The following is a 115,343-nucleotide window of genomic DNA, read 5'->3' on the forward strand; positions in this document are numbered from 1 at the left end:
AAACTATACCAAAAATGTAGATAAACATGCTTTTACCGCCACAGCTGGTTATACCTTGCAGGGATCGGATTGGAAATACAATAACTCTGAAAGAAATCGTTTCTTCGATACTTCGGGTAATCCAATTGAACCATCTGTACTGTTAACTATTCCACAACGAGCACAATGGACAAAACAATCTTACCTAGCTCGTGTTACCTACGCCTTCGACAACAAGTATTTGTTTAGCTCGAACTTTAGGGCAGATGGATCATCGAGATTTGCCAAAGACAATCGTTTTGGTTATTTCCCTTCTTTCTCTGCAGGTTGGAGAATTTCGGCAGAGGATTTCATGAAAGACATCAAAACCATTGATGATTTGAAACTTCGCGGTAGCTGGGGTAAAGTAGGTAACGATGAAGGAATTGGAGATTACGCTTACATGAAATTGTACAGCATTAATGCTCAAGGGGAGTATACACTACAAAACCCAGAAAATAGAGAATTAAAATGGGAGCAAACCACGCAGACCAACATTGGTTTAGATTTAACAATGTTCAACAGCAGGTTAACATTTACTGCCGATGCATATTTAAAGAGGACTAACGATTTATTGGTTAACGTACAGTTAAGCCCATCTTCGGGTTTTGGTAGCCAAGCTTATAATGTAGGTTCAATAGAAAATAAAGGTTTAGAGTTCGTATTGTCAACCAAGAACGTAGACCGTGAAAAGTTGAAATGGACTACAGATTTAAACTTCTCTATTAATAGAAACAAGGTAGTAAGTTTAGGTAATGATACTAAATCATTAGACTTTGCAGGTATCGATCAACGTGATGCTGCAGTGCGTATCGTTCCAGGTAGACCTCTTGGTAGTTTTTATGGATATGTGTTTACGGGTGTTGATCCTGCTACCGGTGCAGCGCAATATGCCGACCTAAATAATAATGGGATTAGAGATACAGAAGATCGAACATTTATTGGTTCTGCGCAGCCTAAGTTTACCTACGGTGTAACCAACAATTTAACTTATGGTAACTGGAACTTGAATTTATTCTTTCAAGGTGTTCAGGGCAACCAATTATTTAATGCTACCAGAATTGATTTAGAAGGAATGTTCGATTCGAAAAATCAATCGGTAGTAGTGTTAGACAGATGGACGGCTCCTGGTCAAATCACTAATGTTCCGAAAGTATCGCGAGCAGGTGTAGAAAACTCTCTTACATCTAGCCGATTTGTAGAAAATGCTTCTTACCTACGTTTAAAAACAGCAACGATATCTTACAGTTTCAGCTCTGCTGCTTTGCAAAAGTTAAAAATGAATAAACTTACACTATTTGCTAGTGGCTTTAACTTGTTAACGTTTACCAAATATTCTGGTTTAGATCCAGAGGTGAATATGAATTCGGCAAATGGCCCAGCTATGGGAGTTGATTTTGGAACTTACCCTCAATCTAGAAGTTTGTTGTTCGGTGTTAATGTTGGATTTTAAGAATTAAAGAGATGAAACTAAATAAATTAACTTTAGTAGCAATTGCAGCAGCGACATTCAGTTTGCATAGCTGTAAAAAAGATTTTCTAGATAAGCAACCATTTAATCAGGTTACTCAGATTACAGATGCAGATGGTGCAGAGCGATTAATGGCAGGTGTTTATGGTAGCATGTATAACGATTACCACATTTGGGATTACATGATTAATGGCGATGTAACTTCAGACAATGCCTACGCTGGTGGTGATAATCCTGCAAATATTCAAATTGATCTATTTACTACAGATGCGACTAACGGCAACGTAGGACGTGATTGGGGCGGATTATATTCGAACATCAAAAATGCAAATGAGGTAATAGAAAATGTTGCAAATATTCAAGACGCTGCCTTAGATGCCGGCGATAGAAGAGCGCAAATGATAGGCGAAGCAAAAACATTAAGAGCCTACTTTTACTTCCATTTAGTGCGCTTATGGGGTAGTGTACCTTTGATTTTAAAAACGCCAACTACTTTACAGGAAATGCAACAACCTCGCTCTACTGTAGATCAGGTGTACACACAAATCATTAAAGATTTGGAAGAAGCTTTACCGAACGTACGTACTACGGCTCCTAACAAAGGTATCATTACCAAAGGTGTAGTAAACGCCTTATTGGCAAAAGTTTATGCTTCTATCCCCAACCCAGATTGGACTAAAGTAAATCAGTACGCTGATGCAGTAATTGCAGGAGGTTATGCTCCGGTAAGCAATTTCGACCATTTATTTGACGGTGCACATAAAAACAACTCAGAGTCTATCTGGGAAATGCAATACGATGGTTGGGGTGGCCCAAAAGGCAGAGGTAACTGGATGACGGGCGTAATTGTTGGTTCAGGTTGGAAACGTTTCTGTACACCAACAAACGATTTGGTTGCGGCTTTTGATGCCGAAGGTGATGTGATCCGCAAAGCTTCGAGCATATCATTCAAGAACGTATCTACCGAAGGTTGGTCTGATGATTATTGGAACAAAAACAATTATCCTTTCATCAATAAATACCGAAATGATGATTTGGCTAATTCTTATATCATTCGTTTGGCAGATATAAAATTGTTAAAAGCCGAAGCTTTAAACGAGCTTACTGCTACAGGTTGGACGGCTGCCAAAACTTTGGTAGATGAAATTCGAGGACGTGTTAGCTTAGGCGGAACACCTGCAAATACGCAGGCAGCGATGCGTTTAGCAATTGAAAAAGAGCGTAGGTTAGAGCTTGCTTTCGAAGGTCACCGTTGGTTTGATTTAGTGCGTACAAACCGTGCTGTTACAGTAATGAACGCACAGCGAGATGGCAATGGAAATCTTTTAAACTATAATGTAACGCCGGCGAAGTTATTGTTCCCAATACCACAAGCAGAGCGAGATCGTAACCCTAATCTTTAACAGGAAATTGTTGTATGCAAGTAGGCCTTGCATACAACAATAATACTACACCATGTAATTTTTATAACGTATTACTTATTATCGGTTAGGGTTTTAAAAATGCGTTTAGAGTTAATAGGGGTTGATTTTGTAAGAGATTTAAACGTATCAACTTTCAGTTGTAAGCAAAATCGAAATCAGATTGACCGCTCAGATTACTTTCATTAAAGGTGCTTTGCTGCCTATTTTAGGGCATCTAGTCACCAAAATAAACACACACTATGAACATTAAAAATTTTAGTTTAGCGCTCGTTCTTGTTTTAGCCGGTACTTCCGTTTTTGCACAGCAGAAAATGAGCAAGGAGGCAATTGACCAAAAGGTAAATGTATTACTCTCGAAAATGACCATCGAAGAAAAGGTTGGTCAAATGGCACAGATTACCTTAGATGTTATTGGTAAAGGTAAAGACCGTTACGCTAGCGAAGAGCCTTTTTTGCTTGATCAAAAAGAAATGGAAAAAGCCTTGCTGCAATACCATGTTGGCTCTGTATTGAACACTTCTAACAACAGGGCAAGAACGCCCCAGGTTTGGTACAACATCATCAACCAAATCCAAAACGTTGCAATGAAGAAAGGAAAAAACAAAATTCCGGTAATTTATGGTGTAGATGAAGTTCATGGTGCAACTTATACTGCCGGAGCCACTATGTTTCCGCAACAGATAGGTCAGGCGGCAACCTTTAATAGAGCTTTAGTGAAGGAAGGTGCGAGTATCACAGCCTACGAAACCCGTGCCAGTGCTATTCCTTGGAACTTCTCGCCAATTCTAGATTTAGGTGCTGACCCTCGTTTTCCTCGTCAGTGGGAGAGTTTTGGAGAAGATCCGTTCCTGGTTACAGAACTAGGTAAAGAAATGATCAAAGGTTTAGAAGGCGATAATAACGATGTTTCTAATCCTTTCAAAGTTGCTTCTTCCATCAAACACTTTTTAGGTTACCAAGTTCCAGTTTCTGGTAAAGATAGAACTCCAGCTATCATTTCTGATCAAGCTTTGAGAGAATATCATCTACCAGCATTTAAAGCAGCTGTAGACGCAGGTGCAAAAACCATTATGATTAACTCAGGTTTAATTAATGGTGTGCCAGTACATGCTAACTATAAGATATTAACCAAACTTTTAAGAGAAGAATTAGGCTTTAAAGGTTTGGTAGTAACCGATTGGGGAGATATCGAAAACCTTCACAAACGTGATCGCGTAGCAAAAGACAATAAAGAAGCGGTAATGATGGCTATCAATGCAGGTATTGATATGTCGATGATTGCTTATAACTACGAGCCTTTCTGTGATGATTTAATCGCGTTGGTTAAAGAAGGTAAAGTAAAACAATCTCGTATTGACGATGCAGTTAGAAACATCTTGCGAGTAAAATATGAGTTGAATTTGTTCGAAAAACCAACTACCAATATTAAAGATTATCCAAAATTTGGAAGTAAAGAATTTGAAAAAGTAGCTTATGATGCAGCTGCGGAATCAATGACTTTATTGAAAAACACAGACAATGCATTGCCTTTAAGTAAAACTGCTAAAATATTAATCACAGGTCCAAATGCAAACTCAATGAGAACTTTAAACGGTGCTTGGACTTACTCTTGGCAAGGTGAAAAAGTAGAAGAGTTTGCTGCAAAATACAACACCATAGTTGAGGCAATTCAAAACAAAGTTGGTGCTGCTAACGTAACTTATTTGCCAGGCGTAAGCTATAAAATGGATGGTAAATATTTCGAAGAATATGCCGATCAAATGGACGAAACCATCGCGGCAGCAAAAAATGCTGATGTAATTGTACTTTGTCTAGGCGAAAACTCTTACACAGAAACACCGGGCAACCTAAGTGACCTATACATTTCCGATCTGCAGACTGAGTTAGCGAAGAAACTGGCCGCTACTGGCAAAACTATCGTGTTGGTTTTAAACGAAGGCAGACCAAGAGTGATTAGCAAGTTTGAGAAAAACATGAGTGCCATTTTGCAGAGTTATTTGCCAGGTAATTTTGGTGGAGATGCCATTGCGGATGTGTTATATGGTGATGTTAACCCATCGGGAAAATTGCCTTACACTTACCCTCAGTTCCCCAATGCCTTATTTACGTATTACCATAAGCCATCAGAATCGAGAGAAACTACAGAAGGCGTTTACAACTACGATGCTGATTATAACCCGCAGTACGTATTTGGCCACGGTTTAAGTTACACTACGTTTGCTTATAGTGATATCAAATTAAACAGTAACACTTTGAAAAATGGCGGGACTTTAGAAATCAGCGTGAATGTTAGTAACACAGGTAAAGTTGCTGGAAAAGAAAGTGTATTACTTTTCATTTCTGATCTGGTAGCACATGATATTAGCCCTGATGTAAAACGTTTAAGAGGCTTCGATAAAATCGATTTAAAAGCAGGCGAAACGAAGACGGTTACTTTCAAAATTAAGCCAGAAGATATTGCATATGTAAATGCAGAGTTGGTTACTACTACTGGCGAAGGCGAGTTTACCGTTCAATTAGGTAACCAGAAAGCAAATTTTAATTATACACCTTAAAAAAACAGAGTTGATGAAAAGATTTATAGCGAGTTGCGTAGTGTTGTCTGTGGTATTGTCATCTTGTGCGAGCAAGAAAAGTCAGACTGCCAATAACAATCAAACCGATAGTGAAGTGGCTTTTTGGCTCACCAAAGGCGATCGATCGGTATTGCTGAAAAAACAAGATATAGCTTTAAATTTTGGCACAGCTTCTAATACACACAAAACAATAACAGTAGATGATAACCAAACCTATCAAAGCATTGATGGATTTGGTTATACCTTAACCGGCGGTAGTGCTACGTTAATTAATAAATTGCCAGAACAAGAGAAAGCTGCCTTGTTAAAAGAGCTATTTTCTACCGAAGGAGATGCGATTGGCGTGAGCTATCTGCGGGTAAGTATCGGTGCATCTGATTTAAGTGCAAAGGTTTTTACCTATAATGATTTGCCAGTTGGAGAAACCGATGTAGATATGGAGCGTTTTTCTATTGCAGAAGAAATGACGGATTTGGTACCTGTTTTGAAAAGGATTTTAGCGATCAATCCAGGCATCAAAATCTTAGGTTCGCCTTGGTCGCCTCCAATCTGGATGAAGACAAACAAAGCTTTTAAAGGCGGAAGTCTGTTGCCCGAGTTCTATCAAGCTTATGCGAAGTATTTCGTGAAGTACATAGAGGCAATGAAAGCTCAAGGTATTACCATTGATGCAATTACCATTCAGAATGAGCCTTTACATCCGGGCAATACACCAAGTTTGTTGATGCTGGCTAATGAGCAGGCAAATTTCATTAAAACGGCTTTAGGTCCGGCTTTCCAAAAGGCTGGTTTAAAAACGAAGATCATTCTTTACGATCATAATGCAGACCGTCCAGATTATCCGATGAGTATTTTGGCCGATCCGGAAGCAAGTAAATACGTAGATGGTTCTGCTTTTCACTTGTACGCTGGTCCAATTACGGCGTTGAGTAAAGTTCGTGATGCTTATCCTGATAAACATATCTATTTTACAGAACAGTGGGTAGGTGGACCGAGCAATTTTGGAGAAGATTTGAAATGGCATGTAAGTACATTAATTGTTGGTGCTACAAGAAACTGGAGCAGAAATGTTTTGGAGTGGAATTTAGCAGCCGATGCAAATTATGATCCTCATACACCAGACGGCGGCTGCACCAACTGTTTAGGAGCGATTACTATTGCACCTGCGATCACTAGAAACGTGGCTTATTATGTAATTGCACACGCTTCCAAGTTTGTAAGACCTGGTTCGGTAAGAATTAGTTCGTCAGAAGATAATACGTTGAGCAATGTAGCTTTTAAAACTCCAGATGGTAGAAAAGCATTAGTTGTGATGAACACAAGTAACACCAATCAAACTTTTAATATCAGTTATCAAGGAAAATTGGTAACACCAACATTGCCAGCAGGTGCTGCGGCAACTTTTGTTTGGTAAAAAATATCTTCCTTAGTTTATATTTGATTGAATAAGTTAACCTTGCGAAAGCAGGGTTTTCTTTTTTTAGGGGCTATATTTGCTGCGTCGTAATTGCGAGGCACTGACTGTTCGGACTTCGATAAAGCAAAATAAAAACACCCCAGTCTTTATAATAGGTGCTTTAAAACTTCTCAAACCTTTCCCAAAAACCGTCTTTTGGAAGCTTGGCGAAAATTTTAATTGGTTCTTTCTTCACAGGGTGGATGAATTCCAATTGGCGAGCATGAAGGCAAATGCTTCCTTTTTTACTACCACGTGGATAGCCATATTTGTTATCGCCAACAATTGGGCAACCCATGGTTGAAAGCTGTACTCTAATTTGATGCGAACGACCAGTTAATGGATTAACTCTTAACAAGTAATAGCCATCTAATTCCGTTAAAACTTGATAATCTAGCTCACAATATTGACTGCCTTTGGCTTCGTAGTCGTAAGATTTTACTACGTTTTTCTTTGGATCTTTAATTAACCAGTTGATAAGCTTGCCTTGAGGCTTGGCTGGCTTTTTTCGCACTACCGCAAAGTAAGTTTTTTTGATTTCGCGGTTTTTGAAAATAGCATTCATTCTATCTAAAGCCTTGCTGGTTTTAGCGAATAGAATTAAGCCACTTACAGGTCTGTCTAAACGATGTGCAACGCCTAAAAAAGCTGTTCCAGGTTTGTCGTATTTTTTTGCTAAAAAGTTTCTAACCATATCGTCTAATGGCTGATCTCCAGTTTCGTCAACTTGTACTACATCTCCAGCTCTTTTGTTAATTGCAATGAGGTGGTTATCTTCGTAAAGTACGTCTGCTTCGGTAATGGCCATTAGTTGGTTAATTGTTTAAATCGATGAAATGGTTAATCGTGGTTTGTTGCTTGGTTTAAGTTTCTTGTACTATTTTTTGTTATTTAAACCCGATTGGAGTGTAAACACTTTTTGTTCTTGCCTCCTTAATCCTTCGACAAGCTCAGGATGACAGGAGTGGGCTGCAGTATCGACAACAAAAAGGTTGGAACGAAAAGCGGGACTTATTTAACCGATTGGCACTGAAACTGCTTTTCAAAAATCCTACTTTCTGCTCCATTATTCAAAAGCCCCTTTAGGGGTTTGGGGTTTAATATTGTTCTTTCTCGTTAGGGAAATCGTTCGCTTTTACATCTGCAATGTAAGATTGTGCGGCACCTTTAATGCCTTCGTACAAATCTAAATACTGGCGTAAAAAACGAGGTTTGAAGCCTTTCGTCAAGCCAATCATATCGTTAACTACCAATACTTGTCCATCGCAATGCGGACCAGCGCCAATGCCAATAGTTGGAATGTAAAGGCTTTCGGTTACTTCTTTAGCCAATTTAGCAGGAATTTTTTCTAATACAACTGCAAAACAACCTGCTTCTTGTAATGCTAGTATATCAGTTTTTAATTTATTTGCTTCTTCTTCGTCTTTAGCTCTAACGGTGTAAGTGCCAAATTTATAGATAGACTGAGGCGTTAAACCTAAATGTCCCATCACAGGAATACCTGCGGTGATAATACGTTGGATAGATTCAACAATTTCAACACCGCCTTCGAGCTTTACACCGTGTGCACCACTTTCTTTCATGATGCGGATGGCCGAATTTAAGGCTTCTTTGGAGTTGCCTTGGTAAGAGCCGAAAGGCAAATCTACCACTACAAATGCTCTGTTTGCACCACGAACCACAGATTGGGCGTGGTAAATCATTTGATCTAAAGTGATAGGTAGCGTAGTTTCGTGACCAGCCATTACGTTAGAGGCCGAGTCTCCTACTAGAAGAACATCTAGACCAGCATCGTCTAAGATGGTGGCCATGGAATAATCGTAAGCGGTAAGCATGGCAATTCTTTCGTTGCGCTGCTTCATTTCTTGCAAAGTACGCGTTGTTATACGCTTAATTTCTTTGTTTACCGACATGCTTTTTGTTTTGGTGTGCACAAAATTAGGGTTTATTTTTTAAAAAACTGGTTAGGTGACGGGGATCAGGAACTAGTTCCTGAAAATCAGAAGTTAGGGATTAGGTAGTAGTCAATGGCTTATGGTTGATAGCTGTTGTGTTTAATAATATAGGAATTCAACAATTGCTCAATAAAGCCGTAAAACAATTGGGAATAACCAGTTTCAACGATTAAGCAATTAAACAATTAGCCCAGCTCCAAACTTTTTTAAAAAATCTTAAAAAAAATGCTTCAAAACGCATACCTTTGTACTCCGAAATGAGAGAGTTCAATCATACGGTTTTATCTTCTAGTAAAAGCGGTTTATCCGTTAAAAACTCCCATTCCTTTTTATCATTTTTTATCCCCAATTTTTATTGTAATTTAAATGACTAACTACACTAAGTTACCAGCGATTTTGTTATTGGCCGATGGCACCGTTTTTTATGGCAAGGCTGCTGGAAAAATAGGAACTACCACCGGTGAAATCTGTTTCAATACAGGTATGACTGGCTATCAGGAGGTTTTTACAGATCCTTCTTATTTCGGACAGATTATGGTAACTACCAACGCACATATTGGTAATTACGGTATGCACCGCGATGAGGTAGAATCTGAAAGCGTTAAAATTGCTGGTTTGGTTTGCAAAAATTACAACATCAATTATTCAAGAAAAGAAGCTACAGAATCTATTCAAGATAACTTCCAAAATGAGAACATTGTAGGTATCTGTGATATCGATACCCGAGCTTTGGTGCGTCACATTCGTAACAAGGGTGCAATGAATGCCATTATTTCTTCGGAAATTACTGACTTGCAAGAATTGAAAAAGAAATTGGAAGAAGTGCCTTCTATGGATGGTTTGGAACTTTCTTCGGTAGTTTCTACCAAAGAGCCTTACTACTACGGTAATCCAGAGGCTGCAATTAAAGTTGCTGCTTTAGATTTAGGGATCAAGAAAAACATCCTTCGCAACTTCGACGACAGAGAACTTTACATCAAAGTATTCCCTGCTAAAACTACTTTCGAAGAAATGAATGCTTGGGGAGCTAATGGTTATTTCATTTCTAATGGTCCTGGCGATCCATCGGCAATGCCTTACGCTATCGAAACTGTGAAAGCGGTTTTAGCGGCTGATAAACCATTGTTCGGGATCTGTTTAGGTCATCAGTTATTGGCAGAAGCTAACGGTATTGGTACCATGAAAATGTTTAACGGTCATCGTGGATTGAACCACCCAGTTAAAAATATCATTAAGAACCACTGCGAAGTAACTTCTCAAAACCACGGTTTCGGTGTAATTCCAGAAGAAGTTAAAGCTTCGGATAAAGTAGAAATTACTCACGTTAACTTAAACGATGATTCTATTGAAGGTATCCGTGTGAAAGGCAAAAAAGCATTCTCAGTACAATATCACCCAGAAAGTTCTCCAGGTCCACACGATTCACGTTACCTTTTTGATGATTTCGTTAGCTTAATTAAAGGCGATTTAGTTTGGTAATTAAACACTGGCTATAAAATATGAAGAGCAAAGACTTAAATCTTTGCTCTTTTTTGTGAAATATGTTAGGCGATTTGTATTTTAATCGTAATTCGTAAATCTACAATCGTCAATCGAAATCATCATTTCATCCTCATAATTACTCCAATTAGCGGAAAAACGTTTCCCATTATTATAAAGCTTCTTACTTTTATACCAATGACAAACAAACGACCAATTATTAGCGTAAGTAATTTAGTGAAACACTATGGCGAGTTTAAGGCCGTTCAAGGGCTGTCGTTCGAGGTTTACGAAAATGAAATATTTGGATTGCTTGGTCCGAACGGAGCAGGCAAAACCACCACTTTAGAAATTATAGAAACTTTACGTGACAAAACCAGTGGCGAAGTTTTGGTAGATGGTTTGAATGTAGATAGCGATGCCAATGCGATTAAACAAATCATTGGGGTGCAATTACAAGCTGCGGGTTATTATCCAAACTTAAATTTGGTAGAGCTTTTGCAACTATTCTCTGGACTTTACGGTGTAAACGTTTCTCCGATGGAAATGCTAGCAAAGGTAAACCTACAGGATAAAGCTAAAGCAAAGTACAAAGAGCTATCGGGTGGACAGAAACAACGTTTTTCCATTGCTACCACCTTAATTAATTCACCAAAAATTGTGTTTTTAGATGAGCCAACTACGGGTTTAGATCCGCAGGCACGTAGAAATCTTTGGGATTTGATTAGCGAAATCAGAAATAACGGCACAACAGTAGTGATCACAACTCACTACATGGACGAAGCCGAGCAATTATGCGATAGAGTTGCTTTTGTAGAAGCAGGGAAAATCATCGCGTTAGATACGCCAGACCAATTGATAGACAATTTAATTGCCAGCGGTTTTGAACGTTCAAAAGAAGTAAAGGCTGCCAACTTGGAAGATGTATTTATCAATCTTACCGGTAAAGCGTGGAGAGAGTAAATTAAGTAGAAAGTCACAAGTAGAAAGTCAAAAACATTGCACATGTCGCAACCTTACAATCATACAAAAGCCACGTTGGCGTTAGCAAAAGCGAGTTTTAGGTCAATTACCCGAAGCCCTTCTGCAGTAATTTTTACTTTAGCGTTCCCGCTGATATTCATTATCGTTTTCGGCTTTATAGGCGGCGGCGGTATGAAGCTTGACGTAGCCGTAGCACCAGGCTCAGATTTGCAAAATCCAGTAATTGCAGCAATCGAAAAAACGGCTGTAATTCGTCTTAAGAAGCATGATACTCAAGAAAATATAGATAAAAACCTAGAAAAAGGCGCTTATGATGCGGTAATTAGTGTAGAAAAAAATCCAAGTGGTTTGCCAGCTTATTTTACCAATGTGAAATATACTTCAGCATCGTTAACCAACGGAAATGTCTTAAAATCAGTTTTAAACGACTTAGCGCATCAGCTGAATACCGTCAACCAAAAACCTAAGGTTACTGAAATAAGAGGAACTACAATAACAGGAAGGCTACACCGAACCATAGATTTTATTTTACCAGGACAGTTAGGCTTCTCTTTATTGAGTACAGGTGTTTTTGGTACGGCTTTTATCTTTTTCGCACTAAGACAAAACTTGGTGATCAAACGCTTTTTTGCAACGCCAGTTAGACGCTCTAGCATTGTATTGGGCGAAGCAATTGCCCGTATTGGATTTGCATTATTAGGTGCGATTTTTATCATCGTGATTGGTCATTTCGCATTTAATTTTACATTAGTAAACGGTGTAGTTACAGTAATCAATATGCTTGTGCTATCCACCATCGGTATCATAGTTTTTATGGGTTTTGGTTTTGTGGTTTCAGGTTTGGCAAAGAGCGAAAGCACCATTCCGCCTATCTCAAACATCATTACGCTACCGCAGTTTTTGCTATCTGGAACCTTCTTTTCTATCAATAATTTTCCAACTTGGCTGCAGCCTATTAGTAAAGCTTTGCCGTTAACTTACCTAAACGATGCCATGCGTAAAGTGGCTTTCGAGGGCGCTAACCTTTGGGATGTGAAACAGCAAATCTTAATTATGGTAGTTTGGGGTATTGGCATTTATGCCGTTGCCGTGAAAACTTTTAAATGGGAATAAGATTATAAGAAGCGCAATTGCGGTGCTATGATGTTCCGCAAGTCCCGCTTTCAGTTCAATCTTTTTGTGTCCTGTTGCCGTCATTTCGAACGCAGAGAGAAATCTGTTGATTAAACGTTTCTAATGAACAGATTTCTCCTCGTTCCTCGTCGAAATGACGCAACAAAAAGTATTTCACTTCAATCGGGGCTATGGAACGACCTTCTTCTGCAACAAACGAAAACCTAGCAATCCAAATCTGCTTAAAAATTTCCGTTATCATCGGAAATAAACAAACAACCCAGATGAATATTCGTTAATTTAGCTGGACCAATAGATAATCAAAATGCCAAAAATAGCCATTATATCCGCCAGTGTTAGAAAAGGACGCAAAAGCCACAGCGTAGCTTTATACTTTCAAAACTACTTAACACAAAAGCAATTAGCAGAAACAGAAATCATCGACCTAGACGCGTACAACTTCCCGATTTTTGAGGAGCGCTTACGTTTAATCGAAAACCCAACGGAAGAAATGTTACAATTGGCTAAAACTATTACAGAAGTAGATGGCGTCATCATCGTCACCCCAGAATATAATGGTGGTTATCCAGCCAGCTTAAAAAATGTAATCGACTTATTGTACGCAGAATGGAAACGTAAACCTATTGCAATTGCCACAGTTTCCGCAGGACCTTTTGGTGGTTCGCAAGTAGTTACTTCGCTACAGTTTAGTTTGTGGAAAATTGGCGCCTTGCCTGTTCCAGCAATGTTTCCTGTAGCTGCTGTAGAAAAATCCTTCAGTGAAAATGGAACGCCAACCGATCAAGAAACTACGGATAAAAGAGCAACAACTTTTGTTAACGAGCTGCTATTCTGGATAAAGGCAAAAGCAGCGAGCGAAATCAATAAATAAGTCTTAAAAAACAATTTTCAAAATCATTTGCAACGGACATTAAAATGTTTATCTTTGCAACCTCGTTAGAAACCTCGGGCAGCTAACGGTAAAAATAATATCAAAAGTTCGGGATGTAGCGTAGCCCGGTATCGCGCCACATTTGGGATGTGGAGGTCGTAGGTTCGAATCCTGCCATCCCGACGAACCTTCTAGGTTTATGAAGGTAGAACCCCTTAGAATGTATGTTCTAAGGGGTTTTTTGTTTTTAGCCTCAATTATTCCATACCAGTTTATCCATGTTTTAACAATATAAATGTGCCCGATTCGGTGCCCTATTATTTTTGATTATATTGTGGTTAATTATTTGATAATCAAAGTGTTTTAAAAATTTAATTACACTCGATTTGTTGCGTTTCAGTGCTCGTTTTTCAGAGGGTTCAACTGTAGGCGAAACATTCGGGCATTTATTTACTTAAAACGAATGGAAATGAAAAAGATGACGGACACATTTGGTGTAGGTTTTTACCTTAGGACCTACAAGAAGAATCTCGATGGTACAATGCCAATCTATGCTCGTATTACAGTTAATGGAAAAAGGGTCGACATGGCGGTCAAACGTACAATCGATCCAGCGAATTGGAATCCCGGAAAGGGAATGGCCAAAGGCAGCAGGGAAGAGATGGCCAAGCTGAACAACTATCTGGAAGAACTAAGGTCACTTATTGTCGAGTGCTATCAGGAATTAAAACTGCAAAGAAAGACGATCACTGCCCAACTTATCAAGAACCGTGTTACTCCTGGATATGATGATGAACATACTTTGGCCAAGATGGTCGCCCATCACCACAAGATGCAGAAAGATATTCTGGCAGAGGGAACGATGAAAAACTATTATACAACTGAAAAATATATACTAAAATTCATTCAGGTCAACTATAACCGAAAGGATTTATTTATATCCGAGCTCAACTACGATTTCATCCTTAATTTTGAGCTCTTCCTCAGAAGGATAGGTAAAAAGGATAAATTGAAGCCACTGAACAATAACGGTATCATGAAACATATAGAGCGTCTTAGAAAGATTGTGACCATGGCTGTAACTGTTGGTTGGTTGGAGAAGGATCCTTTTGTGAATTATAAGCGTAAACTTGATACCGTTCATCGCCAGTATCTGACAAGAGAGGAACTTGCCAAGATAGAAGCATTGGAATTGACGGTAGACCCATTGATAAAGGCCAGGGATCTTTTTGTGTTCAGTTGTTATACCGGTCTTTCATACATCGATGTAGTACAACTGAATCCAACGGCCATCGAAAAGGGTTTGGATGGACGGGATTGGATCGTTGCCTATAGACAAAAGACAACTACAGGGGTGAAGATACCTTTGCTTTCAAAGGCTAGACAGGTAATCGACAAGTATATCAGCCGACCAGATCTGATCGCAAATGACAGCTTACTTCCTAAGATGAGTAACCAAAAGGTGAATCTTTATCTGAAACAGGTCGCCAGGTTGTGCAATATCCAAAAGCCGCTCACCTTCCATATCGCCAGGCATACCTTTGCTACTGCCATCACTTTAAGCAATGGGGTGTCTATGGAAAGCGTAAGCAAAATGCTCGGTCATAAGAAACTCAGTACTACGCAGATCTACGCGAAGGTGATCGAGGAGAAGTTGAGCGAGGATATGAAGGACCTCGAAGCACGACTTGCCAAAATCGATTGATGTTTGGTAAAATTCTTCTCTAACAATGTGTGCAATATTTCAGTGGTATATTTAAATAATTAACCACTAAATCGGTGAATTTTGTATCCTATCTACGAATATTAGCGGTCTGTCTGCTATCGTTGGCATGGTGTTGTTATTTAACTTTTTTTTGTAGAAAATGTATAGAGATGTGGCTTGTTTTGTTAGCGTATTTCTCTAATGTATGCTCTTCGAACATGGTATAGAACATCTGGCGTTCAGATTTCTTGATTAAAAGTGAAAGTTGTCGAAGTATAAATTTTAATATATGAATAAAAAGCAAATCGTCCTTTCATTTATCGAAACAGTGATGAACAATGGTATGTTGGATGAGTTGGAAGATTATTTGGACATTAATTTCGTAAACCATTCTTTACCCCTGGGGCTCACCAATGATATAGCTGGGACGAAAGGTTGGTTGCAGTTAACAAGTAAATCTTTTTGCCATCAAACAATGGTTGAAGACATAATAGCGGAAGACAATAAGGTTTTCATAAGGATTACCATGAAGCTGAAGCACATAGGTAAGTGGAAGTCTTACCCTGCTACAGGAAAAGAAATCCTAACCACAGGATACCGGCTTTTTGAGTTCGCAGGTGATAAAATCATCCAACAGTGGGCTTCTATAGATACATCTGTCATAGAACAGGCTATTAGGGACGCAAAGTAGACTTGCATAGGTAGGGCTTCGAAAAGCGATGACTTACATTGTCATCTCTTTTAAGATCTTAATTTGATTTTTTATTTAGTGCGTACATCAGATCAACGACAACGGAGGGAAAAGTTTTTTATGAGACATTCGAGTGATGTATAAGTGTGATTGTAAGCTTTGTGATCTTATCGAAAATATTAAATTCTTATAATACACATACCGCCATTGACTGCCACAATCTTATAGCTACCCTATACAGCCTATAAATTCACGCCCGAACATTTAAAACTTTTTTAAAATGCAGGGAGAAGACGATTTAAGAGGCTTAGCCAAGATTATGGCTTTTATGCGAGCAGTAAGCATCATTATAGTATTGATGCACTTGTATTGGTTTTGCTACGGGTTCTTTATACACCGTGGCTGGACGTTAGAAATCATCAACAAAATATTAGGGAATTTCAACCGAACGGCAGGACTGTTTGAACACACCTTATATACCAAAGTTTTCGCTTTGGTATTGTTGGCTTTAAGCTGTTTAGGTACTAAAGGAGTTAAGAATGAAAAGATTACTTGGGGCAAAATATATGTTGCTTTAGGTATTGGCTTCGTTTTGTTCTTTTTAAACTTTCCATTGCTAAAACTACCACTAAACACCGCTACATTTCTTTACATCCTAACCACAGGTTTAGGCTATATCGCTTTAATGGTTGCAGGGGTATGGATGAGCCGTTTGCTTCGTAGCAATTTAATGGACGACGTTTTCAATAATGAGAATGAGAGCTTCCAGCAGGAAACAAAGTTGATGGAAAATCAATATTCGGTCAATCTGCCTACCAAGTTTTATTACAAGAACAAATGGAATGATGGCTGGATTAATATCGTCAATCCTTTTCGGGCAACGATTGTGTTGGGAACTCCGGGTTCTGGTAAATCTTATGCCATTGTAAACAATTATATCAAACAGCAGATTGAGAAAGGTTTTTCAATGTACATCTACGATTTCAAGTTTGATGACCTTTCTACCATTGCCTACAATCATTTACTGAAGAACAGGGATAAGTACAAAGTTCAACCGAAATTCTACGTGATAAACTTCGACGACCCACGCAAGAACCACCGTTGTAATCCGCTCAATCCCGATTTTATGACGGATATTTCCGATGCTTACGAAGCGGCTTATACGATAATGCTAAACCTTAACAGGTCGTGGATACAGAAGCAAGGGGATTTTTTCGTGGAAAGCCCAATTATCCTGCTTGCAGCTATCATTTGGTATCTGAAAATCTACGAGGATGGTAAATATTGCACTTTCCCACACGCTATTGAATTGCTGAACAAAAAATATTCGGACGTATTCACGATTTTAACTTCCTATCCCGATTTGGAAAATTACTTATCTCCCTTTATGGATGCCTGGCAAGGCGGTGCGCAAGACCAGTTACAGGGACAAATCGCATCGGCTAAAATTCCACTATCAAGAATGATAAGCCCCCAATTGTATTGGGTAATGACAGGCGACGACTTCACACTCGACATTAATAACCCTAATGAGCCAAAAATTCTATGCGTAGGAAACAACCCAGATAGACAAAATATTATTCGGCAGCTTTGGGTTTGTACAATTCAAGAATTGTGAAGCTTATCAATAAAAAAGGACAGTTAAAAAGCTCAATTATAATAGACGAATTGCCCACAATTTATTTTCGGGGACTTGACCAACTCATAGCAACTGCGAGAAGTAATTTCGTATCGGTATGTCTTGGTTTTCAAGATTTTAGTCAATTAATTCGTGATTATGGCGACAAAGAAAGTAAGGTAATTCAGAATACAGTCGGTAATATTTTTAGCGGACAGGTAGTTGGCGAAACGGCAAAGAGCTTGTCAGAACGTTTCGGTAAAGTTCTACAAAAAAGACAAAGTATGACGATAAACCGAAATGATAAATCAACTTCCATATCTACCCAATTAGACAGCCTAATTCCAGCTTCAAAAATCAGGACCTTAACACAGGGTATGTTTGTGGGTGCTGTTTCCGATAACTTTGATGAACGGATTGAGCAAAAGATATTTCACGCCGAAATTGTGGTAGATAATGAAAAGGTTGCTGCCGAAACAAAAGCGTACCAGAAGATACCGGAAATTTTATCCTTTGTCGATGAAAGCGGAGAAGATAATATGAAACGGGATATTGAGAACAATTATCGTCAGATAAAATTAGACATTGTTCATATCGTGGAAAGTGAAATGGAGCGTATAAAGAACGACCCGAATTTACAGCATTTGATACAGGAGGGATAATATTGAATTTTTAAATCATTTATTTTGAAATATTTTAAATTACAGCGTCTTATAAAAGAGATCAGACTTTTTTATTAACTTTGTTAAGTGAAAAAAATGTTTTCAATATTATTATTGTCTGTGTATTTAATTTCGACAACTGAATTAGGTCAGTTATTGAAGTTTCCTATACTTATAGAACATTATTTCGATCACAAAGAAAAAAATCCGGAGGTTACTGTTTTGCAATTTTTGGAAGTTCATTACGCCGGGAACCATCTGGAAAACCATCCACACGATGACGATTATGAACAAGACAAACAATTACCGTTTATCGTACATATCGATGTTTTGAATATCAGTTTTGTACTTGCCCCCCCTTTTAGTTTTGATATAGAAACCAAAAAACTTGTAGGCAAAGAACCCAAAACCTTGCCTTTGGACGATACATTTTCTGATAACAATTACCTTTCTGCCATCTGGCAACCTCCGAAATTCTGTTAATCTTTTTTGATTTCCACGATGAATCCTTTCATCGTGCATTTGCTGTTTGATAATACTTTCATTCGGGCAGTCGGTGTATTTTGTGTCCGCCTGTAGGATTGATCATGTATTGGAAACGTCAAATCTCTTTATTTATCATTTACGATTAACAGAATAAATTATGCTTACAAAAATCATTGAGTTTTCTGTAAAGAACAAACTCATTATAGCATTATTGGTTCTTGGTTTAATCGGCATTGGCTCTTATCAGGTAAGCAAATTACCGATTGATGCTGTGCCGGACATTACCAATAATCAGGTGCAGGTTATTACAATCGCTCCGTCTTTTGGGGCAACCGATATCGAACGTCTGGTTACTTTTCCAATTGAGCAGGCGAACTCCAATATTTCCGGACTCAAAGAAATCCGCAGTTTCTCCCGTTTCGGATTGTCCTTGGTTACCATTGTTTTTGATGATGGTATTGATGTGTATTGGGCAAGACAACAAGTGGCAGAGCGGCTGCAACAGGTTCAGAATGAAATTCCGCAAGGTATCGGAACACCGCAATTAGGGCCGATTTCTACCGGTTTGGGCGAAATCTATCAATATGTCGTTCGTCCTAAAGAAGGTTTTGAACAAAAATACGACGTTACGGAACTCCGTACCATTCAGGATTGGATTGTGCGTCGACAGCTACTTCAGGTCAAAGGCGTAGCGGAAGTCAGCAGTTTTGGCGGTAAATTGAAGCAATACGAGATTGCCGTGAATCCCGACCGACTTAATGCTTACGGCATTACCATCAATGATGTTTTTGATGCACTGAATGCCAATAACCAGAACACCGGCGGTGCTTATATCGAAAAAGGGCCAACCGTTCTCTACATTCGGAGCGAAGGTTTGGTGGGCAATATTGAGGATATTCAAAACATTTCTATTACCAATAAAAACAACGATGTACCGCTGTTTATCCGAGATGTAGCTGATGTCAAAATTGGTTTTGCCACCCGTTACGGAGCGATGACTTACAACGATCAGGGCGAAGTTTCCGGTGCGGTGGTGATGATGCTGAAAGGTGCCAACAGTAGTCAGGTCATCAAAGATGTAAAAGCCAAAGTGGCTCAAATCCAGAAAACCCTGCCCGAAGGCGTGGTGATAGAACCCTTTCTTGACCGTACCAAAATGGTGAATAATGCCATCAGCACGGTAGAGAGAAACCTTATGGAAGGTGCTTTAATCGTGGTATTTGTCCTCGTTTTATTTCTCGGAAATTTCAGAGCCGGCTTACTCGTGGCTTCGGTGATTCCACTAGCAATGCTTTTTGCCATTTGTATGATGAACCTTTTCGGGGTGAGCGGCAATCTGATGAGTTTGGGTGCACTGGATTTTGGATTAATCATCGACGGAGCGGTCATTATTGTAGAAGCCGTCCTGCATCAGTTATCCCTCAATCCTAAGTTCAAGAGCCTGCTGAAAATTCCGTCCAATGATATGGATAGTGTAGTTACAGAATCTGCCGGAAGAATGATGAACAGTGCAGTTTTCGGACAAATTATCATCTTCATTGTGTACATTCCGATCCTAACATTGCAAGGGATTGAAGGGAAAATGTTCCGCCCGATGGCAGAAACGGTGGCGTTTGCATTATTAGGTGCATTTCTGCTTTCCCTAACCTACATTCCGATGATGAGTTCGGTTTTGTTGAAGAAAAGAAGTTTAAAACCTTCGTGGTCGGACAGGATAATGAAGAAAGTAGAAGCGCTTTATTTGAAAACCTTGCTGAAAGTTTTACGCATTCCGAAAACCATTTTTACCATAATCGGGATATTGTTCATCACGGCAATAATTCTGCTAAGCAGAATGGGCGGCGAATTTATTCCGTCTTTGGAAGAAGGTGATTTTGCGGTGGATACCCGCGTTTTACCGGGCAGCAACCTTACCACCACGATTGAAAGTACGCAAAAAGCAGCCCATATCTTAAAAACCCGTTTCGCCGAAGTGGAAAAAGTGGTCACCAAGATAGGAAGTGGAGAAGTGCCTACCGATCCGATGCCAATGGATGCTTCGGATATGATGGTCATTCTGAAAGACAAAAAAGAATGGACTTCCGCCAAAACGTTTCCCGAATTATCAGAAAAAATGAGCAAAGCACTGGAAGATGTGCCCGGTATTACAGTTGGTTTTCAGTATCCGGTAGCGATGCGTTTTAATGAACTGATGACTGGTGCAAGACAGGATGTGGTCATCAAAATCTTTGGCGATAATCTGGATTCTTTGGTGCAAAATGCCAACCAACTCGGTAAAATCATTGAAACGGTAAGAGGTACACAAAACCTTTATATAGAACCGGTTTCCGGGCTTCCGCAGGTGGTGGTAAAATACAATCGTCCCGTGATTGCTCAGTATCATCTTTCTGTTGCAGATGTCAATCGGGTGATTAATACCGCTTTTGCCGGACAGAGTACAGGTTTGGTTTTTGAAGGCGAAAAACGCTTTGATATGGTAGTACGCCTGAATGCCAGTGACCGAAAAAACATCAATGATATTCAAAATCTATTGGTTCCAACACCTGCAGGCAATCAGATCCCGCTCAATCAGCTGGCAACCGTAGATGTGGTGGAAGGTCCCAATCAAATTCAACGTGAAAATGCACAACGCCGTATTGTCGTCGGCTTCAACATCAAAGACCGTGATGTGCAAAGCATTGTTGAAGAATTGCAGGGTAAAGTGGACAAACAGATTAAACTTCCGGCCGGCTATTCTATTACGTATGGCGGTTCTTTTGAAAATCTGAACAACGCCAAACAACGGTTGATGATTGCCGTTCCGCTGGCATTGGCATTGATATTTGTCCTGTTGTTTATGGCGTTCAAGTCGATTAAAGAAAGTCTTCTGATTTACACCGCCATTCCGTTGTCGGTCATCGGAGGTGTATTTATGTTGAATTTACGCGGAATGCCTTTCAGCATCAGTGCTGCCGTTGGTTTTATCGCTCTTTTTGGCGTAGCGGTTTTGAACGGTATTGTATTGATTTCAGAATTTAACCGACTGCATAAAAACGGCATTAGAAATATCGTCAGAATTGTGATTGATGGCGGCGAAAGCCGATTGCGTCCGGTATTGATGACCGCAGCCGTTGCCTCCCTCGGCTTTATCCCGATGGCAATAAGCACAGGTGCTGGAGCAGAAGTGCAGCGACCTTTGGCGACCGTGGTAATTGGCGGACTGATATTGGCCACTTTGCTCACCCTTTTTGTCCTACCGCTTTTATATGTCAATATCGAAAATGGATTTAAAATGAAAAAACCAAAATCCAAACATGTCGCCTCTGTTCTGTTGATTTTTATGCTGTTTTCAGGAATAAAAATGAAGGCACAAACCATAATTTCTTTAGATGAAGCCGTGCAAACAGCGTTGCAAAACAATCGCAACCTGAAAAATGAAAAACTGCGTTTGGATTATGCCAAAGCATTGATTAAAACTTCTAATGCCGATATTCCGCAAACCGCAGTTACAGCAGATTACGGACAAATAAATAGTGCATACAACGATATGAAATTCGGGATTTCACAGAGCATCGCTTTTCCGACTGTGTATCAGAAACAGAAAAATTTGCATTCCGAAGAATGGAAAAAAAGCCAGTTGAATGTTTCGCTTAAAGAATTTGAACTGAAAAAAGCCGTCAGCCAAAGTTATTTCCAGATGGTGTATTGGAAAGATAAGGAAAAATTGCTGAATGAAACGTTGCAACTGTACACCCAATTTTTAGACAAAGCCAGTTTGCGTTTAAAAGCAGGAGAAAGCAATATTCTGGAAAAAACAACGGCTTCCAACCAAAAATCGGCGATTGAGATTCAGTTGAAACAAGTGCAGCAGGAAATAAAAACCTTGCAGTTGCAGTTCAGTTGGTTGCTCAATTCCGAAACGGAATATCTTCCTTTGGAAAATTCCAGACCGGTTCTTTTGCTTCAGGAAAATGCTTCGCATCCCTTGTTACATGTATTGGAACAGCAAAAAACGGTTGCCGGCAAACAAACCGAAGTGGAAAAATCCAGACTTCTTCCGGGTTTGCAAATCGGTTATAATCTCAATTCGTTCAAAGGTATGGGACCTGATGATAAACTGTATTCTGCTACACCACAGTTTCATTCGGTGATGGTAGGTGTTGGCATTCCAATATTTTCAGGCGGACAAAAGGCAAGAATTCACGCTTCTAAAGTGGCGGAAAGCATTGCGGAAAACGATTGGCATAATACGGAATTTGCATTAGAGAAAAAACAGCAACAGCTCAAGCAAATGTATCAAACGAATCTCGAAATCATCAACCGTTACGAAACTGATGAACTGAAAAATGCAGACATCATTACCAAAACAGCACAGCAACAATTCATTAACGGAGAAATCAATTATCTGGAATTTGTAATGCTCGTCAATCAGGCAGTTTTGCTCAAAAGCAATTATGCAGATGCCTTGTTAAAACTGAACGAAAGCGTGGTTGAACTGAATTATATCACGCTTCAATAGTTGATGAACAGACGATTTTAAACCGCAAACAAAATTTTTCAAATCAATATATAATTAGACAAGAAAATGAAAATATTAAAATTATACGGTACTTATTTTTTGGTTCTGATGGTGCTGCTTTCCGCAGTTCAATGCCAACAAAAACAAGAAACCACCGTCGCCAAAAAGGCCAATCCGAAAGACGAAAACACGGTTACTTTCACCGATGCACAGTTACGCAATGCCCCGATTGAAAGCACAGAACTGTCGATGCAGCATATTTCCACCGTATTGAAACTAAACGGGAAAATTGATGTACCACCACAAAATCTGGTTTCCGTAAGTACACCGCTGGGCGGCTATCTGAAAAGCACCCGCCTTTTGCCTGGGATGAAAGTTGCTAAAGGTCAGGTGATTGCCGTTATCGAAAATCCGCAGTTTGTACAGTTGCAGCAGGATTATCTGATGGCAAAATCCAAATATCACTTTGCTCAACTGGATTATAACCGACAAAATAAGCTCAACCAAAGCCAGGCAAGTAGTGATAAAGTGATGCAGCAGGCACAATCCGAAATGAACAGTCAGCAGATTCTGATGAATTCCATCGCCCAGCAACTGAAGTTGGTTAATATAAACCCGGCTAAAATATCTGCCGGAAATATTCAGCGGAGCGTACCAGTTTACAGCACCATCAACGGTTTTGTGAGCAAGGTGAACGTGAATATCGGCAAATATGTAACGCCTTCGGATATACTCTTTGAACTTATCAATCCATCGGATATTCACCTCAATCTAAAGGTGTATGAAAAGGATTTGGAAATGCTGAAAACCGGGCAACGGATTGTGGCTTATACCAATGTAGATCCTTCAAAAAAATACGCCGGCGAAATTTTGCTGACGAGTAAAGATGTGGACGGAAGCGGCATGGCTGAGGTTCATTGTCATTTTGAAAAATACGATCCTGCACTCATTCCCGGAATGTATATGAATGCCGAAGTGAAAACAGAAAATTCTTTTGCCAATGCTATTCCGGAAGAAAGCGTGGTGGATTTTGAAGGGAAAAGTTATGTCTTTACAGAAACCGGGAAACAGACCTGGAAGATGGTCCCGGTCACATTGGGAATTTCCGAAAATGGTTTTGTTGAAATCCTCAACTTTGCTGATTTTCAAGGTAAGAAAATCGTGGTCAAAAACGCCTATACCATATTGATGAAGTTGAAAAATAACAGTGAAGATGAAGAATAACAGTCAGATAAAATCTGATATAAAAATTTAAAATAATGAGAAATTCAACAAAAATATTTACCCCGCTTCATCGTGGTTTACACTGGGGCACAGCTCTACTAATGACGGTTTTGTTTATCACCGGATTTCTTCGGATCAACTGGATGGGTAAAAAAGCCATTCTGGGAGCTATTGAAAAAAATATGCAAGGCATTGATTTAACCAATGAACAAACCATCGTAACAGTAAAAAGCATTCTGGACCCTATGTGGCAATGGCACGAATATGCAGCGTATGTTTTCTTTGTAATCATTGCGGTTCGCATCATTTATATGTTGGTAAAGGGCATTCGTTTTCCAAATCCTTTTTCGGCAAATACATCAGCAAAAGAAAAATTTCAGGGATTTATTTATCTGCTATTTTACTTGTTTGTGATTGTTTCATCCATCACCGGAGCCTACCTGAAATGGAGGAATGGAGACCTGAAAGATACAATGGAAACCATTCATAAATGGGCAATTTACTGGTTTCCGATTTTTATTATTTTGCATTTTGGCGGGATTTGGCTGGCAGAAAAAACAGCTCAAAAGGGAATTGCTTCCAAAATGATTGGCGGAGATGATTAATAAATTTAAGAATGAGACATTTATTATTGATACTCATATTGTGCGTTTATCAATTGGGAATAGCACAAACGGATAGTTTGGTAACAGGTCAAAAGATGGATCAATCATTTGACCACGCCTATCAATTTAAATATAAAAAGCTGATTGTACCTTCTGTTTTTATCGGATACGGAATCCTGAGCCTGACGTCTGATGATCTGAAACAGCTGAACCGTTCCACCCAATATGAAATTGGGGAGCATCAGCCGGATAAAATAAAACTGGATAATTATACCCAATACGTACCTGCAATATTGGTTTATGGATTAAATGCTATTGGACTTAAAGGAAAACATAATTTGAAAGACCGAAGTATTATTTTAGGCACATCGTTGCTGATTTCAAGTGCTGTCGTATTACCTACCAAGCATTTGGTGAGAGAAGAACGACCAGATGGTTCTAATAATTTGTCGTTTCCTTCGGGACATACTACAACTGCTTTTACAACAGCACATTTTATGTTTCGGGAATATCAGGATGAAAATATTTGGTTAAGTTTGTCTGGTTATCCAATTGCTGTTTTTACGGGAGTTTATCGCATTTTGAATGATAAACATTGGGTGGGTGATGTGGTTGCAGGTGCTGGTATTGGAATTCTCTCCACAGAAGTTGCCTATTGGTTGTTCCCAAAAGTCAGTCAATTATTTTCAAAAGATCATAGCAAAAATAGTGCTCTTGTATATCCGTTTTATCAAAATAAAACAATGGGATTAGGTTTGTCTTTAAACTTTTAAAATTATAAAAATGAAAAATATATATAAATTCATTATCGTTCTCAGCATTGCCTTAGTGGCACTTGTTCTGGAATTTATCCTGAAAGAACCGCATTATGCTAAAATCTTAATTACGGCAACCGGCATTTTGATGTCCATTGTTCTTCTTAAAGGAATGATCGATGTGATTCGTTCCGGGAATTTTGGAGTGGATATTTTGGCGATTTCTGCCATTGCAGCAACCTTAGCCGTTGGTAATTACTGGGCGGCACTCATTATACTGATAATGATTACCGGAGGTGATTCGTTGGAAGATTACGCTCAGAAGAAAGCCCGAAAAGATTTAAAATCACTGCTCGATAACACCCCCCGAATTGCCCATAAAAAAACAGGTGACGATTTAGAAGATGTTCCGGTGGATGATATTAAAATCGGCGACCTTATCATCGTAAAACCCAAGGAAATTATTCCCGTGGACGGAATTTTACTGTGTGAAGATGTGCTGCTGGATGAATCTTCGCTCACAGGCGAATCAAAACCGGTCAACAAAACAAAAGGAAACAGCCTATGGTCGGGTTCGGTGAATGGTTCGGGAGCCATTACCATTCAGGTTTCCAAACTCGCCAAAGACAGCCAGTACCAGCAGCTCGTGCAGTTGGTTCATCATTCCGAAAAAGAGCCTGCTCATTTTGTACGAATGGCGGATCGATACGCTTTGCCTTTTACCATCGTTGCCTTTTTGATTGCTGGAATTGCTTATTTGATTACCAAAGATCCTAATCGCATTGCTGAAGTTTTGGTGGTGGCTTCACCCTGCCCATTAATTCTTGCAGCTCCCATTGCCTTGATCGCAGGGATGAGCCGTTCCAGCAGAAATGGCGTGGTGATAAAATCCGGAACCGTCATCGAAAAGCTGGACAGAATGAAAGCCATTGCCTTCGATAAAACCGGAACCTTAACCAAAGGCGATCTTATCGTGGACAACATCAACCCGGAAAATCCTTATTCGAAAGACGAACTGATTGATTTTGTAGCCAGCGTGGAACAGCAATCTTCCCACGTTTTGGCGGTTTCGGTGATGAAATATATCGGCGATAAAACGATTCTTCTGGCAACAGATTTAAAGGAAATAGAAGGAAATGGTATTGAAGGAAAAGTTGATGGCAAACTGGTGAAAGTAGGTAAACTGAGTTTTGTAACGGCTGAACCCATTCAAATTAAAACGGAAAAAACCTCGTTGTTTGTTTCGGTGAATGACAAATATGTTGGGGAAATCACCTTTATCGATGAGGTGCGTCCCGAAGCCCGGCAAACCATTGCCCAATTACTAAAAATGGGTATCCAAAAAATTATGATGATTTCCGGCGATAAACAAAGTATTTCTGAAAACATTGCCAAAGAAATTGGCATTACGGAAGTGCACGGTGGCTGTTTGCCTCAAGACAAACTAAAAATCCTGAAAAGTATGCCCGACGAATTTCGCCCGGTTGTAATGGTGGGTGATGGCGTGAACGATGCACCGTCGTTAACCGTTGCCGATGTAGGCATTGCGATGGGTGCTAAAGGTTCGAGTGCCGCCAGCGATTCGGCTGATGTGGTGATTTTAAGAGACAATCTGCAAAAAGTGAGTGATACTATTCTCATTTCCAAAGAAACGATGAAGATTGCCCGTCAATCCGTTTTCATTGGCATTGCCGTTTGTACCGTGCTGATGCTGATTGCAGCCTTCGGTGTTTTACCGGCATTGATTGGTGCAGGATTGCAGGAAGTGGTGGATGTGATTTCCATTACCTCGGCATTAAGGGCTTTGAAGGACAGGTAAAATAAACTATGGATGGGCAACTAAAAATCAGAAACGTATATCTATCAGATTTACACTTTATACGTTCCATATACAACGAAGCGAACGGTAATGCTGCTGCTTTGACAGAAGCATTTGGTTTGCCCTTGGCGTTGGTCGATTGCCAAAAACAGGTAATCGGCTATGCCTCCGTGGTGTTTAATTCGTCCAATGAACCGGAAATAAAACAGTTATTCAAAAAAGGTTTTGAGCAGAAAGAAATCGGAGAAACAATGAATAAATATGCAGAAAAAGTCTTACGGTCAATGTTGGAAGATAATGGACAGAACTATTCAGGCATTAGGAGATACATTGAGCGGTTTGTCGATTGGTTAAGGTGGTGCGTTTGACAGCACTGACAATTTTCAAAATGCAAACCTATAATGGTAATAAAAAATGGAAGTATATTACAATGAAACACGCAGTAAGTTGGAAAGGGAAATCGCCGCAATTGAGCTTGATATTGACAATCCCTTACAACGCATAGAAGTTATTATACCTCTAATTGTGCAATGCTTGTCGGAAATGAAAGAATTTGTTTTAAAAATGGGTTTCAATGACAAAGACAATGAAATTCGTTTTTTCAAATATCAAAAACCTGCCATTGTTGCGAAACTCATCTTTTACAATGCAATTTATAAGATAGAGGCAAAAAATCCATTCGGAGGAAAAGAAGTTGTAGAAAACTACCTCAACAAATAAATGTCGGAACTCAAAAGGTTTTATGACCGAAATATTGAGTTCTGCAAATATTACAGAACCGACAGTACCTATCTTGATTGCAAATATTTTGTTCGTGGACAGCACGACATCAAGTTAAGTTTAGATACCGTATATTTTGAAACAGACCATCGGTTCTCTACTTCCCACGATTATAAAGTAGCGAAAATTATAGCGAATGACCGGATACAGGTCTATCTTGAAGACCAGCTACATAACTATCAGAATAGAAAGTCGTTTGCTAATTCGCCCTTAAATTGGACGGGAACTAAAGCGGCAGCGACCGAATTGATTTACGCAGTGCATTCGCAAGGTGTATTTAACAATGGGAATACAGAAATTATTACCATTGTTAGATTTTTTGAAAACCATTTTAATATTGACTTGGGCGATTTTTACCATACATTTTTAGAACTCAAGTCCCGAAAAATGAACCGCACAAAATTCCTTGACAGCCTGCGTGATGCCCTGATTAAGAGAATGGACGAACAGGACGAGCGGTAGTAGGTAAATTAAACGCTAACGCCTCTTTTATCTGATTTCCTTGTATCCGCAGAATTATTGAAACCTCTCAGGAAGGACCTATTAGGAGCACGAATGGGGCATCGAAAATTGTCAGTGCGGTTGGGAGGACTTATAAACAGCTAAGGTATGACCTAACAAAAAGCTAAAGTCCCAACCGTAAACAGGTGGATGCGTTCTCATTCCGCGAAATGCTCAAAAGAAAGGTAATTAGTTACTATTGAGAAAGTATGTTCTCGTAGCGGCTAATCATAAATGGGAATCTTTTACTTCGATTGACCGATTATTAGGGCACACAATAGGAAAATGAAGAAATTAAAAAACTGGCGATTTGACCATTTCTTTGGTGTTGATGTTTCAAAAAATGATTTAGATATCACCATCATGTTTAGCAGGACAGTGCTGGCACACTATAAAATTGGTAATAACACATACGAAATCCAAAATTTCATCAAGGATGCTAAAAAGGAACACGGTGTTATTATCCGTAGTTCCGTCTTCGGAATGGAACAGACGGGTATCTACTGTAATCATCTTCTGACGGTTCTGGAAAAAATCAAAGCAAACGTTATAGTTCAAAATGCTCTGTACATCAAAAATTCTTTGGGAACGGTCAGGGGAAAAAATGATAAACTAGATTCCCAAAGGATTGCCGGATACCTTGTCAAAAGTAGGGATGAACTTCCGTTGAGGAAGGTAAAACGTCCGATAATATTGGCGTTGACGAGATTAACTGCTTTAAGGGAAAGACTCATTACAGTACAGAAATCCTTAAGGACACCTTTAGTTGAAGAAGACCTCTTTTATACAAAAGACTGCTTCTGATATGAACAAAAAGTTATGTGAGGGAACGTTGTTATCACTGTGTAGTGATATCTTACGTGTTGATAGTTACATCAGACAGCTCTGGACATCAGACAAAAAGCTTAATAGGCTCATGACTATAATCACTTCGATAAAGGGTGTTGGACATGTTACAGCCTTAAAAATTATACTAACGACCAATGAGTTCATCGACATCGACGACCACAAAAAATTCGCATGCTACTGTGGTGTAGCGCCTTTCGAACATCGATCGGGTACTTCAATTAGATTAAGGACAAGGGTATCGCAGCATTCGAATCGACAGATGAAGTCACTGATGCATACCTGTGCCGTTTCAGCAAAACGGTTTGACCCCGAACTCGCGAGTTATTTCCATCGGAGAACAGAGATTGATGGCAAACCAAAAATGAGTGTCATCAATGCTATACGTTTTAAAATGCTGGCAAGGATTTTTACCTGTGTTAGAGAGGATCGATTGTTTCAGCTAGATTACAAGTCAACGAAGCTGACTTTGGAGAATGCTGGGGGCGAATGTAGATCATGTATTGGTATCTAAACATATAAGCTGTCTATTGGATAAAAATCTATCCATAAGTTATCTATATGCTAATTCGTCAATCGTTTTTTTTAGATGATTGTACGATTGCAGGATTAGTTATTTCGTTGATCGCTCAGGGGCGTATTTCAAATTGGGTTAATTATTCCAAGAATGTCATGTAGTTCAGTGTCTTGACCTTCAGGCGTTGTGCAAGATATGGACTTGCCTCACATAGTTCCTTATAGATAAGATGGGACTCCTGTAGATAATCCAATTTCCTATCTTGATCCCAATAAAATGGAGGTGCAAACAGGTTACAGATACGGTCCGCCATCTTTACTGCCCATATTTCTTTCGGCTGTTGTTTAATGCGCTGGAGGCTGTCAAGCATTTGCCCCATCTTGTCGTTAATGGTCAGGTCCTTGGTCAGGGCGGCTACTCCTGCGGCGACGGCCGAACCGTAGGTCTTGTTGATCTGAAAAAGCGTAAAGTTCGTATCTTCAACCGCATCATGCAACAGACCACATTTGAGCATCAAATCTTTATCCAATTCGGGAGAATGTTCCGAGGCATAGGATAGTTCAAAAACTACGCTGCCGATGTGGTTAATATATTCGACCTGTTCGTCCTGGTTTCTACCCCCGTATTTCTTACCATCATGGAGTTGGGATACCAACTGCCACAATTGCTGAAGTTCGTCAATTTCCATACGTAGTGATATCAAATTTTAACAAACCATAAACGAATGAATCCTCCAAAAGTCCATTCTTGAAGTAATGTCCCCTTAGCACGCCTTCTTTCCTGAACTTAAATTTCTTGACAAGGTTTTGCGAAGCATAGTTGACCGGACTGATGAACGCTTCGATCCGGTTCAAATTCATTTCCGCAAAACCATATGCCAGTATCCTTTCTAGTGCTTCTGACATTAGCCCCTTATTCCGGTCAGCCTGATTGGTCAGGGCATATCCAATCTCCGCCCTGCAGTGATCGGTGTACCAGTTATGATACCCGCACCATCCGATGTTCCGCAGAGATTGTCGATCAAGGAGTTGAAAGACCAATAGTTTTTTGTTGTAAGTGGCATATCCCTGCTGTTGTTTCCGTTTTTCCAACGCCAGCTGCTCTGCGCTGCCAATGTTGAGGAGATCCATAATCTCCTTATCGGGGAGGGTTTGAATGATCAGGTCATAGTCATAGTCCGTAAGACGTCTGAGTTGTAGACGATCCGTTTGCAAAGTAAGTAGGTCCATTGTCCGATTTAAATATTGCTTGTTAAAGATTTATCATGCTGCTGATGCTACACATTCAGTGATAGATTAAAAAAGACCAACTGTCGTTAAGACAGTTGGTCGAAAAAGTTATGGGTTTTGAGGTCCTATGTTCGGATTGGCATCAATTTCTGCCCTAGGGATCAAAAATTGCCATTTCACGTCACCTGCGGGAATAAGTAATACGTTGGACACCGAAGTGGCCGTAAAATTAGGCACGACTGTTCTGTCCAAAGGCTGGTTCAATCTTTTCAGATCGAGATACCTGAATCCCTCTCCCCAAAGTTCGATCCTTCTGTTGAAAAGGATTTCGTTGATCAGGGCAGTTCCCGTATTGGTACTCTTGACGGCGCTGGCATCCCTTTTTGATACTAGGACAAAAAGTGCATCTTGCGCTAACGCATCCTGTGGCGTGGTAGATTTGGCGTAGGCTTCTGCCAAGATCAGGTGCATTTCCGAACTTCGTAGCAAAGGCACATCTCCCAAAGAAGGATCCCCAACGTTTTTAACAGAAAACTTCCTGCTCATATAGGGAACTCTGCTAAAGGCGGTAGAAGGCAGGGGAAAGTTAGCTGCAGTTGGCGCGGCCTCCCACATCTTTTTCCTTACATCGGTTGTGGGTATCTGGTCATACAATGCCTTATTGATCAATTTTGGTGTTCCACGCTGGTAGGAGGTATTGGCATTATAGGCAATCTGCGCGAAAAAGGATCCAAAGGTATCGCCCTGCTCTGCATTGGGCATCATGGCCCACATGACCTCAGATAGGTTAGGAGCATTATTGAAACCGCTTTGATAGGCTGCTTGGTCCATTAATGGAAAAGCGCCTCCATCGATCACCTGTTTAGCATAATCAATGGCCATCGGGTAATCTTGCATAGTTAAAGCGACCCTTGCCTTTAACGCCTTGGCTATCCAAATGTTTGAGTGCGACTTGGTCAGCCTGGCCGTCTGGTTAAGCGCAATGGCAGCATCCAGATCCTTATGTATAGCCGTATAGATCTCTTCCACCGAAACCCTTGGTTTCTTTGAGTCGGTAGAATTAAGCAGGAGCGGTACGGCCAGTTGGACATTAGGCTTGCTGCCGGCATCATATCTCTTTCCATAAAGCTGTACCAGATAGGAGTAGGCATAGGCCCTTAACACCAAAACTTCAGCTTTAACCTTTGCCTTTGCTTCTGGTGTTCCCGTTACCTTATCTATGTTGTCAAGGATGTAGTTGGCATTTCCGATGATACGAAAGAAGGTCCTGTAGTAATAAAGGTTGGAGGCATGGGTGTCGGTCCTTGGAGCAATCCAATTTCCCTCACCCGTAGAGGTGAACCAGGTAGCATTGACCTGGTGAAGATCCTCTCCCATAAAGTCCAGTCCCAAAAGGATCCCGCCCACTCCAGGTTTGCCCTGTGCATTGCTGGTGGTTACATCAGTCCTTTGGAACATGTAGCGATAAATACCGTTGAGAACGGTATTTGCATTCTCAACACTGGTAAACACCGCATCGGCTTTCACCTTGTCGGTAGGAGAAATATCCAGATAATCTTTTTTGCAACTGCTGACAGCTGCTAGACATATGAAAATGCCCGAATATAATAAAGTCTTTTTCATTTGCTTATAATGATAGGTTGATACCAAAATTCAATATCCTGCTTGGCAGATAGGTGCTGCTATTTACACCATCGAAAGCCTCCCTTGGATCCAATCCTTTACGTTTGGAGAACAGCAACAGATTCTCTCCAGAAATAAATATCCTGGCGCTGTTGACATCGATCTTGCCCAACCATTTGCTAGGCAGTTTATAAGATAGGTTGACATTGGTCAGGCTCAGATAGGAAGCATCGATCAGCCACCTGCTCGAAGCAGCATTGATATTGGTCGTGTTGCCAATATCGAGACGTGGAATATGGCTTGATTTGTTTGTGGTAGACCATGAATCCAGCGCATCCTTGTGTAGTGCAGCACCATAGGATAGGCTCATCAATCCCTGATAGTTGCTGTCGTAGAATTTCCCCCCGATCTGGTAGTTGACCAAGAATGATAACGATAGGTCCTTATAGCTAAAGGTATTAGATACCGATCCGGTAAGGTCCGGAATAGCTGTTCCCGAATAGTCAAACTTGGCGTAGGTCTGGTTGGTGACAAATTGTTGGCCATTTACGGTACGGATATTGGCAGCTGGTGTTCCCTCTGCTGGTAGATAAAGTGCTGCCCCATCTGAAGGGTCAACTCCAGCATATTGCCTTAACCAATAGGCATAAAAATCCTTGCCTACCTCTCTTTTTTTTGTTCCAGATATGATCGTTGGCGTTTCATTCGGCATTTTGGTAATCTCATTTTTGAAAATAGTCCAGTTGGTCACCAAGTCCCAGCTGAAATTCTTAGCCTTGATCAATTGGCTGCCCAACTGTAGCTCGAACCCTCTATTTTCCATCGAGCCGATATTGGCTAGTTTTGACGTTACGGGATCTGATTGTGGCAATGGTAAACTAAAGATCAATTGACCCGAGCCACGTTTGAAATATTCGAATTCTCCGTAAAGCTTGCGTTTGAAAAGGGAGAAGGTCAAACCTAGATTGGTCGTTTTGGAGGTCTCCCATTTCAGGTCCGGCGTTGCCATAGAGCTCAACAATACACCGCCCTCCGAATTATTGTTCCAGCCCAAGTCGAAATAGGCGTCATAGGCATAGAAGGATGACAGGGCATTATTTCCAACCTCTCCATAAGATAGTTTCAATCTCAGGTCGTCGATCCAGCGCTGCTGTTTGATGAAATCCTCTTTTGATATACTCCAGGAAGCTCCCGCCGAAAAGAAGGTGCCCCATCTGTTGTTTGGATGAAACCTTGAACTTCCATCCCTTCTCAATGAACCTTCGATAAAGTATTTCTCATCGTAGTTATAGGTGGCTTTGGAGAAATAGGATTCTATGGCTTCCCTATTGGTTACCCCGCCAGCGCCAAGGATAGAGACAAAGTTGCCAAGATCCTTGATTCCCAAGGCCACGATCCCAGCTCTGGAAACACTGAAGTTACTTGCATTATAATCATAGTTTTCGTGACCAAGCGTTAGTGCAAAGGCATTTTTGCCGATCGTTTTATTATAGTTTAGGATCTGGTTAAAGGTATACGACCTGGTCGTCGTTCCGGTATTGGCACCATAGCCGGCATAAGATACACCATCGCCGACCAAAGGACTCCAGAAGACATCTGCCCTGTTGTTCCTGATGTCAATATTGATCGAAGGGGTGAAAGTGAAATCCTTGAGGAAACGGATCTCCAAATAGCCCCGACCTCCGACATTGTTCCTTTTGGATAGATTGTCATTCAACAGCGTCTCATAATAGACATGACGTCCTGGAGAAGCTCCCTGAGGACGATTTACTGCTCCGGGATGTAGGCCATAATCGAACCAGTTCATACCTTGTAAACTATCATAGATCAGGTTTCCAGCAGCATCCCTCGCATGCACAGGATAGATAGGTCCCATAGATCTGGTGAAGCTGAAAGCATTAACGAAACTGTTGGCGCTACCAGTTGAACTGTCGTAGGCATTGTTGAGGTTAGCTAATGAGGCGGACAGGTTGAATCCCGTCTTGAGCCAAGGCTTGAGCTGCGAATTGGCGTTGATCCTTGCCGTAAACCTTTTGATGTCGGATTTGATGATATAGCCCATATCATTCAGGTAGCCCAGCGAAACATAGTAATCTGACTTCTCATTTCTGCCAGAGAAACTCAGGTTGGCATCTGTTCTTTTTCCAGTTCTTTCCAAGGGTGCAAACCAGTCGAAATCGTCATAGAGCAAACTTGCATTTGGGTTGATCTTCCCGTCAGTGCCAACGATCGCATTGTTGGGAACGTTGAAGGGGTTATAGACCAATTGCGTGCGAATGTTATTGGTCGCATTCTGTGCGGCGGTAGCTTCTGGCTGCGCGGGTGAAGCCGAAAACATATAGTTGTTCTTCAATGCCAACCAGAATGCGGGATAATATTCAAAGGCGTTCAGTCTTTCATATTCTGGAATAGACCTTTCTGCAAATCCCTGGTTGACCGCGACATTCAATTGCGAAGCACCCGTCTTACCTCTTTTGGTAGTGATGATGACCACGCCATTGGCCGCCCTGGCACCATAAAGTGCAGAGGAAGAGGCATCCTTGAGAATGGATACATTATCGATATCATTTACATTGATATCTCCAATGCTACCATCATACTGGGAACCATCCAAAATGATCAGCGGCTCGCTCGACGCGGCGAAGGATCCAAAGCCCCTCAGGCGAATGGATACGCCGGTTCCAGGTTGTCCATTGCCCGACGAGGTACTGATACCTGGTGATGCTCCGGTCAGGAGCTGTGTGGCATTGGTCACTGTCCTTTTTTCAATCTCAGCCGTGCCGATTGTGGCCACGGATCCGGTAATGGCCTGTTTCTTCTGTGTGCCATAGGCAACCACCATCACTTCGCTCAGGCTCTTCACGTCCGATTCGAGTGAAGTGTTGATTGTGGTAGCGTTGCCTATAGCGATATTTTTCTTCACAAAACCGATCGAGAAAAATTCAAGGGACTTTGCCTCTGGGCCGATCCCAAGGACGAATTTTCCATCAGTACCGGTTTGGGTGCCGACATTAGTTCCGGTGACGCGTACTGACGCTCCGGGAATTGGTTTTCCATCTTCCTGGGAAGTTACCGTGCCGGTAATCGTTCGCTGCTGGGCGAACAGGGCAAGGCAACATGTAGTCAGTACCATCAATAACAGTAATCTTTTTTTCATGTTCTTGATTAAAATTTTTATGGTTAATTAATCCCGAAAATTAGGATGTGCCGAAAAACTAAAATGTTCTCACACCACCTTTTTCAAGGTTTTAAGAGGTATAAAAACCTAAAAAGCCCCACCTAGATCTGGTGGGGCTTTATCGCATGAGTATAGATTTGAGGTTCGATCACTATTCCTTGATATCCAATGTCAGGCAGTTTTTACAGAAGTCACTCGAAGGGTTGAAATCAACAGTGACACTGTTACCATAGGAGCCGGTGTCAGATAGTCTTATTTTCATGGTCTTTTGGGGCTGGCCAGGGGGCGAATAGACCGCCGAGACGAGATAACGTCCAATCGGCACTTCTATTTTTTGGCTGTTGGGTACCTTGATCGTCAGGGTACTGCCGGTACTGCCATCAATCAGGGCACCTTGGGGTACCATGGTAAGGGTTACATTGGTGTAGTCATAGAAGGCACCAGGCTCTGAAGCTACGGTGACCTGTCCACCATAGATCCCGGTAGACCTTCCTACCTGAGGACCGGTCAGCTTCCAGGTGAAGTTTCTTACCGCACCATCTGCGGGAAAGAAATCATCCGTCGACTCGGGATGTAGGTCCATCGTATAGCGCTTACCGTTATAATCCTTTTGGATAGAGGCATAGGTATAGAAAGCATCGCTGCCCAAACCTGCCAATTTTCTGTTATAGGTCCCATCTGTACCTGTGGTTGCCACTGTATTCTCATTATACCAGATCACGCTTGACATCACGATCCTCGCTCCGGCAACCGGCCTGCCATCGGCAGTCATCACCTTTCCCTTTACCATATCCGCGCTCGGCTTGTCAATTTCTCCAGACTGATCTTTTTTACAGGCAAGCAGTAGTAGCGGGATTGCCAGCCATAGGTTCATTCTATTTGTTCTCATTTATTCTACTTATGAATTAATTTCCAAAGCTCCCAAAATGATCAGGCTGGATTTCTTCCTGTCGACAGACGGCCAGGTTTTCCAGTCAGATTACATTGATTGGTCGGCAATCTGCGAGTACTTCTATTCTGAATGTCGGTTAAGATACGGGTATAAGTTGTCGGTCGTCAAAAAGCTACAGTCCGTCTGCTGTCCTTTTACAACACGGCCGGTCTGGCAAACTTTGCCATTCACATTTTAAAGCAAATCAATTCGTAATGAAAATCAAGGTAGTTATACTCACACTGCTGGTGACCAGTATCGTGTCAAGCGGGGCGCTGGCCCAGGGCTTTTTAAAGAAACTGGCGAACAAAGCATCAAATGCCGGTAGCGATCTGATCGTCAAGAAAACTGGAGAACAGGCCGAGAAGGCTATTGATGGAAAAAAGACCAAAGATGTCAAGGAAGAAAAGAAGACCGAAGCGATTTCGGAAAGCAATTCCAGCGGATCTGTTACAGCATATTCAAAGTTCGATTTTGTACCGGGTAACCAGATCCTCCTATTGGAGGATTTTGAGCAGGATGCCATCGGTGAATTTCCACTTAAATGGTTTACCAAAGGGGGCGGCGAGATCGTCACCTTAAAAGATCTTCCGGGAAAATGGCTGGCTACTACGGGCGGGGCGGCTTTGTCGCCGATCATCAGGTTCCCTGAAAATTTTACCGTAGAGTTCGATGTATTCCTGAACATCAGTGCCAATAGCAGCAGTGTACTCCCTGGCCTGAGTTTCCAGTTCTTTGACGGAGGGGAGAAGCTCAAGCGTCTGGATGCCTATAACTATCCGTTGAACAATATCATGATGTTCTCTAACTCGTTCAACTACCAAAGGGTCATCGCCAGGTTGGATTCTAGGGAGAAGGGAAAGGTCAAGTTGCTGTCCGACCCGGTTTCCCTTGCTGGTTTCCAACGCAACTACGGCAGCGTAGTCCATGTGTCCATGGCCGTGCAGAAGGAGCGGGTCCGTTTGTGGTACAACGAACAAAAGGTCATGGATATTCCGATAGCGGTAGCACTGAACCATAACTTCAATCAAATGTATATCTTGGGAAATAAAAAGGCGGACGGTTCGCCTGGATTTTATTTTTCCAACCTCAAGATTGCCCACGGTGATCCGGATCTTAGGCAGAAACTGGAGCAGGGCAAATTCGTCACCAGCGATATCCTGTTCGATTCCAATTCCGCTCAGATCAAGCCCTCTTCCTACGGGCTGTTAAAGCAATTGGCGCAGGCGCTAAAAGAGACCCCATCTAAATTCAAGATCGTTGGGCATACGGATAACGTTGGTGGGACGACTGACAACCTTTCATTATCGAAAAGACGTGCCGAAGCCGTTCGGGAACTGTTGGTAAGGGAATTTGGGATAGACGGTGGGCGTTTGCAGACCGACGGTAAGGGCGCACTACAACCTGTGGCCGATAACAAGAGCGGGATTGGGCGCGCCCAGAACCGCCGGGTGGAGTTTATCAAATCTTCATAAGTCAAAAAAAAGCCATTTCGCAAGAGATGGCTTTTTTTTGTCCCGTCTAACGGACCGAAATAAAGATGTCTACTTCAGCATTACTGGGATCCAAGCTTCTGTGGTCATAGACCTCAAAGTCTGCTGCGAACGATCTGTCATGGGATGACTGCCAGATCTCCGTCCATTGGCCATAGACCAATCCCTCGTTCAAGTTGCCCTTCAACGGATATTGTTGGTACTGGCCAGCGCCGATGGTCAATCCTGTCATGCCCTCGGGAACTTCGTTCAGGTTTTCGACCCTGCAGCCCAAGACTGTGGTGTAGGGGCGGGTATGATCTTTCTCGTAATCGGTATAGATACAATACAAGGTATCATCCTGTCTATTGGGGATTTTCTCTAGTGCGCCACTTGTAAAGAACTGGTTCCATAGTTCAGGGATATCTTTTGTTGCCCTACCATCTTCATTACTGGTACGTACGGACAAGCCAATGACCTGGAAACTTTCTAACTGTTTTTTCATTTCTGTTTTTATTTCTACAAATTTTAAAATTAAGGATGTCAGCCCTATGGCAGCCGCCCAAAAAAAATAGGACAAATGTCATAGGTGTTATAAAATAAAGGTCCCTCGTTATTAAGAGGGACCATGTTTCAATGTAGTTCAGTATCGATATATAGGGAGTGATGCTTACTACCTTTTCTTATATCTGAATTTAGCATAGAATTTTTCAGCCTTTCCGTAGCAATATGGCGAACCCTGTGTTTTCAGTTTAAGGTTACCGCTCATGGCTCCAGTAATCAGTCCATTCTTTTCTTCCAATAATACTACTACTCCCGAGGTATATTCCTCGCCATTGGGAATACATTCCGTATATGCACTAGAGTAATAGGGTTGGAATTCATACGAAAAGGACACCCGAACCTTATCTCCAAAAGGTTTGTTTCCCAAGGCTTGGTCAGGCAACTCTATATGAAGCCTGCTACCTGAATGTCCACGAAAGTTTGCGATCAAAGCGTCTCCTCCATAAACCTCTACTCCCGCATTACCGTCTACTCGCCCCGACTGTCCCTCAATGGTGGTGTAGCTATATTCCTCGGACAATAGCGTGAGTCTTTGCCGCGCAGTGTGTTCCTTTCCCGATCCGTCCAATGGATATAATACGACTTCAATACTGTGTCCGGTCATTCTTGCGGGATAGCTGCTTGGTGCTTTGAAGGTAGCGCTTAACTTGTCTGTGCTTACCGTTAAAGTTCCACGGTCTTCAGTACTGGTACCATAGAATCTCCATTCCTTTACCTTACTGTTATCGAATTTAACGTGTTTACCCAATAGGTCATCCACATCCGGTCCATCAACCGTTGGAAGAAAATAGAGCTGCAGCTGTGTGGTTTCCCCTTTTTCCAAGTCCGTATTGCCGTCCACATAGATAGAGAGCTTGGAAACGACAACCCAATCACTAAAGTGACGCGTTTTGGCGGTTACGGTATAATTGTTCCTGTTGACTACCGAGTTATCCACCACATGCCAATACCCTTTTTTATCCTGATAGCAAAGTCCTACCATGGGTAGCACCATGTTGATGGCGTCATCGTAGGGCAGTGTGATTTCTACATCTTTCTTGAATGTGACATTTTCCGGTAACAGGCGGTACACCGGGCTGGCCGCACCATTGGGCAACGTATTGGATACTTCCTGCACACTAAAGTTCACATCACCGTCCACCGCACCGGCCGGAATTGTGAGTTTGAATGAAGTGTTGGGAATAGTCAGTTCCCCTCCATTGGCTCCAATAGTTTTTGCCGTTACTTCACCCTTAGGCTCGCCATGTTCTACACGGATGGCGCCAGGGATACTGGGTTCCTCGGGGTTGTCCGGTTGATTGCCACCTTTTTTCTTGCACGCTTGTAGCGCGGTGCACACTATCAACAGCATGCAGATCCATTTTCTCTTATTTATCATATTGTATTTTATTAAATCATCATTTTGAGGCTGCAAAGGGCGTCCACTGCAGCACACAACCCCGCAAAGTTCACTCTCGAGAGATTGGTTTGCCTGAAATGTCGACGGAAGAAGTTAATGTGAAGATGTAAAGTTTGCTTGTGTAGATAGAATGCATTTAGGAATTCTACAAGACGTTTACTTACAACACAAAGGGAACGGTAATTCTATTCACCGCTCCCTTTGTTAATATGATATGGATATTCCTAAATTATTTTCTGGTGAACAGGTACTTTTTCCCTTGGGTCATGATCAAGCTTCCATTTGTAGGCTGGAATTCCATGCTGATGTTCGCTTTTTCAAAACCGAACTTATTATTGCCAGTCGGTAGGAGCTCAAAGGCGGACTGTCCGGTTGCCTTGGCCACCAGTACGTTGCCTTTTTTGGTGACGGTCAGCTCCTGGGGAAGCTCTTTGCTGGCATAAACCCCGAGGTACTTGTCAAGATCATGGGTGGTCAGGGAAGGAGGGTTGAAGTCTGGCAATTGGAAGGGGCGCTGGAATGCTGCGTTCAACAGAACCATGGCGATATCATTGGTATTGATATTGACGCCATTGGCGGTCATAGCAACGGAGACATCACCATCAGCAAAATGATAGAAAAAAGCGGCGAAACCATCAATGTTTCCCCGATGCCCGTATCCCGATTTTTGGTAAAAAGGTACCCTGAACAGTCCCATGCCGTAACCAGATTGTATGGTTTCCATGGCCTTGAGACTTTCTGCAGAAACCAGCTTGCCATGGTATAGCGCACTGGCGAACAAATTCAGGTCGCCCGGGGTAGAAACGATTGTCCCAGCTCCGAGGGGAACGGACATATTGGTTTCGATCTGTTTTTCCCAACTCCCTTTACTACGAATGTAAGAATGGCTTTCGTGCTGTGCGGTATTGGTTGGTCGCCCATAATAGGTGTTTTTCAATCCGATAGGATCGGTAATTTGTTCCTGTAGGATTGCCGGATATCCCTTGCCATGGATCTTTTCAAGGATCATCGAAAGTAATAGGTAATTGCTGTTACTGTAGGCATGTTTTTCCCCAGGACTGAAATCACTAGCACTGAAAGTGACCATCCGGAAAAGTTCAGTTGGGGACAGTCCTTTTGTCCTGATCTTGGGATAGTCCCGGTCTGCGGTGAAATTGGGGATGCCGCTACTGTGGTTGAGCAATTGGGCCATGACGATCTTTTCGGCATTTTTCACCTGCGGAAAATAGGAGGAGAGCGGATCTGTCAATTTCATTTTTCCGGCTTCGATAGCTTTAAAGACCATGACGGCAGTGAACGTCTTGCTAATGGATCCGATGCGGTACCTGGTCTGGGTGTCCGCTGCTTTTTGGCTGGCGATATCGCTGTAGCCTACTGCCTTGGTGTAGGCCACTTTGCCACCGATGGAAATGGCCACGCTGCCCATCAACTTATGGTGTTCATGGAGCATAATGAAATAGGCATCCAGCTTGGTTGCATCGATAGTCTGGGCGAAGCTACCTAGGTTGAGCTGAACCAGTAGGAATAGGGAAAGTAAGGTTTTTTTCATTTTAATCTAGCTGTATCGTAATACCAATCAGGGGATTGGCCAAGCTAATATCCAAGAACTTTTGGTTGCATCTCCATGCGGTCGACGTAAAACATGTTTCTGTCGCTAAACGACTAACAGCAAAAGCAGGGAAGTAGCCAAAAAACGGTGGAACAAAAAAGCCCGGCCTTATGGCCGGGCCTTGACTATCCCAAATCAGTGAAATGCTATTTGGTGTTTTTCTTCTCGGTCACCTCGGTCCTGATCTCCTGGGCAAGCACCTTCAGGTCTTGCATGCCCTTGCGTACACGCGTGCCCGCAGCCCCATTTTCTTTGGTATAGAATTTTTCTGCATCAGCTTCGATCGATGCCACCAGTTCCTTCAGCTTTTGAAATTTTTCCATGTTGATTAAATTTTTGGTCTACTATTTTGACTTTTTGTGCGACTAAAATAAGACTTTCTTCCTAAAGTGCCACCCCCTGGTCCAGCGAATTACGTTTGTCGCCGCTTAGCAGGTTTCCTTTCTGCAAACCCTGCTCTTTGTCCTGTCCAGCAGTTGTCTTTTCGAATTGTTCCCTTTGTTCAGGCGCCCCCTTTTCGTTGTAGAAATTAAGCTTGCCCCATCGCACCGCCGTTTCCAAAAATAGCTTGGTCTCCTGTCCATCCTTGAGTACGGTGATGGACACCCTGTTCCCGTTCTTCAGGTCCTGTTCCAGCTGATCTGCCAACTTGGGGTCGGCCATCTCCTTGATGTCGAATTTATCGAGAGCTTCCCTCAAGGTAAAACCGTAGTTTCCGGTAAACTGTTTATAGTTCAGGTTGTTCTGGCGGTCGCGCTCCCTGTCTGTATCGAGCTGCATCCAAGCCTTGTAGGGAACTCCCTCGCGGCTCAACAGGTCGTCGCGGAATACCGCCCGGCCCTGTACCAGATTGGCGCCCTGTTGACGGTTGAAGCCCTTGCCATGATCCAGATAGAAAGTTTGGGGAAGTGGACGGCCATAGTAGCTGCGCTGAAAGTCCTTTTCCACAAACTTCACTACACCATCCTCCATACTGGCCAGCACCATTTTATCGGCACCGTTCTTTCCCGAAGCCAGTTCCGCATTGCCTTCCTGGAGCCTGAAAAGATCAATGGCTTCCAATAGGTTTTTGGGATTGAGCACCTCGTGCTTCTGTCCTTCGGGCTTGAGTACGATGACCATATATCGATGCCCCTGGGGCAGGGGCTTGCCCTGGTGATGGGCCGCATCGAACTTGTTCAGGTAATAGTAATCGGAGCGGCCCGACTGCTTAAAGTGCAGGGTCAGGTCTACCTGTCCGCGCGTAGCGGCCACGGTATCATATAGCTTGAAGTTCGCTACATCCTTTTTCATCTGCTCCTCCATCTGGTCGATCAGCTCCTGACCAAACCCCAAGGTCGTCATCTCCGCCTTGAGGTCCCTCAAATTGCTCAAATTCATAACTTGTCTTTTTATTTTGTTGTTGAAATTCTATTCTGGTTGTTGCGCAATAGGATAGGTGTGCCCGCTTTGAGCCTGACCCGTACCCTAGAAAGTTTCCGGCTGAACAGTCCCTTTGCGGCATCGATACCCGCTCCGGCGACTTGGGTGGCCAAGGTCTGGTCCATGGCCAGCAGTCCGGCATTGCGTATGGCATTGTCCGCCCCGCTACTGGCCGCATCGGAAAGCATGGCCTCCGGCGCATCGATGCCCATCATCCCATCCAAACTGTAGACCGAAAGATCTACGGGAACGATAGAAGTACCCAATCGGACTTGCCGGATGTCCAGCAGCAGTCGCTGGTTGGTGATCCTACAGGCCCCGTAGACCGGATGACCTGCCGGCACCAGCATCCCGCCAAATATGGCACTGTCGCGGAGGATCAATTTTACCGTCGCCCCCTGGACGACTTTTTGTCCCAGCGCGATAACTGCAGGTATGGCCCTAAACTGGCTGTCAGGTGCCGAGTTTCCTCTTTCCCTTAGGCGCTGCTCGACGCGGTCGGGATGTTGGATGTCCAGGATGCCCTGCATCAGCCCATCCAATTGTTTGAGCTCCGGATCTTCGGCCGCTGGTTGGCGCATCCCCTTCATCAACAGCTCTAGGCGATCGATATCCGACTTCATCGAAGAAGATACCGTTTTGGCACTCTTTTCCCAAGTGTTCGCTGCCGGGTTGGAAAGGCTGGAAGCTGGTACATCGATCTCGCGCTGGAGCTGGTCCAGCTTCTGCTGGATCAGTTGCGCCTTATCGTCCTGATCGCCAAAGCCAAGCTGGCCGGCCATCTCCCTAAGACTGGACAGGCTGTCCTTTTTGGCTCGGGCGCCGGCCCTGTCATAAAGTCCCATTTTGTCGCTGGCCACCTCATCCTTGAAGGAAGCATCGGGCAAGCTGGTGTCCAACTTCTGCACGGGCATTCCCTCTCCCTTGGCACCTCCGCCGCCCAGGGCATAAAAAGCCAGAGCCAAGAAGGGCCAGAGGATCAGGGGAATAAAAAGCAGTGCCCTGCTTTTTTCCATTCGGTGTTTTGTTTTCATATTGTTATGGATTAATTAATAAATAGACCGATCACTAGGTAGCAGCAGTAGCAGGCCCAGAGCAGGCAGATCCCCCATACGTAAAGGCATTTTTTTACAGGGGCTTCTGCCGCCCAATGGTTAAGCTTTTCGGTTAGTCCAATTTTCCAGCACGACAATAGCTGCCGTATTTCCTTTCGCTTGCTCATGGCTGCAGCTGTTCGGTGTTCAACAAGGTTTCCCAGCCAAGGATCAGAAAACCATGGGGATTATGGTCAGAGCGCGCAACATTCCTGACCCTGCCCTGGGTAACCAACTTGCGCGTCGTGGAAGTGCTGCTACGGATCAGGCGTTGGGTGGCATAGCATCTGAAGGCAAAGGGATACTGGTCCACATCCAACACCGTGCTATCGACACTGATCTCTTGGGAAATATTGGCCGAGATCAGGTTGTTGTAAAAACCCTGCTCGCGAAGATTGTCATAGGCCTTCTTGGCGCTCTCATCTGCCAGATACAGGGCCTTGCCTACATGTGACTGAATAACCTTTTCATCCGGATCCAAGGTAAAGAACCAATGGTGGAAGGTCTGGATATGGTCCCGCAGCTCCACTTGTAGGTTATCCTTGCGCTGGGAGCTAAAGGCTTCGATAGCCTTGCCATTGGCCAGGATATAGACTTTCTGCTGCATGTCCCTGACCATGCTGAAACTCTGGTAGATGGCAAAGCAGCAGACCAGCGTACAGGCGATGACCAATAGCAGGCTGAAACGTTTGATATGTTGGAATGCCGTATCGATGTTCCTGAAATGTGTAAACATGATTGGAGATTTAGGTTAGGATTTGCCCGAGATCCGCTTTTGCTGATGCCCCGAGCCTTCTTGGAAATAATCGTTCTGTGCGGCAGGAGCGTGGCCCTGCACCATGGTCCGATAGGCATCGCCCATTTTATCGGCGACCATTCCGCCACCTCCGGTCGCCATCGCCTTTCCGCTAGTTCCCGCACCGATTACGATCGCATTGAACTTGTGCAGGATCGAGTTGCCACCTCCGGCATGTACCACATAGTTGGCCACATTCGGTACGCAGAAATAACCAATGATGCCGATGATCAGAAAGATCAGGTAGGCGGTATCGGTACCGCTGAAGAAGGTATCCCCTTGGGCTTCGATCTGCGAGATATCCAGACTGATCATGTTCTGCTGGATCTTGCCCAGGATACTGCCGAAGATATTGGCGATGGGCAACCAGAGATAGATATTGATATAGCGCGCCAGCCAGACGGTCAAGGTCTGCTGGAAACCATCGAAGACCGCAAAGCCCAGCACCAAGGGACCCAGGATCGCAAGTACGATCAGAAAGAAGGTGCGGAGCGTATTGATGCACAGCGACGCTGCGGCATAGACCACCTCCAGGACCTCCTTCATCCATTGTTTGATCGAGTGCCTGAAATTGTAGGCCTGCTTGTCCATAAAGAACTGCAGGTCATGGCCCAACCTGTCCAGCATGCCCTCATCGCCCGCCTGGGGAAAAGTGTACTTATACCATTTGCTACGGTCGCCACTGCCACTATCGCCCACATACATCTGCCATTTCCTGCTTTTTTTCATGGCCGCCTCCTTCGCCCTCAGCAGGCGGTCGATGGCCACATTGGAACCCTTGACCATCGCACCCGTCGCCGAAACGGTAGGCTGCAGTACCCCATTGATCATGCCGATCACCAAGGGGAACAGGATGATGGCCAGGCCTATTGCAAAGGGCCGCATTAGTGGATAGAAGTCGATCGGTTCGGCCGCTGCCATATGGCGCCAGACCCTGGCGGCAATATACCACAGCGCCCCAAATCCCGCCAGCCCACGGGCGACATCGATCAGTCCACTGCACAGCGGCAACATTTCGGCATATACCCTGTCCAGCACCGGCTGCATGCCCGCCAGTTCCTGGGCCATGCCTTGTGCCCAGCCTAGCTTGGGCAACAAGCATACAAGGACAGCGATAAACGCTTTTCCTATTTTTAAATTTTTCATATCAATCTAGGTTAAATAAGCGGCGACCACGGAGCAGCTCAGACCGTTCCATGGCCCGCTGTCCGTGCAGCAGTTCCGCTTCGGTGTTAAATTCATTCAGGAACAGCAACTTCTCCCGAACCGAGGCGTAGATCCTATCGATCGCCCTGAGCCGCTGCTCATCGTTCATCCTCAGCTTGGAAGAAGTAATCACCAGGGCCAGTTCCTCCAAGTTCTCCAGACTGGCCGATAGTAGCCTCCCGTAGACCCCGGAAAGGTATTGGAGTTCGGTAGCCGAGAAATTGCCAGATCGAAAGTCGGACAGGGCCGACCGGTAGGTATTGACCAGCTGCCGCTGCCCCTGGATGATCCCAGTGATCTTGGAATATCTTTTCACCTCGGGACTAACCAGCAGCAGCCCGTCCAGGAACAGCTCGTGCAGGCTGAAGTTTCCCTTGGAAATATCCTTTACCTTATTGTAGCCTGTACTTACGATCTGATAGCCCTTCTTCATGTCCGAAAGGATGTTTTTCAGTTGGCTGAGCTTTTCCACGTTGAGCAGGAGCTGTTGTGCCTCATGTGACTGTCCCCAGGCCCTTGTAGCACACCAAACTGTCAACCAGCATAAGATCAGTGCTCTAATCACGTAGCCCATAGTTCCTCCTTTCCCATTCCAGGTCCCTACTTTCTGCCTTTCGCTGGCCCACCAGCACCTGCAACTGCCCGAGGAAATCCGCTACGAACTCCCGCTTTTCGACCGTTGACCTATAGATCGCCGCTAAGCGCTCCATACGTGCCGCTTCGGAGAGTTCCAGTTTTCCCGCACCCAAAGCATCCGCTAACCCGTCAAGTTCCTCGGAACATTCCCTAAGCACATTGTCCCTGACCTGCGCAAGAAATGCCCTATCCGATACGTTCAGGTGTTCCAGGCCCTGAATGCGGGCGAGTGAAACGCTAATTTCGGCCTGCATGGCCAGCACTTCGCCCAGACGTCCATAACGTTTCACCAGCGGACGGACTTTTTTGAGCGAACCCAGAAAAATGCGGTGCAGGTCCAATTCCCCTGCGGCCAGCTCCCTGATCGTCTGCAATCCGCCACTTGCCAGCTCGTAACCTTTTTTCAGGTAGCCCCCATAGACCTCCAGTGCCAGCACCTGTTCGGCCAGATAGCGCCGCTGTGTCTTCTTCTGGCGGAACCATTCCCCCCAGGTCTGGGCATGGAGCGGTAGGCTAAGGGCACAGAGCACTAGGCAGAAGACCATCCGGCGAAGCCTAGCTCCACCAGTATTTCCAATTTGGCAAACGCCGTTAATCCAGTCCATAGAGCTCCCTAAGTTTGGCGGCCTCCTCCAGCGAAGCGGCACGCGCGATGGACAATAGACTGTTTTCCCTGTTGTAGGCCTTCAGATCAGTATAGAGCTGGTCCAGCTGATCAGATAGTCCCGCGATCATTTCCAACCTGTCCCCATCGGCCAGCTGTAGTTTCAGCGAACCGACCACCGAGAGCAGCTGGTCCACCTGCTTGACGCTGGCTTCCAGCATTCCGCTATAGACCCTGCCCATCTGCTCGATCTCCTCCAGGCTGAAGTGGCTGTCCTTTTGGAACAGTTGCCAGGCCCATTGGTATTCCTCGATGATGGCCACCTGTTTGGCCGTCAGTTCCCTGACCCTTTTGAAATAGGTGATGGCCGACTTCACCTCCCACAGTTCCTGGTAGTATTTTTCGTACTGCTCGCGCTGGCGCTCGGTCCATTCTGCGATCTCACCGAGCTTGAGCTTGGACAGCTGGTTTTCCAGCACCTTCTGCGCATTCTGTAGCCAGATGGTCTGGTTCTGCAGGCGTTGGACTTTCAGGTCCACTGCCTTGATCACTTTCTTGACCCCGGCCTTGATGACCTCCACAATGGCCAGTTGTGCACTTGCCCCTTGGGGCAGTCCCACAAACAGCGTCATGGCGCTCATCGGCAGGATCACCATATACTTTTTCATGGTTCCTCCAATCTTTTCTCTGACCGCCCGTAGCCGGTCGATTATCAATTTTCTCATTTTCATCGTTTATCAATTTCACGTGCGAGCATCTCGATGCCCTTTTGCATGCTGCCGAACCTTTGGGCATATTCCTGCACCCTGATCTTTTCCCTTTCCTCGGTGGTGTAGGCCAGATATTCGCTGGTCGATACCTCGGTCCGGTAGACCTTGCTGTACTGGCCGCCCAGGGAAATGAACACCTCCTTATAGCGCAGTTTGGGATCATTGGCCCGGTTCATCGATAGGACCAATGCCTTTTCCTTATCGGTCAGTCCCAATAGCTCCTGTACGGCATCGAACTTGTTCTGGTACTTGCGCTGGTCCAATAGGATCTTGCAGTCCGAATTATTGAGGATCGCCTGCTTGACGATGGGCGAGGAGATGATATCCTCGACCTCCTGGGTGACGATGATCGTCTCGCCGAAGAACTTGCGTACCGTCTTGACCAAATACTGCATGGATTCGGCCATACCCTCCTTGGCGATGGCCTTCCAGGCTTCCTCCAACAGGATGACCTTACGGACGCCCTTAAGCTTACGCATCTTGGAAATGAATACCTCCATAATGATCAGCGTAATGGCAGGAAACAGGATCGGATGGTCCTTGACCGCATCCAGCTCAAAGACGATCATGCGCTGGTGCAGCAGGTCCAAGTTCTCACTGGCGTTCAACAGGTAATCGAACTCCCCACCGCGGTAATAGGGTCCAAGTACATACAGGAAATTGGACAGATCGAACTCCTTTTCCCTTACCCCAGCTTCCGACAGTATCCCTTCGTATTCGGCCAGCAGGTACTCATAAAAAGTATTGAAACAGGGGAACAGGTCCTGGTGCAGGGCAAGGTGTTCATAATAACCCGAGAGTGCCCCGGAAAGGGCCACATATTCCGAACGTCGGAAGGGTTCATCGCCCTTTTTCCATAAGGCCAGCAGCAGGTTCTTGATGCTCTCTTTCTTTTCAGTGTCCAGCACATCGCCAGCGGTCAGATAGAAAGGGTTGAAGCGGATCGGTTCCTGTTCGCTATACGAGAAATAATACCCCCCCACTAACTCGCATAACCCCTTATAGCTATGGCCCACATCGACCAGGAGCAGGTGCGCCCCCTGCTCGTAATAGCTGCGCACCAAATGGTTGGTGAAAAAGCTCTTGCCAGAGCCCGAAGGCCCCAGGATGAACTTGTTGCGGTTGGTGATCTGGCCCAGCAGCATGGGCAGGTCCGATAGGTCCACATGCAAAGGTCTGCCCGTCAGCCTATCGCCCAGGCGCATCCCGAAAGGGGAGGGCGAGGAGCGGTTACTGCTTTCCATGTTGAAAAAACAGCAGGCCTGTTCCAAAAAGGTATCAAAGGTCTCGTTCATCGGAAAGGAGGCCGCATTGCCAGGAATTCCCGCATACCAGAGCTGTGGGGCACCATCGGTCTCCTGTTTGGCCACCGCATCCATTCCCGCCATGGCTGAAGAGACCAGGTTGCGCAGTTCATGGCTACGGCTGCCATGCTGGGAAAACACCATCACATTGAAATGGGCCTTCACCGGTAGACGCTGGTTCACCACCGCCTCGTTCAAAAAATCATTCACCGCCTCCCTGCCCGCACTGTTCTCCCTGGAATAGGCTGATAGTGACTGCATGCGGAGCTTCTTGGCCTCCAGTTTTTTCAGCGTATCGCGCTCATCACCGATAAAGACATACTGGTTCAGCACATGGTTGCAACAGAGCAGTCCGCCCAAGGCCGATCCAAATCCCACCGAAAACTTGCTCCGTTCGGAGCTATAGGGTTCATAGTTGATCCTGCTCCCGCAATATCCCGGCAGCTGTTCGCCATCGGCAAGCGTATAGAGCTCCACGTCTTGGTCCCCCACGTGAATTCCCCCTTTTAGGCCCAAGTCCCTGATCAGCGGCTGGCTGTCTTTGGACAGAAGGAAGCAGTAACGCTCGATGATCCCTGCGGTGTTGGCCGTACCTGCCAGGTCTTCATTGGACAGCCTGGAAAGCTGTACAAAACCACTATCGCCCAGCACATGGGCAAAAGCGCCCACACTATCCAAAAACTCGGAGGCCATCGCCATATCCACCACTTGCTGGGGTACGATCGAGCTGCGCAGCAAGTTGCTCGTGGCCGAAGTGGAAAGTTTCCTGCCAGCCGGCTTTTTGGTCAGGAAAACGAGACACTCATGGTCCAAAAAAGGCCTTTCATTGAAGAATCGCTCACTGGCCCTGGAAAGGAAACTGTCCCCACAGCGATCGAAGTCTGCCCTGTAGCCATCCTCGAAATACAGGTCCATCTTATGGAAGACCGAATGCCTCGGTAGGAGCCTGAGGGCACGTACCCAGGCCTGATGATAGGCTTCATAATCCAGGTCCGACAGTGTAAAGATCTCCGGAAGCTGTAATCGGAAAGCTAGCGTAATGTCCCCCTGCATGGACACCATACAGTCCTTCTCCACTTTCAGCAGTGGAAAGATATCCCTGGCATCAACCATGGCCGCCCCCTTTCAGTCCGACGAACAACCGGCGTGAGCCAAACCGTATACCTTTGGGCAGTCTGCGCCTGGCCAGGTACTTGGACAGGCCATGCTCCCCAAACCTTTTGCTCAGCCGGAAGACCAGCGAAAATAGTACCGTACCCAGCATTAGCACCAACAACAGGATCAGCCAAAGCTCCACACGCAGCACATACAGTACACCGAACAGCAGCAGCAGTCCTGCCAGTCCCAACAGCAGATACAGGATATATACCCCAACGAGTCCCTTAAAGGTGATGGGCCTGGCCACTCCCTTATTGATCGGATAGACGGCGGCCATCAGATCCCAAAAAAAGATTTCAGCACCGTGGCCACTACCACCAGAAAGATACAGCTGCCAAACCAGGCCGAGGCCACCTTGGTCGTGTCGTTCTCCCCGGCATTCCATTTGTTGAACACCTTGATGGCCCCGATGATGCCCACCACCGCACCGATGGCATACATCAGGTCGGTACCCGCCTCAAAATAGCCCTTGACCTTATTGGTCGCCTCACGAATGCCATTGTTGCCATCCTGGGCCCAGGCCGAAAGGACGGAAATACAGCCCAGTCCAGTGAGGACCAGACTAAAGATGATCTTTGAACTTCTCATAAAAACCTCCTAAAAAAAATGAATGACTAGGACCAAAAACTTTCCAGTTCAGCCTCGCTGAGCGCAAAAGGCGCCTGATCGGCGATAAAGTCCCGCACCTGTTCCAGATTGGGATGGTCCGCCAGCTCCGGGTATCTGTCCACCACCAGCTGCATCATCCCCAATAGATCTGCCTTGCAGCCATCATTGGCGTCCAGCGCAGCAAAGGTTTCCTTGAGCTCGGCCAGCACGTCGGCCACCAGTCCCAACTGTTGCACCTTGCCATCGGAACCTGCAAAGCCAAAGTCCTGCGAGCCCAGCAGTTCCACGCCCTCGGGCAGCTTCGGCGCCCCCATGATCCAGGGGGCGTCCGGTCCGTCGGGCGCAAGGGCAGGGACCTTGCGCGCCGCAGGGGGAATGCCCCTCGGGGAACGGTCATCCCTTTTACGGAAATAAAGAAAATACAGTCCGGCATACCAGACCAGTGCCAGTGCGGCGGAAGACAGCAGGAAGTCCTGCCAGGAAACAGATTGTAACATAACACCTGGTTTAGCCCGAGCGACATTGCACGGGAAGACAGGGCAAAATTTCAAAGAAGCCGTTGTCCCGCCTCGCCAGTACGTCGTAGCCACGAAAGATTTTTTTCACCCGCATACCTTCAGCAGCCCAGCTATCCGTCGCCCAAACCAGACCGTCGGTCGACGTTCTCACCTTTCCCAAAGGATAACCTCTAGCTTTGCCGCTAGGGTCAATGATAGGCTGTTGTTCGCTGTAGTGGGGTTTCGCGACCGACACCCCATGCGCATAGCGACGCATATCCCTGATGATCGGATTAGGCACCGGAAAACCTGTCCTAAACCTTTCGGGCCGAAGACCGTCTATGCTAAAAACCAACACATCGATGAAAAAGCAACTGATTTTAATGGCGCTGCTGCTTGGCACGGCAGCCTATGCACAGAAGACAAAAAACAACATCGATCCGAAGATCGATGCCTATGTCAAAAAAGAAATGAAAGCAACTGGCATCCCAGGTATGGCCGTAGCGGTGATCAGAGATGGAAAGATCCTGCACAGCCAAAGCTATGGAACGGCCAATATCGAACACGACATCCCGGTATCAGCCGGCACCAGTTTCCAGATCGCCTCGGTCACCAAGCTGTTCACCTCTACACTGATCGCCAAATGGCTACAGGAGAAAAAGATCAGCCTGGACGATCAGCTTTCCAAGTATATCGCCGATAGTCCCGAAAGCTGGAAGGCCATCACCCTGAGACAGCTATTGGCCCATGAAAGCGGTATACCCTGGGCACCGGCCACTGCTGGAAGCAATGGTGCTAGGCCTGCCCGGCCCTTTATCATCGACAGCCTCGAGTCACTGGTGGAAAAATTAAAGACCATGCCCCTGAAGTTTGCCCCGGGCAGCAGCCAGCTCTACATCAACGGCGACTATTTCCTGATCCAGTACCTGATCGAACAGCTGGCCGGTATGCCCTTCGAGCAGGTACTGAAAAAAGAGGTGTTCGAGCCCTTGGGCATGGAGCGGAGCGGCTTCGACGGCGAACTGCGTGATCTACGCATGATGACCATGTACCCCCTTAAAGGTAAATCGCAGAACTTCACCAGCGGAACCAACGGCCCGCTGATCTTCAAGGGCTACTTTGCCCAGACTACCTATGATGCCGGCGGCATGCACCTCTCTTTGGGAGATGCCATCAAGTGGGTACAGGCATTGGATGGACAGCAATTCCTGCAGCCCACTACTTTGGAACTGTTCCAGCAACAGCGCAATAGCGGGGACAGCTTTACCCAGCTGGGCTGGGTCACCCAAAATGCCAACGGTGACCAGGTCATCGGACATAGCGGCGGACCGGGACTGGCCGACATCCTGCGCGTACCCAGCCAAAAGCTCACTGTCATCGTGCTCAACAATTTCCTGGACGTGAACCCCTATCTGGCCGGACAGATCCTGCAGCACTATCTGCCCCAATACCAGCCCCATCTACCAGAAAAGAAGATCCAAAGGGATTTTATCCGGTAGAGGTTTAGGATCGCAAAGCCGCAACTTTGTCTAAAAAAGAGAAGCACCCAATCCTGGTCCTCAATGGCAGTGCCAGCGAAGAATCCTCCAATCAGCGACTGATCGATTACCTTGCGGTGATCGGTGGGGGACAAATGAGCTTTCAGACCTTTAGGGGCCTGAAGGCACTGCCGCATTTCGATCCGGCGCTGTCTCTTGCCGATACCCCTAGCGCCGTGCTCGCGCTGCGGCAAGAAATCGCCTCAGCACACGGCCTACTGATCTGCACCCCTGAATATATCTTCAGTCTGCCTAGCGGTCTGAAAAATGCCATCGAATGGTGCATTGCCACCAATATTTTTGTCGGCAAGCCCACCGCCCTGATCACCGCATCGGCCAGCGGAACTGCTGCGCACGATCAACTACAACTGATCATGGAAACGGCCATGGCCAACTTCACCCGCGAAACCACCCTGTTGATACCCGGCATCGCAAGCAAGTTTGATCTCCATGGCAGACTCCGGTGTTACACTACCGAACAGGCCCTAAAACGGCTACTGGCTTACTTTGGGCAATTGGTCGATCAATCCGCCCATTGCTCAGCGCCGTGATGGATCAGGTTTGTAGGCATTCTCCTCATCGATCTTCTGTAACATGGCCTCCCGCATCCGGTCCAGAAAGCGGGTGGGAGAGGCCACCTTGCGGCTACGGATATCCTTATAGTCGCTATAGATCCGTTTCAGGTCGATCTGGAACAATCTGCCCATCCATTTGACCAGCGTGGAAAGTTCGGTCTTGCCATGGTTGATCTGCCCGGTAAAATAGATCCCATAGATGAGCTCGGCCAGGTTCACCTTGTCGCCCGTCCACCTCAGTTCCGTACCTTCGGCCAGTGCCTCCTCATTGGTGGGCTCCAATCCCTCCAGGCATTCCACCAGCCAGGCCTTCAAACGCTCCTTGGCCACAAACCAGGAAAAGAGGTAATCACAATTGGTCGAAAAATCCGGATGCAGTTCGGGCATCTCCGGGATCAGGCGGCTGCTTTCGGCCCCCCGCGTAAAGTAGAGCACATCAAAATCGCTGGCATCCAAACGGAAATACTCGTACTGCAGCCGGTACTGCAAGAAGAAACGTTCCACATAGGCAATCTCCCGCAGGTAATATTTCTTCTTGGCCTCCCTGCCGCCTGCCGGCAGGCCACGTTCGACGGTATAGCGTTCGGTATAATAGATCAACAGCCCATAGAACCTGGGCTTCTGGTACTTGAAGAAATGGATCTCCTCGGCCACACTCCCAAAGGGCTGGCGCATCAGCTGCATGCGCAGCAGTTCCAGTTTCCCCCGGATCGCCTCCAGGCACAGGGCCAACTTCTCGGCCGCACTCCCATCTTCCGATTCGATGCGCTGCAGGCGCTCCATCAGCTCCCCGTAACGCTTTTCAGCATACTGTTTTTGCATAACAATCAATTTAGGTGAGATCCCGAACCGCCCGTTGACTGGCCAGAACTTTCACAGGTCGGGATAAAGGTAGCCTTCAGCCATACGCAGGAATTTTGGTAGGACAAAGTAGCTCAATCCCGATCAATAGTGCTATAGCGTAAAGCCACCCATTGGACAAAATAGGGGCATAACACTAGCTGGGATGACAGAAAACCAGTTATTTGGCCCATTTTCAAACAAAGCATCCGTCGATAAAACATCGTCATCCATCGACAATAAGCTGGTCTCTATCGCAACAGTTTGGCTTCGGTGTATCAGTAGACCAATTTTGCCCAACGGCAGGTAGACTGTCGTACAAATCAAAAAAATATGAGATTGAATCCATCACTTAAACTGATCGCTGCTGTGGTGATATGCTGCACGATCGCTTCCTGTAAGAAGAAGCCGGGCGAGGAACCCGTTCCGGCCCCAGAAGACAAACCGGTCACCGCTCCCCATGGCAAGCCCATTGGCGACATCCTCACCAAGTCTATCGGTAGTTCGGGCGGCACCATCGAACTGCCCAATAGCGCCATCAAGGTCATCGTGCCAGCAGGTGCGGTAGATACCGAAACCACTTTTAGCCTGCAAAGGGTGGAGAACACGCTGAGCACCAATAGTGCAAATGCCTCGTATCGCCTGCTTCCGGAAAACATCAACTTCAAAAAGGACATAGAGATTTTCCTGCCCTACACTGAAGCCAATCTTGCTGGTACCAGTGAAGATGCTCTGAGCTTGGCCTATCAGGACAGGGAGGGGGTCTGGCATCCGGCCAAGGATGTAACGATCAACAAGGGCAATAAGCTGCTGTCGGTCAAGACCCGTCACTTTAGTGATTGGAGCATCTATGCCAGGTTTACGGTAAAGACCTCACATGGCAGGCTCTACGTAGGTGAAAAAGCTGAACTGCAGGTTAGGGTCTATGACATGAAAAGTGATGATGACGAATTGTACCTGCTCGCCGATGGTGAACTGGTGCCCAATGCGAACGTGGAGGGCTGGAAAATACTTTACGGCTCGGGCAGCCTATCGGGAGGACCGGCCGCCAAACAGACCCTGACCGCCCCGAACGTAGTTACCCAGCCGAGCGAAACCTTGGTACAGGTAGATGTAAAGAATGATCAGGGCGTCAAGCTCTATGTCGGCGCGGTCAGTGTGTGGATCGTCCCGAGGAACTACATCCTTTGGAACGTGGCAGGCCATACGGAATACTCCACTGCTCCAAATTTCGGGAGGGACACCTTCGGGGGGTTCTGGGTGAATGCTCTTGGTCAAAGCGGTAATGTCCATTTTGTGGTGAATGAATTTAAGATCGGTAGCAGTGAATTTGGACTGGCCACCAGTCTATCCATACTTTCACAAGGTTCAAAATGGATCCATTACACCAGCTGTCAAGGTAATTATGCCTATCTTCCCGGTACAATCGAGGTCAATTCGATCACCGGATACCTCACTGGCGAGTTCAGCGGCACACTCAGTAAAAAGGGATTAAACGGTCCAGTTTGCAACGCAGAGACTAAATATGCCAAAGGCTCCTTCAGCATCAAGTTACCTTAATTACATAACTAACAACAACAAAGCTCAAATCAAGGCTTTGTTGTTGTCATAGACAGCGAACCAATTACAAGTATCCGTTGATCAAGGACTCTCTGGCTAAGCCCCAACTACCTGTCAACCGATCCAACTTCTATCTGCCTATACAATCAATAAACTGTACGTTGGAGACGTTGGCTGGCCAGATAGCGCCGGTGAGGTCACATTTGATGAACTTGACGTTGCTCCTGAACTCCACGCCACTGAAATTTGCATTTTTCAGGTTAAACCTCATCCCCTGGGCGGTACTGCCGAAAGTCGTATCCTCAAAGATCGAACTGGTAAAATTAACCCTGCTGAAATCGTTAAGGCCATTGATCTTACAGTTTTCCTTGAACCAGGCCTCGATCGTAGAACCCGTGAATATCGCATTGACGATCTCGGTTTCCGAAAACTGCGGTTTCATGCCCCCATATGCCTCGATCCTGATCTGGCTGTAATCCCCGCCAACGATCTTCATCTTGCTGAAATAGCCGCCTGTAATCCTGCTCGGACTAACCTGGGTGTTATTGAACGAAACCCCCTGCCATAGATTGTTGTAGAAATTACAGGCCGTAAACCGAGTATTGAAATGCAAGGTCCCATAGAACTTGGCATCATCGAAACGACAGGACTCAAAGCTCGTGTTATTGTGGACAATGTTCTTGAAATAGCCATCAGCGGTATGGCTGAACTGGACGTTCTTCAAATTGACCGTATTGAAGCTCACCAGCCCATTGCCCTCCGAGGTGAACAGGCAGTTACGCCAATTTAGGATTTGTTCAAACTTTACACCTTAACTTGGCAAATATTATTAAAAATACTTAAGGAGAAATTGAAACAATTGAAATAAAACTTGGCGTTATCTCATAATCAAAATATCGTTCAGAGATATTTAAAAATTTGATTTTTCAACAAAAGACTTGCAGTTATGCACTAATTTAAGGCTTTAAACTTCAATCATAATAATTATGGCTTAGACTTCCCCTTCCATAACTAAAACCCCTTTTTCCTTTAGTTTACTTATCTGCGCCTCAGGAACAGGATTTCCTATTAAGTTGACAAATTTCAAATTGTCTAAGTTCAATATTGGTGAAATATCGTTAATCTGATTGCCTGACAAATCAATTACTGTCAATTCAATTAGATTGCTTAGTGAGTCAATATAACCGATTTGATTGTTAGCTATATACAATTCCTCCAAATTCACTAAATTCCATAAATCTGAAATATCAGACACCATATTCTCTGATAAATCAAGAATCTTAACATGTAGACAATATTCGATACCGTCTAATGAGTCCATCCCTCTATTTACCATTTCAAACTCTTCAAAATCTTCAAGATAATAAGGAGGAAATTCAACTGCTACATGACCATATTCTCGTATCTTGATCAAATTATAAAAAGATTTTTCAAATTCGTTCGAATCAAATTCAGAAGAGTAAAACTCTTCTGAATCATTGTCAAGCATTAATTCAAAATCACTATTATTATCGTCATTTTCGACATCCCAAACATATTCTGGATGATAATCAATATCTTCCCCAATAGCTATTTCAGTTACACTTTCAATATCAGAAATAAGGAAAATGTGTGAGTATGTAAGAAGTTGAGTGTAGTCATTTATTTCAAAAAGATCTTGAATACTTTTTCTATATACTTCACCCTTATCTGGGTGGTACAACATAATTAACTTAGAAAAACACTTTGCATCTTTTTCTTCAGTTATAGGGACATACTTTGAAATTCGATTTGAAACTTCCCTGATCTTGCCGTAGTTTTTATTTTTGTAGAGTGATATTAAGTTCGCGGTTATACGATTTAAGTTCTCTTCTGAAAACGCATTGATTAAATCATTGTATAATTCTTGAATATTCATACAGAATTTAGATTTGTTTTATTCACAATAATAAATTTCCACTAAAAAAGCCCAACTTCATCTTACTCAATAAGACATTTATTTTGTGGCAAAAATATATAATTTATATAATTTTTTTTGGGGTTGTTGTTGTGTTCTTCGACTTTAATCGTCAGACATACTGATACAATCGATATATAACAACAATCATAGCACTACCTGTATATTTCGAAGAACCAGTTTTCAGCGAAATCTCTACTCTTATATATCAATTAATAAATTATACAAACTTATCGAGGAACATCATTGCGTACAAATAACAAAGCTTCATGACTAGGTTACATCGACGAAAGACTAATAATTAACGACTGATAACTTGCAGAAAATGATCATAAACTATTAAACCGTTATGTCAGGCCACCAAAGTGGATTATATATTAACTTCTCCAGCCTCTAATATTAAAGAAATCTTTCAATGCCCTCAATTTTCCAAGTCATGTTGTTTTGATATAAAACAACAAAACTATATTTTTATAAATTCCACTCGCCTGTTCTCAGATTTTCCTGTAGGTGTAGTATTACTAGCAACTGGTTCTGCTGCACCCTTGCCATCAGTGAAAAGTAAACTTGTATCTACATCAAATTCCTTGCTGAGAACAGTTTTAACTGAGATGGCTCGTTTCTTTGATAATTCAAGATTTGAATCAGCATTGCCATCTGTATCTGTGTGCCCTACTATCTTGATTTTCACTCCTGAGGATTCCTTAATCACAGATGCGATTTCTTTAATTAACCCCATTGATAGGTACTGAAGAATTTTACCTCCCCGTGATCATGCAACATGAGCACTTCCAGCCCACAGAACCTAGGGATGGGGTGAGAACAAAAATGTCCGAAGATATCAGTGACGAAAATCTCGATCCGAAAGCAAAAAAGAATAGAGATGCTTTCCGGGAATTTGTCACCCTTTTTCCCGACTACATATCTGAATTGATTGATGGTAAGGTAGACAATCTACATTTTTTAGCAGAAAGCGGTCTGCCTCCCAACGTTGATGTTTATTACGGGAGAGAATGGTTTCAAAAGGAAATCCAAGAGCCGATAAGAAATGCTCTGATTGCGCAAAAGATTGTAAGGAATATCGAGGGTGACAATATACTTATAGGTGATGCGGTTTTTTTCTTGGAAGGCACTCCATTAATGCGAGAGTTTTTTGGTCTGGTAAGTACGTTCATTCCGAAAAGATGTCCTGATGAGAACAGCTATACGGAGTGGGTCAGGATAATCAATCAAGAGGCGGAGGCCTGGCCGTCCGAAATATTGTATTCAGTAGATGATCTCATCAGGGAAATATCGGTTGAAGGTGTGCTCGAAAGCAGGTTTCCAGTAGAAGATGACAGAATCGCCTGGCTTCAGAGCTTAATTAAGTATCTCGAGGCCATCGGCAAGGAAAGGTTAGGCATTGAAAATGCGCTATATCCCAACCAATCTCTCGGTAGGAGGGATCAGAACAGTATTTTTCACGAAGGTGAATTAGATCCGAGGTTCAAGTCCATTTCGAAGAAGTTCGGAAGAGATCTTGATAATGAACTTTTACCTATTGGATTCGCAGCTAATTTCGTTCCAGAGTTCAATGTCAAACAATTCCTCATAGATTTGAACAAACAGATCGGTGATCTAGATGTCGACAGGGCAACAGAGGGACAGGTCGCTGCTGTTATCGATATCTGTTGCACTTTCAAGCCCTCACGTGCAGAAAAAAGGGAGATCTGGTACAAGATCATAAACCAACTTCTACCTGAGCTTACCACACCAAGGGTGGAAATCAGCATGGACGAAGAATATTCATGGGATCCAGCAGAAAAATGGGCACTGAAGTATGTGTGCGGATTGGTCGCCAACTCGGCCACTGTTGGTGTGTTTTTTGAAAATTATTTTCAGGGCAACGAAAAGGCGGGATTTGCGTGGTTAAATGACCTTATTACTTTCGTATTCCGGAATGAAGATAATAAGGACATTGGACTGAAATATCAGATCATTCCTACCCGTGATGGCATATTTAGGATCTACACTGAAAATCTTTACAAGGAAAAAGACAATATTGCCTTCGCTCAGGAAATAAAAGATGTCTATACAGAGTTTTGTGGGAAAGGTAATCCCGACAGCTTTCTGATACACCAAGAGATCATCAACACAAATCTTAGAGAGGAGACTATGGAACTTCTGACAGATTCTATTGATAGTCTATTTAGGGAACAGGCCTCGGAGGAAAAGGTAAAAGAAGACGGTCCATACAAGACCTTGTTTCTGCGACTTAAGAAATGGGTAGACGAAAACGGGCGTGGCGACGAATTGTTCCCACTTTTCAGCGAAAAACAGCCGGTACTCTACATCAAGGCTTTTGGCGGTAAAACCTTTGGACGCCTACTCAATTTGAAAAAGTCTGCCGATGATCTAGAGATACTTGACAAGGTAGCTTTGTCTGCCGCTCAGGTTAAAGCTTTAGATGATGCGGTAAAAATGATTGGTAGTGCGCAATCCCTGCTAGACAAAGCGGATGAACTTGCGGTGGAAGCCGAAGCGATACGCTGGCGAAAGGAGGTTGGGAACGCCGCCGAAGCTGCATTCCTGGAGGCATTGGCAGAGTCATGTCCAAGCTTCCCGGAACCTGACAACCCAGATAATGGAAAAGATTTTGTGATAAAAGTAGCAGGGAAAGAGTATGCCATTGAGATCAAAAGTGCAGTAGCATCCAAAGAAACGGTGAAGATGTCCATCAAACAAGGGCAAACAGCAGTAGACGAAAGAAACTCGTATGCACTATGTGTCATCAGTAGGCCCGCCGGCCAACTCACTACAAAAGAGGATTTCATCAACAACGCCAAATTTGTAGTTACCATCGGGACGGATCTTGAAGATAAAATGAAAAATTGGGAAGAAAATCTTTTAAGAATGAACCAGTTGGGCGATCTAAGTGTAAAACTGGAAAGCCAGTCCAGTTCGGTGTATATCAACAAGCCAATCTGGGATACTGGAATGAACTTCAGACAATTCATAGAGATGTTGAAGGTATATTTTGCCCCATGAGATGAATAAGTGAACTAGTAGCAGGGATTAAATACTATTAACTAGTTTGTTATCAAGTGGCAGTTTCAAACTCAATGTTGCTCATTAGCAAGTTGTGCTATAATATAAATTATATCCTATGGTCACAACTTGCTAATGAGTTTTACTAGGCAGAAACCTCGATCTATGTAAAATTTTTCACGTCAAACTGTACATCTCTTTTAAAAAGATAGGAAATTTTAGTGATGTAAAGAGTGAAAAATAGGTTCAACCTAGTTGGTTATGTATTAGCATTGCTGATCGTGAGATATTCAAAGCCATTATTGGCAGCTATCGTCGTTAACGGTTTGATATTTTCCGCAAACTTTTCCCTCAGCCGATCCTTGCTCAACTGTCTGACTTCCGATAAGTCAGGTAAAATGGAGAGATAATCTTCCAAAAACTTATTCTTAGGATCGGAATTTCCGATCACTTCAAGTGCGACCTTCTGCAACTGGAAATAAGGTTCAAAGTATCTTTCTAAAGGAGGTAGCTTATCGCTTTTGCTACTATTGAATCTACAGATTCCACATCAGGTCATGGGACACAAAAGCGTAAGGAATAAAGTGCTCCACCGCATATGCCCCTTTGGTTAAAGGTGATTGCGTATAGATACAGGATAATTCATCACTATTATCCAATACTACATCCCAAAACTCCCGACGGTGGCGCAACAGGCTCCCACGCTGGGCAGGCTTGATCAACTTGTTGGGAATATCCGGAACGTTAGGATTGTGCCGTTGCAGGTAGAGGCTCAAATGCCAGTAACAAAATGATTTCAGAATACCGCTATGCTGTTGCAGATAGTCTATCCATTTCGGATTGATCACCACCTCAGATTCATCAACAGCATAAAGACAGTCATTTGCAAACGACTGAGAATACCCGTAGATTTCCTTCCTGATCCCTTTCAACCCTGGAAACCAGGGACTCAAAAAACGATAGGGTACCTCACCATCAAAATACCTTAAAATCCGATAAGTACTTCTGTCTCTGCTGGACGCCAATTTCGAAACGATCAGCTCACGCTTCTCATCTACGCTGATCCCCTCTATAAGCGCCAACTGCTCAATCGCCCGCTGCAGCTTATCCTGCTTGCCAAAACTGATATGGAAATAATTCACCGTATACCAAGCGCCAGCCACCATCCTTGCAAACAGCCGCTGCTTATCGATCCTACTGTTCCCCAATTCCACCTCCTCCAACAGCGCCAGAAACCAATAGAACTTATAGGTCGCAGAAGTACTGTTAAAAGCAGCAGTCAATAGATTTACGGAAAGTGGTTCGCCGGAAGGTAAGTTTGTCATAATGTCTTGGGTTGGGCGTAACACTGCACTATGCTTCATCAATGACTTGATGAATCTTATTTCTGACTATCGTCGGCGTTTCTCTTTTATTGAGAACATCAATGAAAAGCTCATCAAATAGTTCATTAAATTTGTCGGTGTTCAACTCCGATTTTTCAAACAATTGTTCAAACGTGAAGTATCGTATATTAATAGTCACACCATCCGATTCAAATGATTCTATCAAATTTGCTTCGAACCCGTAAGCAACAAATACAACTTCTATTGACCACTGATCAATATCAGCAATGTTTTCAAGCTCCTCTGTACGTAGCCGAAAAACTCTTTTGAATGTTCGAATATGGCCCTGTAGATAAATATCGGATAGTATACCGCCATGTCCCTCGTAAGCAACTATCTTAAAATTGGTACTATCTTGAAAATCGCTATCACCAAGCTTCCTTTTCGAAAGGTTATTACTATTTACAGAATCTGACAGGCCTCTTGGTCTCCAGCCATTCTCTCTCAGATGTAATGCCGAAGAAAGCACGTCCACGAAACGTTGTTCCAAAATACCAAAAGTAAAAGTTGGACCACTCATTATAGTCCGCAATATTGCAATCCGTTGTTCTTCATTTATTGTTTTACTGATCGGTACAATTATTCTGCTTTCCAATCTAATATACCTCACTAACCACCGCCTGATCCAAGAAGCAAGTTCTTGTGCTGCCGCGAAACCCATTCCATCTATTCCCCTGAGCAATTCTACTAAAACCTTAGCTTGTTCATATTCTTTCGGTTTTCTGCTATTCGCCCAATTCATATCAAGCAGATCAACTGCCTTCGCATTGTTTAGAAAAGGATTACTGGTCGGTAAAAGGTCATCATATTTAGCGAATAAAGCCATCGCAACGGTACCACGTGGGCTAAATTCATAAGGGGCTGAGAGAACATGGTCATACATTCCAGAAATCAAACATTGGTAATGTAGCATCTGTAAGTATGGTAAATGACTGTTTTGCTCATCACATAACTTTCTGAGCAGATTTGTTGCAGAGCCGGTAAACTGTAACTTGGATGCTACCTCTCCAATTTTGACTAGTACATCATCTGAACTGGCGTCTGCAAAATATTCTTCTTCCAAAGCCTCATCTTCCAAGTAGATTCGAGATGCATCAGCAAGTTTTAATGCTGGCAAAAGATCGAGTTCTTTCAATATTTGCTGAATCTCTTTCCAAGTGATGGAATCCAACCTAGAATCTATCGAGCGGATTACCTTTGCAATTTTCGCAGCAGACATATGCTCTTCTTTTGCAAGATTGTGGATTAATTTCAGGTGACTGAGGACAATAGTTGCCAAGGCAAAATCGTAGAACGGATTTTTTACAAGTGCTTGGTGTATGCCAAAATACCGATCTGCGAAAAGCTGCCCATTTTTCTCATCTGAATTGATCAGTATCAGTTTGATGGAATTACTCATCAAACTGTCTATTTTACCATCTTGTGACCATATTTCATATTGTAGCTTCAAATATTCGATGGCGGAATTTTGGTCTATACCATTCTCCTCCAATATTTGCATTACTTGTTCGAAATTATTTTCCTCCCCCTGATCTGATATGGGAAGAAGCATGTAGCGTATCGTCTCTCTAAATTCCAGCTTTATATCCATACTAGCCGATTTGTTTACCAGAAATTGAAATGTAAATCTCAGAAAAAATTTCTTGACAGTGCTCCACTGGAACGTTCAAAGCCGCCAACCATGCTATTAGTTCGATAACACTGACACGTTTATTTCCACTTTCAATCTTTGCTATATCTGACTGACCCTTTGCAAGTTGAACGCCAAGGGCCTCCTGTGATATACCTTTTTCTTCCCTTAGAGAGGAAAGCCATTTAGCCAACCGAATTTCATGCGAAGTTGAGACGTTCATAAAAATTTTAATTATGCGATATTATCGAAATTTTTAGATTAAATTTGGAGCTCATTCCAAAATAGAATAATGATCGATTTTCAACAACTTGTCACACCCTCTTCAATAGGAAAGATGGTTTCCCTTTTTAGCGGATGTGGTGGTATGGATATCGGATTTAGCAAAGCAGGATTTACTCCTGTGTGGGCCAACGATATTGACCGATATGCGACAAAAACTTATGCCGGAGTTTTGCCAGGACATACGGTCACCACTGGAAATCTTCTCGATCAACAGCTACCGGTAGTCGAAGATTTGGATTTAGTTATTGGAGGACCACCCTGCCAAGGATTTTCAATAGCCGGCAAAATGGACCCTGCTGATCCCAGAAGTAAGCACGTATGGAATTTTATGTCTGTGGTAAAGGTTTTATCACCTAGGGGTTTCGTTATGGAAAATGTAAAGTCGCTTGCTGTAAACACTCGTTGGATAGAACTTATGAAAAATCTGACAGCCGAAGCAGAAAGTATTGGTTACAAAACTAGATTGTTTGTTCTCAATGCAAGTCATTACGGTGTCCCACAAGCAAGAGAGAGGATGTTTTTGATCGGAGTAAAAGATTATGTACCTGCAGATATTCCCCCTACTACATTTGATAAACCAATCAGTTTAAGAAACGCCCTAAAAGCACTTCCAAGGTACGGAGAAATTGGTAATGATGGAATTTGTACTGCTAAAATTACAACTGCTAAAAAGCCGGTGCTAAGAAAATCCCCATATGCTGGTATGCTTTTCAATGGTCAAGGTAGACCGATGAACCTAGACATGCCCGCGCTTACGCTTCCAGCTTCAATGGGTGGGAATAGGACACCTATAGTCGACCAATCCGAGATAGATAATATCGGCGTCGTATCTTGGATCCGTAACTATCATCAACACCTATTAAACGGGGGACAGCCTGACATGCCAGTGCCTAATAGCCTAAGAAGGATAACGGTAGAAGAGGCAGCGTTAATACAGACTTTTCCTATGAATATGAAATTCTTCGGAACTCAAACCACTAAGTTCAGACAGATAGGAAATGCTGTGCCTCCATTGTTAGCTTATCATGTAGCTATGTCAGTAAGAAAATTATTATATCCGTAAAATTTAAGTTAATTTATACTGAGAAATGAATAATCCTGCCAGCAAGCAGAATCTATTGAATTCCAGAGTTTGATCAAATCTTCTTATTGTAAGGCGATTTATATAAATCTTTGTATCTTCACATTTTTATCTATAATCTTGAACTATATTGATCTCTTTGCTGGCGCGGGAGGCCTTTCTGAAGGCTTCAAAAGGGCAGGTTACGAACCTATTGCCCACGTAGAGATTGATGTTGCCGCATCTTTTTCCTTAAGAACCAGAGCAGCCTATTATCACCTTAAAGAAAATAATCAGTTTGATACTTACCTTTCTTATCTGAAAGGTGAAATCTCTAGGTCCGAGTTGTATAATGATATTCCTAAAGAAATATTAAACTCTGTTATCAACTTAGGTATTGGCGATGAAAACAACGCTGAGATATTCAACCGAATAGATCAAAGCCTAGATGGTAACAGAGAAATAGACCTCATTGTTGGTGGACCGCCTTGCCAAGCCTATTCTTTAGTTGGTAGAGCTAGATCTGAGCATAACATGAAGAAAGACCCCCGTAATTTTCTTTATGTGCAATACGCTAACTATCTAGAGAAATACCAACCTAAAATGTTTGTGTTTGAAAACGTATTAGGTCTAAAATCTGCTGGTGGTGGAGTGTATTTGCAAAACATGGAAAAGCTTTTTAACAAAAAAGGTTATAACATTCATATCTTTTCAGTTAAAGCAGAAAACTTCGGCGTATTACAAAAACGTAGACGACTAATTATCATTGGCTGGCGACAAGACTTTATACCTAACCTGCCGGATTTAGATAATTACGACAGTGGCTTAACGGCAAGCGTATCAAGTTTATTTGCCGACTTACCTATCATACAAGCAGGTGAGGGCAGAGATAAATTCTTAGACTACACTCAAGGAAATAATGATTATTTGAAAACAGCAAATATACGTAATGGCATTATTACGCTCACCCAACATATAGCTAGGCCGCATAGAGTTCAAGATAAAGAGATTTATCGTATTGCTGTTGATAAATGGAATAACCAAAAAGAACGTCTTAACTACAATGACCTGCCAGAGCATTTAAAAACCCATGAAAATAGAACATCATTCTTCGACAGGTTTAAAGTGGTGGCGGAAGATTTAAATGCATCACAAACTGTAGTCGCGCATATCGCAAAGGATGGACATTATTATATCCACCCCGATGAGCTGCAAAATAGATCTATATCAGTTCGTGAAGCAGCTCGTTTACAGTCCTTCCCAGACGATTTTTACTTTGAAGGTGTAAAAGAAGGCGCTAATCGTACGGCAGCTTTCAAGCAGATCGGTAATGCTGTTCCTTGTCTATTAGGACAACGAATAGCCGCTGAGATAAAAGGTCTCCTTTAAATTATAATCTTAAACTTTTCTAGTTTTTTAATAGAATTGAAAGCTTTAATTATTGCTAGTTCTTTTACCTTTTCCTTTTTTTGAAATGAGTTGTAAACAGATTTCACATTGCCAAGTTCCAAATGATCGAATATTTTGGTTTGACTTGCAACATCTATAATCCTCTTCCATTCTTCTTTAGAAAGCAGTAAAAGTTTATCATAAATAAATTTAACTTCAATAGAGTCGTTTTCTTCTAACTTAGATAAAGACTTAATGGTTTCTATTAATGAAGGGTTTTCCTTCATATAACTCATAACTTTACCTCCAAATGAAATCTCGCGTGATGATAAATTTTTATCGTCTTTTATTTTTTTGAGTAAATCAAAAGCTAAATAATAATCAAATTCTTCTGGCTTATTTCGATCTACATATGTTCTGAAACCATCCCAAAATTTAACTCCTGCTTTTCTTATTTCACTTATTGTAAACAGATCATTTTCGAGATCATTAGTGTCTATTTCTTTTTCAATTTCTCTACTATCTCTTTCTTTTTCGCTAATAAGATAACTATCTAAGGTTTTTTCTAAGTTCTCAGGATAACTTGCATTTTTTAAGTTTGTCCACGATGCCTCCTTTTTTGCATACTCGGAGAATAGTGTGTTGTTAGATGCTTTTAACAAATGCTCGTACACAAAAATCGTTAATCTTTTTAATGTACCATCCAATTCTTCATCAGTCTTCTGATTATCATAAATTTTCCACAGATCAATTCTATTCTTAGTCAAGTAGTGGAAATAAGAAACGGTATAAGCTACAGTAAATGACTTTAAGTTAGTATCGCCAATTGCATCCACATTCTTTCTGCCAAAAAGCTTGTCCACAGATTTAAAAATGATTGCGTTAGCGATTAGTTTTCTATAAAAGTTTTCGCCTGGTAGCTTATTCTTTTTAACTAAATCCTCAATTTTTTTCGTGTAATGGATAAAGTTCTTTTGAGAACCAAGAGATACATGATGAGGTTGTAAATCCCAAATGTTAATGTATTTGGCTACATCTGATTTAACAAATTTAAAATTATTTGGATTTTGTTCTTTAAACTTTTTTTGCTGACTTAACGTTTGTTTGTTAAGCGTCTCCCTGTATTGGCCACTTGCTCGTTCAAAAAACCATAAGATCGATTGATTTCTATTTTCCGGGTTAACAACATATTTTCTTCTAGAAAGATTTTCTATTTGAACAAAGTAAGGATTGTTAGAAGATAGGTCTAATTCAGTTACCTTATTTTGGCTATTTGCAAATCTCGCAATATTAGGAACTTCTTCATTTTTTTTCTCCTTATCCTTAATAACCGTGAGTTTCATTTGAACGAAAATTTTGTTCAAATCAGCATCTTTGTATTTTTTTTGAGTATGATAAAGGGACGCCGTTGTTTGTCCGCCATTAACAATTTGAAAATCATTTAAATGGGTGATCACCAATTGATCGCCCACAAAGGCAGTCGTAACATTTTCAGCGGTTGCAGTTATCCCATTGTTATATGGTAAAAACATATGAGGTTTATCCTGGATAGTATCACGTATTCCTTTATTGAATTTCCCAGCTTGGCCTAGAAAAGATCGAACATTGCTTTCCAATAACTCGTTAGAAAATTCTGCATAAAGTTTTGCTAAAACTATTCCAGGAACAATAGCTAAATAACAGTCATATGTTTCATCTATTGTCGGAACCTTTAAGCAAGGAAGCCCTTCTCCATTTGTGCTAAATTTTTCAAATTCTATTTCTATAGGCTCGTGAATACTGTTAGCCTCATTAATTTTAAATAACCTGTTGATATCCCAAGTATGTACGAATACATTGATATCATTTATTTCCAGTTGCTCTTTATCATGATTTGAAAAGCCATTAATTAGGAAAAAAATATTTATCCTGTCAAAGTCTTTACCTTGTTTTGAAATGATTTTAATGAGTTCTATTAACTCTGTATGTGAATGATCTAGATAATCTATGTGTCTTTTTAAAGCTCCATTAATAAATTTCTTTATTTGGTTGAGGGATTTAGTATAATCGGCTTGAGTAATATTGTATTCATAACTATCATTTCTATAATAAGTAATAAATAGATCTAAAGTCTCGAAATAGCTCCTATTGCTATCATCTTTAAATTGATCTTTTAGACAATAACCATTTATTTTCCAGTCTACCCCGCCTTGGCTATTAGGGTGTACATATGATAATACTCTTGCTCCTTCGGATTTTCCAATTTTCTCAAGCACTTCAATACAACACTCTGTAAATTTATCTTCAAAGCTGGCGCCTTCACCATCGGAATAAACTAGTGATGCTACATCTGATTTTAATTCTTCAATATAGTTAGTAAGAGCTCTTTCCATTAATTAAATGAATTTATTATCATGTCTGGTTCAATTCTAAATTTTTCAACTGCAGAAAGTTCGATTGAGTAGGAGGCGTTATAAACTCCTGTTGGAAGTTGAGACTTTATAATTCTAGGGAAATTCGGATTAATGTGATAGCTATATATCTGTATGATGGAATACATCGTGTTATAATATTCGTTGTCATCATCTAAATAACCTAAAAGTAATAATCTTTCATTAAAGAATTTGAGTTTGTCTAACTCTATGTATAATTTATCTCTTATTTGAGAAATCAAAGAGTTCAAAGAAGAACCATTTTCTTTTACAATTTCAACAGAATAAAGAATAAGATAGAGCTTGTTGACATTTTGAGAGTCTAGCTGCCTCTCATTTGTGATTTTTAGACTTGGGTGCTTTGATGAAGTGAGTTTTATTTCAATGCCAATATCCCCAAATCTAAAATCTTTATCATCTTGTTCAGGACCTGTCCAAGCGCCTAATATTTTTTCAATAGGCAAATTTTTGTCAATTAAGTAATTGATAAAAATAAGTTCTCCTATTAAACCCTTTTGATATTCAGGAGACATTCCACTAAAGCTAATTTTATCAAATAGCCTTTTCCATTTAAAAATTACATTTAAGGTCGTAATTAGCGCTTCATTTTCTGAAGTTGTTGCTATAATATCTTCTATGATGTTTTGAATAAACAATGTAAAGATATCTTTCAATTCATTATCTATCAGATGAATATTCAATTCAAGGGAGCTATCAGTTTCAAAAGAAAATATTTCGACACCTTTGAAACGATAGTTTTTGAGTTCAGGAATTACCATGTTTTTTGCAATAGACATGATATACAAATACTGTCCTGTTATATTGTTGGTGCAAGCATAGCAATTTAAATGTGCGATATTTTCAAGTCTTGTTTTTATAATGAAATCGCCTGTTGGTTTCTGGGCTTCCCAGATTGACTTGATGTTTACCATAAGCTATTCGTTATCATTATTTGGTGAATCGTCGTCGTCTTGTGGTTCTTCATCAAAACCGGCGAAAATTGTGGTGGTATATGAAGTTTTAACTTCATTTTCAATTTTCGGAAAATGAAGACTGTAACCAATTATCGGAATTCCATTATTTACATTCGGTGTTCCTCTTTCGTCTAACGCATAAATTAAAAGCAAACCTTTTTTTTCTCTTTCTCTTTGAATTTTAATGTCTTCGTTTTTTTTCAAATCTGAAACATTCAAATCAACTTGTCTATCAACTGTATCATCAATTTGGTTTTTAGAAATTAAATAATACTCTCCATCTCTTAATGATTGTTGGTTACGAATAGTACATGCTAGTTCGACGTTCTGGTTACCAATTTTAATTTCATAAGTTTCCACTTTCGCATTTTTTGCTCGTTCTCCTTTTTTTGAACCACCTTTAAAATCAATAAAAACTTCGCTGTCAGTATTTGAAACGATTGCAACCGACCATTCTCTGATTTCAGTTTGGGTCAAAACATAATTTCCCAAACGTGCATTTTTTACTCGCAATAAATCGATTTTGAAATTGTCTAAAAACGTTGCTATTTTCTCTTTATCAAAATCTTTAATTAAAACATATCTTGGAATATCGTCGCTTTCCTTATGTTTGATTATTTCAAATGGTTTATTGCCAATGTCCAACAGAGATTGAAAGTTTTTGAAATTATTTTCAATTGCAGATTTTGTCTTAAGCAGTTGATAGGTTTGGGGGTTGGTTCCCGAAAATGATATCTCTATGTTTTTTGAGAAATTCATTTTAGCTAAGCTTGTAATAGTCATTAGTCCATGATGATTTCGTACTTTTAATCTAAAATCTTTTGGACGTTGATGCGATGCTGTCATTTCATCAAAATCATTTCTCATCTCTTCGGTTGCCATCGTAATATGATTGAACCATTCAAAAATTTGTTCAGTGGTGTATAACCTACATAAATCTACATATCCAGGACGGTAGCCAAACCAGCGACCCATTTGCATCAACGAATCGTACATTTTTGTAGTTCTCAGGTAATAGCTTATAGACAAGCCTTCCAATGTGATCCCTCTAGACAATCTACTTCCGCCAACGGCAATCACAGATAAGCCTTGCTCGTAGCGGCCATAATCAATTTCCTCAATATTGTGATATTCCAAATTTGTTGTAGATCGAGTGCCATGAACAGCACGAACATCAATTTTTGATGCTGCCTTTTTTAACTCCTTCTTAACTTCTTCCCAAGAATGTTGCTTAATTCGGATGTCTTTGTAATCTAGGTTGTCTAAGATATTATCAGTAGTTGGAACAAAGTCGGTTTCGTATATTATTCTCAGTTCTTCTAAGATGCTTTTGTCTTCACTATTGATTGCATTTGCAAATTCTTTAGCTTTTGCATTTACCAAGTAAGCAACCCTATCAATCCATTTTACTAGCAAAGCTACGTGAACAAGCATCGAATTATGTTTTTTTTCATGCCCTCTCAACCTACGAATTGCACAGGTTAGAATAAATGATTTTATTGCCTTTTCTAGGCTGGGGGGAAGGTATTCTGGTAAATCCTCTTTGTTGGATTTATTTATCGTTTTAAAGAAAGGAGGATCGAAATCATCGATTTCTCTGAAAATATCCAAAGGTTCCTTTTCTTCCCCGTTAATGTTTTCAAATCCAAATACTTTTGCGGCACCAAAGTAATTTGTTGGTGCTTTAATATTAATAATAAAATCTCGCGGAAATAAATCTTCTCCAATTTTATATTCCTTGTTTTTTACAAAAGTTTTTAACTCATCATTATGCTCTTGTGAAATAAACAAATTTGCATAAGGTGTAGCGGTATAGCCTATGAAAGTGTTTTGGTTGAACAAGTTTAGCAGCGTTCTAATTAATCGATTGATGGTTTTTATATCTTCGATACTTTTTGAAGCATTTACCGATGCTGCATCTGCCTCGTCATCAATAATTAGAACAGGAACGTTGAAAAGTTTTGGCGAGCCATCTACAATTTTTGCATTCACATCTTTTGCAAACCAATCTATCAGGTTTTCGAGAATGCTTTTATTTTTCTTGATTACAAATACTACTGGATTTTTACCAATAGGAATATTTAATCTATTTGCTATAGATTGACTAAAATCCCCTTCATCATTATTTTTGTAATATGAAGAAGTTAATGAGTAGATGTCGGTATTTACTTTGTATTTACCAACCCCGATAATTTTATTTTCTCCTTTGTTATTGATAAATGCAGAACTATTTCTACCAATATATCCTGAATCTATCCTTTCTTGTGTTTGTCTCCTTAAAGAGCTAATTGTTCCAGCAATTATAATTATAACCTTATATCCAGCATCCGTAGCTTTATTAATTAATCCCACATAGTTAGACGTTTTTCCAGATTGCACGTGGCCCACCACCATTCCACGTCTATCCCAAGAATTACTGTCTTTGGGATTTATACACTTATCTAAAATTTTATCTGTAAAATCATCTAAATCGTTCACTGGAAAAGATGGATCGTTTTCTGCCATATAAAGCTTATACCTATTCCATAAATCAAACTTGATATTTGCTTTTTCATCATTTAACCAAGGCGTTACGTCTTTGTCATAAAGTTCGGTAATTGCTCCTTTACCAATACTGAAATCGGCACGAAGAATTTCAAATAATTCTTGCTTATCCAAAGTTTGTCCATCAATAATGTTGATAGCTGAGGCTTTTTCGATAACATTTAACAGAATGTCATCGGTAATTTCTCCTTGATGTAATGCTAGTAGTGTATGGGAAATTGCTCTTGCAGATTGTAATAAGGTGCTCATTTTAGGTAGTTGTTAATTAGTGGAAATAGATTAAAAGGAGTAGAGTTCATCAATTGTTGCTTAGCTAATGATTCTGGAATTCCTTGTGCTAAATAAATTTGATAAAGTTCTACAGCTAAATTGATCAGCTCGTCGCTAGGTATGTCGTTATGCTTTTCTAACTCGTGAAAAGCCGGATCTTCATTTTGATTACTTAATATTAATTCAATAGGAACATTTTCCTCGAGTAATTTTAAGGCTTTGGTTAACAATTTATTTTTTTCGCTAAGTAGCGAGATGATAATCGGATGTTTTTTATTTATTCGATATTTCTTAATTCCTTCTCTAGTTACTTCATCTTTCCAAAGAGGCTCGTAGCTATGTTCTGAATATGTTGTTAATGATTTTTGTCCTCGCCAATTATAAATTTTTGCAGATTTCATAATTGCAATTTTTGCAATCCTAGAAAGCTCTCTTCTAATTTCAATAGGAGGAGTGGCAGTAGATTTTTTGATATCCAGGTTCCAATTAAAATCATTAGCATTAGAAAAATTTACTGCAATACGCGACAGCTTAGAATAATCCCTTTTCTTCTCTAATCCCAACCAATCCCCAGCCACTAGTAATCTATCTCCTCTGTATACGTAAAATCCTTGTTGCTGAAACCAGCCTAAAGCACCTCCAGATTTTTCATAATCATCCTTTCCAATTTCTGACATGTGTGGTAAAACGAAATAGGTAATTTCTACATTGCCGAAAGTTTCTGGTAAACCCATTTCTGGCTTCGCAGCTAAATTTAGTAGAAAGGGATTGATGGGTTCTAATTCTTCATTTTGAAAATAAATCTTAATCTTTTTTGCTTCAATAAATTTGTGAAAAACGAGTGCTAAGTGACTTCTTACAACTTCCATTTCTTGGTAGAAGGCATGTTTAACTGCCTCATTGTTTATATCAGCGTTACCAACAATTCTATCCAACTTCTCCCATAAAACTAAAGTACCAGACAATTGCTTGTCAATAACATCTAAAAAAGAGCTTTCCGAAATAAAATCTAAAAGAAACCATTCATTTTCGTCATTGATAAAATCGATATCCCAACACCGTTTAATAAGGTTATAGTTTTCTTTTTTAGTAATACATGTAAGTCTCTTACATTGTGAAAATGAAGCGGTTTTTAAACCCATCCCAAATCTTCCTAAGTCTTTCTCGTGCCTTTCTTCTTCGGGGTCTTTACTTCCAGGCGTCATAGCTATCACCAATTCCTCCTGATTCATTCCGCTTCCATTATCTAGGATAGAAATAAAAGAATTTTGCCCTTTCCAATTATATTCAACTCGAATTTCCTTAGCACTTGCAGAAATGCTATTATCTATAATATCAGCTATAGCCGTTGACAGATTATAGCCAAAACTGCGATAAGAATTTATCGTAGATTTAGGTTTTGGCTTTGCAGTTTCGGCTATAAAATTTTTCATTTCAAAAGATTAATTTGTTGGTAAATTGAGTTGGGTTGGAGAAACCATCCAGTTGACTTGTATGGAGGTGTAAATGTGCTTTTTAGGTTTTAACTCTTTTGCCGGATTTTGAATAAAAGTTATTCTCGGTTTGTTTTCTAGATCGGAAATGATACAAAGGAAATAATTTTCTCGTTTTTCATTAGCCATTGCCCATTCTTTATCAGTTAAAAGAATTCCTCCTTTTTCACCTGATAGACCTTTTACTTCTATGTAAAACTCAGCTTCATTTGTCTGGATTTTAAAATCATACCCTACCCCAAAGTCTCTAACGTCAATGAGTTCTCCAGCCATTGGTGCATCTGTTCTTGAATGGTAATCGATAAAGAAATTTTCTGCAGCTTTTCCAGTAGGAGTTCTTATAATAAAATCTCTCTGCTCTTTGTGATCATACTCGTTGATGATGGTCAAAAGGCTTCTTAATTCTTCATCATTTTTATAGATATCTCCAGAAAGTATGTCTTTTACAATCTCTCTAATTTGAAGCTCAGAAAGATTTTCTAAAGCTTGAGCGATGATCACTCTGCTTAAGCTCATAGGTCTTTGATGCCATCCCGCTCTATGTTCAAAAAGAGGATCAAATTCATCCCTCCAATTTTTAACTGAATTGATGTTGATATTAAGCTTTGAACTCACATCTTCGAATGCACTATTCCAAGTCTTGTAACCTAAATTGCTTAAAGCAATTTTATCATATTTTGCGAGATAATATGAAATATACAACGCTAATTTATGGTTGTCTTTCATTAAACGGAGATTGAATTATTTATTTTAGTTAATCGAGCTTCTTAAGAAGTCTAGATATTTATTTAGTTTTTCGGTAGCAATCACTCCAATTCTCTTTCTGAATTTTTGCTTACATGATAAACGAAAGTTTAAATAAGATCTATAATTGAATTTGGCAGTAACCTGCCAATTCCGTATAAATATTGTAGAAAGCCTTTTTAATTTTGGAGTTTTGATACGGAATTTGCTAATCTTCTTTCATTTCCTACAATTGTCGTATAAAAGCGTTGTTCAATACCAAAGATTAAATTTTTTAAATGCTCTTCAGTTCCAATATTAAATGTATTGTGTTCATCAGAAAATTCTAATTCAGGGCAGTAATCTTTGATATAACTATGTATTTGCAGTTTATGCTCTTCCTCAAGATTAGCTAATGTTTCGATCGCCATAGAAATTCTCTTCCTATTCGCGGAATTTACTTTAGTCTTGTCAAAACCGTCATTTAAATTTATAAATTCGCTATTTAAAAAGTTTTCTGTTTCTTCATCTGTCGCTTCTTTATATAATTCTATCACTTCTGGAAAAATAGACTTTACATCGCTCAAATTTTTAAAGTATAAAGTGTCAGTGGACTTTTTGTAAATAGCATCAGGGATTGTTTTCAAAATTAAAATTGGTTCATTTACTTTAATCTCCGGTTCTCCGCTTAATGAGATCCATTTTTTCGAAATTATATTGCTATATATGAATTTTTGAAAACAGTAATCATCATCATCTTGAAAAGTGCAAAAAAACTTAACCGTATTATATTGATTGTTTCCAATTTGATGATGTTCAGCGCTGTTGAAATCTTGCGTTAATAATGGAATACTATAGTTTGTATTGCTAAAATTCTCTATTCCAAACCATTCATCATCTTCTAGCTTATAATTTGTTTCATAAGCTTTGATATTTAATAGGTCATTTGGAATTTCGTAAATTCTATTCTCTTGTGACAAAACTAAATAATAGGTGTTTTTGGTTTTTTTCTTTTTTGCTATTAGATAATTCATAATTATTTGATTTTGTCAATGAAAGTGAAATTATTTATACGCTTCAGTTTTGTAAATTCAATATCATCAACTTTGTTAATCTCATTCTTAGTAATCACAAATAATTTTGCCTTATTATTTGTTGATATATTGTAAAAGTGGTAGCCAAATATTAAGAACAAAGGATTGAAGTATAGCGTTTGTGACAAAAAAGTAAACACAAAAAGAATTGCGAATACAAAAATTAATGTTTCACAGTTATTAACGCTTAGAGCAACGAAAAAATACCCTAAATAGCTTGGTAAAAAGGCATTGTTAGCATTTTCTACTTCTGTAATTGATCCTTTGGTAATATTTGAATTACCAAGAAACTTTGAAATGTATAAGCTCAAATAAGTTAAGACAATCGGAATAAAAAAGTATGTTATATAAGAAATATAATGAGGTAAGTTATTTAGTTTTTCATGTAAGACATTTAATGTCACTTCTTCTTTTATCAAAAAAATAACCAATATTAATGATGTAGCATTGAATGTAAGTAGTAGTCTATAGATATAATTCATTGATCGAAGGATATAGTCTTTTTAGTGAAAATTGCATACAAACATTTCCTAAATGCTGCCTTATCTATTTTATTTAATTTTATACCTCTCCGCAAAGTCCTTCAGCCTCTTAATCAATTCAGGATTATTTACCTTAACACTTTTCCCTTTTTTCTTATCCAATTGCTCAACTTCATAAAGTAAACCTTCCTCTTTGTGCAACCTTTGTAGTTCGTTTTCTAGGGCCTTCGCAAGTCCTGTGTTTTTACGACCTTGAGATGCAAGGAGATTTCCATTGTCTTCTTCTAAAAGCTCACCTATTTCATTAAGATTTTCATAGTTGGGTTGGGATGTATTCGAATTCCAACTACTTACTGTTGTATAATCTACGTCAACCCAAAGCGAAATCAAACGAGAGGAAGCTCCTACATTTTTTGTAATCTCTTTTATTTGATTGATTTTTAAGGTGTCTTTAGTAGTTTTTCTTCCCATCTATCTAAAAAAAAATCTAAATAAAGTTTGCTTTTGGTGCGAACTTTATTATATTTGTTATCAGTTAATTATAGCGACAAAATAGAGCGGGGTTAGGCCTTGCTTTTTACGATGTCACTCATGGACGAAAACCGCTAAACTTTCCACATGAGCCGATCGTGAGTTCGCCATATCTATTGAGTTTTGCTATCTTCGCGATACTTATTCAATAGGGCGTTACTCATGTCAGTCTTTTGTGGAACACAAGCCTAGGTTTGTGCGGTTCTTAGCGGTACCACGTCCAAAAGCATTGAGTTTCGCCTTATTGATTTTTCACCAATTCGGTTTTCTTCTCTTGCTTTTCGGGTGCACCTCGTTAAATAACCAAATTATTAATCCGTTATGCCAACGAAAAAATTAATCCTCGTCATGTATCATTACCTCAAGGAGGTAGGATACAGGTATTTCCAATCCATTATTCTAAAGAACAAAATCTGTTCACCAACGTAGCGTGCTAAGAAATTCCAAATAAAAGGAGCCAATAAAAACAGGAGGGTGCGTGAGAGCGAACCACAAATTTTTAGATCGGTTTACATTTTGTTTGGTTACCAGCCCTTATAGCTTACGGGCCATAAGTTGCACTTCTTGGTTTGTCGTAATTCTAAGGTAGACAACTTTTCCCTAATAAGCAATACGGTTTTCCGTAGCAGCACTTGAAACACGCTGGAGGGCTGGTTTTTGTCTCATTTTTTTTCAACAACGAAGCTATGAAACCCCAATCCTTCTATTCCTTCGACAGGCTCTACGCCCTGAAACCCAAGAACCCCGTCTAACCCACAACCCAAACCTGCCACCATATTCCATTGGAAATTTAGGTTAATTAATTCGGTGGCAGGTTTTCCGATCAGCTCACCAAATATCAACCGGCCCAAAGCAGCTAGCAGCGCGCCCTAAACTAACCAGCATCATGCTCAAAAAAATAACGATATCCATCGTCCTGGCAGCGCTTTGCCCAAACTTTGCCCCTTTACAGGCACAGCACCAAGCTAGCGAACGCCCCATCCAGATCGGCGACAAGGTCCCAGATCTCCATTTCGACCAGCTCCTGAACCATCCCACAGCTCAGGCCAAACTCTCCGACTTTAGGAACAAGGTCATCATCCTAGACTTCTGGGCCACCTGGTGCAGCAGCTGCATCCAAGCCTTTCCCCACAGCCAGCAACTACAGGACAAACACAAGAACCTCCAGTTCCTGCTCATCAACAACTCCAACAGGGACGACAGGGCCAAGATCCAGACCTTCCTCAACACCTTCAAAAAGGACAATCCCAACTTCAGCCTGCCCATCATCATCGGCAACGCCCAGACCAGACAGCTCTATTTAAAGGGCAGCATCCCACATTACCTCTGGATCGGCTACGACAGAAAAGTCAAGGCCATCACCGGCCCAGCAGCCATCACCGAAGACAACATCGAAAAATTCGTCGCAGGCCAACAGCTCAACCTGCCCCTCAAAGCAGGCTACCAGCCAGCCGACCAGAAAACACCCATGGGCAAATACAGCCCAGCCAGCCCAAAACAGAACCACAAACAAAAACAGCCCAGCGCTAACGACAATGATACCTCAAAGGACAGCACAGCGCTCAATCAAACACCCCGAAGTAATAACAGCATGGACCAAACCCATCGACACGCGATCCCAAGCCAATACAGTTCACCGATGATCCACCGCATTCACCCCACAGCAGCTAGCGACCCAAAGAAGGAGAATAGCCATGAAAGCTAGAATAGCAAAATACCATCTTCAGCATCCAATCCTATGGATGCTCACCCTGATCTTCCTTGCCATGGGCAGCAGCGCCCAACAGCCCGCCACCCTGAGCGGCAAGATCAGCAATCTCGATGGCCAGTCCATCTCGGCCACCATCCGCAGTAGGCACAATGGCATGACCATTACCGATGAAAGCGGCAGCTATAGCCTATCCTTGAAAAAGCTGCCAGATACCCTTCGTTTCACCGCCATCGGCCATCGGGAACTGGTAAGGATCATCGATGCCGGCGGCCAGCTATCCCTTAAGCTGGAACCTGCCACCGAGCAGCTACAGGAAGTGGTCGTGCAGACCGGCTACCAGACCGTCAGGCCCAACGAGATCAACGGCTCGGTTTCGGTCATCTCCGAAAAAGCCATCAACGCCACCGTCGGTACCAATATCCTCAGCCGCATCCTCGACCAGAGCAGCGGCCTGCTGCTGAACACCGGACGTACCCCCAACAACGCCCAGAACAAGACCAATATTTCCATACGTGGATTGGGCACCATCGAAGGCCCACTGGATCCGCTGATCGTGCTCGATGGTTTCATCTATGAAGGGGACATCGCCAACATCAACCCCAATGAGATCGAAAACGTCAGTATCCTCAAGGACGCCTCGGCCGCTTCCATCTGGGGCGCCAGGGCAGGCAATGGCGTGATTGTGATCACCAGTAAAAAGGGAAAGCTCAACCAGGCCCTGCAGGTGGCCTTTAACGTCAACCTTTTGGCCGAGACCAAACCCGACCTTTTCGCCCTGAGCCAAATGGACAGCAGGGATTACATCGAAGTAGAAAGGATGCTCTTTGCCAAGGGCTACTTTGACAGCCAGATCACCCGGACACCTTTTCGCGCACTACCCCCAGCGGTGGAACTGATGCTACAGCAAAGGCAGGGTAAACTGACTACTACCCAGCTGGAAGCACAACTGGACTGGTTAGCTAGCCAGGACAAAAGGCGCAGTTACCTGGATGAATTCTATCGCGGTGCGCTGACCCAGCAGTACGGGCTGAACCTTCGGGGCGGAAGTGCCCGCAACAGCTATTTTCTCTCGGCCGGTTATGATCGGGCGCTGGGACAGAATTACGCACCCAATGACAAGCTGAACCTTAAACTGAATACTGATTTCAAGCTCAGTGAAAAACTGAGCATCAACCTGCTTACCAGCTACACCTCCGCCCGTTCGGAGAACGGCAGACCGGAATTTGATAGTTTTACCGTCGGCGGCAGAAGGCCCGCCTACCTCAGTTTCCGGAACGCCGATGGCCAGCCTATCCATTTGGACAGGACCTATCGCGGCGCCTATACCGATACGGCAGCTCGCGGCAAACTGCTCGACTGGAAATACTATCCGCTGAGCGACTATCTGCACGACCGGACCGTATTGAAAAGGGAAGAGCTGATGGGTAGTTTGGGACTGAAATATAAGTTGACCAGCTTTCTGCAACTGGACCTGGCCTATCAGCAGCAAAGGCAGTCCATCGCACAGGACGGCCACAGCAGCCTAGAAAGTTATGCCGCCCGCGACCTGGTCAATACCTACAGCCAGTACAATTATACCACCGGAATTGTCAAATACATTGTGCCCAAGGGCGGTATCCTGCGCATGCGCTCCTCGGAGGTCTCCTCCTCGACAGCAAGGGCACAGCTGACGCTGGACAAAAGGCTTGGCGCCCATAGCCTCAATGCCATCCTTGGATCGGAGGGCAGAGGCGTGCAGACCCAGAGTAACGGCCATAGCCTTTTTGGCTACCAGCCCGATCCATTGATGTTCGCTGCGGCCGACGTGGTCAATACCTATCCCGAGTTTTTGAGCAAGAGTAATAGCCGCATCAACGGCGCTCCTTCAGCTACGTCCACCCATTACAGGTTCTTGAGTTTTTACGGCAACATCGGCTACAGCTTTCGGGGCAAGTACCAATTCTCGGGCAGTGTCCGCCAGGACGGCTCGAATATTTTCGGGGCCAATGCCAATGACCGCTGGAAGCCCCTATGGTCTGCGGGCCTTGGCTGGACGGTATCAAACGAAGGGTTCTTTGCGGTATCCTGGCTTCCCGAACTTCGCCTGAAGGCGACCTATGGGCACAGTGGCAACGTAGACCTGAGCAGGACCGCCCTGCCCATCGCCGCCTATATCACCAATCCGGTGAGCGGCCTACCTGCCACGCGCATTGCCACGATCAACAATCCCGAGCTGAAATGGGAGCAGTTGTCGCAGCTGGACCTGAAAGTGGACTTTGCCACCAGGGCCGACAGGCTGCGTGGAACGCTTTCCTATTTTATCAAAAAGGGAACCGATCTTTATGGTACGGCTCCCTATGATTATACCACTTGGGGACAGAGCGGCGTGCTGTCCCGCAACGTGGCCGCCATGGCGGGTAGGGGCATCGACATGGAACTCCATGGGAAGGTGCTGACCGGAGGGCTGGGCTGGCAGATCGACCTGTTCTTCAATAGGAGCGAGAGCAAGACGACGAAGTACTACCGAAACTCGGGATCGGACCTGGCCGAACTCTTGAACTCGGGCAACTATATCTCGCCAGTGATCGGGAAGCCAATGTACGCCATCGCCGCCTATCGCTGGGGCGGATTGGACGCTTCGGGAAATCCCCAGGGCTATCTCAACGGACAGTTGAGTACCAACTATACCGCCATCGTCAACGAGGCCCGTGCCAGCGGGGCCAACCTGGACTATATCGGCAGATCTTCGCCCCTGTATTTCGGATCAGTGATCAATACCTTCCGCTACGGCGAGTGGAGACTTTCGGTCAACATCAACTATAAGCTGGCCTACTGGTTCATGAAGCAGTCGATCAACTACAGCTCGCTGATCTCCAATGGGATCTCCCATGCCGATTATGCTAGTCGCTGGCAATCCCCAGGGGATGAGCTGAAGACCGAGGTCCCGGCCATGGTCTATCCGATCAACAACAACAGGGAGAGCTTCTATACTGCGGCCGCGGTCCATGCCCAAAGGGCTGACCACATCAGGCTCGGCTACCTCAAGTTGGGCTGGAACCCACAGGTGGCCAATTGGGGTTTGGGCCTTCGCCAGCTAGAAATTTTTACGGCTTTACAACAGGGCGGCATCCTTTGGCGAAGGAACCACTTGGGACTTGATCCAGATTACAATAACCAGGTTCCCCCGGCCAGGCAGTTTGCCTTCGGTCTTAGGGGTTCATTTTAAAAATACGATATGAAAACAAAACACTATATGGCCCTGTTGCTACTGGCCCTTGGCCTGGCACATACGGGCTGCAAGAAATTTTTGGACGTGAAGTCCGACGCCAAATTGGTCGTGCCCAAGAGCCTGGCCGATATCCAGGGAATGTTGGACGATGCGGCGGTGATGAACCTGCTGGCCACCCCATCCTTTGGTGAAAGTTCGGCCGATGATTATGTACTGAGCCCTGCCAACCTCGACGTGTATGGCGATCTGGGCAAAGAAGTCTATCTCTGGAAGAATCCCTATTATCGTTTTGGCAACGATTGGGCCAGGAGCTACCGCTGCATCTACAATGCCAATTTGGCCCTGGAGCTCATCGAGAAGGTGGATCGGACGGCGGGCAATGCCGAGGCCTGGGACCGGGCGAAAGGTTCGGCACTCTTCTTTCGTGCCTTTTATGAACTGCTGCTGCTGGGCGAATATGGACTGGCCTATGATCCGGCAAGTAGCGATCGTGAGCTGGGTATCGTGCTGCGCAGGACATCGGATTTCAACGTGCCTTCGGTAAGGGCAAGCGTATCGGATTGTTACAAGGCCATTGTTGATGATCTCCAAGCCAGTATAGACCTGTTGCCCACTCTGCCGGTGCATCCCTATCGCCCCTCTAGGGTGGCGGCACTGGCGCTGTTGGCCAGGACGCAGCTTTACCTGCGCGATTACGGCAGGGCCCTGCAGGCCAGCGAGGCGGCACTGGGACTGAAGTCGTCGCTGATGGACTACAATGCTGATCCCGACCTGAACAGTCTGTCGGCCGCGGTACCCTTCAAACCCTTCAACAAGGAGATCATCTTCTATGCCGAGATTTCGGGCGGCTTTTCGCTGCACGGGCAGAACAGGGCGAACATTGCGCCGGCGCTCTATCAAAGCTATCACGCTGACGACCTGAGGCGGACTGCCTATTTTACGACAGATGCCAGCGGATCGCGCTTCAAGGGCAACTATACTGCCCAGGCCTTTGTGCAGTTTTCGGGTCTGGCGGTAGATGAGTTGATATTGACCCAGGCAGAATGTCTGGCCTGGTTGGATAGGGAAACCGAAGGGATGCAGGTACTCAATGGCTTTTTGCGCAGGAGATGGCGCGCGGCGGCCAACTTTGTGGATTTGACGGTACAGCATAAAGCGGAAGCATTGGCGCTGATCAGGCTGGAACGCCGCAAAACTTTGCTGATGCGCAATTTGAGGTGGATGGACATCAAGCGACTGAATAGGGAAGGTGCAGGCATTAGCCTGACAAGAGAAGTAGGCGGGGTAAGCTATACGCTCTCACCGAACTCTCCACGCTATGCCCTGCCACTGCCTGCCGATATCATCGAGCAGACCGGTATGCCCCAAAACTAAAAAAGTGGTCCCGCATTGCGGGACCACTTTAAGCTAGCATACATCCTAACTATAGGGACTTGTTGGCAATCCCCATGGTCGGATCGTCCGAACCATTGATATAATAGGCATTCAGGGTACTGTGCTTTTGAGCCTGTAGGTCGATGGTCGGCAACAGTTCTGGCGTACCCGAGTTGTCCACGAAGTCCTCGTCTACCGTAATGGTGCAGGCGCGTTCCTGAACATTATTGCAGGACTGGCCCTGGTCATCATAGATCCAGTTCTCTACATCCCTGACTTCATCCTGGTCGCTGGGATCACCTACAAAGTAAAATGTGTAGCTGTCCCTCTGGAACTTTCCAGGTTTGAAGGCGCTCAGACTGAATACGATACCGAATGCCATAACGATGGCGAAAACGCCTAGGGCGATTTTTTTTGAATTTTTCATGATTGTTAAAGTTATGCCCCTGCGGGCGGTTTAGTGCTGCTGGGACCCTGGGGTTCTCTGTCCTTCGCCGTGATGATCGATGCTGCGCAGGCCGAACCATGCCTGCTGTCTTTTCGTCTACGTTTTTCCGGACCTCCTTTCCCAATGGTGCAGCCAGCCATGTACCGTACGCCAGTCCCGTTCCAATGCGATAGCCCATCCGGCCAGGCCAGCGAAGAGCAGGTTGAAGAGCAGGTGCTTGCCATATCCCATCTTCCCGATGATCCCTCCACAGCTGCAGGGTGTCCTGCCCAAAACCCCGGTGATGGCCAGGGTGATGTAAGCACTGAACAACAGGAGCAGTGCGATGGAGGCCCAAAGTGCCGACAACCTGCTTTTGCCAAATACCAGTCCAATGGCGATCAACAGTTCCAGGCCGGGCACCAGCCAGACCAGTACCAAGGCCACGGGAGGCGCAAAGAGCTGGGCAAGCATCTCATTGCGGCTCTGCCGGTAGTTGGCCAATTTGCTGATGGCCGCATAGGCCCACATCAGGGCGATGGCAAAGCTGATGAGCCGGACAAGGGTAGCGTTGTTGATACGGTTGGAAAGGAATACCATGGCATTGACGGAAATGGAATTGGCCAAATCCTGAACAATGTTAGCAGCTCGACAGCTGATATGAAATAGGGAGAATCCACCCAAATGCAGGATAGGGGGAAAGCACTAGGTGATATCAGTAACGGTTTGGGCGCAGTTTCTGAAAAAGTTCGATCCTACGCTTGACACCCGTCTTGGTAAAGATGCGCTGGACATGGTTATCCACGGTATGCTGTGAGATGTACAACTGCTCGCCGACCTCGCGGTAGGTTAGTCCTGCGCAGAGTAGCTCGGCCACCTCTATTTCCCGTTTGCTCAGGCCGTATAGGCTGCAGTGGTGGTAGAAGTCCAGCTGGTCCTCGGCATGGTGATGTCGGGCAAGCCTGATCTTTAGCAGTTGGCTGCGCAGGTGGAGGGCGATCGTTCCCATTGCCGAAATCAACATGCTCAGTTGGGAGAGTACCTTGGTCCATAGCCAAGTCGGTCTGAGGCTTTCCAAGCAGAGGTCAATAGACCAGGGCAGGAGCAGGACGATCGCCGCTTCCAGTTCTACGGTATCCGAGACCAAGATCGTAGACCTTTTCTTCGATCTTTGCCAGATGGACAGTGCTATGGCCATCCAGGCGGCCAGTAGATACGCGTGGGTGTAGGAGTTGGCCATCGTTTTCCAGTAGTTGGGAAGGCCTGGAAAGCTGGACAGGATCGGGGGGGACAGCATTCCCGAAGCAAGGAGCACCGCTATCGGCAGATTTGTCATCGGGAACTTTAAGTGGAACCTAAAGTAGAAATACCATGGCAGCCACGCTGCGATCAGTGGCGATAGGTCCTGGCCAGTGAAGCCTGTCGGATGACCAATGCCGTTACCAAAGGAAGCTGTAGGCCCTAGATGGTTCATGGCCAAAAGGCTCCAAAGTAGGACATCGCCAAAGCGGCGGAGTTCCCTGTCGCGCGCCAGGGCATGGCCCAAATGATAGCAGGCCATTCCCATCGCGAAGATCGGAAGCATATCCGTCCATAGGGATGTTATCTGTTGTGGGGCGTTCATCAGCGTAGGGTATCGTTGCCCGCAACATCCGGTAGTCGATCGTAGCAGCGCACGGCAAGTTATTGCGGGAGCGTTGGATCTGGCAAATGAACGTTGTTGACTGGTAGTTTTTCACTCGCCAAGCGTGGAGGAATGGACTTTAGTTTTGCGCCAAGTTATCCAGCGCCTGTTTGAAGCCTTCCAAGCGGGTCCGGCTGATCAGCAGTGATACCGGCAAGGACACCCCTTCGTCAAGTAGCACCTTTGCCTGTACGTTCTTTACCTTCTCATAGCCCCTGACCACCTGCAGTGAAAGCAGCACCGAGCGGTTGATCTGATAGAAACCATGCTCGCCGAGCATATCCACCAGGGCGGGCATGGTCAGGTCAGTGTGGTAGATCTTGCCATTGAGCAGATGGATGTGGCCAATATTCTCATGGCGCTCGAAACAGGCGATCTCGGAAAGGTGCAACCGTACGATCTTGTTGCCGAGTTTGGCGTCGATCTTTAGCTGCTGCCGCTGGGCAGCGCTGCTTATCGAGCGGAGGTATTCGTTGAGCCTATGGTTGACCTTCAGTCCGTGGAAATAGTTCAGGGAAAAATACCGGGCGATATAGGCCGCATTCATGAACATGACCATCCAGCAGATGATATGGAACTCGACCTGCATGTAGCCGCTCTTGCTGAAATCGGCTCCAAAGGACCAGAAATAGATTCTGACGGCCAACAGGTCCACCAGCAACACCAGTACCACACAAAGCACAAATTGGTACAGGATCCTCTTTGACCATTGCAGTTGCCAGGGAAGGTACCGGTCCAGCTGTCGGTTGGCAAAGTGGATCCACCACATCAATAGATAGGTGAAGGGAAAGCTGAAGGCCATGGCTAGCCAATAGTTCAGCTGGCCGAAGAGCTGAAGGCTGGGCTTATCCTGGGTTTCGGCCACGACCAGATGGGCGACCAACAGGGCGCAGCCGGCCAGTAGGCTTCTTGGGAAGTAGGTGATCTCTTTGTTCATCGGCCTTGATTTAGGAGAACTGACCAAGTTCGCAAAAGCCCGGTTAGGAAAATTGTTCCCGGTCACCAAAAAAAAACTACCAGCCGACCATGCTTTTTACCGGCCTATCCCATAAAGCCCTAACCTTGCCCAAATCATTAAAATTTATAGTTATGGAAAAATTTCCCTTTACCACACAGGGCGCCGCGCAGTTGATGGATGCCCTTTACGCGCTGCCCCAAGGGCAGCTGGAACTGGAGGCCTCTGCTGCAGGCAGCGATTTCAGTGCTTGGATTGTCACTCATTTCGAACTGGATCCCGCGCAGCTGGCTTATCTGGCAGCCGTAGACCCGCAATGGTTGCAGCATGCGGGAACGCAGACCCATACCTTTTTGCAGCTGAAGCAGCCCATTCTGTTACAGAAGGCCGAAGCTCCCGCGGTAGCGGGCGACCGGGGCAAGCTGCTCGACCTGGAAAAGCAGCAGAACCTGAGCTATTCCCAAAGCGGTGGGCTTAGCGAAAGCCAGGTACTGATCTTTAAGATCAGCTACGGCTTGTAGATTTTAGTCCCATCGGATTTTCCGATGGGACTGTTGTATCTATAGTTGGAAGCAAGTTTTCGGTCTACGAAAAATAGTCATCTGTCTTCAAATGAGATCTGGGACAACTGATTTTGATAATTTGTGAAGAAAAACATGAAAAAAATCTATTACCTGCCGTTCGCAACGCTTCTGCTAGTGGCCTGCGACAAACCCGATGGATCCAAAGATCCCGACAGTCCTGATCGGCCCCAAACGGTCATTCCGGATTTTTCATGGACGGGTAGCCCCATTGCGCCCGCCGAACTCGACTTTAACAACCTCACCCAGCATGCCACTGCCTACCAATGGGATTTCGGGAACGGGACCAGGTCCAGCTCCCAGCATCCGGGAAAGATCATATTCCAAAAGCCTGGGGCCTATACCGTTACCCTTCGGGCCAGCAATAGCAGCAGCAACGTATTTACCTCCAGGGTGGTGCTGGTAACCGAGGACGACCAGCCAAAGGCCTCCTTCAGTTATGTATTCAAGGACAATATTTCCTATGCCCCGGCTACGGTCAAGTTTGTCAACGAATCGGTCAACGCCAAGAGCTATGAGTGGGACATCAATGGTAGAAAAGACAATGTCCAGTCCCCGATAGATTATATCTTTTCCGCTCCGGGAACCTATAAGGCTACGCTGACAGCTATCAATGGCCAAAAGCGCTCCGTGGTATTCGAACAGCAGATCGTTGTGGAATCCAATCCCAACCCGGTAGCCAAATTTGCCGTTGGCCATCAGCCGGCGGGCTATTTTGTAGGGTACGACATCTACCTCGTCAACCAGTCTACCAACTGTGATAGCTATCTGTGGAACTTCGGTGCGGATGGACCTGCCGACGATACAGCTGAACATGCGGTAGTCAGGTTCACCAAAGCGGGCGTGCATAAGATTACCCTGACCGCCAAGAAGGGCGGCCAAAGCTCCAAACCGTATGTCATCAGCCTATTGGTTAAGGAGCTGTAGGAATAAAGCTTTTACAGGGGCATCAGAGATAGCCCTGTTCGGCAAAAGAGAAGTAGGTTTCGGTAGTGATGATCAGGTGGTCATCAAGTTTGACCTCCAGGATTTTTCCTGCCTCGGAAAGTCTTCGGGTGACCTGGATGTCTGCACTGCTGGGGGCGGTGTCCCCTCCGGGATGGTTGTGGGCAACGATGATCGAGCAGGCGCATGCCTTGAGTGCTACGCTGAAGATCATCCTGGTATCGGCTACTACGCCTGTCATTCCACCGGTGGAGAGTTGTACGACACCCAATACGCGTTTGCGGTTATTCAGGAGCATTACGCAGAAGCTTTCGCAAAGATTGATCTGGTCCAGGTTCCAAAAGCCCATCAGGATCTGATAGGCATCGTCAGAGGTTTTGACCAATGGTCTTTGGCTGGGATTGATCTCAGGCCTATAGCTCAAGGTCAGTTCGGAGATCGTGTTCAGGGGATTTTCTTGGATCGCTTTCATAACATGTTGATTTAAGTGAATTGATTATGAAGCAATCCAGTCCCCCGAGGGATGCCTAAAGGGCAAAGTGGAGATCGACAAAATGTGGAGGCTCCCGCAGGGATACCCATTTTGTCGTTACTACTTTGGCGCAGCGCACCCGTATGCATCGCGGGGACTAGCTTTGTGGTGATCAATTTTACATTTCACCCCCCCCCCAATTTTCAGCTAGTGACATTTGTTAGTGGAAAATAGTAGCAGATCTCCATCAAGTTTCTTTTCCATTGACATGCCCAAGCGGTTGAGCAGTTTAATGGAATCTTGATTATGAGCTAGGGTGGTGGCCAGCACCGGACATTGTGATGGGTCTTCCATAATTTTTTCCAAGATAGTCTGGGCAGCCTCATAGGCGTAGCCCATCCCATGGAAATCGGGAAGGAAGGCAAAACCGATATCCCAATAGGGAAGAGTAGGCCGTTTGAGGTAGGTCACGATCCCTAGGGGGCGCTGGTCGGCGAGGCGTTCGGCCACCCAATATAAGGCGAAAGGGTTTTGATCTACAGCTTCGATGTAACTCAGGGCAGCGGCGCGATCAGTGATGTTCCGGTTCCCAATGTTTTTAATCCAGGCCGCCGTATTGGTCAATTGGTAGATGAAGTCCGTATGAGAAGTTTCGAGTAGACTTAGTTGGAGCCGATCAGTGAGGTATGATTTTTCCATAGAGTGAATTGTTGTGTTTTTAAAAAGAAGTCTTCAGCACATCCATGCTGAAGACCCTTAATTATTAACTATCCTAAACTTCTACAAAAGTTAAGTGGGACAAAACTAGGGATTACCATTGTTCTGAAATGTTCCCAGAACACCAACTTTCCTGCATATGTATTGTAGCCTGTCTCAATGAGACAGGATTACTGGCCAAAGCTGAGGCGCTTCCGTTTATTTTATCCCCTGTGGTGCTGATCGGCCGGCCGGATCGCTTAACTTGCGTACATCCAATAGTGTGATCCTGCTCGCCACTGTTGGGTGATAGGAAGGTTCGTATGCTACAATCCCATTATCGATCAGGTCTGTCATGCACTTGTGGTAGGTCATATACGATCTGATCGAGGCATGTTCCATCAATTCCCTTCTGGATACCCGAAAAGGATTTGCTCCAGCGGCGGAGTAGTGGCAGACCAAGATCGCTGAATATAAACTAAGGTGCGGTTGGCGAAAGATTTTCTTTCCCTTTGCCAGTTTCAGGAAACCGGACAGTAATGCGGCCAGTTCCATTAGACATTTCCCATTTTACCCAACAATCTATCAATGTCCGCTTGGGCATAATAGAATATGCCACCAAGCTTTTCGTACTTCAGTACGCCGTTGATCCTGAAGTTTTGCAGGGTGCCCGGGGAAATCTTCAGGCGCTGTCTCACTTCGGCACTCCTTAGCCATTCGCTGTCTACTGGCCTTTCTTTTCCAAAAAGCCGTTTCATTTCCTCTAGGAGTTCTTCCTTGAACTTTTGAAGGTCCTGCTTTGTTAAAATTTCGATCTGCATGGTATTTGTTATCGTTTGTATGAATCTATTCATTTGAAAGTTGAACTGCCCTAATGCCCGCTATATCCCAGTCTACGCTTGTATTTACGGTGGATCTAGATGGGCTCGTTAAGAAAAAGAGCCGTACCATATCCATGGTGACGACTCGTTGCTTAGTGATTACTCAATTTTTCAATTGGCTCACACAAAAGTATTTTCATAATCGCTATAAAAATGTTTCCATACCATCTTTTTAGAAGTTTCCTAGCTCATTTTTTGTCTGTTTGGTTGGTGTGTTTTCCGGCCTTATGAATCCAGTAACAGGGTATCGTCCTATATTGCTGCCTCATTTTGGTAGGAACTCGAATGCTCAATACTGCACTTACGGATCGGGGTTTTCTGGACTAATGTATGTCAGCTGTCTTCCAGTTTAGCGCTTTGCGGAGCGCTAAACTGGAAGACACGCCGCCGGCAGGGCAGCACCTGTACGGTGGATAGTCATTTCACAGTGACAATCCTTCCCCTTGTATTGGGCGATCCTCCCGATCTGTTTCCTGACCAGTTCGGAGTTTATCCAGTTCGGACCTGAGCAATGATCTGATTTCCCGTTTGATGTTGAGATAGGTCTCGCGGATATCCTCTTCCGATACTCCTTGGATCACAGGAATAGGTAGGTATGTCTTTTCTTCGAGCGCAATGGCCTCATGGTCATTTTGGATCTCGCTATGGAACAATTTTAAGTCGATCTTTTGGTCAGGGTTGTCTGCCGTTATGCCGACAAAAGTACCGGAAGATAAGCTCGCGATCTTTGCTGCCGGGATGGCATACTCCAGTTGATTGGATTGGGAGATAGAGATGTCGGTACTGTTAACCGATCTGCTCTGTCGGTCCTGCATGATCTTTCCAAAGCTTTCTGATAGCTTCTTGGCGGTATCGCCAGTCACTTGGCCGGAGACTATATTCCCTACGATACCGGTGATTACCTCGGCCTGTTCGCTGCCATAATCTTTTTTGAGCTGGCTAAAATCCTGCACGGCCAGGGTAGTGGCCACTTTGTTGCTTCTTGCGGTAGCGATCAGACTGTCAATGCCACCGAAATAGATCGTCGGGAATTCATCGAAGATCAGACTGCTTTTCAATTGTCCTTTCCTGTTGACCAATTTTACCATTCTTGAGATGTAGAGGGACAGGATAGCGCCGTAGACCTGCAGCTTCTGGGGGTTGTTTCCCATGCATACCACCTTTGGTTTCTCGGGGCTATTGATGTCCAGGGAGAAATCATTCCCGCTCATCACGTAATAGAGTGCCGGGGAGGAGAGCCGGGCCAATCCGATTTTGGCACTGGCAATCTGGCCTTCAAGTTGTGCGGTGGCCTTATTCTGCCAAGCGGAAATAAAAGGATTGATCAATACCCTTATCTCTTCCTGGGCATAGAGTACGGCAAACAGCTCGTCATAGTCGGTCTGCATCAGCTCGATCACATGGGGAAGGGTGCAATAACGGCCATTCTCATAACGTCGCAGAAACCAGATGATCGCAGTAAGGAAGTTGATGGGACTTTCCACAAAGAAGTCTCCCTGTTTCTTGATCCAATCCCGGTTAAGCCCGAGCATAATGGTGCGCGAAGCCTCGGTAGCATCGGTGATGTCTTCCATGGCCTGGGGATCTAAGGGATTACAGCGGTGGGTACGGTCGAGGTCGTCAAAATTAATGACAAAAAACTGCGGAACGATTGGGTAAAGGTTACGATATTGCAAAAGCTTATTATAGGCAATCCTGGAAAGGTCGTCGAACTTGAAATCGTAGATAAACATGGAAAACCCTTTGGAAAGATGTTGGTCGATGATATGCCTGATGACAAAATAGGATTTACCGGCCCCTGGGGTTCCCGCGACCAATGTGCCCCTAAACGGATTGACCAGATTGATCCAGCTATTCCTCCGTATCCTCCCCAATTGATATTGGGCAGGGAGGTTGACCGAAAATTCGTTTTCCATGAGTCTTTCCTCTTGGGGAAAGGTTTCTGCCAGGTGATTGAAGATATCTTTATCCAGGGCATTTTTGATCAGGCGCGACAGTCTCGCTCCCCCGGCCAGTATAAGCAGGTAACCGCCGAAGGTCGTCAGCATATAAGCTAGGGCCATACCCTCCATGGCTATCGGCAGGTAGAAGGCGAGGGTACCAGAACAATAAAACAACAATCCAGCGGCGATTGGCCAGAGCAGTGGAGCAAGCCTGATCTTTTCATCCTTTCTCCCGGTCGTACCGATCAGGGAGATGATCAGGCAGGCCAAGCTTCCCATCTTGGCTTTCCAAAGCCCCTGAAATAAGCTGAGCCGGCAGATGCGGACCATGATCCTATCGCTAAGGGCAGTTGAAAGTTGCCAATGATCAAATGCAGCATAGCACATGATGTAGCAATGGAGCGCCAGTATGGTTACGCTAACCAACCTGATATAGTCAGCGATCTTCCGCAATGCCTGAGTGTCTTCACCTGTATTCATGTGGTTGTTATTGTGACCTTTGTTGTGATTGGCCTGTCTTGCGTCGTCTTCTTTTGCCGATGTAAGCAAGGCCTTCTTCCCTTTGTGTGTTGTCCAAGAGTTGTTCTAATAGGGATGAAGTTGGCCTGATGCCGGCATGCTCGTGAACCTGCTGACCTGTTCCAATCGATCTTGTATAATTTTTTGCGCTGTCCACCTGCGTAAACTGGCCCATTAGCGCCCCTGCGGAGAACCCTTTCCCCAGATCGCTGCCCTTGATCGCACAACGCAAGGCGTGGTCTACGAAGGTCAGGCCATAGACCCTGCCCTGTTTGTTCTCCAGGAAAATGGCATGAAGCTGCAGTTTTGCCAGTTCGGTGATAAATGTTTTTCTACTGATTCTTTCATATCGATCGAGCGTGCCAAGTATTTTCTGCCTGATTTCTTCGGTCATCGGTCTGCGGATTTCCACGTTCTTTTCAAACCTCTTTTCTAGGCGTGCCAAGGTTGGTCTGGCCTGTAGCCGACTGGCCTTGAACGACACGCCAATGGCAGCCCCCTTGTCCAGGATCGAATAGGTCAGTCCCTTTCTTTCCATCATCCTGCTGCCCTGCGGTCCGCGATCTGCCACTATGCCGAGGCAAGCGAGTATCGCCTGGTACTCGTTAAAGGATCCATATCTGTATTGCTGGAATACAAGGGAGGTGATCATATCCAATTGCTTTTTCGTGGGAGCCTGTCCGTATCTTGCCCGCATGATCGGTCCCTGCCTTTGTTCCCTGCCAGCTGCTTCAGCCCTGATCAATCCAAAACTGACCTCTAGCGACTTTCTGGCCTGTTCGGAAAGGCCCTTCCCCAAATTATGGATATCCATCCTCTTGCCATCTGCCAAGATATTGGTCGTGGCAATATGGATATGGGGGTGTCCCGCATCCAAGTGCCGATACACCAGGAAAGGTTGTTCTCCAAAACCGATGCCTTCCATGTAACGGACCGCGATCTGTTGGAGGGTTTGATCGTCGAGCTTATCTTTCGCGTGAAAGTTGAGGCTGATATGGATCGCATTGGTCTTGGCTCTGGTATTGAGCATGGTCCTGTATTCAAATCGTTTAAGTTTTCCCTTCAAGTCAAGCCGGCCGATGTCCATAGCAAATCCATTGGCAAGGATGAGCCGGGCCGAACCATCCAATACTTTTTTCTCATTATAGTTCAGCATGCCCTTGATGTATTTGCCGCTTATGATTTTAGCAACCATCTTTCTGCAAGTTTTCCGATCAGTTCCAATAAGCGTTCTACTTTTAAGTCTACCTTCTGATAAAGGTCGGCCACCTTCATTACATAGTAGGCACGGGCGCTTTCGGAAGACTTCTCGCTATTGAAGCTTCTGGTGATCTGGTTGATGTTGATGCCAATGGCGCGTAGCTCTTTTCTGATCATCGCCATTTCTTCCAATGGCGCGTGCAGGGAGAGGTCGCGATAGAAACATTTGATCTTCTTGCCGTCGATCATTTTTCTAATGACTTCCGCGATGCTATGGCAATTACTCTCCATTTGTATCTGCATCAACTTATCATATTGTCTTTGCGGCAAGCGGATGATTACGTTCCGCTTCAACAGCTGTTCCTGGTTGGCTAGTTTCTTTCTAGGCATGGCTCAAAAGGTTATAGGGTTTTTCAGGCTTACGAGTTCCGAGTAAGGCCCGGCCTCAAGGACGGCAAGATGTTTTTGCATGCAAAAATACATCTTGCTATGACCACGCGGTCAGGTCGGATGGGTACCATTGTTCCTTAGCAGTGGTTCGTTTAAAGCTTCCCTGTAGCAATGGACCAGTCCCTGCCTTTTTCCAAAAGTTGTTTGATATCGTCGTTCCGGTAGTACATCAGTCCGCCGATCCTGGAATAGGGTATCGTTCCGTTCAGGCGTAAGGTCTGCAGGGTGCTGGGCGAGATCTTGAGTATTTCCCTAACTTCGTAGCTTTTGAGCCATTCCTTATTGGATTCCAATAATTTTGGTGTTCTTAGCAGTTCCTTGATGTCCAACAGGAGTTGTGTCCGAAATTGTTCCAGGTCTTCACTGGTAATCAGCTCTATGGTTCTCATGTCAATGATTTTGGTTAAACATGGTACAAAGAAAAATAGAAGAGCGCGGTTCCCTTCGTTGGTACGGGGTAGCTACGACATTTTCTCTGGGACCAACATCGGCCTGGCAGGTCAGCTGCCAGCGGGAGGCGTTCCCTCTGGGCGGGCTTACTGGCTGCCGAGTAGTCTATCGACTTAAATGCACCCTCTGCCTACGATTGTTGATTTATTGCCCGATATCTGATCATATTTGATACCTGGAAGTACTGAACTATATAGCAATAGCAATATGATCAACATTTTTCTTCGGGCATGTCTGATTGCCCTATTTTTAACCACAAACGTTATGGCCCAGCAGGCTATACAGGTCAAGCTGGATCCCAGTCTTATGGGACCCTATAGCGGTAGATTGATTGTCTACCTACAGTCGGATACTACGCAAGCATTTGGCAGGGCCAGGGAAGACTGGCCCGCCTATTCGATCACTGTGCGAGAGTGGAGGGCTGGCACTACACAGACCATTGATGCCTCATCGGCAGGTTATCCCCAAAGCATAGACTCGCTTCCAGCAGGCTATTACAGGATAGTAGCTATGTTGGACACCAATTCCAGGGAAAGGTCGCTAACTGCGCCGGGCAACCTATATTCTCGGACCGAGGTGGTGGCCAAGTTGGGCGGTGGGCGGACGGCGGCACCAGTGCTTACGCTGAGCCATGTCGCTAGCGAGAGGAAATTTGGTGTAACGGCTCGCACCCGTGAAGTCAGGCTGCATTCGCAGCTGCTGAGCAGTTTCAGGAAGGAGGCCATCTATCTGCAAGCGGGAGTCGTCCTGCCAGAAAGCTATGACCGCGACTCTACCCGCTATTTTCCCGTAGTCTATGTCATTCCCGGTTGGGGTGGGACGCATCACCATGCCAATAGCCAGCCCCAGTGGCAAGCGTATGGCGTGGATAGGGGACTGGAAAAAATCTATGTTTTCCTTAATCCCGAAAGCCATACCCCCTATGGTCTGCATGCCTTTATAGATTCCAGGATCAATGGTCCATGGGGGTCTGCGCTGGTAAAGGAGTTGGTCCCGCATCTTGAACAGCAATTCCGCATCAAGGCCAAGCCTGGCCAGCGGCTACTGACCGGACAAAGTTCTGGAGGCTATGGGGCACTTTGGCTTGCGATGCATTTTCCTGAAGATTTTGGCGGTTGCTGGGCGACTTCCCCCGATCCTGTCGATTTCAGCAACTTCATCGGCGTCGACCTATATGGTGATTCGAACTTCTACCTTGACAGTAAGCAAAGGCAACGAGGGATTAACGTCATCGATGGTAAGGCCCAGACTACTTTAGGCGCAATGGCCCGTAAGGAGTTGGTCGAAGGTGATGGTGGACAATTGCAGTCCTTCGGGGCAGCTTTCGGTATTCCCGACCGCAACGGTAGGCCCGTTCCGCTGTTCGATCCCCTTAGTGGAGTTATCAACAAGGCTGTAGTCAGCACTTGGGAAGGTTATGATCTTGGACGCTACCTGCAGCGGCACTGGAAAGGAAAGAGGAAGCTTCTTGCCGGAAAAGTCTACATCTACGCAGGCGAAAATGATAATTTCCATTTGCAAAGATCCCTGCAGGCATTTGCAGAAAAGGCCAAAAAGGTAGGTGCCGTTATCCATGCCGAGATCGTCCCTGGTGCGGACCATTACAGTACCCGATCAATGGTAGGGAATACCATACAGGCGGCGATGGATGCGGCGTTGACCTCGGAAAAATAAACTGGCCGACAATTTTAGCAGCAGTCTATCTCGCAAAATATACCTACGTCAGTAGGATAATTGGATAGTCGGTTCGTTTATTCAGACATTTAGCATGTCGTCGGTCGACCAGTCGCAGCCTTCTATCGACAGAGATTGAAGCTGCGCCCCCTAGCGGGTAGTTTTGCCCCAGATTAAAATGAATAAATAGAACATGAAACGAAACAAGTTGACACTGGGCCTTCGCCTGGCCTTAGTCTGTTGTCTGGCGATCAGTGCCTGTAAAAAGGACAAGGGAGATACGGTATTGTTGCCGGAAGCTCCCAAGGATACTTTCATTCCGCGAATGAATACCAAGTATGAATACCGCATCTCGGAGGGTGGCGTGGCGGTAGCTACCGCGACCAAATGGATCGACGGCGGCAAGGATTCCTCTGGTATCAATGTTTATAACCTACATACCAATGTAGCCTCGCCCTATGGTGATATGGCGATGGACAATAGCCTATATGTAGCCAACGGGAAGACTTACACCAGTTTCAATATGCCAGATGCCTGGTATGCCCTGGTGAAAGAATTGGAAAAACAGCCTAATATCGAGGTACAGGAAGCTAAGGCCTTAGGATTTCCAGGTTACATGGTACTTGAAAACAGTGTAAAGGAAGGCAGTAAGCTGACCTGGGAAATTCCCGGTACGACGGGACAGTACCTAAGGTACCTGCAGAAGTCTTCCGGTAGCAGCGTTAAGTTCGAAGTCACACAGGAGATCGTCCAAAAACCTGGGACGGTTACCCTAGTGGAGATGATCACCGTACCCGCCGGAAGTTTTACCTGCAGTAAGATTTCCTACGTAAGTACACAAAAACAGGTCATCAAGATCGATGGAGGCCAAGAGATGCTCAGGGAGGGGACTGAGAGTGTTACCCTCTGGATGGCCCATGGCATAGGCGTCATTAAACAGCAGACCACTACAGATTTTGCGGGGACGCAAAGTGTTTCGGAAATCGTATTAACCAATATCAAGAAGTAGAAATGAAAAGTTTATTTGGATTCAGAACATTGAGATTCGCAGTATGGTTTACTGCCGTACTGATGATGGCTGCCTGTAAGAAGGACAAGCAGCAGGACAGGGAAGAGCTATTGTTATCGGCCGGTTCCAAGGCCAGTTGGAAAGGATATCTAGAAAATGGCTACTTCAATTCTGGTAATATTGAGCTCAGCGCAAACGGTATCTTCCTGGAAAACGACAAAATCGTCGGCGGACAGGTCCGCATCCCGGTATCGTCTATCGTAGTGACCAGTGAGCTGCTCAGCACAGAAGAAAAAGTGGCACTATTGGCTCACTTAAAAACAGATGCTTTCTTCAATTTGGCTGTTCATCCCGATGTGATCTATACGATCTCTTCTGCAGAAAAAATGGCCGTAGACGGGCAGGGCAACAATTACCTCATTAAAGGAAGTATGAAGCTCTTGGGCAAGGAATTGGTCTTAGATATTCCCGCAAAGATCCAGATTTCGAATGCCTCGGTAAAGGTGGATACGAAGTTTAGTTTCGATCGGACCAAGTGGGGCATGACCTATGCCTCTTCGGATGACCTACCTCCTGCAGACAAGATCAAGAATAACATAGAAGTGGAACTATCGCTCAATGCCACAAGATTTTAGAAGGATTTAGTTTCATATAATGAGAGCGCTCCGGTGGGTACATCGGGCGCTTTTTTATCGGGTTTTGCGAAAAGCTTGACAGGAGCAACCTCATCTCACAGTTGTCGGCTTCGCCCTGCATCACCCTAGCAGATCCAAACAAAGCATTTTGTTTTTGATCAACGGAGGATCGAGTAATAGATGATTTTACCATCACAAATTTTAGTAAACAATTATAATGAGAAGACTAACGTCAATTTTATGTTTGGTAGCATTGTTTTCAGCTACCAGTTTAAGCGCACAGGTGAAGAAGAGCACCGGAGTTAAGAAAACTGTACAAGTGCCCCAACAAAAAAAAGTTGCTAAGCCCGTAGCGCAGGCTGCTCCAAGCGAAACCAAACCGCAAGCCGTAGCACCTACACAAAGTGATAGCAAAGCGGAAACAGTTGTCGCAGAAGAGCCAAAGATTGGATCCAACGCCAAGCAGGTGCTGACCGACGCGCCGTACAAGGCTGCCATTGGGATCAAGTTCATGTGGGGCATTGCCGCTACCGGGAAATACTTTTTCAAAAAAGACCAGGCGGTGGAAGCTATTTTACGCTATAGAGGCTATAGCGGATTGGGCACAGATCTTGCCATTACCGCACTTTATCAATATGAAAAACCTATCACAGAAGTTCAGGGATTGTACTGGCTGGTAGGAGCAGGGCCATATTTTGGGCATTTCTCCTACAAGGATAACATCTATAACTTGGGCTACGAAGGAAGTGGTTACTCTTACTATGGTATTGCAGCTATGGCCGGGCTGGAATATAAATTCGAAAAAATGCCGATCGCCATCAGTGCCGATTGGATGCCAGCCTACGATTTCAATGGCGGAGGCTTCGGAGCAGAAAGCGGAGGTTTCGGGATCAAGTATACCTTTTAGAATTTCTGGGACGATGTCCCCTATTTCGTAGTAGTGTTGGCCGGTTCCTATTTGGGGCCGGTTTTTATTTGTCCGGAAATCAAATATGTGCCGATATGGGTGTTCCGGATTCATGAGCCTATTGGCAGGTCATAGTCCGCCGTTATCGTATAATTCTAACTATCTTTAACTAAATTTTCTGATATGGTTTTTCCAGAAAGCAGCCTACAGCAGGATTACCAGTCCCGCATGGTACGGATTTTTGAGTATATCGATGATCATCTGCAGGATGAGCTGAAGTTGGAGGTGTTGTGCCAGCTTGCCTATTTTTCACCTTACCACTTCCACAGGGTCTTCAAGATGGTCTGTGGCGAAACCCTCGCCCAGTATGTCAATCGGAGGAGATTGGAGCGCGCTGCTTCCGAACTGATACATGCCGACACCCAGTTGAAGGAGATCGGCTTTAAATATGGTTTCAACGACAGTTCCTCCTTTACCCGTGCTTTTAAAAAATTCTATGGAGTAGGTCCGATGGAATTCAGGAAACAACATCCCAACAAGTTTAGCAAGATACGTCAACTACAAAGCAAGAATGGTCAAGCCTACCCTGATTACGAAAAATATATTTGCACCATTAATCACCTTAAAGATTGGATAAAAATGAATGCAAAAATTGAAATCAGGGAAGTAGGGAAGATAGAATTTGCCTACGTACAGGTTATCGGGGTACAGCAAGTTGCCCAAGGCTTTGATAAGCTCTTGAAATGGGCCGTGCCGATGGGCCTAATGGAGGAAAAGCGCAAGATGATCACGGTCTACCATGACAGTTTCAAGGTCACCTCCCCGGACAAAGTGAGAATGAGTACGGGAGTTGTACTCGCTGATGCGGTCGAGGTTTCCGATGGCATATCAATATCATCTGTTGGTCCAGGCAGGTTTATCGTGGGCAGCTATGAGATCGGCCATGAGGAATTTGAGAAGGCATGGACCGGGCTTTTTATATGGATGAACGAAAAGGGATATAGGAAGACCGATACCAATCCCTTCGAAATCTACCACAATAATTTTGAGGAGCACCCGCAGAGGAAGGCGATCGTAGATTTTTATATTTCGGTTCGATAGATCTCCTTGATAATATAAGCTGATTACCAAATTGGGAGCCAGCTTTTTAGTCTTGTTACTATGATTTATATTTCCCTTTCTTTCGTCAGCGAAGGACGGCTGTCGTCATAAGACTATGGAGACAGGATTGGAGGTGTTTTCATGGATAACGGAATCCCCAAAATTAACGATATAGATATTTGCATTAGAGGACATTTTTTTCTGCCTATTGTATAGGCAGCCCATAGTAGATCAACCTTTTTAACAGCACATTTTCAGAGCTTTTTTCTGCATCTTCATTTATCAAGTAAATGTGTATGCGTACCGATGGGGCCAAGAGGTGCTGCATCGGAAAAAAGATCTGAAAAAGTAGATAGATTTTTTCTTCACTTATTATATAGTTGTTTCTTTTATTGGTCCCATCAACTAACTTCCGTAGTTATAGCCATCCATTTAAACTTTCACCTGAACCATTAATAATCTGAGCTATTTCTATGAAGTGCTTTCTTCTAGTTTGTATGCCCGGTTAAAATCTCCAATTGCCTTTTCCATTTTGTAGTTAATGAGTAATTGACCTTGTAAAAGATTTTCTTGGACCCTGACGATTGAAAATCCTTTTTTTTCAAAGAAGGGCCTTGCAGTCTTACTGACGTCTGCAATTATTCTCTTGTTGCAATTATTCCCAGCGGCGTGATTTTCTAACTCTTGGTAAAGCATACCAGCTATTCCTTGCCTTTGGTGGTCTTTGTGTACATAAAACACATCCAGGTAACCAGTGTTGTCTATACTTGCAAATCCTACAATCTGTGCTGCAAATTCGGCTACTAAGAAGTAGTGATCCTGAATACGTGTTTCCCATTTGGACGTGACATTTCCTAATAGTGCCCAGATCTCAAGTTGCGCTTGACTATAGTCTGTTTTACACACAGTGAGTACTGTTTCGGTATAAAGTTGTATAATTGCTGGGATGTCTTTTGTATTTGCTATTCTGAGGCTCTTTTTTTTATTCAAACTCATGCTCGGGAAGTAGTTAAGGATTTTCTGCAGCATACCTGATGATAACGTCCAGCTATTTCAAAACTTTTTTGTAAAAGCATATTGCATCTTCGTTCTTTTCAATGATAAAGGTCCATGTTATTCCAGTCGAACCTAGGTAAAGGGTGATGCACTGCTGAATTTCCGCAGATACTGATCAACTCAGCGTAGTACGTGCTGTTAGCTTGCATACTGTAAAGCAAAGGACTACACTGCGGTATTTTCAGATTTATCAAGTTTTCTTGTGGTAATCTCAAAAAAATGCTAGGTATAGAAAGCTCTACAATTCTGTTGTAGAGCTTTCGGTCTTAATTTAGTTGTTATATGCTAGACAAACTTTAAACTTATCTCTTAAAGCTCTTAGTCTCCACTTGATTGGCATTAGGGGGCAAGCTGCGGAGGTAGCTGTAGATCGCAGACAGATCCCGTTCGGTCATGCCGCTATACATTTTCCAGGGCATAGGCGTATTGAGTTCTTCCTTTCCAAGCCTAGCGGGGCTGGCTTTTTCATAGGCCTTGAATTTTGCCACGAAGAGCTCCCTGGTCCAGCTGCCAATCCCGGCTAGCTGATGTTTGGTAATATTGGGTGCCCTTATAGTGCCATTGGGCTGTGTAAATTCCATCCCTCCACCAAATTCTGTTCCGGCAACGATCTTGCCCTTGTCCTGCTTACTATGGCAATCGACGCATCCTGCCGCATTGACCAGATAGCCTCCATATCTGATTGTATCTTCCGGCAAGGGACGTGGCCGATGTTGTGCCGGCGTAGGTGAGAGCTTATTGATCAGGTTTACCGGAAAATCCAATTCCGTTTTAGGAACTTTGTTGGAGATAGGTTTCAGGCTGCGAAGGTAGGCGATGATACTGGAAATATCCCCTTTGCTCATCTGGCCAAAGCGATTGTAGGCCATCAGTGGAAATAGGGCGTGTCCATCCTTGCTTACCCCGGAAGTAATCGCCCTGTAAAGCTCGCCGTCAGACCAGGAAGAAATGTTGGATGGAGTAAGGTTGGAGGAATATATCTTGCCTGGAAATCCTGCCTTCTGGTCAAATACTTCTCCACCACTACCTTCGGTTCCTACAACGACCGGACCACTGAAAAGGCTCCAGTCACGGGTACTGTGGCAATCGATGCATACCGAAACATGGTTGGCCAAATATCTGCCCCTTTCAATAGTAAGGCTATCCCTTTCTACTGTAATTGTTGGGGCGGGTCCTACATTCGGTTGGGTGAAATTGACATAAAGGGCTGCACCCGTGATCACAAATACTACAATGGCCAAAATGAGGCCTAAAAGTTTCAAAATCTTCATTGAATGGCTTAAATTTTTAAGCTACTAAAATCAATAGTACATTTGAACCAGGCATATTTTATCGACGGATAACCTATATAGGTAGACAGAGGGCATTATATATTCGAAGAACTACATCAAATGTCGAGCATTTAGGCCGTTCCCTCATACAAAGGGCAAGCGTTGGACAGGTCGGATTAACTTTCTACAACCAGGCGTCTCTTACATTCTGCTTTGTAGTTCCTACCTATTGGCAATTCCTTTCCCATGATCTCGATGGCAAAGGAATGGTAACTGTCGATTTTGTCTATGGAAACCATGAAGGACCTGTGGATCCTGATGAACTTGTCCTGTGGCAAAAGTTCTTCCAAGACACCGATCTTCTGCTTGCTGACCAGTACCCGGTCCTTTAAGGTAATCCTGATGTAATCCTTGAGGCTTTCCATCCAGTAAATATCGTTGACATTGATCTTTACCCTTTTTCTGTCAATGCGCAGGTAAAGGAAGTCCTCTGATTTTTGTTCACCGGCTGCCGGTGTCGAAGTTTTTTGGTGTTGGAGCTTGAAGATGTCAAAAACCTTGTCCATTGCCTTCAGGAAACGATCAAATGGGATTGGCTTCAGCAGGTAATCGACGGCATTAAGATCGAAGCCGTCTAGGGCATAGTCCTGGTAGGCGGTGGTGAAGATTACCTTTGGTGGATTTTTAAGGGTCCTGACCAGTTCGGTGCCCAAAAGCCCTGGCATTTTGATGTCCAGAAAGATCAGATCGATTTCCCTGTCCTGCAAAAGTTGGAAGGCGTGTACCGCGTTGCTGCAGGTTCCGACCAGTTCCACCTGCGGAAACTCACTGATATATTTTTGGATGACGTCGACCGCATGCGGCTCGTCATCGACAATAAGGGTCTTTATTTTCATAAACCGTTATTTTCTACAGTCAACACTGCAGGTGATGGATGAATAGGCTTGTTTATTTTTGTTTTAGATGGCAGAAGGCTAGGTTTAAGTTCGATCTGGAGGATTACGGCGAACAGATCCTCCTCATCATGTATGGTGAATTGGTGTGTCTCTGGGTAGATCAGTTCCAGACGCTTCCGGACATTTTCCAATCCGATCTTTCCGAAATGTGAGCGATGTCCCTGCTGCTGTTCCAAAGGTTTACTGTTAGACACCTTTAATTTGATGGCGCTAGGTTCTACTTCTATAACGATATTGATCCAAGCGTCCTCGATCATTTCACTTGCGCCATGCTTGAAGGCATTTTCGATCAGTGGGATCATCAATAAAGGGGCGATCTGTTGACCCTGTATCTCACCCTTGATCCTAAGGTTGAGGTCCAACCGGTCGCCGTGCCTCAATTGCTCCAAACCAATGTAATGCTGGATGATCTCTATGTCTTTTTTCAGAGGAACATAATCTGTATTGCATTCGTAGAGCATATAGCGCAGAATCTGTGAAAGATCCAATACTACTCCAGGCGAAGCAGGGGAGTTGTTGAGCGTCAGTGAATAGAGATTGTTGAGCGTGTTAAAAAGGAAATGCGGATGGATCTGTGCCTTTAGAAAGTTAAGTTCGGAATTAAGTGCCATCTGCTTTCGGTCGTACCACATTCCGATGAACTTGATCAGTAGACCTCCCCATACAATGGCATTGGTCTGCTCAAGGGCATGCACCATGTATTGTGGATTGAAAAACTGCTGGGGGATTGTTCCCTCTATTTTCTTCCACTTGAAGGTAGGGTTCAAGGGCTTCATCTGCTGGAAAAGATAGGGGTCTGCAAATAGGATCTCGATTAGGCGATAACAACAGGTAAACAGAACACAGACCAAGAAAAACGACAGGGCTAGGGCTACAAATTTTCTTTTATATAGAAACTTGGGAATGATCAGCCCACTTACGGTGTAATAGTAGAAGATATGTACCGGCAACAGCATTAGGACCAGTTTAAATGCCAATAAGTAACTGGGCAGGCCCACTGCGAAAAGAAAGGTGAGTATAGTAGTGCATATGCTCCAAAAGAGTAGATGACGAATTATTTTGCTATATCGGGACCAAATTCTACTTAACATGAGATTCAACGGCGGCTGCATAATGCCTATACGTTCTTCGTACGCGATAAAGATACTGAACTGTTTTGTTATTGGCGTAGTGTAACATGTTTATCCTGTGGTTTGTAGATAGAATGCATTTGTTTGTAGACGAACGACATTACGCTACATTTCTTGGATAGCTTTTTCCTTAAGCTGCCTTAGCCTTTGAAAAACGGTTATCTGTAAGAGAAAACGCAGTGGCTATCTACAATACTCATAACTATCAGTTAATAAGGGCAGTTTTAGCTGACCTTAATTTAGCTGAAATCCAATGATGAATGTAATGGACACTTTTCTTGACACTGCATCGCAGTCGATCGATAATGTCGGTAGCTTTTTGGCCGATCATTTGGGCGAGGAGTTACTTTGGATCGATACCCTTCACCCTGAGAATACAGATATCAAAGAAGCGAATATTTACGTCGTCGCTGTAGAAGATTGCATTAATGCTTGTTTTTTGCTCAGGTCCTTTGGCTTTTCCATGATCTCTGTGCCCAATTATTCCACTGAGGGACTATGTGCAACGATGGGGGACCAGGAGGGCAATACCTACCTGCTCAAAGAAGAACGCTTCTATGAATTTGATCTGCCATTATGAGGTTACGCAGGGTACTAAATAATAATAATGTAATAGAATATACGAAGGTATCGGCGCAGCGACAGCGCCTTTCTGCCGAAGATTTCAATATCAGGATGGTCTTCAATGAAAGGCAGGATCTATTGTTTGGAAAAAGACGCGTATCCATCTTTCCCGATTGTCTTGCGATAATTCCTCCTGGGAGTTCCTTTGAATGCATCATAGATGCTGAAGTTCCCGTACAGGCGCTTTCAATCGTTCTAGATGCGGGTTTCATCGGCAGTTTTTTGCGGGCGAGGTATCCGTCAATCACAGGAGCGATGCCCAAGACACCATCCTATGATTTTTTGCAGACTTCATTGGTGCCAATGAGTAGCGACATGCGCAGAAATTTTCAGCACTTACTGAACAAAATAGTTCACCTTAGGGCGGAGGATGCACTGATCAACGAATATATCTGTAGATTTCTGGTAGACTATATCAATGTTCAGCGTGGACTGTCCAAGTCCAGAAGACAGCGGCTGTCCTTTGCAAAGGCCGCTACTCAAGATGATATCTGTAGGAGATTGGTCATGGCCAAAGAGTTTATCTCTAATAACTACAATCGCAAATTCCATTTGAGTGATTTAGCCGCCGCCAGTTTGCTTTCAGAAAACCACCTGTTGAGGACATTCAAGGAAATGTACGGTCGGACGCCATACCAGTACCTTGGCCTGATCAGGCTTAGCAGGGCCAAAACGTACTTGGAGCAGGACCAGTATCCGGTAAACGAAATCGTAATGCTGGTAGGACTGGAGTCGGTGAGTTCATTCATCAAACTGTTCAAGGCAACTTTCGGAATCACCCCCTTACAGTACCGAAAGCGCTATAGAGCGCCTATTGGGCTAACTGGATAACGTCCGCGACAATTTTCCATTCGTCTTTATAATGCCATACCTGTGCATAAAAGCCCTTTGGCTTTTCCAACCCACGTTCATAGAGGTTCCCCACACAATAATACATATCTCCACTAAGATCATAGCCACTCTGCTTTGGCTGATATAAAAGTTCTTTGGATGTCCGGGGATAGTCTTTTTTCCCTAACAGGATCGATTGGTCGGATCTCAATGTGATGATATCCTCATGCAGATGAGCAGCTGTTTCAATTGTACTGGTCAGGGTAGGCGGAATGTGCTTTTTTTTGTGATTAGCCTGCTTAAAGCTTATCACTTGAAGGTTCTTTGTTTGGGCTGCAGTATAACCGTCAATGATCCTGGTGTGATTTACTCCTCCGTCGAAAATTAGTTTGAAGTGCTGGTTCTTGTCTTTCTTCCAGATTGAAAAATAGTTACCACTAGCCACAGGAGCTTCCCCTCGCTTGCTATAGTATAGGTAGGGACCGGTGGTAAATCCAAAATCCCCAGTACTATTGGTCCTAGCAACGGAAGGATACCAGGTTAGGAGGTCGATGTTTTCGCTTTTCGCTTTTGAATAGGCCTTAAGACCATTGACCAAGTGGATGCCGTTGACGATTAGCCCCAAGGAGTCCAGGTTTTTTTCAAATGCATATTTCAGTCCTGATTTTTCAGCTGTTGACGCAAAATCTAATTCACTGCTTACGATGTTCTTCCGTGTAGCATTATTAAGTTGTGCTTTCAAGGGATGGACAGCCAAAGTTGAAAGTACCAGTAGGGTTATTATTTTTCTCATGTTTTTTTGATAATTTGGGCAAATATGCTTTTCCATCACTTGAATCTAAATAGCACCTGGAGCACTATAGATAGATGCATCCTAATCGTCGACGAAGTGTGCAGTTAGAGCGATATATTTTTTTTTGGTGACCTGCGAATATTTCTAATCAATCGTTTCAGCTAGTTTTGTGTCTTCATCATCGGATATGTTGGTAAATACCGGTAGGTACATGGACGGTCCCTTAGGATCGCATAATTGTATCCTAAAGACCTTGGCGTACGAGGAAATATTGGATGCAATTAAGCATGAAGTTTAAATGATAACTTTAAATCACCTGATCATCTATCTGACTGAATTCAAACACCTGGTGTCAAATCATCGTTCATTAAATTTTTTAATGCTTGATCGCAAATTATGACCAATTGTTAGGTCCGTTTAGGTGTGTGGATTATCCTTTTGAAGATGAAATAAGGTCGTTTGTCGACGATGCTGAGATCAGCAGCCAAAGTTTTGGAATTTAGCGCCGAACTGAATTTTTACGCTTAATTTAAACCGACTATTTATAATGCGAATCAAACTTATCGGACTTGTCATAGGGCTTGGGCTCGTATGTGTATGCGAGGTGTTCTCCCAATCGCCATCGAAATTGAGTTACACTGTCAAATTATCCATGCAGGGATATAACCTTCCATTTAAACGCTTGATCGACAATTTCAAAAATCCAGGGGTTACACTTGGCATAAATTATGGCTATAAATCTGACCAAGTTACTGCACAGAGTCTAAACGTTGGCTGGTTCAACCATGCAGAACATGGCAATGCTATCTATATTTCCACTCTATTCCACTACCGACCGTCGGTAGGCAGATTCAAACCTGGAGTTGGCTTGGGCGTTGGCAGGATGATCTATCTTAATAACTCAAACCCGTTGTATGAGATGGTCGGCGAGAGATGGCAAAAAAGTAGCAAACAAACAGAAGGTAGATGGATCCTTCCACTAGCTGTCGACTTGGGTTACCAGTTCAACTTTGGCAAATACAACCAGCTGACCCCTTTCGTCGGCTATGAACTCATGCCGGTTATAAAGTATAACAATGCGTTTCCGCTACTTCCAAGTTCGTTGTTAACAGTCGGCTCTAGGTTCAACCTTTCCAAAAAATAACAAGCATGAAAAATCAATTCTTCACATTACTCGGCATAGTAACCATATTGCTGAGCTGCTCAAAAGAGATCTTCGAACAGCCCATCAAAGATGTCAAATTCCCACAGAACTTCAAAGTGGACCATAGACTAGGCCTAAAGATCAGTTCGATCATACAAGAATATTCAAAAAAAGGATTGCCGGGAGTATCGGTAGCACTTTCGGATGACGAAGGGGTATGGGAGGGTGCATCGGGATTTGCTCGCATCGAGGACAACCAGCCTTTGACCAATGGTTTCGTACATGCGGGTGGAAGTGTGACCAAAATTTATACCGCTACGGCGATAATGATGCTGCATGAGCAGCAAAAAATCCAATTGGATAAAACTATCGATAATTATTTGCCCCAAAAAATTGCTGCTAAAATAAAAGGAGCATCAGATATTACTGTGCGGATGTTGCTAAGCCATCGGTCGGGGATTCCGGATTATATAGAAGATGAGAGCTTCCGTTTGCACTGGTTCAATGATCTCTCTCAACGTTGGGATCTCGAAAAAATCCTAAAATTTGTAAATCGAAAAAAATACCTACAGCCAGATGTTGGCTACAATTACTCAAATACAAATTATGTGCTGCTTTCACTGATCATCGAACATGTAGGCCAGCAGGAGGAATGCAAATGGATGGCTGATAATATTTTCTATCCCCAAGAATTAAAATACACTTTTTATAGAAATGGAAAAGATTTCTTGGATGCGTTTGCTATGCCGAATTTCTATATGGACCGTTTTGGAGATGGGCGCCTTCAGAACGTAACTGTTCCGACTAAGGTCGAAATATATAGCGAATATGGCGACGGCGGACTGGTGGCTACAAGTTTAGATTTTGTAAGATTTATGCACGCTCTGACGAAAAATGAGATAGTTAGCGCAGAAAGTTTGAAGTTGATGTCGACTCCGACTAAAGACTCGGAGTACGGTTTGGGACTCGACCAGTTCAATTATAGTAAAAAACAGCAGTTCGGGCATCAGGGCGCTGTGTTCGGAGGAAGTTCCCTATTGCTATATTTTAAAGAGCAGAGGGTGGTTCTGTTTATCGCTGCAAATTGTGACGGATCGCTAGTTGGCGGCAAGACCCTGCATCTGTACCATGAGATGAAAAATAAGATCTGTGAGCTGGTCGCAGCTTCTTAGCCGGCCATGATAGCAGTAACATTCCGTGTATCGATCTGGTGCTTTCATGACTTAAAGCCCAGGGTTATGTAATTTAGTAAAGTTGTAACTATAAATCGAATGAAAAAATTGTGTTTTATATTGATAATGGTTGGGATATTAAAAGTCGGATATGCTCAGCAGGGCTTTCCGAAATACTATCGCCTAAAGGCAATGCTGGAAAAGGCGGATTCGTTGTAGAAGGCAGTTGACGATTAGCCCCAAAGAATCAAGGTTTTTTTCAAATGCATATTTAAGACCGTAATTCTCTGCTGCCCCGACGAAATCTATTTCAGCGGCTACTATATCACGATTGCGAAGATCAATTGATTGCGCTTTTGCTAAGCTGTTAACTATCGAAAGACAGAGCAATGGAAGAAAGATGGTTTTGTTCATGATGAAGATGTTAAATCCAGGAACAAATATTCTGTTAAGGACAACAACCTTTTACTTAGAGGGGTCGTATCGACATAAGCATTCTATGGGTCGACGGGACGTCATATTCTATCGATATAAGTTTAATAGCTCATCACTTCAGTGAGGTGTAGCTGACGACAGGTAGTGGTTATCTCATAATGTCTGTATCAACCCCTTCCAGTCCCAGCTGACGGCAAAGGGTCATGATCTGTCCGTTGTCGTGATACTCATGGGTGATGACATGGGTAAATAATTGTAGCTTACTCGCTTGTCCTTTGGAACCCTTTATCGAATAGGCAACCTTTTCCTCGAGATCATGTATCTCGGAAATAAACCGATCCACACTCTGGTCAATCTTGCTGAAAAGGCCGGTAATCTTTCCTATATCAGCATAGTCGCTAGCATTTGCAAAATCAACCTCTATCGCCATCGCTGTAGACATTATCCAAAATTGATAGGTGGTAGCGATATGAATCAACATATTCCTGGCACTTCCGCCCTTTGCGAATGAGGAATGCTCTTTTATAAATTGGCTGTTTGTCAATTTACGACAATGCGCCAGAAGTACTGCTCGTGAACCTTTGACGAACTGATATTGGTCTAAGAGTAATTTTCGATAGTAAGGATCAGTCTGTATATTCATTATAATAATTGATTGGTTCCGAATTCTGGAAGAAAATACTTAAGAGCTTCATTATATGCTATGTAGATCGAAGTCGCCAGTTAGCTAAGCTTTTTTACCTTGTCATAGATCGACTTTACTTGCGTGTCACCAAAGCCATAGATACTTCCTAATCTTGAAAACTCTTTGAATACATCACTGAATTCTGTAAGTCCCGACGAAATAATCTCTTTCACAAGCTTTTCTGGTCTGCTCAAAGTATTTTTTTTAGGAAATCTAGCTGTATGTGCATGACATAACTCTTGTAGGTGTTCTAAGCATCCAGATGGTGTAAGAGCTAATAGATTTAACCTTTTCAAATCTTGGTTTCGATAGGCCTGCCAAGCTCCCTGCCTAGTTTAATATCCCGTTCTTTAAAAAGCTTTCTGGTAAGGTAGGCTTTTTCCAACATCTGTTCTGTAGATTCTGCGAAGCCCTTGCAGCTACCAAAAGTATCCGTTCCATTGGGGAAGACCCGAAATAATTTCAGGGTTTGGTTTTCTGCTAACAGATCGATAACAAACCACATGTTAGCTTGACAGAACAAGTCGTTTCCGAACCATAAGCAGATTTCACCGTCCTCGGGAATTTTCCTTAACTGATCGAGCTCTTCCGCTACCAGCTCAATATATTTTTCTTGTGTCGTATGATAACGTTCAGCAAAGAACGCTGCCCGGTTTGTAAAGAAGTCTTTCAGGGTTTCTCCTTTGAGATTCCCCTCGATCAATGCCTCCCTACATATAATAAAGTTTTGACTAATGGCGGTGTGGGCGAGTCGGTCTGCAAGAGCGTCTCCATTAAGGATATGATAGGTCATTACTAATAGTTTTATTGTAATGCCAAGTTACTAATGTTTTATCTGGCTATGTAAAAGGTAGACGGACGTATTCTTTTTGTCGACAGACTTCATTTAATTTAAACCTATTAGGTTTGGATTTCAATTTATTTTACTTATTTTTATGTAAATAAAGTACTTTGATATTCAGTCTGATTCTAGCACTATATTTTTATGATCAAAATATATGAGCCTGATTCGGTGACCTATAAACTGGTGAATTGTCTAATTGCTTAGACTACAGTATATTAACTAAGGGTAGCTGCATGCTGCCATCCCGACTTATTAGATGTCAAAATCTAGCAAAAACCCCCTAAATATTCGTGTTTAGGGGGTTTTTCATTTTTAATCAGATCAGTTCAGGGCATAAAATACCATATAATTTATGCCCTATTCTACACCCTGTATTTTTCTTGTATCATTGCCTTTGTTTTGATGTAAAAATCTGTTTATCGATTGTTTAATTATTAATTGACCCCATTTGGTATCATTTGATATTGCGAAAAAAAACGCCCTGAAATAGGGCGTAAAATGGGCACAGAAGAAAAAGTATGAAAACACAGAACACATTTTCTGTCTCGTTCTTTTTAAAAAAGGACAAGGAAAAAGATGGTCTTGCGCCCTTGTACGCAAGAATTACCGTAAATGGAAGACATGTAGATTTAGCGACCAAGCGCTGGGTCGCACCAGAAAAGTGGGATCAAAAATCACAAAGTATGTCGGGGCGCACAGCGGAAGATAACTCCACTCGGGACAAGATTAGACTGTTGGGGCTAGATATCAGTACGGCATATGAAGAACTTAGAAGGGACAGGGCAGAGTTGACTGCGGTTGCGGTAAAGGCTAGAGTTGAGGGCGTTGAGATCGCTCCCATTACACTAATGTTCCTAGTTGATTATCATAATAATGAACTTAAACAACTTCTAGAAGAAGGGACGATGAAAAACTATCGGACCACCAAAAGGTACTTAACAGAGTTTCTTAACCTTAAGTGGAAAAAGAAGGATATCATGCTCAAAAATATGGACAATCTCTTCGTGACAAATTTTGGGCTGTTCCTCCTAAATAGGACCCCTGACAAGGGGCAGCGGCCATGTACAAATAATTCAGTCATGAAGCACATGGAGCGTCTGAGAAAGTTGGTCGGGATAGCGCTCGAAAACAAGTGGATGACCGATAATCCCTTCCAGCATTTCAAAAGAAAGATGGTTACCAAGGACAGGAATTGTTTAGACACCTATGAACTGGATAGGTTGCGTAATCTGGAATTAAGAAAGAATGGTTTACAAGCGGTCAGGGATATGTTTCTGTTTGCCTGTTTGACGGGACTTTCACCATGTGATATCACGCGGTTCAGCAAGGACCATATTACCCGTGACGTGAACGGCGAGTATTGGATAGAGATGTACAGACAAAAAACCAAACGTTTTACGGAACGGAAGTTTAATGTGTTGCTATTGCCAGAAGCATTGGAAATCATCAAAAAATACCGTAAACATCCCGCTGCCATTGCAAATGGTACTGTATTCCCTTTCTATACCAACCAGATACTCAACCGCTATCTAAAACTTGTAGCCGAGGAAGCAGAAATCAATAAACAGGTTACCTTTCATTTGGCTAGACATACCTTTGCTACAACGGTTACTTTGGAAAATGGAGTGCCTATCGAAAGTGTATCACATATGCTCGGGCACGCCAGTATAAGGACCACCCAAATCTACTCGAAGATCAAGAAAAAGAAAGTATTGAATGATATGTCGAGTCTCAGGGAAAAAATTAGCCCAACTTTAAAAAAGGTAGTCTAATTGTAGGCGGTTTAAAATATTTCTCCGCCACACTTAAATATCTTAGTTTTATTATGGAAACAAATTGATATGAGAGCGGGAATTTTTATTGATGATTCTGGAAATCCGGGAAGAAAGACCGAAAACAAGTATGATACTACAGATCGTAAGAGCTGGTATGCCATTGTACTCACAGCAGATCAACGTAGCAGGGCCCAAACAATTATGGGTGGGCTCTTAGCACAAAATGCTAAGGAATTTGGTGTGAATGAATTTCATTTCACTGATATTTTTAGTGGCGTAAAGGCCTATAAGGGCATTTCGATTAAAAGACGTATGAAAATTTTTGAGGATTTTGCTGAGCTTTTTCGTGAGATGAAGTACCCAATACTTAGTATGACCATGGCAAGAGATGACTACGACCGTAGTAAGATCCAACTGCCAAAAGGAAAACATATGATCGACAGTTTCGATATGAGTCGACACGAAGACTTTTCTTTATGTTATCTTTTGCTTCGTTGTCATTATTTTCTGAAGGCGAATTGGAACAACAGCGAACCTGTAGGAGTAACCATTGATGCTGGCAGACAGAAGGATGGCAGTTTGCAAATAATGGATGAATTTAACAGTAAGTTCATCGATAGAACAATTCAATATGTCGCCTCTGAAAAAGAACCGATGTTGCAACTGGCAGACTATGCCGCTTTCTGTCTTAATAAGGGTTATTGGCTACAGAATAAGGGTGCAAGAACAGACTTCGATATTGAGTGGTTAAAAATATTTGCCTGGGCGGATTTTCAGACTTTGAATATGAAACGTATGTATTCTGACCCAAGGTCAGACACTAAGGTAACTTATGAGAAGATGTTAGATGAGGCCTATCAGATATATGAGGACCGTGGGAATATTGAATTGGGAGAGATGCTTGGGCAACTCAATTGGAAAAACCTGTAAAAAAAAATTGGGTACGTGGTCAGTACGTACCCAAATTGATCAAATCTATCTTCCAACATTTGCTGTCAGAAAGAACGGATTATGACAGCATTTGATTTAATAACGAAAGAAGATCTGCAAAAGTTCAAAGAGGAACTCTTTGCGGAGCTCAGGCGTCCGAGCTATAAACTCAACAAGAAGGACGAGCAGAAAGAATGGATCAAGACTTTCGATGTACGAAAGCTGCTTGACATCTCCCAGAATACACTCGTCTCACTGAGACGAAATGGCACCATCCGCTTCTCCAAGATCGGTGGAACTTTCTATTATAAACATGACGATATCCTCAAACTACTAGAGGGTAATTAACGCACAAATTTTTCATTTAACCATAGTTCAGCAGCACGGTTCCGGCGCCTAGGTTTAAACACCCTTGTGTTTGGCAAGATGTATTTTTGTCCACGGACAAAAACATCTTGCCGCCCTCGCGGTCGGAGCAGGCACTCGGAACTCGTGCCTGCCTGAACGTCAATAATGTACCTTATGGGCTTTCAAAAAGATGAGAAAAGTGAGCGTCTGGACTATCCCTTAAGAACAAGAGTGGATAAGAAAAGCTTCGAGAGATTGGAGAAATTGCTAGTATCAAGTACCTGCCAATCTATGGGAGAACTGATCCGTAAATTGATCAATCGGGAAAGAATCAACTGTGTCTACACGGATACGACGATGAATGCGCCGATGGAAGAACTGGTCTCTATCCGTAAGGAACTAAAATCTATCGGTGTAAACATCAATCAGATCACCCGTAGTTTCAATCAGGAAAAGACTAAAGATACGGCTAGGCAATACTATGTGATGCAGGTGGCCGATCTGTATAAAAAGGTAGATGTTAAAGTGGATAGACTGTTGGTCTTGGTTGGAGAGCTTACGGAAAAATGGTTACAAAGATCATAACTGGGAAAAGTTTGCGTAG

The 115,343-nt window shown here is 43.6% G+C and carries 101 protein-coding genes, 1 tRNA gene and 2 pseudogenes (1 of these 104 running past the window's edge); 47 read left to right on the plus strand and 57 right to left on the minus strand.

Annotated features, from left to right (window positions below; all coding sequences use genetic code 11):
• The 4 genes from AC23ME_RS04765 to AC23ME_RS04780 all read left to right on the plus strand — a co-directional run.
• Positions 1–1,471, plus strand: partial view of a SusC/RagA family TonB-linked outer membrane protein gene (locus AC23ME_RS04765; protein ID WP_487726599.1) — the 3' portion only. It extends 1,433 nt beyond the left edge of the window; only the last 1,471 of its 2,904 coding nucleotides appear in the window; its start codon lies beyond the left edge, outside the window; the stop codon is at positions 1,469–1,471.
• A gap of 11 nt (positions 1,472–1,482) precedes the next feature.
• Positions 1,483–2,892 (plus strand): RagB/SusD family nutrient uptake outer membrane protein, encoded by a 1,410-nt coding sequence (locus tag AC23ME_RS04770; RefSeq protein ID WP_487726600.1) that lies wholly within the window; start codon positions 1,483–1,485, stop codon positions 2,890–2,892.
• Between the two features lie 260 nt (positions 2,893–3,152).
• Positions 3,153–5,468: a glycoside hydrolase family 3 N-terminal domain-containing protein gene (locus AC23ME_RS04775; protein ID WP_487726601.1), complete on the plus strand. Its 2,316-nt coding sequence runs from the start codon at positions 3,153–3,155 to the stop codon at positions 5,466–5,468.
• A 13-nt stretch (positions 5,469–5,481) separates the two neighbouring features.
• A complete protein-coding gene (locus AC23ME_RS04780) occupies positions 5,482–6,903 on the plus strand; it encodes a glycoside hydrolase family 30 protein (protein ID WP_487726602.1) in 1,422 nt (473 codons plus the stop codon).
• 163 nt (positions 6,904–7,066) lie between these two features.
• On the opposite strand, the gene AC23ME_RS04785 is transcribed toward AC23ME_RS04780, so the two are convergent.
• The gene (locus AC23ME_RS04785; RefSeq protein WP_487726603.1) at positions 7,067–7,753 is read right to left on the minus strand and encodes an RluA family pseudouridine synthase; all 687 of its coding nucleotides are present in this window, start codon (positions 7,751–7,753) and stop codon (positions 7,067–7,069) included.
• A 289-nt stretch (positions 7,754–8,042) separates the two neighbouring features.
• The gene (gene panB, locus AC23ME_RS04790) at positions 8,043–8,858 is read right to left on the minus strand and encodes a 3-methyl-2-oxobutanoate hydroxymethyltransferase (RefSeq protein WP_487726604.1); all 816 of its coding nucleotides are present in this window, start codon (positions 8,856–8,858) and stop codon (positions 8,043–8,045) included.
• A 408-nt stretch (positions 8,859–9,266) separates the two neighbouring features.
• Between panB and carA the strand changes: the two genes are divergently transcribed.
• The 18 genes and pseudogenes from carA (at position 9,267) to AC23ME_RS04880 (ending at position 30,072) form a co-directional block, all read left to right on the plus strand.
• Positions 9,267–10,379 carry a glutamine-hydrolyzing carbamoyl-phosphate synthase small subunit gene (carA, locus tag AC23ME_RS04795; RefSeq protein ID WP_487726605.1) on the plus strand — a complete coding sequence of 371 codons (1,113 nt, stop codon included), beginning with the start codon at positions 9,267–9,269 and terminating at the stop codon, positions 10,377–10,379.
• Between the two features lie 198 nt (positions 10,380–10,577).
• Positions 10,578–11,342: an ABC transporter ATP-binding protein gene (locus AC23ME_RS04800; RefSeq protein ID WP_487726606.1), complete on the plus strand. Its 765-nt coding sequence runs from the start codon at positions 10,578–10,580 to the stop codon at positions 11,340–11,342.
• A gap of 42 nt (positions 11,343–11,384) precedes the next feature.
• Positions 11,385–12,476: an ABC transporter permease gene (locus tag AC23ME_RS04805; protein WP_487726607.1), complete on the plus strand. Its 1,092-nt coding sequence runs from the start codon at positions 11,385–11,387 to the stop codon at positions 12,474–12,476.
• A 325-nt stretch (positions 12,477–12,801) separates the two neighbouring features.
• On the plus strand, positions 12,802–13,368 hold the full coding sequence (locus AC23ME_RS04810) for an NADPH-dependent FMN reductase (RefSeq protein WP_487726608.1): 567 nt from the start codon (positions 12,802–12,804) through the stop codon (positions 13,366–13,368).
• Between the two features lie 109 nt (positions 13,369–13,477).
• Positions 13,478–13,551, plus strand: a tRNA-Pro gene (locus AC23ME_RS04815).
• Positions 13,552–13,837: 286 nt separating this feature from the next.
• On the plus strand, positions 13,838–15,073 hold the full coding sequence (locus AC23ME_RS04820; RefSeq protein WP_487726609.1) for a site-specific integrase: 1,236 nt from the start codon (positions 13,838–13,840) through the stop codon (positions 15,071–15,073).
• Positions 15,074–15,362: 289 nt separating this feature from the next.
• The gene (locus tag AC23ME_RS04825) at positions 15,363–15,764 is read left to right on the plus strand and encodes an ester cyclase (RefSeq protein WP_487726610.1); all 402 of its coding nucleotides are present in this window, start codon (positions 15,363–15,365) and stop codon (positions 15,762–15,764) included.
• A gap of 280 nt (positions 15,765–16,044) precedes the next feature.
• Positions 16,045–18,044, plus strand: a pseudogene (mobC, locus tag AC23ME_RS04830) (conjugal transfer protein MobC).
• 96 nt (positions 18,045–18,140) lie between these two features.
• Entirely contained in the window at positions 18,141–18,527 is a 387-nt protein-coding gene (locus tag AC23ME_RS04835) for a hypothetical protein (RefSeq protein ID WP_487726611.1), read from the plus strand.
• 160 nt (positions 18,528–18,687) lie between these two features.
• On the plus strand, positions 18,688–23,028 hold the full coding sequence (locus AC23ME_RS04840) for a CusA/CzcA family heavy metal efflux RND transporter (protein WP_487726612.1): 4,341 nt from the start codon (positions 18,688–18,690) through the stop codon (positions 23,026–23,028).
• A gap of 66 nt (positions 23,029–23,094) precedes the next feature.
• Positions 23,095–24,252 carry an efflux RND transporter periplasmic adaptor subunit gene (locus tag AC23ME_RS04845; protein ID WP_487726613.1) on the plus strand — a complete coding sequence of 386 codons (1,158 nt, stop codon included), beginning with the start codon at positions 23,095–23,097 and terminating at the stop codon, positions 24,250–24,252.
• A gap of 35 nt (positions 24,253–24,287) precedes the next feature.
• Positions 24,288–24,857, plus strand: coding sequence for a cytochrome b/b6 domain-containing protein (locus AC23ME_RS04850; RefSeq protein WP_487726614.1), 570 nt, complete (start codon positions 24,288–24,290; stop codon positions 24,855–24,857).
• Positions 24,858–24,868: 11 nt separating this feature from the next.
• Positions 24,869–25,630 carry a phosphatase PAP2 family protein gene (locus AC23ME_RS04855; protein WP_093099842.1) on the plus strand — a complete coding sequence of 254 codons (762 nt, stop codon included), beginning with the start codon at positions 24,869–24,871 and terminating at the stop codon, positions 25,628–25,630.
• A gap of 10 nt (positions 25,631–25,640) precedes the next feature.
• Positions 25,641–27,431 (plus strand): heavy metal translocating P-type ATPase, encoded by a 1,791-nt coding sequence (locus tag AC23ME_RS04860; protein WP_487726615.1) that lies wholly within the window; start codon positions 25,641–25,643, stop codon positions 27,429–27,431.
• Positions 27,432–27,439: 8 nt separating this feature from the next.
• Positions 27,440–27,799, plus strand: a complete 360-nt coding sequence (locus AC23ME_RS04865; protein WP_487726616.1) for a hypothetical protein — start codon at positions 27,440–27,442, stop codon at positions 27,797–27,799.
• Between the two features lie 196 nt (positions 27,800–27,995).
• Positions 27,996–28,673 (plus strand): annotated as a pseudogene (locus AC23ME_RS04870) (RteC domain-containing protein).
• Positions 28,674–28,997: 324 nt separating this feature from the next.
• Positions 28,998–29,516, plus strand: a complete 519-nt coding sequence (locus AC23ME_RS04875) for an IS110 family transposase (protein ID WP_487726617.1) — start codon at positions 28,998–29,000, stop codon at positions 29,514–29,516.
• Positions 29,517–29,628: 112 nt separating this feature from the next.
• A complete protein-coding gene (locus AC23ME_RS04880; RefSeq protein ID WP_487726618.1) occupies positions 29,629–30,072 on the plus strand; it encodes a transposase in 444 nt (147 codons plus the stop codon).
• Positions 30,073–30,214: 142 nt separating this feature from the next.
• On the opposite strand, the gene AC23ME_RS04885 is transcribed toward AC23ME_RS04880, so the two are convergent.
• The 5 genes from AC23ME_RS04885 to AC23ME_RS04905 all read right to left on the minus strand — a co-directional run bounded on the left by AC23ME_RS04885 (position 30,215) and on the right by AC23ME_RS04905 (position 36,994).
• The gene (locus tag AC23ME_RS04885; RefSeq protein ID WP_487726619.1) at positions 30,215–30,763 is read right to left on the minus strand and encodes a hypothetical protein; all 549 of its coding nucleotides are present in this window, start codon (positions 30,761–30,763) and stop codon (positions 30,215–30,217) included.
• Positions 30,753–31,304, minus strand: coding sequence for a GNAT family N-acetyltransferase (locus tag AC23ME_RS04890; RefSeq protein ID WP_487726620.1), 552 nt, complete (start codon positions 31,302–31,304; stop codon positions 30,753–30,755). The genes AC23ME_RS04885 and AC23ME_RS04890 overlap by 11 nt, the downstream gene beginning before the upstream one ends.
• 108 nt (positions 31,305–31,412) lie before the next feature.
• Positions 31,413–32,927: a RagB/SusD family nutrient uptake outer membrane protein gene (locus AC23ME_RS04895; protein WP_487726621.1), complete on the minus strand. Its 1,515-nt coding sequence runs from the start codon at positions 32,925–32,927 to the stop codon at positions 31,413–31,415.
• A 4-nt stretch (positions 32,928–32,931) separates the two neighbouring features.
• The gene (locus tag AC23ME_RS04900; protein ID WP_487726622.1) at positions 32,932–36,084 is read right to left on the minus strand and encodes a SusC/RagA family TonB-linked outer membrane protein; all 3,153 of its coding nucleotides are present in this window, start codon (positions 36,082–36,084) and stop codon (positions 32,932–32,934) included.
• Positions 36,085–36,256: 172 nt separating this feature from the next.
• The gene (locus AC23ME_RS04905) at positions 36,257–36,994 is read right to left on the minus strand and encodes a transthyretin-like family protein (protein ID WP_487726623.1); all 738 of its coding nucleotides are present in this window, start codon (positions 36,992–36,994) and stop codon (positions 36,257–36,259) included.
• 257 nt (positions 36,995–37,251) lie between these two features.
• Between AC23ME_RS04905 and AC23ME_RS04910 the strand changes: the two genes are divergently transcribed.
• Positions 37,252–38,511: an OmpA family protein gene (locus AC23ME_RS04910; protein ID WP_487726624.1), complete on the plus strand. Its 1,260-nt coding sequence runs from the start codon at positions 37,252–37,254 to the stop codon at positions 38,509–38,511.
• A 46-nt stretch (positions 38,512–38,557) separates the two neighbouring features.
• Here the strand turns inward: AC23ME_RS04910 and AC23ME_RS04915 are convergent, their stop codons facing one another.
• From AC23ME_RS04915 to AC23ME_RS04985, 15 genes are all read right to left on the minus strand, one after another.
• Positions 38,558–39,013, minus strand: a complete 456-nt coding sequence (locus AC23ME_RS04915) for a GyrI-like domain-containing protein (protein WP_487726625.1) — start codon at positions 39,011–39,013, stop codon at positions 38,558–38,560.
• A gap of 168 nt (positions 39,014–39,181) precedes the next feature.
• The gene (locus AC23ME_RS04920) at positions 39,182–40,450 is read right to left on the minus strand and encodes a hypothetical protein (protein WP_487726626.1); all 1,269 of its coding nucleotides are present in this window, start codon (positions 40,448–40,450) and stop codon (positions 39,182–39,184) included.
• A 250-nt stretch (positions 40,451–40,700) separates the two neighbouring features.
• Positions 40,701–42,020 (minus strand): serine hydrolase domain-containing protein, encoded by a 1,320-nt coding sequence (locus AC23ME_RS04925; RefSeq protein WP_487726627.1) that lies wholly within the window; start codon positions 42,018–42,020, stop codon positions 40,701–40,703.
• Between the two features lie 206 nt (positions 42,021–42,226).
• Positions 42,227–42,403, minus strand: a complete 177-nt coding sequence (locus AC23ME_RS04930; protein ID WP_487726628.1) for a histone H1 — start codon at positions 42,401–42,403, stop codon at positions 42,227–42,229.
• Between the two features lie 61 nt (positions 42,404–42,464).
• Entirely contained in the window at positions 42,465–43,460 is a 996-nt protein-coding gene (locus AC23ME_RS04935; RefSeq protein WP_487726629.1) for a hypothetical protein, read from the minus strand.
• A gap of 11 nt (positions 43,461–43,471) precedes the next feature.
• Positions 43,472–44,536 carry a conjugative transposon protein TraM gene (gene traM, locus AC23ME_RS04940; protein ID WP_487726630.1) on the minus strand — a complete coding sequence of 355 codons (1,065 nt, stop codon included), beginning with the start codon at positions 44,534–44,536 and terminating at the stop codon, positions 43,472–43,474.
• A gap of 184 nt (positions 44,537–44,720) precedes the next feature.
• Entirely contained in the window at positions 44,721–45,332 is a 612-nt protein-coding gene (gene traK, locus AC23ME_RS04945) for a conjugative transposon protein TraK (protein ID WP_487726631.1), read from the minus strand.
• Positions 45,333–45,347: 15 nt separating this feature from the next.
• Positions 45,348–46,538 (minus strand): conjugative transposon protein TraJ, encoded by a 1,191-nt coding sequence (traJ, locus tag AC23ME_RS04950; RefSeq protein ID WP_487726632.1) that lies wholly within the window; start codon positions 46,536–46,538, stop codon positions 45,348–45,350.
• Position 46,539: 1 nt separating this feature from the next.
• Positions 46,540–47,172 carry a TerB family tellurite resistance protein gene (locus AC23ME_RS04955; protein WP_487726633.1) on the minus strand — a complete coding sequence of 211 codons (633 nt, stop codon included), beginning with the start codon at positions 47,170–47,172 and terminating at the stop codon, positions 46,540–46,542.
• Entirely contained in the window at positions 47,156–47,839 is a 684-nt protein-coding gene (locus AC23ME_RS04960; RefSeq protein WP_487726634.1) for a hypothetical protein, read from the minus strand. Before AC23ME_RS04960 ends, AC23ME_RS04955 begins: the two co-directional genes overlap by 17 nt.
• Positions 47,826–48,569: a conjugal transfer protein TraI gene (locus AC23ME_RS04965; protein WP_487726635.1), complete on the minus strand. Its 744-nt coding sequence runs from the start codon at positions 48,567–48,569 to the stop codon at positions 47,826–47,828. Before AC23ME_RS04965 ends, AC23ME_RS04960 begins: the two co-directional genes overlap by 14 nt.
• Positions 48,566–51,025, minus strand: a complete 2,460-nt coding sequence (locus AC23ME_RS04970; RefSeq protein WP_487726636.1) for a TraG family conjugative transposon ATPase — start codon at positions 51,023–51,025, stop codon at positions 48,566–48,568. Before AC23ME_RS04970 ends, AC23ME_RS04965 begins: the two co-directional genes overlap by 4 nt.
• Positions 51,018–51,347: a DUF4133 domain-containing protein gene (locus tag AC23ME_RS04975; RefSeq protein WP_487726637.1), complete on the minus strand. Its 330-nt coding sequence runs from the start codon at positions 51,345–51,347 to the stop codon at positions 51,018–51,020. Before AC23ME_RS04975 ends, AC23ME_RS04970 begins: the two co-directional genes overlap by 8 nt.
• Entirely contained in the window at positions 51,347–51,658 is a 312-nt protein-coding gene (locus tag AC23ME_RS04980) for a DUF4134 domain-containing protein (RefSeq protein ID WP_487726638.1), read from the minus strand. The genes AC23ME_RS04975 and AC23ME_RS04980 overlap by 1 nt, the downstream gene beginning before the upstream one ends.
• Positions 51,659–51,684: 26 nt before the next feature.
• The gene (locus tag AC23ME_RS04985) at positions 51,685–52,176 is read right to left on the minus strand and encodes a hypothetical protein (RefSeq protein ID WP_487726639.1); all 492 of its coding nucleotides are present in this window, start codon (positions 52,174–52,176) and stop codon (positions 51,685–51,687) included.
• A gap of 362 nt (positions 52,177–52,538) precedes the next feature.
• On the opposite strand from AC23ME_RS04985, the gene AC23ME_RS04990 reads away from it, so the two are divergent.
• Both AC23ME_RS04990 and AC23ME_RS04995 read left to right on the plus strand, forming a co-directional pair.
• Positions 52,539–53,675 (plus strand): serine hydrolase domain-containing protein, encoded by a 1,137-nt coding sequence (locus AC23ME_RS04990; protein WP_487726640.1) that lies wholly within the window; start codon positions 52,539–52,541, stop codon positions 53,673–53,675.
• Between the two features lie 26 nt (positions 53,676–53,701).
• Positions 53,702–54,265 (plus strand): NADPH-dependent FMN reductase, encoded by a 564-nt coding sequence (locus AC23ME_RS04995; RefSeq protein WP_487726641.1) that lies wholly within the window; start codon positions 53,702–53,704, stop codon positions 54,263–54,265.
• On the opposite strand, the gene AC23ME_RS05000 is transcribed toward AC23ME_RS04995, so the two are convergent.
• Positions 54,254–55,111 carry an RteC domain-containing protein gene (locus AC23ME_RS05000; RefSeq protein WP_487726642.1) on the minus strand — a complete coding sequence of 286 codons (858 nt, stop codon included), beginning with the start codon at positions 55,109–55,111 and terminating at the stop codon, positions 54,254–54,256. The two genes, AC23ME_RS04995 and AC23ME_RS05000, sit on opposite strands and share 12 nt — an antisense overlap.
• A 351-nt stretch (positions 55,112–55,462) precedes the next feature.
• Between AC23ME_RS05000 and AC23ME_RS05005 the strand changes: the two genes are divergently transcribed.
• Positions 55,463–56,689, plus strand: coding sequence for a hypothetical protein (locus AC23ME_RS05005; RefSeq protein WP_487726643.1), 1,227 nt, complete (start codon positions 55,463–55,465; stop codon positions 56,687–56,689).
• Between the two features lie 130 nt (positions 56,690–56,819).
• On the opposite strand, the gene AC23ME_RS05010 is transcribed toward AC23ME_RS05005, so the two are convergent.
• The 3 genes from AC23ME_RS05010 to AC23ME_RS05020 form a co-directional block, all read right to left on the minus strand.
• Positions 56,820–57,413, minus strand: coding sequence for a pentapeptide repeat-containing protein (locus tag AC23ME_RS05010; protein WP_487726644.1), 594 nt, complete (start codon positions 57,411–57,413; stop codon positions 56,820–56,822).
• Between the two features lie 267 nt (positions 57,414–57,680).
• On the minus strand, positions 57,681–58,586 hold the full coding sequence (locus tag AC23ME_RS05015) for a leucine-rich repeat domain-containing protein (RefSeq protein WP_434363143.1): 906 nt from the start codon (positions 58,584–58,586) through the stop codon (positions 57,681–57,683).
• Between the two features lie 502 nt (positions 58,587–59,088).
• Entirely contained in the window at positions 59,089–59,364 is a 276-nt protein-coding gene (locus tag AC23ME_RS05020; protein ID WP_487726645.1) for an OmpA family protein, read from the minus strand.
• Here AC23ME_RS05020 and AC23ME_RS05025 point away from each other — a divergent pair.
• Complete coding sequence (locus tag AC23ME_RS05025; protein WP_487726646.1) at positions 59,364–61,652, plus strand: hypothetical protein; 2,289 nt, start codon at positions 59,364–59,366, stop codon at positions 61,650–61,652. The two genes, AC23ME_RS05020 and AC23ME_RS05025, sit on opposite strands and share 1 nt — an antisense overlap.
• 259 nt (positions 61,653–61,911) lie before the next feature.
• Here the strand turns inward: AC23ME_RS05025 and AC23ME_RS05030 are convergent, their stop codons facing one another.
• The 4 genes from AC23ME_RS05030 to AC23ME_RS05045 all read right to left on the minus strand — a co-directional run bounded on the left by AC23ME_RS05030 (position 61,912) and on the right by AC23ME_RS05045 (position 64,890).
• Positions 61,912–62,124 carry a hypothetical protein gene (locus AC23ME_RS05030; protein ID WP_487726647.1) on the minus strand — a complete coding sequence of 71 codons (213 nt, stop codon included), beginning with the start codon at positions 62,122–62,124 and terminating at the stop codon, positions 61,912–61,914.
• Positions 62,125–62,188: 64 nt separating this feature from the next.
• A complete protein-coding gene (locus AC23ME_RS05035) occupies positions 62,189–62,977 on the minus strand; it encodes an HNH endonuclease domain-containing protein (RefSeq protein ID WP_487726648.1) in 789 nt (262 codons plus the stop codon).
• Positions 62,978–63,005: 28 nt separating this feature from the next.
• Entirely contained in the window at positions 63,006–64,628 is a 1,623-nt protein-coding gene (locus AC23ME_RS05040; RefSeq protein WP_487726649.1) for a hypothetical protein, read from the minus strand.
• A 1-nt stretch (position 64,629) separates the two neighbouring features.
• A complete protein-coding gene (locus AC23ME_RS05045; RefSeq protein WP_487726650.1) occupies positions 64,630–64,890 on the minus strand; it encodes a helix-turn-helix domain-containing protein in 261 nt (86 codons plus the stop codon).
• A gap of 69 nt (positions 64,891–64,959) precedes the next feature.
• Between AC23ME_RS05045 and AC23ME_RS05050 the strand changes: the two genes are divergently transcribed.
• Positions 64,960–66,015: a DNA cytosine methyltransferase gene (locus tag AC23ME_RS05050; RefSeq protein WP_487726651.1), complete on the plus strand. Its 1,056-nt coding sequence runs from the start codon at positions 64,960–64,962 to the stop codon at positions 66,013–66,015.
• Positions 66,016–66,153: 138 nt separating this feature from the next.
• Positions 66,154–67,401: a DNA cytosine methyltransferase gene (locus AC23ME_RS05055; protein ID WP_487726652.1), complete on the plus strand. Its 1,248-nt coding sequence runs from the start codon at positions 66,154–66,156 to the stop codon at positions 67,399–67,401.
• Here the strand turns inward: AC23ME_RS05055 and AC23ME_RS05060 are convergent.
• From AC23ME_RS05060 to AC23ME_RS05095, 8 genes are all read right to left on the minus strand, one after another.
• A complete protein-coding gene (locus tag AC23ME_RS05060) occupies positions 67,398–69,773 on the minus strand; it encodes an AIPR family protein (RefSeq protein WP_487726653.1) in 2,376 nt (791 codons plus the stop codon). The genes AC23ME_RS05055 and AC23ME_RS05060 overlap by 4 nt on opposite strands.
• Positions 69,773–70,744, minus strand: coding sequence for a PD-(D/E)XK motif protein (locus AC23ME_RS05065; protein ID WP_487726654.1), 972 nt, complete (start codon positions 70,742–70,744; stop codon positions 69,773–69,775). Before AC23ME_RS05065 ends, AC23ME_RS05060 begins: the two co-directional genes overlap by 1 nt.
• Before the next feature lie 3 nt (positions 70,745–70,747).
• Positions 70,748–73,579, minus strand: coding sequence for a Z1 domain-containing protein (locus AC23ME_RS05070; RefSeq protein WP_487726655.1), 2,832 nt, complete (start codon positions 73,577–73,579; stop codon positions 70,748–70,750).
• A complete protein-coding gene (locus AC23ME_RS05075; protein ID WP_487726656.1) occupies positions 73,576–75,033 on the minus strand; it encodes an ATP-binding protein in 1,458 nt (485 codons plus the stop codon). The genes AC23ME_RS05070 and AC23ME_RS05075 overlap by 4 nt, the downstream gene beginning before the upstream one ends.
• 9 nt (positions 75,034–75,042) lie before the next feature.
• Positions 75,043–75,819, minus strand: coding sequence for a protein NO VEIN domain-containing protein (locus tag AC23ME_RS05080; protein ID WP_487726657.1), 777 nt, complete (start codon positions 75,817–75,819; stop codon positions 75,043–75,045).
• Positions 75,820–76,016: 197 nt separating this feature from the next.
• Positions 76,017–76,850 (minus strand): hypothetical protein, encoded by an 834-nt coding sequence (locus AC23ME_RS05085; RefSeq protein WP_487726658.1) that lies wholly within the window; start codon positions 76,848–76,850, stop codon positions 76,017–76,019.
• Between the two features lie 2 nt (positions 76,851–76,852).
• On the minus strand, positions 76,853–77,392 hold the full coding sequence (locus AC23ME_RS05090; RefSeq protein WP_487726659.1) for a hypothetical protein: 540 nt from the start codon (positions 77,390–77,392) through the stop codon (positions 76,853–76,855).
• Positions 77,393–77,461: 69 nt separating this feature from the next.
• The gene (locus AC23ME_RS05095) at positions 77,462–77,863 is read right to left on the minus strand and encodes a hypothetical protein (RefSeq protein WP_487726660.1); all 402 of its coding nucleotides are present in this window, start codon (positions 77,861–77,863) and stop codon (positions 77,462–77,464) included.
• A gap of 946 nt (positions 77,864–78,809) precedes the next feature.
• Here AC23ME_RS05095 and AC23ME_RS05100 point away from each other — a divergent pair.
• From AC23ME_RS05100 to AC23ME_RS05110, 3 genes are read left to right on the plus strand one after another with little or no spacing between them, the layout of a single operon-like run.
• Positions 78,810–79,628, plus strand: a complete 819-nt coding sequence (locus AC23ME_RS05100) for a TlpA family protein disulfide reductase (RefSeq protein ID WP_487726661.1) — start codon at positions 78,810–78,812, stop codon at positions 79,626–79,628.
• Complete coding sequence (locus AC23ME_RS05105; RefSeq protein ID WP_487726662.1) at positions 79,618–82,839, plus strand: SusC/RagA family TonB-linked outer membrane protein; 3,222 nt, start codon at positions 79,618–79,620, stop codon at positions 82,837–82,839. The genes AC23ME_RS05100 and AC23ME_RS05105 overlap by 11 nt, the downstream gene beginning before the upstream one ends.
• A gap of 9 nt (positions 82,840–82,848) precedes the next feature.
• Positions 82,849–84,216 (plus strand): RagB/SusD family nutrient uptake outer membrane protein, encoded by a 1,368-nt coding sequence (locus AC23ME_RS05110; protein WP_487726663.1) that lies wholly within the window; start codon positions 82,849–82,851, stop codon positions 84,214–84,216.
• A gap of 49 nt (positions 84,217–84,265) precedes the next feature.
• Here the strand turns inward: AC23ME_RS05110 and AC23ME_RS05115 are convergent, their stop codons facing one another.
• The 4 genes from AC23ME_RS05115 to AC23ME_RS05130 form a co-directional block, all read right to left on the minus strand.
• Positions 84,266–84,643, minus strand: coding sequence for a DUF6520 family protein (locus AC23ME_RS05115; protein ID WP_487726664.1), 378 nt, complete (start codon positions 84,641–84,643; stop codon positions 84,266–84,268).
• Positions 84,644–84,760: 117 nt separating this feature from the next.
• The gene (locus AC23ME_RS05120; protein WP_487726665.1) at positions 84,761–85,270 is read right to left on the minus strand and encodes a MauE/DoxX family redox-associated membrane protein; all 510 of its coding nucleotides are present in this window, start codon (positions 85,268–85,270) and stop codon (positions 84,761–84,763) included.
• Positions 85,271–85,358: 88 nt separating this feature from the next.
• On the minus strand, positions 85,359–86,228 hold the full coding sequence (locus AC23ME_RS05125) for a helix-turn-helix transcriptional regulator (protein WP_487726666.1): 870 nt from the start codon (positions 86,226–86,228) through the stop codon (positions 85,359–85,361).
• 178 nt (positions 86,229–86,406) lie between these two features.
• A complete protein-coding gene (locus AC23ME_RS05130) occupies positions 86,407–87,264 on the minus strand; it encodes a LytR/AlgR family response regulator transcription factor (RefSeq protein WP_487726667.1) in 858 nt (285 codons plus the stop codon).
• 152 nt (positions 87,265–87,416) lie between these two features.
• On the opposite strand from AC23ME_RS05130, the gene AC23ME_RS05135 reads away from it, so the two are divergent.
• Both AC23ME_RS05135 and AC23ME_RS05140 read left to right on the plus strand, forming a co-directional pair.
• Entirely contained in the window at positions 87,417–87,803 is a 387-nt protein-coding gene (locus tag AC23ME_RS05135; protein ID WP_487726668.1) for a hypothetical protein, read from the plus strand.
• 135 nt (positions 87,804–87,938) lie between these two features.
• Complete coding sequence (locus AC23ME_RS05140) at positions 87,939–88,790, plus strand: PKD domain-containing protein (protein ID WP_487726669.1); 852 nt, start codon at positions 87,939–87,941, stop codon at positions 88,788–88,790.
• Between the two features lie 22 nt (positions 88,791–88,812).
• On the opposite strand, the gene AC23ME_RS05145 is transcribed toward AC23ME_RS05140, so the two are convergent.
• The 7 genes from AC23ME_RS05145 to AC23ME_RS05175 form a co-directional block, all read right to left on the minus strand.
• Positions 88,813–89,280, minus strand: a complete 468-nt coding sequence (locus AC23ME_RS05145; protein WP_487726670.1) for a JAB domain-containing protein — start codon at positions 89,278–89,280, stop codon at positions 88,813–88,815.
• 207 nt (positions 89,281–89,487) lie between these two features.
• Positions 89,488–89,979 carry a GNAT family N-acetyltransferase gene (locus tag AC23ME_RS05150; protein ID WP_487726671.1) on the minus strand — a complete coding sequence of 164 codons (492 nt, stop codon included), beginning with the start codon at positions 89,977–89,979 and terminating at the stop codon, positions 89,488–89,490.
• Positions 89,980–90,530: 551 nt separating this feature from the next.
• Positions 90,531–90,830, minus strand: a complete 300-nt coding sequence (locus tag AC23ME_RS05155; RefSeq protein ID WP_487726672.1) for a helix-turn-helix domain-containing protein — start codon at positions 90,828–90,830, stop codon at positions 90,531–90,533.
• 449 nt (positions 90,831–91,279) lie between these two features.
• Entirely contained in the window at positions 91,280–93,280 is a 2,001-nt protein-coding gene (mobC, locus tag AC23ME_RS05160) for a conjugal transfer protein MobC (RefSeq protein WP_487726673.1), read from the minus strand.
• Between the two features lie 7 nt (positions 93,281–93,287).
• Complete coding sequence (locus AC23ME_RS05165; protein WP_487726674.1) at positions 93,288–94,514, minus strand: relaxase/mobilization nuclease domain-containing protein; 1,227 nt, start codon at positions 94,512–94,514, stop codon at positions 93,288–93,290.
• Complete coding sequence (locus tag AC23ME_RS05170) at positions 94,496–94,909, minus strand: plasmid mobilization protein (RefSeq protein ID WP_487726675.1); 414 nt, start codon at positions 94,907–94,909, stop codon at positions 94,496–94,498. Before AC23ME_RS05170 ends, AC23ME_RS05165 begins: the two co-directional genes overlap by 19 nt.
• A gap of 152 nt (positions 94,910–95,061) precedes the next feature.
• Entirely contained in the window at positions 95,062–95,358 is a 297-nt protein-coding gene (locus AC23ME_RS05175; protein ID WP_487726676.1) for a helix-turn-helix domain-containing protein, read from the minus strand.
• Between the two features lie 268 nt (positions 95,359–95,626).
• Here AC23ME_RS05175 and AC23ME_RS05180 point away from each other — a divergent pair, with 268 nt between their 5' ends.
• The 5 genes from AC23ME_RS05180 (at position 95,627) to AC23ME_RS05200 (ending at position 100,745) form a co-directional block, all read left to right on the plus strand.
• A complete protein-coding gene (locus AC23ME_RS05180; RefSeq protein WP_487726677.1) occupies positions 95,627–97,093 on the plus strand; it encodes an alpha/beta hydrolase in 1,467 nt (488 codons plus the stop codon).
• A 193-nt stretch (positions 97,094–97,286) separates the two neighbouring features.
• Positions 97,287–98,102, plus strand: a complete 816-nt coding sequence (locus tag AC23ME_RS05185; RefSeq protein ID WP_487726678.1) for a TapB family protein — start codon at positions 97,287–97,289, stop codon at positions 98,100–98,102.
• A 2-nt stretch (positions 98,103–98,104) separates the two neighbouring features.
• The gene (locus AC23ME_RS05190; RefSeq protein WP_487726679.1) at positions 98,105–98,737 is read left to right on the plus strand and encodes a YceI family protein; all 633 of its coding nucleotides are present in this window, start codon (positions 98,105–98,107) and stop codon (positions 98,735–98,737) included.
• Between the two features lie 217 nt (positions 98,738–98,954).
• A complete protein-coding gene (locus AC23ME_RS05195) occupies positions 98,955–99,644 on the plus strand; it encodes a hypothetical protein (RefSeq protein WP_487726680.1) in 690 nt (229 codons plus the stop codon).
• A 183-nt stretch (positions 99,645–99,827) separates the two neighbouring features.
• Entirely contained in the window at positions 99,828–100,745 is a 918-nt protein-coding gene (locus AC23ME_RS05200; protein WP_487726681.1) for an AraC family transcriptional regulator, read from the plus strand.
• A 471-nt stretch (positions 100,746–101,216) separates the two neighbouring features.
• Here the strand turns inward: AC23ME_RS05200 and AC23ME_RS05205 are convergent, their stop codons facing one another.
• The 4 genes from AC23ME_RS05205 to AC23ME_RS05220 form a co-directional block, all read right to left on the minus strand.
• Complete coding sequence (locus AC23ME_RS05205; protein ID WP_487726682.1) at positions 101,217–101,741, minus strand: N-acetyltransferase family protein; 525 nt, start codon at positions 101,739–101,741, stop codon at positions 101,217–101,219.
• A gap of 362 nt (positions 101,742–102,103) precedes the next feature.
• Positions 102,104–103,072, minus strand: a complete 969-nt coding sequence (locus AC23ME_RS05210) for a c-type cytochrome (protein ID WP_487726683.1) — start codon at positions 103,070–103,072, stop codon at positions 102,104–102,106.
• Between the two features lie 176 nt (positions 103,073–103,248).
• Positions 103,249–103,968: a LytR/AlgR family response regulator transcription factor gene (locus AC23ME_RS05215; RefSeq protein WP_487726684.1), complete on the minus strand. Its 720-nt coding sequence runs from the start codon at positions 103,966–103,968 to the stop codon at positions 103,249–103,251.
• Positions 103,965–104,984, minus strand: a complete 1,020-nt coding sequence (locus AC23ME_RS05220; RefSeq protein ID WP_487726685.1) for a sensor histidine kinase — start codon at positions 104,982–104,984, stop codon at positions 103,965–103,967. The genes AC23ME_RS05215 and AC23ME_RS05220 overlap by 4 nt, the downstream gene beginning before the upstream one ends.
• A gap of 427 nt (positions 104,985–105,411) precedes the next feature.
• Here AC23ME_RS05220 and AC23ME_RS05225 point away from each other — a divergent pair, with 427 nt between their 5' ends.
• Positions 105,412–105,738 (plus strand): hypothetical protein, encoded by a 327-nt coding sequence (locus AC23ME_RS05225; RefSeq protein ID WP_487726686.1) that lies wholly within the window; start codon positions 105,412–105,414, stop codon positions 105,736–105,738.
• Positions 105,735–106,613, plus strand: coding sequence for a helix-turn-helix domain-containing protein (locus tag AC23ME_RS05230; protein WP_487726687.1), 879 nt, complete (start codon positions 105,735–105,737; stop codon positions 106,611–106,613). The genes AC23ME_RS05225 and AC23ME_RS05230 overlap by 4 nt, the downstream gene beginning before the upstream one ends.
• On the opposite strand, the gene AC23ME_RS05235 is transcribed toward AC23ME_RS05230, so the two are convergent.
• Positions 106,594–107,406, minus strand: coding sequence for a hypothetical protein (locus tag AC23ME_RS05235; protein ID WP_487726688.1), 813 nt, complete (start codon positions 107,404–107,406; stop codon positions 106,594–106,596). The two genes, AC23ME_RS05230 and AC23ME_RS05235, sit on opposite strands and share 20 nt — an antisense overlap.
• Before the next feature lie 652 nt (positions 107,407–108,058).
• Between AC23ME_RS05235 and AC23ME_RS05240 the strand changes: the two genes are divergently transcribed.
• Both AC23ME_RS05240 and AC23ME_RS05245 read left to right on the plus strand, forming a co-directional pair.
• Positions 108,059–108,550, plus strand: a complete 492-nt coding sequence (locus AC23ME_RS05240) for a hypothetical protein (RefSeq protein ID WP_487726689.1) — start codon at positions 108,059–108,061, stop codon at positions 108,548–108,550.
• 5 nt (positions 108,551–108,555) lie between these two features.
• Complete coding sequence (locus AC23ME_RS05245) at positions 108,556–109,722, plus strand: serine hydrolase domain-containing protein (RefSeq protein ID WP_487726690.1); 1,167 nt, start codon at positions 108,556–108,558, stop codon at positions 109,720–109,722.
• A gap of 183 nt (positions 109,723–109,905) precedes the next feature.
• Here the strand turns inward: AC23ME_RS05245 and AC23ME_RS05250 are convergent, their stop codons facing one another.
• The 3 genes from AC23ME_RS05250 to AC23ME_RS05260 all read right to left on the minus strand — a co-directional run bounded on the left by AC23ME_RS05250 (position 109,906) and on the right by AC23ME_RS05260 (position 111,635).
• Positions 109,906–110,136 carry a hypothetical protein gene (locus AC23ME_RS05250; RefSeq protein WP_487726691.1) on the minus strand — a complete coding sequence of 77 codons (231 nt, stop codon included), beginning with the start codon at positions 110,134–110,136 and terminating at the stop codon, positions 109,906–109,908.
• 169 nt (positions 110,137–110,305) lie between these two features.
• Positions 110,306–110,800, minus strand: coding sequence for a DinB family protein (locus AC23ME_RS05255; RefSeq protein WP_487726692.1), 495 nt, complete (start codon positions 110,798–110,800; stop codon positions 110,306–110,308).
• A gap of 334 nt (positions 110,801–111,134) precedes the next feature.
• The gene (locus tag AC23ME_RS05260; RefSeq protein ID WP_487726693.1) at positions 111,135–111,635 is read right to left on the minus strand and encodes a DUF1835 domain-containing protein; all 501 of its coding nucleotides are present in this window, start codon (positions 111,633–111,635) and stop codon (positions 111,135–111,137) included.
• Positions 111,636–112,204: 569 nt separating this feature from the next.
• Here AC23ME_RS05260 and AC23ME_RS05265 point away from each other — a divergent pair.
• From AC23ME_RS05265 to AC23ME_RS05280, 4 genes are all read left to right on the plus strand, one after another.
• Positions 112,205–113,458, plus strand: a complete 1,254-nt coding sequence (locus AC23ME_RS05265; protein WP_487726694.1) for a site-specific integrase — start codon at positions 112,205–112,207, stop codon at positions 113,456–113,458.
• A gap of 69 nt (positions 113,459–113,527) precedes the next feature.
• The gene (locus AC23ME_RS05270; protein ID WP_487726695.1) at positions 113,528–114,391 is read left to right on the plus strand and encodes a DUF3800 domain-containing protein; all 864 of its coding nucleotides are present in this window, start codon (positions 113,528–113,530) and stop codon (positions 114,389–114,391) included.
• An 81-nt stretch (positions 114,392–114,472) separates the two neighbouring features.
• Complete coding sequence (locus AC23ME_RS05275; RefSeq protein ID WP_487726696.1) at positions 114,473–114,739, plus strand: helix-turn-helix domain-containing protein; 267 nt, start codon at positions 114,473–114,475, stop codon at positions 114,737–114,739.
• Positions 114,740–114,913: 174 nt separating this feature from the next.
• Positions 114,914–115,324: a plasmid mobilization protein gene (locus AC23ME_RS05280; protein ID WP_487726697.1), complete on the plus strand. Its 411-nt coding sequence runs from the start codon at positions 114,914–114,916 to the stop codon at positions 115,322–115,324.
• Positions 115,325–115,343: the final 19 nt, after the last annotated feature.

This window comes from Pedobacter sp. T50_32, assembly GCF_057652195.1.

Coding starts and splice junctions, on each gene's coding strand:
- AC23ME_RS04770 (WP_487726600.1), top strand. CDS start 1,483: ATGAAACTAAATAAATTAACTTTAGTAGCAATTGCAGCAGCGACATTC.
- AC23ME_RS04775 (WP_487726601.1), top strand. CDS start 3,153: ATGAACATTAAAAATTTTAGTTTAGCGCTCGTTCTTGTTTTAGCCGGT.
- AC23ME_RS04780 (WP_487726602.1), top strand. CDS start 5,482: ATGAAAAGATTTATAGCGAGTTGCGTAGTGTTGTCTGTGGTATTGTCA.
- AC23ME_RS04785 (WP_487726603.1), bottom strand. CDS start 7,753: ATGGCCATTACCGAAGCAGACGTACTTTACGAAGATAACCACCTCATT.
- panB (WP_487726604.1), bottom strand. CDS start 8,858: ATGTCGGTAAACAAAGAAATTAAGCGTATAACAACGCGTACTTTGCAA.
- carA (WP_487726605.1), top strand. CDS start 9,267: ATGACTAACTACACTAAGTTACCAGCGATTTTGTTATTGGCCGATGGC.
- AC23ME_RS04800 (WP_487726606.1), top strand. CDS start 10,578: ATGACAAACAAACGACCAATTATTAGCGTAAGTAATTTAGTGAAACAC.
- AC23ME_RS04805 (WP_487726607.1), top strand. CDS start 11,385: ATGTCGCAACCTTACAATCATACAAAAGCCACGTTGGCGTTAGCAAAA.
- AC23ME_RS04810 (WP_487726608.1), top strand. CDS start 12,802: ATGCCAAAAATAGCCATTATATCCGCCAGTGTTAGAAAAGGACGCAAA.
- AC23ME_RS04820 (WP_487726609.1), top strand. CDS start 13,838: ATGAAAAAGATGACGGACACATTTGGTGTAGGTTTTTACCTTAGGACC.
- AC23ME_RS04825 (WP_487726610.1), top strand. CDS start 15,363: ATGAATAAAAAGCAAATCGTCCTTTCATTTATCGAAACAGTGATGAAC.
- AC23ME_RS04835 (WP_487726611.1), top strand. CDS start 18,141: ATGTTTTCAATATTATTATTGTCTGTGTATTTAATTTCGACAACTGAA.
- AC23ME_RS04840 (WP_487726612.1), top strand. CDS start 18,688: ATGCTTACAAAAATCATTGAGTTTTCTGTAAAGAACAAACTCATTATA.
- AC23ME_RS04845 (WP_487726613.1), top strand. CDS start 23,095: ATGAAAATATTAAAATTATACGGTACTTATTTTTTGGTTCTGATGGTG.
- AC23ME_RS04850 (WP_487726614.1), top strand. CDS start 24,288: ATGAGAAATTCAACAAAAATATTTACCCCGCTTCATCGTGGTTTACAC.
- AC23ME_RS04855 (WP_093099842.1), top strand. CDS start 24,869: ATGAGACATTTATTATTGATACTCATATTGTGCGTTTATCAATTGGGA.
- AC23ME_RS04860 (WP_487726615.1), top strand. CDS start 25,641: ATGAAAAATATATATAAATTCATTATCGTTCTCAGCATTGCCTTAGTG.
- AC23ME_RS04865 (WP_487726616.1), top strand. CDS start 27,440: ATGGATGGGCAACTAAAAATCAGAAACGTATATCTATCAGATTTACAC.
- AC23ME_RS04875 (WP_487726617.1), top strand. CDS start 28,998: ATGAAGAAATTAAAAAACTGGCGATTTGACCATTTCTTTGGTGTTGAT.
- AC23ME_RS04880 (WP_487726618.1), top strand. CDS start 29,629: ATGACTATAATCACTTCGATAAAGGGTGTTGGACATGTTACAGCCTTA.
- AC23ME_RS04885 (WP_487726619.1), bottom strand. CDS start 30,763: ATGGAAATTGACGAACTTCAGCAATTGTGGCAGTTGGTATCCCAACTC.
- AC23ME_RS04890 (WP_487726620.1), bottom strand. CDS start 31,304: ATGGACCTACTTACTTTGCAAACGGATCGTCTACAACTCAGACGTCTT.
- AC23ME_RS04895 (WP_487726621.1), bottom strand. CDS start 32,927: ATGAAAAAGACTTTATTATATTCGGGCATTTTCATATGTCTAGCAGCT.
- AC23ME_RS04900 (WP_487726622.1), bottom strand. CDS start 36,084: ATGAAAAAAAGATTACTGTTATTGATGGTACTGACTACATGTTGCCTT.
- AC23ME_RS04905 (WP_487726623.1), bottom strand. CDS start 36,994: ATGAGAACAAATAGAATGAACCTATGGCTGGCAATCCCGCTACTACTG.
- AC23ME_RS04910 (WP_487726624.1), top strand. CDS start 37,252: ATGAAAATCAAGGTAGTTATACTCACACTGCTGGTGACCAGTATCGTG.
- AC23ME_RS04915 (WP_487726625.1), bottom strand. CDS start 39,013: ATGAAAAAACAGTTAGAAAGTTTCCAGGTCATTGGCTTGTCCGTACGT.
- AC23ME_RS04920 (WP_487726626.1), bottom strand. CDS start 40,450: ATGATAAATAAGAGAAAATGGATCTGCATGCTGTTGATAGTGTGCACC.
- AC23ME_RS04925 (WP_487726627.1), bottom strand. CDS start 42,020: ATGAAAAAAACCTTACTTTCCCTATTCCTACTGGTTCAGCTCAACCTA.
- AC23ME_RS04930 (WP_487726628.1), bottom strand. CDS start 42,403: ATGGAAAAATTTCAAAAGCTGAAGGAACTGGTGGCATCGATCGAAGCT.
- AC23ME_RS04935 (WP_487726629.1), bottom strand. CDS start 43,460: ATGAATTTGAGCAATTTGAGGGACCTCAAGGCGGAGATGACGACCTTG.
- traM (WP_487726630.1), bottom strand. CDS start 44,536: ATGAAAACAAAACACCGAATGGAAAAAAGCAGGGCACTGCTTTTTATT.
- traK (WP_487726631.1), bottom strand. CDS start 45,332: ATGTTTACACATTTCAGGAACATCGATACGGCATTCCAACATATCAAA.
- traJ (WP_487726632.1), bottom strand. CDS start 46,538: ATGAAAAATTTAAAAATAGGAAAAGCGTTTATCGCTGTCCTTGTATGC.
- AC23ME_RS04955 (WP_487726633.1), bottom strand. CDS start 47,172: ATGGGCTACGTGATTAGAGCACTGATCTTATGCTGGTTGACAGTTTGG.
- AC23ME_RS04960 (WP_487726634.1), bottom strand. CDS start 47,839: ATGGACTGGATTAACGGCGTTTGCCAAATTGGAAATACTGGTGGAGCT.
- AC23ME_RS04965 (WP_487726635.1), bottom strand. CDS start 48,569: ATGAAAATGAGAAAATTGATAATCGACCGGCTACGGGCGGTCAGAGAA.
- AC23ME_RS04970 (WP_487726636.1), bottom strand. CDS start 51,025: ATGGTTGATGCCAGGGATATCTTTCCACTGCTGAAAGTGGAGAAGGAC.
- AC23ME_RS04975 (WP_487726637.1), bottom strand. CDS start 51,347: ATGGCCGCCGTCTATCCGATCAATAAGGGAGTGGCCAGGCCCATCACC.
- AC23ME_RS04980 (WP_487726638.1), bottom strand. CDS start 51,658: ATGAGAAGTTCAAAGATCATCTTTAGTCTGGTCCTCACTGGACTGGGC.
- AC23ME_RS04985 (WP_487726639.1), bottom strand. CDS start 52,176: ATGTTACAATCTGTTTCCTGGCAGGACTTCCTGCTGTCTTCCGCCGCA.
- AC23ME_RS04990 (WP_487726640.1), top strand. CDS start 52,539: ATGAAAAAGCAACTGATTTTAATGGCGCTGCTGCTTGGCACGGCAGCC.
- AC23ME_RS05000 (WP_487726642.1), bottom strand. CDS start 55,111: ATGCAAAAACAGTATGCTGAAAAGCGTTACGGGGAGCTGATGGAGCGC.
- AC23ME_RS05005 (WP_487726643.1), top strand. CDS start 55,463: ATGAGATTGAATCCATCACTTAAACTGATCGCTGCTGTGGTGATATGC.
- AC23ME_RS05015 (WP_434363143.1), bottom strand. CDS start 58,586: ATGAATATTCAAGAATTATACAATGATTTAATCAATGCGTTTTCAGAA.
- AC23ME_RS05020 (WP_487726645.1), bottom strand. CDS start 59,364: ATGGGGTTAATTAAAGAAATCGCATCTGTGATTAAGGAATCCTCAGGA.
- AC23ME_RS05035 (WP_487726648.1), bottom strand. CDS start 62,977: ATGACAAACTTACCTTCCGGCGAACCACTTTCCGTAAATCTATTGACT.
- AC23ME_RS05040 (WP_487726649.1), bottom strand. CDS start 64,628: ATGGATATAAAGCTGGAATTTAGAGAGACGATACGCTACATGCTTCTT.
- AC23ME_RS05045 (WP_487726650.1), bottom strand. CDS start 64,890: ATGAACGTCTCAACTTCGCATGAAATTCGGTTGGCTAAATGGCTTTCC.
- AC23ME_RS05050 (WP_487726651.1), top strand. CDS start 64,960: ATGATCGATTTTCAACAACTTGTCACACCCTCTTCAATAGGAAAGATG.
- AC23ME_RS05060 (WP_487726653.1), bottom strand. CDS start 69,773: ATGGAAAGAGCTCTTACTAACTATATTGAAGAATTAAAATCAGATGTA.
- AC23ME_RS05065 (WP_487726654.1), bottom strand. CDS start 70,744: ATGGTAAACATCAAGTCAATCTGGGAAGCCCAGAAACCAACAGGCGAT.
- AC23ME_RS05070 (WP_487726655.1), bottom strand. CDS start 73,579: ATGAGCACCTTATTACAATCTGCAAGAGCAATTTCCCATACACTACTA.
- AC23ME_RS05075 (WP_487726656.1), bottom strand. CDS start 75,033: ATGAAAAATTTTATAGCCGAAACTGCAAAGCCAAAACCTAAATCTACG.
- AC23ME_RS05080 (WP_487726657.1), bottom strand. CDS start 75,819: ATGAAAGACAACCATAAATTAGCGTTGTATATTTCATATTATCTCGCA.
- AC23ME_RS05085 (WP_487726658.1), bottom strand. CDS start 76,850: ATGAATTATCTAATAGCAAAAAAGAAAAAAACCAAAAACACCTATTAT.
- AC23ME_RS05090 (WP_487726659.1), bottom strand. CDS start 77,392: ATGAATTATATCTATAGACTACTACTTACATTCAATGCTACATCATTA.
- AC23ME_RS05095 (WP_487726660.1), bottom strand. CDS start 77,863: ATGGGAAGAAAAACTACTAAAGACACCTTAAAAATCAATCAAATAAAA.
- AC23ME_RS05100 (WP_487726661.1), top strand. CDS start 78,810: ATGCTCAAAAAAATAACGATATCCATCGTCCTGGCAGCGCTTTGCCCA.
- AC23ME_RS05105 (WP_487726662.1), top strand. CDS start 79,618: ATGAAAGCTAGAATAGCAAAATACCATCTTCAGCATCCAATCCTATGG.
- AC23ME_RS05110 (WP_487726663.1), top strand. CDS start 82,849: ATGAAAACAAAACACTATATGGCCCTGTTGCTACTGGCCCTTGGCCTG.
- AC23ME_RS05115 (WP_487726664.1), bottom strand. CDS start 84,643: ATGAAAAATTCAAAAAAAATCGCCCTAGGCGTTTTCGCCATCGTTATG.
- AC23ME_RS05125 (WP_487726666.1), bottom strand. CDS start 86,228: ATGCTTCCGATCTTCGCGATGGGAATGGCCTGCTATCATTTGGGCCAT.
- AC23ME_RS05130 (WP_487726667.1), bottom strand. CDS start 87,264: ATGAACAAAGAGATCACCTACTTCCCAAGAAGCCTACTGGCCGGCTGC.
- AC23ME_RS05135 (WP_487726668.1), top strand. CDS start 87,417: ATGGAAAAATTTCCCTTTACCACACAGGGCGCCGCGCAGTTGATGGAT.
- AC23ME_RS05140 (WP_487726669.1), top strand. CDS start 87,939: ATGAAAAAAATCTATTACCTGCCGTTCGCAACGCTTCTGCTAGTGGCC.
- AC23ME_RS05145 (WP_487726670.1), bottom strand. CDS start 89,280: ATGAAAGCGATCCAAGAAAATCCCCTGAACACGATCTCCGAACTGACC.
- AC23ME_RS05150 (WP_487726671.1), bottom strand. CDS start 89,979: ATGGAAAAATCATACCTCACTGATCGGCTCCAACTAAGTCTACTCGAA.
- AC23ME_RS05155 (WP_487726672.1), bottom strand. CDS start 90,830: ATGAATAGATTCATACAAACGATAACAAATACCATGCAGATCGAAATT.
- mobC (WP_487726673.1), bottom strand. CDS start 93,280: ATGAATACAGGTGAAGACACTCAGGCATTGCGGAAGATCGCTGACTAT.
- AC23ME_RS05165 (WP_487726674.1), bottom strand. CDS start 94,514: ATGGTTGCTAAAATCATAAGCGGCAAATACATCAAGGGCATGCTGAAC.
- AC23ME_RS05170 (WP_487726675.1), bottom strand. CDS start 94,909: ATGCCTAGAAAGAAACTAGCCAACCAGGAACAGCTGTTGAAGCGGAAC.
- AC23ME_RS05175 (WP_487726676.1), bottom strand. CDS start 95,358: ATGAGAACCATAGAGCTGATTACCAGTGAAGACCTGGAACAATTTCGG.
- AC23ME_RS05180 (WP_487726677.1), top strand. CDS start 95,627: ATGATCAACATTTTTCTTCGGGCATGTCTGATTGCCCTATTTTTAACC.
- AC23ME_RS05185 (WP_487726678.1), top strand. CDS start 97,287: ATGAAACGAAACAAGTTGACACTGGGCCTTCGCCTGGCCTTAGTCTGT.
- AC23ME_RS05190 (WP_487726679.1), top strand. CDS start 98,105: ATGAAAAGTTTATTTGGATTCAGAACATTGAGATTCGCAGTATGGTTT.
- AC23ME_RS05195 (WP_487726680.1), top strand. CDS start 98,955: ATGAGAAGACTAACGTCAATTTTATGTTTGGTAGCATTGTTTTCAGCT.
- AC23ME_RS05200 (WP_487726681.1), top strand. CDS start 99,828: ATGGTTTTTCCAGAAAGCAGCCTACAGCAGGATTACCAGTCCCGCATG.
- AC23ME_RS05205 (WP_487726682.1), bottom strand. CDS start 101,741: ATGAGTTTGAATAAAAAAAAGAGCCTCAGAATAGCAAATACAAAAGAC.
- AC23ME_RS05210 (WP_487726683.1), bottom strand. CDS start 103,072: ATGAAGATTTTGAAACTTTTAGGCCTCATTTTGGCCATTGTAGTATTT.
- AC23ME_RS05215 (WP_487726684.1), bottom strand. CDS start 103,968: ATGAAAATAAAGACCCTTATTGTCGATGACGAGCCGCATGCGGTCGAC.
- AC23ME_RS05220 (WP_487726685.1), bottom strand. CDS start 104,984: ATGCTGTTGCCGGTACATATCTTCTACTATTACACCGTAAGTGGGCTG.
- AC23ME_RS05225 (WP_487726686.1), top strand. CDS start 105,412: ATGATGAATGTAATGGACACTTTTCTTGACACTGCATCGCAGTCGATC.
- AC23ME_RS05230 (WP_487726687.1), top strand. CDS start 105,735: ATGAGGTTACGCAGGGTACTAAATAATAATAATGTAATAGAATATACG.
- AC23ME_RS05235 (WP_487726688.1), bottom strand. CDS start 107,406: ATGAGAAAAATAATAACCCTACTGGTACTTTCAACTTTGGCTGTCCAT.
- AC23ME_RS05240 (WP_487726689.1), top strand. CDS start 108,059: ATGCAGGGATATAACCTTCCATTTAAACGCTTGATCGACAATTTCAAA.
- AC23ME_RS05245 (WP_487726690.1), top strand. CDS start 108,556: ATGAAAAATCAATTCTTCACATTACTCGGCATAGTAACCATATTGCTG.
- AC23ME_RS05250 (WP_487726691.1), bottom strand. CDS start 110,136: ATGAACAAAACCATCTTTCTTCCATTGCTCTGTCTTTCGATAGTTAAC.
- AC23ME_RS05255 (WP_487726692.1), bottom strand. CDS start 110,800: ATGAATATACAGACTGATCCTTACTATCGAAAATTACTCTTAGACCAA.
- AC23ME_RS05260 (WP_487726693.1), bottom strand. CDS start 111,635: ATGACCTATCATATCCTTAATGGAGACGCTCTTGCAGACCGACTCGCC.
- AC23ME_RS05265 (WP_487726694.1), top strand. CDS start 112,205: ATGAAAACACAGAACACATTTTCTGTCTCGTTCTTTTTAAAAAAGGAC.
- AC23ME_RS05270 (WP_487726695.1), top strand. CDS start 113,528: ATGAGAGCGGGAATTTTTATTGATGATTCTGGAAATCCGGGAAGAAAG.
- AC23ME_RS05275 (WP_487726696.1), top strand. CDS start 114,473: ATGACAGCATTTGATTTAATAACGAAAGAAGATCTGCAAAAGTTCAAA.
- AC23ME_RS05280 (WP_487726697.1), top strand. CDS start 114,914: ATGGGCTTTCAAAAAGATGAGAAAAGTGAGCGTCTGGACTATCCCTTA.